Genomic DNA, 115343 nt, shown 5'->3' with positions numbered 1-115343 from the left:
CGAAAAACTGCGGATAAGGCATAATAAAAATAAATAAATCTATGAAAGGAAAGGGAAAAATGAAGAGGATCCAGGGATATTTATTTAAATACGGTAACGTATTGGCAGCACTCGCAATAACGGCAGCTACAAAATCGGTAGCTAAAGCCTGTTGGTTCTGGTTCAACCAGCCAAAGGTGCCCGAAGGCTTGAACAAGTTCATTAAAGAAGAGAAATAATAAGAAAAAGGACGCGTATGCGTCCCTTTTTTTATTCTGTGAGCATATCCACCATAATTGATGAGATATTGTATCTTCCGTAGCTGTAACGCTCGTAGGATCTGTACTTGTTCTCATTGACCTCTTCTTTTGTGACTGCGTCCTCTCTGAGAGCTTCAAGAAGGCCGTCGTCGGACATTTCGAGTATGGAATCCTTATCCAGCTCTTCAAGCTGTCCCGAACGGTACATCTCAATATTATACTTTACTATGACAGCCTCGGGACGCGAGAAGCAGAGAACTGCAAACATAAGTGTGAATATGACAGCCATATTCCTTGCAAACTTCATCTCAAAGCGGAACTGCTTTATGATTATCATTATGAACACAAAGGCAAGAAGTATCATAAACCAGCTGGTATAGACTCTCAGCCTTGTAAGACCGTATCTGTTGATGTACATTACCATCTTGCTCATGGCAGTGGCTATGAGTATGATAGTGAAAACGCTGAGTACTATGCTGTAAAGCTTCAGTGCAAAGGGCTTTTCCTTGCCTGCCTTCTTTGAATGGAGGCTCATGAAGACAAGAACGCCGAGATTGATGAGAGCAACTGCAAAGAGCTCGAAAAATCCGCGTCTTGCATAGTCTGCATATGTAAAGCCCTCGGGAAGATCATTTGAAAATGCCGACAGGAAGTAGTTTGCCTGGGAAATAAAGAACATCACGTAAAGTATACATATAGGAGTTACCGCTGTGTATACCACCAGATTGCTCACAAAGCGCATATTGAATATCTTCTGCTTGCAGACCTGGGGATCAAGGACCTTTATATCCTTGCGGTGAGTATTCTTGTAAAGCATTCCGAACATATAAAGCGAACAGGGCAGAGCTAATGATAGCTGTATAAGTACGTTCCAGAACTCCATGCTGAATATGCTGTCTGCCAGGTTTGTAAGGATACGCTCCACACCGTCATCTGCTGACATGAGCAGAGCTGCAACGATAGCTGTAAGCGGCACTGTGAGCAGAAGTCCGATAAATATATACTTTGCATTTGAGCCTGCCTTTGATTTTGAAAGGGAATCAGAGGTTATGGCAGCCTGCTTGTCAAAGCATGAGAATGGATACTCAAACACAGCCTTTGTCAGAGCAAAGGGCAGATAGCGTTCAACTCCGCTGTTTCCCGCTCCTACGGAGTATACCAGATATGATATACCGCCGAAAAGGAATAAGGCGTTCAGTACCTTTATGAGATTGTTTGAGGTTATTGAAAATACTATGGTGAAAATGAAGAGTATCACCATGAGTACCTTATTGAATGCGGAGAAGCTGCATTCCTTTTTCTTCATATATACCGCAGATATTATGATAATGGCTGCAAAAACTCCCGTGGTGATAAAGCCCATTGCATGAAACAGAACATATCTGACAAAACAGAAGGCTGCTATCAGTATAAACACCGAAAGAACTATCTCTGCCTTGTTGTACTCGGGCTTTTCCTTTACCTTGGGAACTGCCGCAGACGCAGGTATATATGGCTGCGGGTACGGCTGGGGGTATGGCGGCGGCGGGCAGGGCGGTCCCTGAAAGCCTCCGTAAGTATTATTTCTATCCATTGTAGTCTCCTCCTTAAAACCATTTTAATCCCAGTGGGTCAGGGTTATCAAATATTTTCCATTTGCCTGAGATTCAACCTTCAGATCCTTTGACTCATCTTTATAATTATATAATAGGAAGCTCCTGTCGTTGCAGCTTTCGTCAGGCTCCAACACTGCATTGACATTTTCTGACATGAACCGCTCATAATTGTCTGTTTCAAGCTCAAGCTTTTCATATATCGCGGCAAGTATACTGTCATCCTCGTACCGTATCAGCTTAACACTGTCATCGACCCTTATATCGAATATCTCTTCCATAAGGGCTGTTCTCTCTGCGTTAAAATGCGTAAAATGCTTGTCAAGGTATTCTTTTATACATATACCTGTAAATACTATCAACAACAGGCTCAACAGCAGCAGCAGCTCCAGAACGATACGCCTGAGCTCCTTTTTAAATTCCTCGCTGAACTTCTTATCACGCTTTACAGCAGTCTCATTTTTCAAAATCTTACCTCCTTTAGTTTACTTACTATAAATATGTGTATAGTATATATTATATCTGCTGCAATACTGCGGGGATCTTTTATACTCCCCCCTTTTATCTCACTGTGACCTTTATGAGCTCAAAGGACATTTCCTTTTTTCCCTCGGCTCCGACTATTACATTGAGTTCGCCTTTTTTGTCCCCTATTCTAAGCGAACTGCCGTCCTCGCTGAGGTCGAGACAGCTTTTGTCATAGTCTGTCCAGAAGGCTTCCGAGATCTTTGCTGTCTCATAGTATTCTATATCAGCTATATCATGGCAGCTTATGATTGAATTCGGCGCAGCTGCCGCGCCTTTCTTCGGATAAATCCTCGGCACCCCTTTTGTATAGCTCACAGCACTCATTATTCCTATACCTGCAAATATCACTGCGATAATGACCGCTGCTGCCATACCTCCTTTTATTATCCTTATGATCCCCATTATCTCTCCCCCTTACTCCTTCCTGAATTCCAGTATATCCCCCGGCTGGCAGTCGAGCTCATCGCATATTTTTTCAAGAGTGGAAAACCTCACCGCCTTTGCCTTTCCTGTTTTCAGTATGGAAAGATTTGCTGTTGTGATGCCTACCCTTTCGGCAAGCTCCTGAGAGGAGATCTTCCGCTTTGCCATCATTACATCAAGATTTACTACTATCGGCATGGAAAGCACCTCCGTTATATAGTAAAGTCGTTTTCCGACTTTATCTCTACTGCCTTCTCAAAAACGTTCTTGAGCACGCGCATTATCAGTCCGAACATTACCGCAGCCATTCCTATAAATGCAAATATAGAGCTCCAGAGTCCGAATATCATAAGTACAGCTCCTGCGGCCATACATATCCAGGATATTCTCCTGAGACAGCTGGTATTCCTGGGTATGAACACCTGATCCCTGCTGATATTCCGCAGCAGCAGATGCAGGTTCCATAGCGCTGCAAGCGCCAGTGCGTCGCATACATACATAGTGATACACATGGGCAGGAACATTGTGCTCCTGTCAAATATGCTTGTTGCTTCAAAAGCCATTTCATACTTATACCATTCGGAAATGGTGGGAATGAAAAAGGCTATGAAAATGCAGACTCCCGCTGCTGTTATTGTAAGTATCCGCGAAAGAATGAGTGATTTGTCCTTATTCCACATCATTAAAGCTCCTTTATATTTTTTCAGCGCCACAGATCATAGTTTATACTGTTCCAGCCTCCGCACATCAAAAATATTGCCGAGAAAAGCAATATCACCGGCTTTGACAGCTTCATGCCTGCACCTCCGTGACGTATATATTTCCTACTGTGACTTTAGTATATCACATAAAATATCATTTGTCAATAGAAAATTATCGTTTTTCAATAATTTTTTTCTGTTTTTCAAATCAGCTTGCTTTTTTGCACTAAAAATGTTAGAATATAATGTCTGCTTTTGTGGCCATAAAACGATTATATTATTGAATGCATTCAATAAAGGAGGAGTTCCCGATGACAGACTATGAGCTGCGCGAACTCATGGCGGAATCGGTACAGAAATGTCACCGCGCCGTCTTTGATAAATACTGCAACTATGTCTATGCTATAGTCATCAATGTCTTGCGGAACTGCGGAAGCCGCGAGGATATTGAAGACTGCGTAAGTGATATTTTTCTGAAAATATACAAGAGATTCGATGAGAGCACCGATTTTTCAGGTAATCTGAAAGGTTTTATAGGTACGGTGTCACGTAATACAGCAATAGATGCTTTTCGCAGGATAAATGCCACAAATAACAGGTTTGTCTCTATAGACGATGAAATAATGGAAGAGGTTCGCTCAGATGAGAGGCTCGAGGAGAATACGGAAAAAAGAGAATTATCACGTATTCTCCTCGGTAAGATAAGGGATCTGGGCGAGCCTGATTCCACCATTATCATACAGCAGTATTTTTATAACCGGACAGCAAAAGAAATTGCCAAAAGCATTTCGATGACTTCCGCTGCAGTGCAGAAACGAAGCAGCAGAGCAAAACAGAAGCTTAAGGCACTCCTCATAGAAGCAGGGATTGGCAAGGAGGGATTGATATGATGAAAAATGATCTTTTTAAGGAGATAGATGACATGGAAATTGATAAGATCTCTCAAGACTTTCCCGTGCTCACAGATGAAGAAAAAGACAGAATCTTTTCTATGAGCGAAAGGAAGTACAATTTAAGCCGCACGCCTGATGAAAATGAAGGCTTCGGCGACGAAACGGTAGTAACGGGCGTTGAACGGTATAAGCGCTCAATATGGAAGAATTATGCAAGCATTGCAGCTGCTGCATTACTTATGATAGGCGGCATATCAGGCAGTATCATGCTTATGAGAAACGGCGAACACATGATACCCGGCACAGATACAACAGAAACAAATACAGAAAACGGTATAACAAAAGATCAGGATAAAACATATCCCGAAGGAAGCCGTGAAGCTATCGCTATGGATCTTTCCGACAGATTCGCAGAGCTCGTCAACAAGCTCGAGGGCAAGATAGATTACGATCCGAGTGATGTTCTTGAGTTCAATATCTACAGCTTCAAGGATCCTTCATACAGAGAAGGTCTCTGCCACTTTGCAAGAGTATCCGATCCTGATTTTCAGACTCCCGACGACTATGTAAGAGCTATCAGAGAGGTATGCACCGATGAATTCTATAACAGGCTCGAAGTTGACGGCGCCCATGAATCCGACGGAATAAACTACAATCCGGGAATAAATGTAAAGCCATCTGACAATTTCATCATTGACTTCAGTCAGTATGAAAACGGCTCTGATATCGATATGGCAAGCTATAATTTCCATAAGGAAGCATATATCATTTATAAGGATTCTCTGTATGTCCGTACTGACAATCTTCCCGATAACTGGAGATCCCACGATGATATGCCGATAGTTACGGAAAGTGAGGAAGACAGCTTCAGGGCAGTAAGATACGCTTTGTTCTCTCCTGTCTGTGATAACCCTTATTCAAAGATAGGTACTATGCTGACATACTACTGCGTGAAAGAAAACGGCATATGGAAAATAGACAACATAATCAACGGCGGAAATATAGAAAAGCTCGGCGCATATGCCATAAGCTTCTATCTGAATAATAAAGATACAGACCTTGATGACCTTAACATCAATGAAAATATTATTATTAAGGATGTTGAGATAACACGCCACGACTTCAACAGCAGCTTCACAGTCCACTCAGTATTAAGAGACGCTTCCGGTGATCCGGTATTCGACTTCACAGCTGACGCAGAACCCGTGCTTCCCGACGGAAAGCCCGATGAAAACGGCCATATAATGAATATCCATATTGATTTTGCAGAAGATTTCAATTTCAGCAACGTAGATATAAAAGAAATAAAATAAAAAAAGCTCCTGTATAAGTACAATGCTTATACAGGAGTTTCTTTATCCCGTTATCCTTTGTGTAAAGACGCTTCGCCCCGACATGGGATCCTTGTTTTTTACGCCCAGGATTATTGCGTCAATTATCTCGGGCTGAGTCTGCTTCAGCAGGCGGCGGTCAAACAGTGCAAGACCGAATGCGCCGTTAAAGCCGTTGTCCCAATACACAGGCACTATGCCGTTCAGCGCCGCCGTGCCTGCAATAAAACCGTCGTAATAAGCACGGTTCTCGGTTATGATGTCGGGTATCTCCGACTCTGTATGAGCTCTGTCGATACATCCGAATTCGCCTATAACAACGGGTATGCCCTTATCTACATACCTTTCCTTCAGCATGGCGAACTGAGCCCTTATATGTGCTTCGTCGCCCCAGTCTGCCTTATTCTGCGAATCCGCACTGCCGAGATCGACTATCTCCTGTCCCTTTTCACCCCAGAGGAATATGGTCTTTTCCTCCTCACCGCAGTAATCCCATGGATCATAGCAGTGAACGGAAAGTATCAGCCTTCCTTCATCGGCAGTATTGAACCTGTCGCTGGGGAAGCGGAAACCGTATCCTCCGCAGGTATAGTTTATATCCGTATTCCAGCCTGCTGCCATGAGCCAGCGGTGAGTATTGTTACCGCCTGTATTGCGGACCGTATCAACGAATATCTGGTTATAGTCGTTGATATTCTCATAATACTCCGCAACAGGTGTATGGTATATACCGTCAAAGACCTCGTTCATGCTCTCAAATATTAGATGCTCGTCATGCTCCCTGAAGCGCTCGGCTATCTGCCTCCAGACGGCAGCGTACTTTTCCTTGATATATTCCTGACGTGAGCTGTCGCAGAGCAGCCAGCCTCCCGTGATCGTATGATAACCGTCGCCGTGTATATTGATGATAGCAAACATTCCCCTTTTGTAGCAGTAATCCACTACTTCAGCTATCCTGTCCAGCCATTCCTCATTGATCTTATATCCGCATTCGTCATCTATCATACTCAGAAATGAGACAGGTATCCTTACCGTCCTGAAGCCTGCTTCGGCAACAGTGTCCACCATCTCCTGAGAAGCCGCGGGATTGCCCCAGACAGTTTCCGCGGGAGTTCCTCCCATATTCGCTTCAAGGGTATTTCCGTAATTCCAGCCTGCTCCCATTTCCTTTGCAAGATCCGCAGCCGAGACCGTATATTTTCCGAGTGTGACCTTTTCCATATAACGCATCTCTCCCCCTTTAACTGCTTTAAAACTATGATTATTATAACATAGGAAAATTACCATTTCAACATGATATATCATACAGAAGATTATTTGCAACAAAGAAGCGTTTTTTCTCCCCATGTATTGACACAGCCGGAAAAAGTATGATAATATAATATAAATCCCTTTCCATATCTGCGGGAGCTGTTTTTCCGCCGTAAACGGAAGAATCCTCCGTATCCGCGGCAAATAGCGTGAGCTCCCTGAAAACAGACCGGGATGCAGACAGCCAAAGGCTGTATATTGAGGTGATACAATGATATTTTATATGCCTGTAAAGGTATTCAGTGAAGAAAACTGCGTGACCGCTCACAGCGCTGAGCTTGCCACTCTGGGCACTCATCCCCTTATCGTAACGGGACGCAGCTCATCGAAGAAAAACGGGTCTCTTGACGATATTATAACAGCACTTGAAACTCACAAGGTTAAATATACGCTATTCGACGAAGTAGAGGAAAATCCCTCCGCAGAAACTGTTATGAAGGCACGTGACATTGGCGTAAACTGCGGCGCTGACTTCGTCATCGGCGTCGGCGGAGGCTCTCCCATAGATGCAGCAAAAGCCATTGCGGTAATGATAAAGTCTCCCGAAAGCTCATGGGAGCTGATGTTCGACAGCTCGGCATCTCCCCTGCATATCCCTGTTGCCGCCGTTCCAACCACCTGCGGAACAGGCTCGGAGGTTACAGGAATATCGGTCCTCACACGCCATGACATACACACAAAGATGTCAATGGTACATAAGGTATTTCCCGATATAGCACTCTGCGACGGAAAATACCTCATGAATGCTCCGAAAAAGGTCATAGCAAATACAGCCGTTGATGCTCTCGGACATCTCATTGAGAGCTATATAAACTCCGCGACATCTCCATTCAGCCGTATGTCAGTCAACGAAGGTCTTGCCCTGTGGAGCAGCTGCAAGCCATATCTCAGCGGCAAAGAGGAGCTGACAGCAGATACCGCAAAAAAGCTTCTCACCGCCTCGACCTTCGGCGGAATGGCCATAGCTGTAACGGGCACCTCTGTACCTCACGGCCTGAGCTATACCCTTACCTATGAAGGAAATATCCCTCACGGTGCAGCTGTGGGACTCTTCCAGAGCGGCTATCTGCGCCGCGCCGAAAAATCCGACAGAGAGCATATACTGTCACTTACAGGTTTCGGGAACACCGATGAGCTGGGAAGCTTCATCGCTGCACTGAGCCCCGTAAATGTAAGCAGACAGCTGCTTGAGAGAGCTGCGGAAAGTGTGCTCAATAATCCCCGCAAGCTGGCAAGCTGTCCGTATAAAGCCGACAAAGAGGTGATACTCGATATAATCGGAGGTGTTATATGTTCTGGCTGATACTGTTTGCAGTCCTTCTTATAATAGCTGTCAGCGGAACTGTATACCTGTTCACACGTTTTCACCGTTTCAGCTTCATAGAAAAGCTGGGCGAAAAGCATAAGCTCCTGTCATGGCTTGTATGTCTCCTTCCCTTTGCGGGACTTGCCTGCCTTCCTCTGATAAACTCCTATACCATGATAGTGGTGATAATACATCTTATCATATTCTGGCTGATAGCGGACATTATCGCAGCCATAGTCAGAAAAGCGGCAAAAAAACAGCGCCGACGCAATATCGAAGGAGTCGCCGTCATACTGTTCACAGCGGTATACCTTGCCATAGGCTGGTACAACGCCCATAACGTGGTAAGGACGGAGTATACCTTACACACGGACAAAGCAATCGGAGCAGAGCATCTGAAGGTCGCTGCCATTGCAGATTCCCACCTGGGAATAACCCTCGACGGCGAAGCCTTTGCAGCGGAAATGGAAAGGATAAAAAAAGAGTCCCCCGATATATTCATAATCGCAGGTGACTTTGTGGACGATGATTCCTGCCGCACGGATATGGTGAGAGCCTGTGAAGCTATCGGCAGTATCGCCCCGAAATACGGTACTTATTTCACATTCGGCAACCACGACAGAGGTTATTTTGAGGGACACCGCGACTTCACTGCCGATGATCTCCGCAGCGAGCTGAAAAAGAACGGCGTTACCGTACTTGAGGATAAAGCCGTGCAGATCACCGATGAGCTGTGTATAATTGGCAGACATGACAAAAGCAGCAAAGAACGGCTGAGTATGTCAATTCTTGCAAAACGTGCAGCCAAGGACAGCTATACCATAGTTATCGATCATCAGCCCAACGACTACAAGAACGAAGCCGACGCAGGCGCAGACCTTGTATTCTCGGGACATACCCACGGTGGACATCTCTGGCCGTCGGGATATGTGGGGCTGCTCATCGGCGCCAACGATAAGGTCTACGGCTTCGAAAAGCGCGGCAATTCCGATTTTATCGTTACTTCGGGCATATCAGGCTGGGCTATCCCCTTCAAGACAGGAACTGTCAGCGAGTATGTCATAATAAATATCACAGAGTGATGAGCTCACCATAAAAATAAAGCCATAGTATCCTGATATAACAGGAAATACTATGGCTTTTTCTGCTGTTACTGCTTTTCTGCAAGGTATATGCTCACACGGTTCTGTATGAGACCCGCCGCTTCTTCGGCAGACCGCTGTCCCATGAAGTAAGCTGTCGCCTCTTCAAAGCATATGGTTTTTATTTCAGTGGAATTGCTGCTTCCTGCGCAGCTTGTAAGGCTTCGGATATAGCCGTCAAGATAATCGTATTCATCACGGCTTAAGGTGGGAGATTCCTCATTGTAAGTCATTTTTTCTCCGTCATCGTCAATAAAGTACGGAGCCTCCATAGAAGCCTCAGTCACAGATCTGTAGGCCTTTTCCGTCACGGGAAGAGCTCCGCGGTAAATGCGGCTCTGGTTCTCGGGAAGGAAGTATGTCCGCAGAAAAGCCCATGCGCCCTCCTTGTTTTTTGAGTCCCTGAGTATCGCGTAATGAGCTCCCGTAGTAAGCACTCCCTCTGTGCCGGGGTAGCCTATGAGCTTTATTTCCGTTGTGCCAAGAGCATTCTCATCACCCCTGAACTCGCGGAAATCCGATATATAAGACTCCTTCATCAGAGCATTTCCGCTGACATCGTCCTCCATGCCCGAGTAGTATTCCTCAGATGAGGGGAAACGGCCGCAGAACTCAAGAAGCCTTATAAATCTGTCCGAAGTAAAATCACAGGTGTGATCTTTGTGATCCACGAAGGACTGCTCGTTCAGCAGCGAACTGAAAACAGCTTCCCTGTTGTTTGCGGAAACGAAAAGGTCCATACCGCTGTTTGCATCGAGTATGCTCTCCAGAGTATCAATATCCCAGTCTCCGTCGGGAGCAAATTCGGACTTTATTGCCATTGATCTTGCTCCAAAGATATTCGATATTCCATAGAGCTTTCCGTCGGTCTCCATGGCCTTCAGAACGTTGCTGAGAAATGTTTCACGTGAAACTTCATCATCATTATCCATGAATTCATAGAGATCCTCAAACATTCCCTTTGCCGCAAGCTCATTGAACGCATCATCGTCATACATTACAACTATATCAGGAGATTTGCCCGAAGATACGTCAAGAAACAGATTTCTCAGAGCATTGTCGTACTCTTCTCTCGGGCTGCCGCCCTCCGAACCGAGCAGATAATCCACTGTCTTTACAGTGTATTTTCTGCTTTTTTTATTGAACTCCAGAGCCATTCCGCTCACCTCGTCATTGCCTACAAAGGCCGCGGTTATCTCTGTTCTTCTCGTGTCTCCACTCATAGGATCACGGGTGATTCGAACTATCTTGCTTTCATTCTTTCCAGTGATTCCGAAGAAGTCTCCGCTGCTGAGAGCCGTCAGTCCGCGCAGCTCTCCAACGTTGAATCCAGCAGGCAGCATATCAACTACCTTGCAGCATTTCTCCTCCGTAATGCCGTAGACTCCTCCGATATAAAGACTGTATTCTCCGCTGCCGCAGAACATCTTTCCGCCGACTCCGCTGCTGAGGATATACCTCTCCCCCTTGAATTCCCGCGACACGGTGTCTATCTCCCTCAGCTCGGAATTATTCTTGCTGCTGAGCTGTACCATTATCCTGCCTCCGCTGTCAACAGCTGCATCAGTGAAAAAGCTGTCAACGGGCGCAGGAATATCACCTGTTATATTTCCGTTATCGTCTGCCGTCATAAGTTTTGAAGGCATACACAGCAGCAGGCCGCTGCCCGTGTATACCGCCGAGCATATACGCTCATCAGCTTCAACTGCTATCTCGCTTTCAGAGAGCAGCTTTCCGTCACTGCTTAATTTGTACAATATTGCGGAGTCTTCCTTGCTTCCAGCTATGTATATATTCCCGTCCTCTGCCTCTGTAAAAATCAACTCGCTGCCTTGCAGATCTACGTCATCAAAGACTATGCTTTCAAAGTATTCAAGCTTTTCGTCCGTCTTGTAAGCTATTATCCCGTCCTTGGCGTCTCTGCCGTAGATAAGGAGCTTATCGCCGCTGAGACGCAGTATTCCTTCTGCATATGACATATCCCCGGGCAGCTCTGTTTCCTGCGCAGCGAACTTTCCGCTGTCAGGACTTTCCTCATAGGCAAGCTCCGACACCTGCACTGCTTTATTTTCCGAATTCTTTTTATCTTTGACCGAACAGCCCGTAAAAGCAAGGGATACTGCAAGAAAAAGTGCTGTTGCCGCTCTTTTTTTCATTATATTGCTCCTTCCTCAGAATATAACAAGAGAAAGAGACATTACTCTATTGTCAGCATTACGGGGCAGTGATCGCTGCCCATCACATCTGTAAGTATCTCGGAATTCTTTACGCGCTCCATAAAACGCTCGGATACCACGAAGTAGTCTATACGCCAGCCTGCGTTCTTTTCGCGGGCCTTGAAACGGTACGACCACCATGAGTACGTCACCGTGTCGGGATAGAGCCTGCGGAAGGTGTCCGCAAAGCCAGCTCCGAGAAGCTCCGTAAACTTGCCTCTCTCCTCGTCCGAGAAGCCTGCATTTCCGCGGTTAGTCTTAGGATTTTTCAGGTCTATCTCCTCATGTGCCACATTCAGGTCACCACAGTACACAACGGGCTTTTTCTTGTCCAGCTCCGAGAGATACGCCCTCATATCGTCCTCAAACTCCATGCGGTAGTCTATGCGCTTCAGACCGTCCTGCGCATTGGGAACATAGCAGCAAACAAAGTAAAAGTCCTCATATTCGCAGGTTATCACCCTGCCCTCGTCCATATGTGTCCCGTTTATACCGTAGGTCACCGAAACAGGCTCTTTCTTGCTGAAAACAGCCGTTCCCGAGTAGCCCTTCTTTACTGCGCTGTGAAAATAAATATTGTATCCTTCGGGTCTGAAATCAGCCTGATCCGGCTGCATTTTTGTCTCCTGCAGGCAGAATATATCAGCATCTGCCGCCTTGAAGAAGTCTTCAAAGCCCTTTTGCAGACAAGCACGAAATCCGTTTACGTTCCATGATATAAGCTTCATTGTAATACCTCCGAGAATTTCTCCGCAGTCATAAAGGCTGCGGAGGTCTTTCTCTTATTATACCATATTGTCTTCAATAAAACAACATCAGTATTTCTCACTGCTCACCGTTAATTGCTGTTTTTACAACTGATACAAGTCTGCTGATCTCGTCCTTTGTATAGTATCTGTAATGACTGTCAAAGCATTCGTCAGCTGTGCCGAAGTGATCCTCCAGCATAACCGCGTTCTCTCCCCACTCTGCATTGCTGCTTTCGGGGATATACATAACGAACTCATGTTCATCACTGTTGAATACTACTGTGATATAGCCATCCATCATGCGTTCTCCGTGCTTTGAATTTTTCTTGAAGTTCGAACCGTGCATCAGCCATGAGCTGTCATCTGTGCTCTCTTTATCGATGATCGGGAACAGGTCGTATATATCCTTCGGGTTCACGCTTTTTGCAGCACTTCCCGAATAAACCGTTACATCCATTGCTTCAAACTTGTTTGAGAGCTCGGGATACAGCAAAGTATCTTCAGAGCCTTCCTGCATTCTTCTGCTCTCGGACTTTATGCCTTCATATATGGAAGCAACATTGACTCCATTGAAGTTATTGGAATCAAATACATAATCAGTGAGACTGAAGCTCTCATAGATATCGCTGTATTCCTTTTTCTCATATGAAAGAAGCTGTCCGCCCTTTGTGAGAACTATTGTATACTCCGCATTTGCTGAACTATAGTCCGTACTTATCCAGTGATACTCGGTATTTCCGTTAATATCCCTTACGTCAAGGTCGTCCTGATTATTATTGTTGTACATAGGAGTAAGAGCTTTCTCGATGTCCTTGCACAGATAGGTATAATGGCAGGCAGGCATAGGTATCATAACACTGCTGTAATGGTAGTCGTAGGCAAGGTCTGTTGCACCTGTTGACATTTCGGCAGTTTTGTATGCGGATTTATTTTCGCCATTCAGTACGATCTCTATGTTAACATCCTTTGAAATGAAATTACCCTGACCGGTCATATACATATATTCATTCTTTACATCTCTTGTGAGATGGCCTTCAAGGCTCACATTTGAAGCGGGTGAACTTTCGAAATTCTTCTTATAGGTAAAATTCGCTTCAAGATTCTGATAATTGTCTATGCCGCGTTCTATTTTGTCTGCAAGCTTTGAGCGCTCATTCATAATGAAGTGCTTTTCAAAAATATCCGTAAGCTTATCTATATCGCTTATATTCTTTAATTTACAGTAATTTCTTGAATATCCCAGATAACCGTTTCTGCTTACAGATAAGTCGTTTCCTATTGAAAAGCATCCGACTGTGGTATTCTTTTCCTTATCCTCTATGGTTTTTTCCTCATATTCCGACATATCGCAGGTTACCCATTCCAGATCAGACATTTCCTTTATAAAGCCTTCCGTATCTGATACATGGTAGTAACGCAGCACTGTATTATAATTGAGTTTTCCCTGGGGAATTCCATTAACGCCGTCCCAGCTCATTACAGCCGCATCATCGGAAATACCACTCAGCATAGTGCTTATATCCTCAACCAATAAGCCGCTGTTTTCACTTTTAAGTTCAATACACGACTCGATGACAGACCTGAGCTTCTCAGCATTCAACTCATCTTTGAGCTTGTAATTTCCGTAGGGGCTTTCGCCGTAATTCTTCATACAGCCGCTCTCGGATACTGCTATACCCATAAGATAGCAGTTTTTATTATCAAATTCACTTTCTTTTATCTTTATCCATTCACAGCTCTTTATAAAGTCTGCTATTCTGTTTTTATCTGTAACGGTATACTCTTTATTGCCAAAATTGGAATCCTTCATCAGGCTGTCCGTGAATAATGCGGAATCATCATCACTCTCAAGAAACTCGGTGTCTATGAAGCCTTCCAGTTCGTTTTCGGATACCTTGCTCATAGCCTCAGCCACATCGCTGTCTGCTTTTTCCATAACCATATCAAAAAGATATTCAAAGATATGCACTCCGAAATAATATTTCTCTTCCTTGAGATCATTTCCCGAACCCTTCTGTGATTCGCTGCAATAACCGTATCCGTTTTCATAGACTTCCAGGTTATATTCCTTGTCTTTATAAACGAACGAAAAACGCACGCTTCTGTATGATACATTTATTTTTTCGGTCTTTTCCTTATCATCATGCTCTTCAAGATATTTGAAAAGCTCTTCCTTGTGGTCATTTGCCTTTCCCACAAGCATAGTAGGGCCTGCCGAGAAATTCCATAGGTACTCGTTCATATCCGAATACTCTTTTATCGCTCTTATCTTGTCGTATACAGAATCGCCTGCTTCTTCTATGATCTGATCTTCCCTTACCTTTGAAAAATGGTAGACACCTCCGCCGACAGCTCCGCCAAGAAGAACGAAGGCTGCTGCGATAGCTGCTATCCTGCTCCAATTGTGCTTTGCGGTAATAACCTCTGTACCGCTTACGCTTTCCTCATAATCCTTTGTCTCAGCAGGCTCTGCACTGAGCTTTTCACGCATACGGCTGCGGAATTCATCACTGCATTTTATTTTGCCGAGAAGATCGTTATACTCATTAGGTCTCATATATGTATCCCTCCTTTTCCAGTTCTGTTTTAAGCTTTCGTCTGCCGCGCTGCAAGATCGAGCTCACCGTATTTTCATTCTTGCCGAGTATCTCCCCTATTTCCTTTATACTGTACTCCTCAAAATAGTACAGGAATATTACTGACGAATATTTTTCCGGAAGTTTTTTTATTTTCTCCCTTATCTCGTTATCTCTCGGTGTGAATTCACAGGAAAGTGTATTCGCAAGTTCTTCATCAAGGGGAGAATTATTCCTTACACGAGCACTTTTAAAATAGTTTTTACAACGGTTGATCGCCGATCTTATAAGCCAGGCCTTCATATGCTCTTCGGTGTCAAATTCCTGCGGCTTTGAATGGAGTGTTAAAAACACTTCCTGTGTGATATCCTCTGCGTCCTGATAGCTTCCTGTCATAGCAAAGGCTGTTCGCAGGACTGTATCGCCGAATCTGTTAAATGCGTACAGCGCTGAACTGTCATTCATTGTAATTCCTCCTTTCTGTCTGAAGCGTCGCTTCATAAATATAAACAACACAGAAGAGATCTTCCGTGCATTTTTTCAAAAAAAATTTCAGAAAAATAAAAAAAGTGCAATAAAGGTATTCCAAAAGGTACACACATCCCTTTAGAACGCCTTTATCCTGTTCCCATACCAATAAGCAAAAGCTCACCGAGAGTATCGGTGAGCCTTGTTTATCAAAGTCCTAACATTTCAATGATCGATTCCTTGGGACGAAGTCCTACAGCCTGATTTACAATAGCACCGTCCTTTACGACTACCAGAAGCGGTATGCTCTCAACTCTGAAAGCTGCTGCAAGCTCCGGCTCCTCATCTACATTGACCTTGCATACCTTTACCCTGCCGTCGTACTCGTCTGCTATCTCCTCGACTATAGGTGCAAGCATCATACACGGACCGCACCAGCTTGCCCAGAAATCAATAAGAACGGGCATACCCTTATAATTGCGTATCTCCTCATCAAAGTTTTCCTTTGTTATAATAACTTCGTTCATAATAGACCTCCTTTTAATCTGTTATTCAAGCTCTTTGACGTAAAGGCGGTCTGTCCCGCCACCGTAATTCACTATATCACGGATATATCTGTACCCGTAATGCTCGTAAAGTCCCGTGTATTCTGTCGGTATATATGTCTTTGTAAAGCCCAGCTCTTTTGCATACCCGTTGGCATGATCTATGAGCTGTCCGCTTATGCGGCGTCCTCTTGCACTCTCTGTGACAAAGATACAGGATATCCACGGATATATTTCCGGAAGCGGATAATAGTCCGTCTTCATTACGGAAACCATACCCACTATTTTTCCGTCCTCCAAGGCGGCAAACATACACTCCCAGTCTGTGAACTCCCACAATCTGAGCATATCAGCGATGTGATCCTTTACCTCATACCATGAGCAATTCTCAACGAATTCCAGGAGCTGCCGCGCAAGAGCTGTATCTTTATCAACTTTGCTTATCATCATAAGAATGCTCAGTCTTCCAGTGATTTATAATAAAGCATACAGTGACAGAAGCCCTCAAAATTCGGATCTGCTATCTGGTCGCGGAACTCCTTGCACATACACTTATTCTCCGGAGTCTTTGCCAGCCTGCACGGACAGTAGCCATCCTTCAGTTTAAGTCCCTCTTTTATTCTGTCAACTACTTCTTTGTCGGGATTGAGCGTAACTTTCATATTCAGTCCCTCCTTATGGTTTTTATTTCATCAGCTCGTCTGCAAGAGCCTCTATCTCAGCAATATTAGCAGTCTTTACAGCCGACTTTATCGATACTGTGGTATCTGTGAATGTGATATTCTTTGACTTCTCGAACATTCCCTTTACTACCTTTGCGGCTGTGGGAGCCCAGCTTCCGTTCTCGATTATACCGATGGTCTTGTTCTGGTAGTTCCTCTCGGTAAGGTCAAGAATGAAGTGCTTCATAAACGGGAATATATCAGCATTGTAGGTAGTTGTGGCGATGACCAGCTTGCCGTAGCGGAAGGCGTCCTCAACGGACTCGGCCATATCCTCTCTTGCAAGGTCTGCGATAGCGACCTTGGGACAGCCCTTTGCTTCAAGCTTTTCCTTGAGAAGCTCTGCTGCCTTCTTTGTATTGCCGTATACTGATGTATAGGCAATGAATACGCCCTCGGACTCAACACCGTAGCTTGACCATGTATTGTAAAGGCCGAGATAGTAATCAAGATTCTCTCTGAGGACAGGTCCGTGAAGTGCGCATATGATCTTTATATCAAGATCAGCTGCCTTTTTGAGAACATTCTGAACCTGCATACCGTACTTTCCTACGATACCGAAATAATAGCGGCGAGCTTCGCAAGCCCAGTCCTCCTCAACGTCCAGAGCACCGAACTTTCCGAAAGCATCTGCGGAAAAAAGCACCTTGTCAGTGCTGTCGTATGAGAGCATTACCTCAGGCCAGTGTACCATAGGAGCAAATACGAATGTGAGCTCATGCTTGCCGAGACTGAGCTTATCCCCATCCTTTACCTCGAGCTTGTTTGCGATAGTGAGATCCTCGAAGAAATTCTCTATCATGCCGAAGGTCTTTGCATTTCCCACAACAGTTGTCTCGGGATACTTCTCAAGGAAGCTTTTCAGGTTGGCGGAGTGATCGGGCTCCATGTGGTGTACTATTATATAGTCGGGCTTGCGGTCTGCCAGCACTTCTGTGATATTATCCAGCCACTGGTCAGTGAAGTTTCCGTCAACAGTATCACATACTGCTGTTTTCTCATCTGATATGATATATGAATTATATGCCATGCCGTTGGGCACATCGTACTGTCCCTCAAAGAGGTCGAGATCGTGATCGTTGACTCCGATATAGTAGATATCATTTGTTATTTTATTCATTGCAGATTACCTCTTTTCTTGTTTATAAGCACAGTTTTCCTGTGCATTACAGGTTTATTATAACACATAAATATTACCCTTGAAAAGTGGCATTTGCAACAAATAAAAACTTTTTTCTTGTAGTTTTTTTACTGCCTCAGGCTCCCGTATTTTGTTAAGATAAAATCACAAGTCACGTGACCGCCGTACAGGCTGCAACGTAAAACAGCCATATTCTCCGGCAGGGGAGTCCCTCTTCCGGGCGTTTTGCAGCGGGGGAGGGGCTGTTTCATGGCTTCATTTGTACAGAATTACTATTAGCATTTTTCAGCTGTATATTCATTTTCAAAGTGAAAAATAATAAAAAAGTCCGCAGAAATAATGCGGACAGAATGATTAAAGGAGCTGAAAAATGCTCATTATAATATTAAAGCGAAAGACCCTGCGCAGATTAATATGCAATAAAAAGAAAGGATGATATCATGCTTGGTTTTGTTCTGGGAAGTATGTTCGGCGGAACGGTCGGAGTCTTTGCCATATGTCTCTGCACGGCAGCAAAGTGGGGAGACGAGCATATTGACCGCAATTAATTGCGGCTTGCGGGCGGACAATATCCGCCCTACATAAAAAGGACGGTATAAACCGTCCTTTCTGTCAGAATTCAATTTTTATCTTGCTTTGTTCGCCTGTCCATATCTCAGGGATTCCAACCGTTTTGCTGCCACAGTAAGTTACAACGCCGTATTTGTTTTCTCCGATACGCCAGTAATATCTGACTATGCCTGAACCGACAGTTCCGCTGGGCTTGCCTAATTCCGATACAAGCTCATCATAGCTCCTGCCTTTAGCCAGTTCAAAAAAATCATCATCTGACATTCTTATTATCAGATTTGAATCTGCAAACGCTATCAGACCGCCGACTCTGAGAGTATGACTGGGATAAAAGAAATACAAAGCTGTAAATATCCCGATCGAAGCGGTCAGTATCAAAGTTGGTATAAAAATTGCGATTCTTATAAAGCGTTTCATATTATTTCTTTTCGGGTACCTTGATAAGCTCCTTGCGCATATAAGGCTGGAGAGCCTTTGGTATACGGATAGAACCGTCCTCGTTGAGGTTATTCTCAACGAATGCAATGAGCATTCTCGGAGGAGCAACAACTGTATTGTTAAGAGTATGGGGGAAGTATTTATTTCCGTCCTCTGTCTTTACTCTGATGCCAAGACGTCTTGCCTGTGCGTCGCCCAGGTTAGAACAGCTTCCTACCTCGAAATACTTCTTCTGACGGGGTGACCAAGCTTCAACGTCTATAGACTTTACCTTCAGGTCTGCAAGGTCTCCCGAGCAGCATTCAAGTGTACGTACAGGTATATCCAGTGTGCGGAAGAACTCAACTGTATAGCTGTAAAGCTTGTGGAACCAGTCCATGGACTCCTCGGGCTTACATACTACGACCATTTCCTGCTTCTCAAACTGGTGTATACGGTAAACGCCGCGCTCCTCGATACCCTTGGAGCCGACCTCCTTACGGAAGCAAGGCGAATAGCTTGTAAGAGTCTGGGGAAGATCAGTCTCGGGAAGGATAGTGTCAATGAACTTGCCTATCATAGAGTGCTCGGAGGTACCGATGAGGTAGAGATCCTCGCCCTCAATCTTATACATCATGTTAGCCATATCGTCAAAGCTCATAACGCCTGTAACGACTGCGCTTCTTATCATAAAGGGCGGAATATAATATGTAAAGCCCTTGTCGATCATGAAATCTCTTGCATAGGAAAGTATGCAGCTCTGGAGCTGAGCGATGTCTCCCTTGAGGTAATAGAAACCGTTTCCGCTGGTGCTTCTTGCACTGTCGATGTCGATACCGTTGACCTTTTCCATGATATCAACGTGGTAAGGTACTTCAAAATCAGGAACAGCAGGTTCGCCGAATTTCTCGACCTCAACGTTCTCGGTGTCGTCCTTTCCTATCGGAACACTGTCGTCGATAATGTTCGGGATCACCATCATTATCTCCTTGATCTCTCCCTCAAGCTTTGTTTCAAGCTCTTCCATAGCAGCGAGCTTATCGCCGAGCTCTGTTACTTCTGCTTTTGCCTTCTCGGCCTCGTCCTTCATGCCCTTAGCCATGTAGCCGCCGATCTCTTTACTTCTTACCTTGCGGACATTACGAAGGCTGTCGCACTCTGTCTTGGTCTCTCTGTACTTCTTGTCCAGCTCAACTACCTTATCAACGAGCTCCAGCTTTTCGTCCTGGAACTTCTTCTTGATGTTCTCCTTAACCAGCTCGGGGTTTATTCTTATAAGCTTAATGTCTATCATATCTATTCTCCTTAGTCTTCTTTAGCGAGCTTTTCAGCAAGTGCTGCAAGATCGTTTTTATCATAAAATTCAAGTATCAGTGCTCCCTTATTTTTGCCGTAGTCCACCTTGACCTTTCTGCCGAGGCGCTCATTCAACGAGAGCTCCATTTCCTTGAAATAGTTGTCGATTTTTTTGTTTGAAGCATTCACAGTAGCTTCTTCCTGATGCTCGGCAGACTTCTGCGCAGCCTTTTCCACCTGACGTACCGTAAGTCCTCCGTCAGCAGCTCTGAGAGCCGTTGCAATAAGCATTTCCTCGTTTTCAAAGCCCAGAAGCGCTCTTGCATGGCCTGCGGAGATGTCTCCGTTTTCAAGCATTTTCAGCACTCTGTCGGGAAGCGAAAGAAGTCTTACCGAATTGGCAACAGCAGAACGGGAACGTCCCACCATCTTTGCAACCTTTTCCTGAGTCATGCCGAATTTCTCGATAAGCTCATTGTAACCTGCGGCTTCTTCAACGGGATTGAGATTTTCACGCTGGAGATTCTCGATAATAGCTATCTGCATGGTCTCGAGATCAGTAAGTTCACGGATATTGACAGGCACCTCGTCAAGTCCCAGCATTCTTGCTGCACGCCATCTTCTCTCCCCTGCCACTATCTGGTAGCCGCCGGTGTCTATTGGTCTGACAACAATAGGCTGGAGCATACCATGCTCACGAATAGAATCCGCAAGAGCAGTTATTGCCTCATCGCTGAACGCCTTACGTGGCTGATCGCGGTTCGGCTCTATTTCAGCGGTGCGGAGAGTCTTTTTTACCTGCACATCGAAATTATTATCGCTGAGCAATGTGTCAAGACCTGCACCTAAACCACCTTTTGCCATATTTTATCCTCATTCGTCAAGACGAACGTTTTCCTTTCCTGTTTTTCTTGAAAGAGAAGATCTTTTTCTTCTTCGGGAGTTCCAATGGTTCGTCAAGTATCTCATGGCATACAAGCTCGTAGGACTCAGCACCCTTTGAAGCCTTGTCGTAATACATTACGGGCTTTCCGTGGCTGGGCGCTTCTGAGATACGAACGTTTCTCGGAACCTTTGTTTTGAATACCTTATCGGGGAAGTATTTCTCAACCTCCGCCACAACGTCGTTTGCAACGTTAAGACGTCCGTCGAACATAGTAAATAATATCCCCTCTATCTGAAGAGCAGGATTATAATTATTTTTAACTATTTTAATGGTATTTACAAGCTGAGAAAGTCCCTCAAGGGCATAGAACTCAGCCAGCATAGGAACAATGATACTGTCGCAGGCAACTATACCGTTGATAGTAATAGTACCCAGTGCAGGAGGACAATCAATAAGAATATAATCATAGTCGTCCTTACAGGTCAGGAGCTGCATTTTCAGTCTGTTTACCCTGTTATCGTTCTGTGCAAGCTCAAGCTCGCATCCTGCGAGAGCCTCAGTACCCGGTACAATAGACACATTGATGAACTCTGTTTCTATAATTGCTTCCTGGATACGAGTCTTCCCCATAATAACATCATAAGCAGAGGCGCTTACGGATTTTTTCTTTATACCAAAGCCCGTAGTTGTATTGCCCTGGGAATCAGAATCGATACAAAGCACCTTAAAGCCCCTTGAACCGAGATATGCCGCAATATTTATTACAGTTGTTGACTTTCCGACGCCGCCCTTCTGGTTGGCAACTGCGATTATCTTGCCCATATTATCTTCCTTTCAAGATTTACTTATAATATTATAGCACTATTTAAGCCTATTGTAAATAAGAAAAGGATATTTTTTTGAAAATGTTTCATGTGAAACATTTTTCAGGGTATAAAAAATCACATGAAACAACAAAAATGTTTCATGTGAAACAAATAAGTATCAGTTTTTCTTCATAATAGGGATTCGCACACGGTACTCTATATAGTCCTCATTCTGTATTTTACGCGAATCTGCGGATATTCCAGCAGCCTGCATGGTCTCTACAGCCTTATTAATGGTATTGACAAACATTTTCACATTCTGAAAAACAAGTGAACGCTTTTTCAGGCTTGCTTTGTTGCGGGCACTTCCGATAAACTCGTCAATAAGCTTTTCGGAACGTTCAACGTTGAGATTGTTCTTGATAATCTTACTGAGAATAAATATCCTATCCTCGGCACTGCCAAGTCTCAGAAGAGCTCTTGCATGGCGTTCTGTGAGACTGTAATTAATTATAAGCTCCTTTTCTTTATCTGTAAGCCTCAGCAGTCTGAGCTTATTTGCAATGGTGCTCTGAGCGCGTCCAAGCTTTGCGGCAGCGTCCTCCTGTGTCATACCATAATGAGAAATGAGCTTCTCGATAGCAGCAGCTTCCTCAAAAAAAGAAAGATCCTGCCTCTGAATATTTTCTACAAGCGCAAGAACTGCCGAGTGTCGGTCACTGACATCGTGAACGATACACGGAACAAAGCTCATACCGCACATCTTAGCCGCACGAAGACGCCTCTCCCCTGCTATAAGCTCATACTGACCATTCTTTTTCCTTACAGAAAGAGGCTGAAGAATACCATTCTGAGCAATTGACTCAGCAAGAGCCGTAATATCCTCGCAAAAATCCTGCCTTGGTTGGTAAGGATTAGGTATTATTTCGTCAATTCCGATCTCTACGACCTTATTTATAAGCTTTTCCTTTGTAAAATTGAGAAAACCTGCCATATAAAAACCTCCAATGATGTTCGTTAAGATAATTCTAACATCATCGGGAAATATTTGCCACATAAAAAAACAGCCGTTTTTCGAGAAAACGGCTGTTAAAGCGACATATAATCACAGCATCAAAGAGTTTTTTTCTTGATCTGACTGCTATTGCGCGGGTATTTTGACGGAGTCTGCGATATTTTCTTTACATTGACAATACGTCTCTTTTCATCGAAAAGATCATATTCCACAACTGAAGCAAGAGTTCCGCCAAGTATGTGCACAGCATTTTCGCCGAGACTTATGTCTTCGTTTGGACCCTTCATAGCAATGAATGAACCTCCAACCCTTACAAAAGGTATGCAAAGTTCGCTTAGAAGTGCCATATTTGCAACTGCGCGAGCACATGAAAAATCATATTTTTCCCTGTATTCAGGCATTTTTGAAACATCCTCAGCCCGGCCGTGAATGAATTCGGCCTCTATCTCAAGTATATCACAAAGCTGTCTGAGAAAATCTATACGCTTGTTAAGACTATCAAGAAGTGTCAGCCTGATATCAGGTCTGTAAAGCTTCAAAGGAACAGAAGGGAAGCCCGCACCGGTTCCGACATCAATAATCGCTGAATTTTCCGGAATATCAACTTGCTGCGACATTATGATACTGTCAATAAAATGTTTTCTGAGCACTTCAACAGGTTCTGTAATTGCAGTGAGATTGACTTTTTCATTATAATTCACAAGAAACTCTGCATATTTTTCAAGCTTCCCATAAAGCTCTCTCGTAAGAATAAGTCCTGCACTGTGAAAATCAGAGCAACATAATTCAAAATCAGGCAGCATCTTACTCTCCTTTCTCATGCATAAGCCATACAGCAAGCATAGAAACATCCGCAGGAGAAACCCCCGAGATACGTGACGCCTGTCCTATTGAAAGAGGCTTTATCTTATTAAGCTTCTCCACAGCTTCAAGCCGAAGCCCGTAAATAAGGCTATAATCCAAATCAGGAGGAAGCTTTTTTGACTCCATTTTTCTCATCTGTTCGATCTGAACAAGCTGTTTTTCAATATAACCTTCATATTTAATCTGAAGTTCAACCTGCTCGCAGACTTCCCATGGAAGCTCGGGACGATCATCATCAAACTGCGCAAGATCGTTATAATTAACCTGAGGACGTCTTACCAGATCAGACATTTTGCAGCCTGATGAAAGTGGGGAAGTGCCGCAGTTTTCAAGAAATTCATTTAGTTCGGCGGTAGGTGAGACATTAAGCTTTGAAATACGCTCGATCTCTTCAGCTGTCAAACGCTCTTTTTCAAGGAGCCTTTCGTAGCGTTCATGGGAGATTAGTCCCAGTTTATAGCCGATTGGAGTCAATCGCTGATCCGCATTATCCTGCCTAAGAATAAGACGGTATTCGCTTCTTGAGGTCATCATACGATATGGATCGGAGCATCCTTTAGTCACGAGATCGTCCACAAGAGTACCAATATAGGAGCTTGCACGGTCAAGTATCATGGGCTCCTTGTTCTTTATTTTCAGTGCAGCATTAATGCCTGCAACTATTCCTTGTGCGCCAGCTTCCTCATATCCTGAGCTTCCGTTAAACTGTCCTGCACCGTAAAGTCCGCTTACAGCCTTGAATTCAAGTGTCGGAAGCAGCTGATTAGGGTTGCAGCAGTCATACTCTATGGCATATGCAGGTCTCATGATCTCTACGTCTTCCAGTCCGTCTATTGTCCTTAGAAATGCCAGCTGAACATCCTCAGGCAATGATGACGACATTCCCTGCAAATAGTATTCCTCAGTTGAAAGTCCCATAGGCTCAACAAAAAGCTGATGTCTTGGTTTATCAGAAAATCTTACGATCTTGTCCTCAATCGAAGGACAGTATCTTGGGCCGACTCCCTCTATTCTGCCTGAGTAAAGAGGGGATCTGTCAAGGTTGGAAAGTATCACCTCATGAGTTTTACTGTTTGTATATGTAACGTAGCAGCTTACTTTATTCTCAAGGTGCTCCGAGTCTGTTTCAAATGAAAACGGAACGATTTTTTCGTCTCCGTCCTGTCTTTCCATTATATCAAAATTAATACTTCTTTTATTAACACGGCATGGAGTTCCTGTCTTGAACCTTCTGATTTCCACGCCGTTTTCAATAAGACTTTTTGATAATAATTTGCTCGGAAGTGCAGCATCAGGACCACTTTCATATGAAACTTCTCCTATGTGGATCTTACCTTTCAGATATGTTCCTGTTGCAATAATGACTGCTTTTACTGTATATTCAGCTCCAAGTGAAGTTCTCACGCCGACAATTTTATTATCTTCGACAATAATATCAGAGATCTCTGCCTGTTTCACAAGCAGATTTTTCTGATTTTCACATACTTGCTTCATATATTCATGGTAGCGGACACGATCAGCCTGAACCCTAAGACTGTGAACCGCAGGTCCTTTTCCGCGATTGAGCATACGGCTCTGAATGAAGCATTTATCGGCAGCTTTGCCCATTTCACCGCCCAGAGCGTCAATCTCACGTACAAGATGGCCCTTTGCCGTTCCACCGATAGACGGATTGCAGGGCATATTTGCTATCTGATCAAGTGATATTGTAAACATTACGGTCTTGCAGCCCAGTCTTGCAGAGGAAAGTGCAGCTTCCACACCTGCATGACCGGCGCCAACAACCGCAACGTCGAATTCTCCCATTTTATATGTCAAAAATATCCCTCCTTGTATGTTTCACGTGAAACATTATTTTCCAACACAGAAACGTGAAAAAACTTCGTCAACAACAGCTTCTGTGATTTTTTGACCTGTAAGCTGAAGAAGTGACTGTTCGGCATCATCAATAAGAACATTAACAGCGTCAAGCATTTCACCGATTTCAAGTGATGAAATAGCACTTTCAATACCTTCAAGAGCATTATCTATGCACTTTTTCTGACGCTCGTTTGCAGCGGTTGCCGTATCAAAATCAGCTTCATTCAGTCTGAAAATTTCTTCAATATGTCTATGGAGGTCATCAACTCCAGTATTTTCTTTGGCTGATAAATATACGATGTGTTTGATTTTATTAGTCAGCAGGGAAGTATCTATCAGCTGTTCCACATCATTTTTATTTATGACAGCAATAACTTTATCAGTGTTAATTTTGTTAATTAATTGTACATCGTCCTCGGTGAGCGTACAGCTTCCGTCAAAAACAGCAATAATGAGCTCAGATGATTCTATCATCTTTTCAGCCATTTCCACACCGATACCTTCAATAACATCATCGGTATCGTGTATACCTGCCGTATCTGAAAGCCTGAGAGTAATATCACCCACGCGCACAGTTTCCTCGATAACGTCACGGGTAGTTCCCGCTATCTCGGTAACAATACTTCTTTCGCAGCCGCTGAGACAGTTGAACAAAGTTGACTTGCCCACATTTGGACGTCCGATAATAGCAGTTGCAACGCCCTCACGGAGTATCCTACCGCTGTCATAGTTTCTGATAAGTGACCTCAGCTCATCACGAACCTCTGTAAGCTCGCTTTTTATATTCTCGGGACGCACCTCTGGAATATCCTCCTCGGGGTAATCCGCCCAAGCTGCAAGGTCGCCGAGTATCTTCAGAAGCTTCTTTGAGCAGACATCAGCCTTTTTAAAGGCAGCTCCCTCACGGAGATTTTCAGCCATTCTCAGCTCCCGCTCTCCCTTGGCGGAGATTATATCCATAACAGCCTCAGCCTGTGTAAGATCAAGCTTTCCGTTGAGGTAAGCCCTCTTCGTAAATTCTCCTCCCTCGGCATTCACAGCGCCGTTTTTCAGCACTGCACGCAGCACCTTCCTGCTCACATAAAGACCTCCGTGGCAGGATATCTCCGCAATGTCCTCGCCTGTATAGCTGTGAGGAGCTCTGAAAACCGTGAGTATGCAATCGTCAAGTCGTTCCTCGCCGTCATGGGCGATACCATAGGCGCAGGTATAGCCTGCCATATCCAATACTTTTTTATCGCCGTAAGGGGAGAACACCTTATCTGCAATACTCAGGGCATTCTCGCCCGAGATACGTATCACTGCGATGCCGCCCATTGCATTCGGAGTTGAAACAGCAGCTATCGTTGACATTTTATCACTCCTAAAAAAACAACGGCATAACGCCGTTGTTTAAGATATTAAAGTTCGATCTTTCCGTAGAGGCCACCCTCAATGCTGTCCTCGGGCTTTGGTCTCTTGTAGTCTTTTTCAAAGCTTGTTGAGAGATCCACGCTTCTGCGCTCCATATTTACCTCTCTGTCGCGGTTTCTTCTCTCGCCGCCGTTGTTTCTTCTGTCGTTTCTTCTGCCGCCGTCACGACGATTATCGCGTCTTCCGCCGCCTCTTCTGGGGTTATTGGAAGAAATGATTATCTTTCTGTAGGGCTCTTCACCTACTGAACGTGAAGAAACGCCGTCAATAGCAGAAATAGCAGAATGGATAACTCTTCTCTCATATGGGTTCATTGGCTCAAGGGGCTGTGATCTGCCTGTTCTGAGAACCGACTTTGCAACCTTTGCTGCAAGCTGTTCAAGAGTTTCTTTTCTCTTGCTTCTGTAACCGAGGCAGTCGATAGTGATCCTGTAGTAGTCCTTATCGCCCTTATTTGCAATAATTGAACAGAGATACTGTATAGCGTCGAGAGTCTCGCCGCGTCTGCCGATGATAGTACCGTTGTTGTTGCTTTCGATATTGATGACAGCGCCTGTTTCGTTCTGGTATACAACGAACTCTGCGTCAACGTCCATAGCTCTGAGAATACTTGTGATATAATCCTTTGCAAGCTTTACCTTGGGATTGATAAGAGCCTCGTCCTCGATGAGGGTAAAGTTATCGAGGGAATAAGCCTCCTCCTCCATATCCTCTGCCACATTCTCGGCAGGTGACTCCTGAGCTTCTGTCTTTACAGGCTCGGCAGCCTTTACGGGCTCAGCCTTTGTTTCGATAGTAACAACGGGCTTTTCCTCTGAAGCTGTCTTAGTTACAGGTTCATCCTTGGGTGCAGGGGCAGTAGTCTTGGGAGCTGTGCTCTGAGCAGCTGCGGAACCCTGATCTGCAATGGTCGCCTTTACCTTTGCTTCCTTGGCTCCGAGTCCGAAAAGACCTTTCTTACCTTCGTCGATGATCTCGAATCTGATCTCGCTGATCTTCTTTCCGAATTTCTTTGCGGCTAAATCCTTAGCCTCTTCAACGGATCTTGCTGTGAAAATTTCAGTCATACTTTTTACCTCCCTGAGGATTTAATCCTCATCATCATTATCATCGTCGTAAGAATCACCGTATTTCTCAGCCATGCGTCTTCTTGCTTCCTTGAGTTTATCGCGGTTCTGTTTGCTCTGTTCTGAGCGTGAGATTCCCTTTGACTTGCCTGAAGCCGAAGAACCGCCGTTCTGCTGATCGAGAGCAGCCTGCTGCTCCATCATTTTCTGCATGAATGATTTCTTATTCGGATGTTTTTCTGCATAAATTCTTGCTTTTTCTTTTTCCTTTTCATTTATCTCCTTTATGCGCTCGGGAGTAAAGTAGCAGTTAAGCGCAAAAGTTATAAGGAATGTGAATACAGATGACCATATCCAGTAGAAGCCTACACCTGCAGGCACCTGGAAAGCGAACCATACCGAAAGAAGAGGGAAGCCGAATGTCATTACAGTCATACAGCCGCCGGGTGTCTGTGAAGCGGCATTTGTTCTCTTCTGGTGGATCTGGCTGTATACTGATACCAGCATCTGTGAAAGACCTGCAAGTATCGGGATAGCAGCGAGTATGATATACTCCTTTGTCCATGACTCGGGATGGAGCGTAGGGCTTTTGCCAAGGTTAGCGCCGAATATAGTAAACTTTTCACCGAATTCGGATACCTTTGAAAGGAAGTTCTCGCCGAGAGAAGCGTACTTGTCGCCGTGATCTCTCAGATGCTCCATAGTAAGGAGCTCGCATCTCAGATTTCTCATATCGAGATTTTTAATATCTGCGCCTGCGATAGCAACAGCATCCTTTATAACGTCCTTGGATATATTAAGGATATGGGTTATTGGCTTATAGATAACGTCGATAACTCCGAAGAGCAGGAACATCTGTATGAACATGGGGAGACATGAGCCCATGGGGTTGACGCCTTCCTGCTGATACAGCTTCTGCTGTTCCTCCTGAAGTCTCTGGGGGTTATTGGCGAAACTTTTCTTGAGTTTTTCCAGCTTCGGATTGAGAAGCTGCATTCTTGCTGCGCTCTTCTGTGTCTTATAGCTGACAGGGAAGAGGAGTATCTTCGTAATTACCGTAAACAGAATTATAGCTACGGCATAGTTATTGCATAACGAATAAATAAGTCTCATCAGGTAGCCGAAGGGCACACCGATAATATCATAAAGTGCGTTCAATATTCATCCCTCTTAAATCTTTTTGTTGCCTTCATCTTCACTGTAATCAGGATCTATGAAGTTGTACTTTTTCACCCTGAAGGTGAACTTTTCGGGGACGGGGTCTATACCGCCCATTGACCATGGATTGCAGCGGAGTATCCTCCACACAGCCAGAGCCGAGCCCCTGACAGCGCCGAAGCGCCTGACAGCTTCCAGAGCATAAGTGCTGCAAGTAGGGTAATACTTGCATTTAGGGGGAAACAGCGGAGATATGATCTTCCGATAGAACTTTATCAGTCCGAGAACCAGATATTTCATACACGTTTTCTGCCGTTTTCGAAGCTTCTGAACATCTTATTGATCTCATTCACTCCGTACTTATCCATATAACCGCAGTATTCCTGTGATTTTATGCTGCATATGGCAGTCCTTGCCACTATTACTATATCCATGCCCACAGGGAGCTTCACCTCCGCATTGCGGTAAGCAAGACGTATGAGTCTTTTAGCTCTGTTGCGGCACACGGCATTACCTACCTTTTTGCCTGCGGTGATCCCGAGGCGGTTGAAGGGCCTGCCGTTTGGTCTGACGTATATGACCGAGTATTTTGAAGCAGAATATCTGCCCTTTTTATATAAGGCGAGAAAGTCCTTATTATCGTTCAGTATTTCCGTATATAGCATAATCGCACCTGCATAGCCGTCCTAACAAAAAAGACCACAAAATAAAGATTTTGTGGTCAGCCTCGTCAGTGAGTTAATCTTGCTCTGCCCTTAGATCTTCTACGAGCTAAAACCTTTCTGCCGTTCTTGGTAGCCATTCTCTTCATAAAGCCGTGCTCCTTCTTTCTGTGGAGCTTCTTAGGCTGATATGTTCTTTTCATATTCAGTGTCCTCCTCTCTTCCGATTGTATACAAGAGCGTGATGAAACGCTCTGACTGACGCGATTTACGTGCAGGGACACTTCGCCCCGCATTACACTAAATCATTATATATTAAAAAGATCTCTGTGTCAAGTAATTCGGGAAATTTTTTTATCGGGAAGATAATTTTCTGTCTTTTTGACAATATATTCTAAACGATGAGCCTTTAAATTTCAACACTTTGTCCGATTACAGCTATTTTCCTTATCTCTGTCCTGTGCGGACAGATCTATGTTGAATCATTTAAAAACTATGTGTAAAATTCTTATCAACCACTCGTTTTCAACATTTTAAAAGCCGAAAAATGCGGTTTTCACATGGTTCACGGTACATATTTTAAGGTGTTTCAACACAGTTTTCAACAATATGTCAATTTACGTGTGGAAAGAAGCTTCATTTTCTATTTCTTTTACATTGAAATTCCCTTGCATTTTTTCAACAGTTATGATATAATTGTCTTATATATTATTAATAGGAGAGTACGGTCTTTTTTTTCTCCAACTATACTTACATACATTCGGAGGTTACTATGAATTCATTTTACGAGGTTTTCGAAAAGGTAAAGAGCTATTGCCTCGAAAACGGAACAATACCGGAAATAGGCATCAAAACATGGATAGATCCCCTTGTCCCAATAGACTTCAAAGGTTCTGACGCAATATTCAGCGTACAGACCGATTTCCAGAAAAATATTGTAATGAACTCATATGCCAATGCCCTCAAGGACGCATTCTTCAACGTTGTCGGCCTCAATGTTGATATAACCATCAATGTTGAATCCGATGAACCCGAGAAGATAAAGGTCCCCACAGACGCAGAGCTTGAGCAGAAGCACGCAGAGCTCGAACAGTCCTACAAATTTGCCAATTACGATTATACCTTCGATACCTTCATCGAGGGACGTTCAAACGAATTTGCCCTTGCCTGCAGTAAATCAGTAGCAAAGAACTGCGGCTCAAAGGCTGTTCCGGACTATAACCCGCTGTTCATATACGGTCCTTCCGGAATGGGAAAGACTCACCTTATCACAGCTATCGCCAATGAGGTAAGAAAGAATCATCCCGATTTCAATATCGTCTATGTTACCAGCGAGACCTTCGGAAGCGATCTGGTAAGCGCTCTCAACAAGAGCAATATCTCCGATTTCCATGATAAATACAGAAATGCTGATATACTTCTCATAGATGATATACAGTTCTTCTCAGGCAGAGAGCGTATGCAGGAGGAATTCTTCCACACCTTCTACAAGCTCCATCAGGAGGGCAAACAGATCGTCATCACATCGGATAAGCCGCCGAAGGAGCTGCTCACCCTTGAAGAGCGTCTCCGCACCCGTTTTGAAGGCGGTCTTATCGCAGATATATCATCCCCTGATTATGAAACAAGACTTGCTATCATAAACAGAAAATCCGAGCTTTTAGAGCTCAAAATGCCCTGCGAAGTTGCTGAATTCATGGCAAACCGCCTCAAATCAAATATACGTCAGCTGGAAGGCGCAGTAGTACGTCTCAAGGCTCTCAACCACTTTGCAGGCAGCCCAATAACTATCTCTATGGCTCAGAGCGTTATGCGCGACGTGCTTGCAGACGAGCAGCCTATCCCGATCACTGTTGAGAAGATAATATCAGAGGTATCCACAGTTTACGGCGTATCTCCCGATGATCTCCGTTCAAGCAAGCGTTCGGCACAGATCTCCACAGCCCGTAAGGTAGCTATCTATGTTGTACGTGAGATAACTCAGATGCCCCTTGCTTCCATAGGAACAGAGTTCGGCGGAAGAGATCATTCTACCATAGTTTACTCGGTAACAAGCGTTAATGAGTCTATGGAAAAGGACTCTAACCTCAAAAATCTCGTAAACGATATCATCAAGAATATCAAGGACAAGAGCAAGGTCTGAGTCAACGTTAAAAAAGTTGAAAGCTGCTCATTCAACAGAGTTTTCAACACTGTGTTAAAAACATTTTTGAATGTTTCGCTGTGAAATTTTCTGTAAATAAACCAGTTCTCATGCTTTACCCACCAATGCTGTCGGAGATCATTTCAACACGGAAAACATTCAACACTCAACACCATTGTGAATTTTTCCGCTAAAAAATATTTCAAAATGTCTGTTTCCACTTTTTTCTCAACTTTTTTTCCATTTCAACTCCACAACTATAAACCTTTTGAACACAAAAACGGACAGGCATCATCGGTTTCTACAATTTCAAAAATTTCACAACAGTGGCCTGTGGACGAGTTTTACGGCGTATATCTTCAAAAAATACCTGTCCTAACTTTTCCACCGACACAATAACAACAACAATAATATTTATTCTTATCTTATCTTAGCTTTATAAGCTGAGATCTACGGAGGCTTAATAATGAAATTCATCTGCAATAAAACAGAGCTCAGTGAAGCTATAGGAAATGTTTCACGAGCTGTTTCACAGAAATCCACCATTCCTGCTCTTGAGGGAATCAAGGTCCGTGTATCTTCGGGAAGTGTTGAGCTCACAGCCTACAATCTCGAAATGGGTATACGCACCTCAATTGCAGCAGCTACCGAGGGCGAAGGAGAATTTGTAGTAAGCACAAGACTCTTCAGCGAATTCACAAGACGTATGTCAGGTGATGAGATCTCATTCGATATAGATGAAAATCTCGTTATCAACATCTCATGCAGTGCTACCGAGTGCAGCTTCCCCGCAATGTCTGCAAGTGAATATCCCGAGCTTCCAAAGGTGGATTCGGCAAGAAGCTTCTCCGTAAAACAGAGCATACTGAAATCAATGATAAATATGACCAGCTATGCAGCTTCCCTCAATGAGAGCAAGCCCGTTCTCACAGGCGAGCTTTTCGATATAGAGGACGGTAATTTCAATCTGGTTGCAATAGACGGCTTCAGACTCGCTATAAAGAGCGAGATCACCGACTGCACCGAGAATTATCATTTTGTAGTTCCGAAAAAGGCTCTCCTTGAGGTGTCCACACTTATCAAGGACGACGCAGATGAAAAGCTCTGCACTATCTGTACAAATGACAGACATATCATCTTTGAGATCGGCAATGTCTTCGTTATATCGAGACTTCTCGAAGGTGTGTTCCATAACTACAAGCTCAGTATCCCCAGCGACTGCAAGACAGAGGTCATCATCAGCAAGAGGGATTTCTCCACCTGTCTTGAGCGCTGCTCGCTCCTTATCGACGATAAGAATAAATCGCCCATACGCTGCGAGGTCGGAAACGGCGTGATGAAAATTAGCTGCAAGACGGGAATAGGCAAGATAAATGATGCTATATCCGCCGATATTTCAGGAGAGACTGTTACTATCGGTTTCAATAACAAGCTCATTCTGGAAGCACTCCGTGCTGCAGAGGGCGACAAGGTGCGCATACGCTTCAACGGCGCAATGAAGGTCATCGAGATACTTCCTCTCGAGGGCGAAAGCTTTATATTCCTTGTAATGCCCATACAGCTCAAAAACTGAGAACTTACAGAAGGGTACAGGTCCTCAGCTGCTCGAATAAAGCAGCTGAAATCATGTATCAATAAAAATTACAGCTGATATGTTGGGAAATGAGAACTTTCACCCAAAAAGGAAGCTGTTAGAGATATCTGTATGATAATTTACTGTAAGAGGTGATATATATGCCCGAAAACAGGATAAAGATAACCACAGAGTTCATAAAGCTGGACGCGCTTCTGAAGTTCGCTTCACTTGTGGGCTCGGGCGGAGAAGCAAAGCAGCTTATCCAGGACGGAGAGGTCCGTGTGAACGGAGAGGTCTGCACCATGAGGGGCAAGAAGATACGTCCCGGCGACAGTGTTGAGCTGGACGGTCAGAAGGTAATCGTAGAGTGATAGTCACCTATGCCGATATTGACGGCTTCAAGAACCTCAGCGGAATATCATTTGCTCCCGACCCAAAGTATAATATCATCGTGGGACCAAATGCGCAGGGCAAGACAAATCTCCTTGAAGCAATGTGGATACTTTCAGGCTGCAGGAGCTTCCGCGGCTCTAAGGAAAAGGACTATATATGCCTCGGAGGCAGCCGTATGGCGTCAAAGGTAAAGATACTCGACAGCTTGCGTGAGCAGAAGATCTCCTTTGAGATGACAAGAAGTGCGGCCAATAACAAGACAATAACCCTTAACGGCGTCAGACAGAAGGGAACGAGAGCTCTATTTGATGTTTTCAAGTGTATCGCCTTCATTCCCGACGATGTGGATATAATAAAGGGTTCGCCTGAAAAAAGGCGTAATTTCGTGGATATGGCTGCCTCGCAGCTAAATCCCGTCTTTGTTATGCACATAAACAAGAACAATGCTATAATGAATCAGCGCAATGCCCTTCTGAAAGGCATAATTCAGGGAAATACCGACAGATCTATCCTTGACATATGGGACAGGCAGGCTTCACAGGAAGGTGCAGTAATATCCTATATGCGACATGAATATATACAGAAGTTCAACGGTATCTGCGGTAAGCTTTACCGCACAATATCGGGAGGAACAGAGAAGCTGGAGCTGGAATACAAGTCGAACGTATTCCGTCCCGAGGATCTTGAGAAGCCCTGCGGCGCGGAAGCATATGAGCTTTATTATAAAAAGCTCTCGGAAACAGCAGATTACGACATCAGAACGGGAAGCACCCATGCGGGAGTCAACCGTGATGAGATACTCATAAAGATAAACGGCGTCAGTGCCAGGGATTACGGTTCCCAGGGACAGATAAAGAGCGCCGCACTGGTCATGAAGCTTGCTCAGGCGGAGATATATATGCAGAGATCCAAGGACGCTCCGGTAATATTCCTTGACGATGTCATGGGAGAGCTGGACGAGAATCGTCAGAGGTTCGTTTTCGACATGATAAAGGATATGCAGGTATTCATAACAACTCCCAACGAAAATGCGCTTCTGCCCGAGATAAAGGGAAAGATACTGCGTATCAGCGGCGGAAGGATAGCGGAGGAGGAAGAAAATGTATCTTCACATAGGGAATAATTACTCCGTTGATCTGAGAGACGTAGTCGGAATTTTCGACATTGAGAACACGACTGTTGAAAAGTGTACCAAAAGGCTGCTTGAAAGGGCAGAAAAGGAGCATAACTGCGTGTATACCACCTATGATATGCCAAAGAGCTTCATAGTTACCGTGAAAAAAGGCAAAGAGCGAGTGTATATCTCTCAGCTTTCGGCGGCAACATTGAGGAAGCGTCTGAAAGAAGGCGGCGGGTTCTGATGTATGAAAAAATGGAAAAATATACGTAAGTGAAGAAGAGTATCTGAATAATATCCATGAATTAGAAGAAAATGAGAGAAAAAACAAGAAACGCCGCATAAATATAATATTCTTTACAGATTTTGTATTATGTGTTTTATCATATTTGCTTGTAAAGTTTTTGGATTTTATTTTTGTTTTTCGTCAAAAATAATTATTTGATATGGAACAGAATGAACGCAAGCTGAACAGACTGGAAAATTATGATTATTCGCGTAATGGTCTGTATTTCATAACCATATGCACCAAAAACAGGGTACCTTATCTTTCTGAAATAACAGAGGATCCCTTATTTGTAGGGGCAGATATCATCCGCCCGATAATAAATCTCACGAATATAGGAAAAATATTGGATTATTCTATCAATGAAATAAAAAATCATTATGAAAACGTTTCTGTTATGAAATATTGTATCATGCCAGATCATGTTCATTTGATAATATCGATAGTGAATGAAATTGTTCCCGCAGATAGCGGGCGGATGGTATCCGCCCCTACAGTTTCAACAATCATCGGTTCATTAAAAAGATTTGTTTCAAAAGAAACAGGAATATCTTTATGGCAAAATTAATTTCACGACCACATTATCCGCAATGAAAAGGAATTTCTTGAAATTTGTTCCTATATAGACAATAATCCCATAAACTGGGTAAATGACATATACAACCAAAATTATTGGAGGTAAATCATGAGTCAGCAGAACAACAACTACGATGAAAATGACATACAGGTCCTGGAGGGACTTGAAGCGGTCCGCAAAAGACCGGGTATGTACATCGGTTCAACAGGTCCGGGAGGACTCCACCACCTGGTTTACGAGATAGTGGACAACTCCATCGATGAGGCGCTTGCAGGCTTCTGTACCGAGATAACCGTCGAGATACTCAAGGGCGATGTCATCCGTGTTTCCGATAACGGACGAGGAATCCCCGTCGGTATCCATCCGAAGGAGGGGATATCGGCAGCTACCGTTGTTTATACCATACTCCACGCAGGCGGTAAATTCGGCGGCGGCGGATATAAGGTATCAGGCGGTCTTCACGGTGTCGGAGCTTCCGTAGTAAACGCTCTTTCCTCCTGGCTGGAGCTCACTGTAAAAGACGGCGAGCACGTTTACTTCCAGCGTTTCGAGCGCGGTCACTACGACGAGGAACTTAAGATCATAGGCGATACAAAGGAAACAGGTACCAGCGTAATGTTCAAGGCTGACGATGAGATATTCGAAAGCACTGTATATGACTACGAAGTTCTTCTGAAGCGTCTGCGTGAACAGGCCTTCCTCAATGCGGGAATAAAGATAGTATTTTCGGATAAACGCGATGAGGATAATATTATCAGCGAAACTCTCCACTATGAAGGCGGTATACGCCAGTTCGTGGAGCATCTTAACGCTGTACGCGGAAATGAAGCCATAAGCGGTGATGTTATATACGTATCGGGTACTCAGGGAGACTCATTTGCAGAGATAGCAATGCAGTACAACGACAGCTACAATGACGTGGTGTTCTCCTTTGCCAACAATATCCATACAAAGGACGGCGGTACTCACGAAACAGGCTTCAAGAACGCACTCCTGAAGGTTATAAACGAGTACGGCAAAAAATTCGGCAAGTTCAAGGAAAAGGAAAGCTCAAAGAAGGGCAAGGATGCTCCTAAGAAGGAGATAGAAAGCCTGAGAAAAGAGGACGTTCTGGAAGGACTTACCGCTATCATATCAGTAAAGCTCACTGAATGCGAGTTTGAAGGACAGACAAAGGGACGCCTCGGAAATCCGGAAGTAAAACCCTTTGTGGAGAAGCTCGTCACCGAAAAGCTGATGAACTTCCTGGAAGAAAATCCCGAGACCGCAAATATCATCTTTGATAAATGCCTTTCGGCTTCAAGAGCAAGAGAAGCTGCAAAGCGTGCAAGAGAAGCCGAGCGTAAAAAGAACGCCTTCGGAAATAACTCCATGCCCGAAAAGCTTGCGGACTGCTCTGAGAGAGATGCACGCTATACCGAAGTATACATCGTCGAGGGAGATTCTGCGGGCGGCTCAGCAAAGCAGGGACGTGACAGACGTTATCAGGCTATACTCCCTCTCTGGGGAAAGATGCTCAACGTTGAAAAGGCACGTATAGATCGTATTTACGGCAATGACAAGCTTGAACCCGTTGTTACCGCTCTGGGTACGGGCATAGGCGAGGATTTCGACATTGAAAAGCTCCGCTACGGCAAGGTAATAATCATGGCCGATGCCGATGTTGACGGTATGCACATCAGAACTCTCCTGCTCACCTTCTTCTTCCGCTACATGAGACCTCTCATTACCAACGGAAACGTTTATATCGCACAGCCGCCTCTTTTCAAGGTCGAGCGCAAAAAGAATGTACGTTACGCATTTTCCGACGAGGAAAAAGAAAAGTACATCTCAGAGCTCTCCGAGGGCGGAAAGCATAATGACGTTGCAGTACAGCGCTATAAAGGTCTTGGTGAGATGGATCCTGAGCAGCTCTGGGAGACTACTATGGATCCCGAGCACCGCACTATCGTAAGAATTGGCATGGAGGACGCTCTCAAGGCTGACGAGACCTTCAGCATACTTATGGGCGACAAGGTAGAGCCGAGACGTAATTTCATAGAGAAAAACGCTAAATTCGCACAGGATCTTGATATATGACAGGAGCTGCAATGGAAGAAAATTATAAGCTTGAAAAAGAATACAAGGTGCCTGTGAGCATATTCAGCGAGGCTTACCGCGAATTTCAGAAGAAGTTCGTATATCCGAAAAACAGGATATTTGTAATATTATTCGCAGTCATGGCCGTTGTGGTGCTGTGCATAGGAGTTCTGAACGTGAAGGGGACGTCGGACACTGGAAAATACCTGTATTATCTTGCATTTATGGTGTTCGTGGCACTGGCTGCAAGAGAATGGTACAATCCCAGAAAGCTCCACCGCAATCTTACGGAATCCGTAAGAGCACTGGGCGAGCCTGTATACAAAATAGGCGTAAGCGACAAATATGTGGACATTTCCACAGTTTCCGAAGATCTCAGCGATATACCCGATGAGGAGAAGGAGGAAGTTCTGAAAGATGATCCTCTTCCCGAAAAGACCAGATTGAATATAGACGACAGCTTCAGGGTAATGGAATATGAAAAATTTTTCATGCTGATACCGGGAACGGCTATGCTTTATATAATCCCGAAGGAAGGCTTTTCCGAGGGCGATATGAGTATCATAAGAGAACTGAAAAAATAAAGATTACTGATAAAATTATTCTCTCAGGAGGAAAAAATGCTTTATACTGACAACTCAAAGGTAATAAATACCGAGATAGTTGACGAAATGGAAAATTCCATGCTCAATTATGCCATGTCGGTAATAGTTTCCAGAGCATTGCCTGATGTAAGGGACGGTCTGAAGCCTGTTCACAGAAGAATTCTGTATACGCTCCATGAAAACGGACTTACACCGGATAAGGCTTACCGTAAGTGCGCCGATACAGTCGGTGCGGTTCTTGGACGCTATCATCCTCACGGCGACGCATCGGTATATGACGCTCTTGTAAGACTTGCGCAGGATTTCTCCATGCGCTATCCCCTTGTTGACGGTCACGGAAACTTCGGCTCCATCGACGGCGACGGACCTGCGGCTTACCGTTATACCGAGGCTAAAATGGCTAAGCTCACCATCGATATGCTTACCGACATCAATAAGGAGACCGTTGATTTCACTTCAAACTACGACGACCGTCTGAAAGAGCCCGTGGTGCTTCCTTCACGCTTCCCGAACCTTCTTGTTAACGGATCGGTAGGTATTGCCGTAGGTATGGCTACAAATATACCTCCACATAATCTGGGTGAGGTAATAGATGCTCTCCAGCTTCTTATCGACGATCCCGACTGTACCCTTGAACAGCTCATGGAGCATATCCAGGGACCTGATTTTCCTACCGGCGGTATCATAATGGGCAGAGCGGGTATCCGCGCAGCCTATGCTACGGGCAAGGGCAAGATAATTCTCCGCAGCCGTACCCATTTCGAGGAGATCAAGGGCAGGAACTGTATCATTATCGATGAGATACCCTACATGCTCCGTAAGGAAAGACTTCTCAAGAGCATAAACCAGCTTGCAAGAGACAAGCGTATAGAAGGTCTTTACGATCTCCGCGACGAGTCCGACAAGGATGGTATGAGAGTAGTCATCGAGCTGAAGAAGGACGCTATTCCGAATATTGTCCTCAACAAGCTCTTCTCACTGACACAGCTCCAGGATACAGTGGGTATAATCATGCTGGCTTTAGTAAACAACGAGCCTAAGATACTCACTCTGAAGCAGATGCTCCGTCATTATCTCGATTTCCAGGTAGACGTTATCCAGAGAAGGACACGTTTCGACCTCCGCAAGGCTCTTGAAAGAGCGCATATATTACAGGGCTTTGTCCTTGCTGCGGATTATATCGACGAGGTAATAGACATCATCCGTTCCAGCTCTACCGTTCAGGAGGCTAAGGATCGCATGATAGAGCGCTTCAAGGACGTTGATATGTCGGCTCTCCTTGACCGCGCACAGTACGACCTTACAGGGCTTCACATTGAAGCGCAGACAGGTCTTTCACAGGAACAGGCCGAAGCTATCGTCCAGATGCGTCTCGGACAGCTCACAGGTCTTGAAAGACAGAAGATAACCGACGAATTGTACGGACTTCTTACAAAAATATCCGATTATGAGGATATTCTTGCAGATGTGAACCGTGTTTACGCTATAATCATGGAGGATCTCAACACTATCCGCAAAAAGTTCAGCGACAAGCGCCGCACAGACATAGAAAATGTCAGCGGAGAGGTGGATATTGAGGATCTTATCCCCGAGGAGGACTGCGTTGTTACTCTTACCAACAACGGCTATATCAAGCGTATGCCGCTTACTGAGTATAAGACACAGCACCGCGGCGGACGCGGCATCACAGGTATGAAGCAGCGTGAGGAGGACTTCGTGGAGGAAATGTTCATCTGCGGCTCTCACGACAATATCCTGTTCATATCCAACAAGGGTATCATGTACAAGCTGAAATGCTATGAGGTTCCCGACGGTTCAAAGGCTTCAAGAGGCTTCAATCTCATAAATCTGCTTCCTCTCACCGAAAATGAGAAGATAGCGGCTATGATGAAGACTACTGACTTCAATGATGACAAATTCATCACTATGGTCACAAAGAACGGCAAGATCAAGAGAACGAACCTCTCACTGTACAAGAATGTCCGCAAGAACGGTCTTATTGCTATCGGACTTGACGAGGGCGACGAGATAGCGGGAGTACGCATGACCGACGGCAATGCTCAGCTCTTCGTGGCAACTCATAACGGTATGGCTATCCGACTTGAAGAAAACAAGATGAGAGCACTTTCACGTTCAGCTCACGGCGTAAGAGCTATAAAGCTCCGCGACGGCGACTATGTTGTAAGTATGGCAAGAGTACGTGAGGGAGCTTCGCTCCTTACCGTTACCGAGAACGGTTACGGCAAAAAGACAGATATCGAAAGCTATCGTATCCAGAACCGCGGCGGCTTCGGACTTACCAACTACAAGGTTGACGAGATCCGCGGACACGTCTGCGGCATAAAGATAGTTGACGAGGAAGATGATATTATCCTCGTATCCAGCGACGGTATCATCATCAGGATACTTGCCAGCGATATACGCATTATGGGACGTATCGCAAAGGGCGTCCGCGTAATGAGAGTAAACGAGGGCGCAAATGTAGTTGCCTTCACACGTGCGGAGCACGATGACAATGCCGAGACCGAAAAGGTCGAGCAGCTCACAGAGGAACAGGCAAAGGCTGCTGAAGCCGAGGCTGCCCTTGAGGAGCAGAACGAAGTGGTCATAGAAGCTGATCCCGAGGACGAGGAGAATGAGGAATAATACCGGGAGGAGCTTCCTTAAATTCCGCGAGGGGCCGCTTTCGGGCCTGCTGATAACGGTGATAAGCCTTTTCTGTCAGTGGGCTGTCTGGTTCGTATATGAAAAAATAAACTACGCATGGGGCTTCACTTTGGTGACGCCCCTCGTGCTATGTATCATGTATCATTTCGTACAGCTCGACGGCGGACGGGAAGGCAGCTTTTCAAGGCGTTTCTTTTTCATATTCTCCGTACTCGTTCCCCTTCTGCTGGGAGTCATACTGACAGGGATAATGCTGCTGGCGGCTCCCGAAATAAGCGTATTCTCGCCTGATGCGGAGTACAGAGGGACAGTTCGTGAGATCATAGCCATATACGCGGGAAGGTTCGTGTTCACCTCCCTGTATCTTCTGGTATTTGCAGCTTTCGATGCACTGATACGGAAAAAACGGAAATAGGCACATTAAACTGTACAGAAAGGAAATGATATGCATGAGCGGAGTTATAGAGCGTAAGAAGATGCATCCGAGCAATACCATGTATGCGGGCTGGTCTCCTGCATTACAGATGTATGTGATGAATACACTGGAGAGCGACAGCTTCATGAGCTACAGTGATTGTTATGAGATAGATGAGTATACCTACGAGCATTTCTGCGACGAGGGCTTTGTGCCTCAGCCCGTAAGGCTGCTGTTTTCGGGAAGTCCGCGCTGCATACCCGAGGGCGAGCACAGGAGGCTTCATGACCTGTTTTTCGGAAAATAAACCATATAAACAATTTGGAGAGATATATTGATATATATTATACTTTTGGTAGTAATTCTACTTGCCGTATATGCTGCAGCGGAAAATCTGTACATCCTCACTGTCAGGCGGGAAAAGACAGGCAGCGGTATAAGGATAGCCCATCTTTCCGACCTGCACAGACGCCGCTTCGGCAGGAACAACGAGAGACTGTGCAGGAAGGTCAGAGCTGAAAAGCCTGACCTCATCATATTCAGCGGCGATCTTGTATCAAGGGACACTGACAGTCTGGCTGTCGCAGAAAAGACGCTGAACGAGCTTTGCAGCATCGCTCCCGTGTATATGATCTACGGCAACCATGAGCAGAGCATTTCCGCGGAAATGAAGCCCGAGCTTGAGACTATGTTTGCGCGCACCGACGCGGTATTGCTCAGAAATCAGCATACCACGGTGAATATCCGCGGCAGGGAGCTGATAATATACGGCCTTCTTGAAGGATACGGTGTGTATAAAAAGGCTGACGGCTATAAGCACCTTGATACGATAACCGCTTCCGATCTTGAAAAGCTGCTGGGACACTGTCCCGAGGGCGAGGTCCTGCTTATGGCGCACAATCCCTTTTTCGGTGAAGCCTATTCGGAATGGGGAGCTGAATATACCTTCAGCGGCCATGTTCACGGCGGAGCGGTAAGGCTTTTCGGAAAAGCTTTACTTTCTCCCGAGAGGAAATTTTTTCCGAAGAATTCAAAAGGAATATATACCTTTGGGAACATGAAGCTCTTTGTGTCGGCAGGTATGGGAAAGCTGAGACTTTTCGATCCTGCGGAGATAGTTATCTGCGAAATCTGAGCTTACAGCGTGAATATTGAGAAAAATATGAGAAGAACTCCTCCCAGCCACGAGAGATCGCGGTCAAGGGAGGATATTTTTCTGCCTGCCGCCGCTCCCAGCAGCAGAGCTGCTCCGCCGCATATCAAGGTAAATATTGATGAGTACAGGGGAGAAACATCTGTGCATCCGCAGCTGAGTCCCGCGGCGGCACAGTCAAGAGAACCTGCCAGTGCAAGGGCTGATGCTTCCCTTACAGAGAGCACCTTTGAGCTGTCCATATCTGCGGCAGTATCGTCGAGATAGAGCTTAAGCAGCAGGGAGCAGCTGCCGATCTTCAGCGATATACCTTTCTTTTCGGATAAATGTCTGACTATGCCGCGTATAAGGCTTTTTGATATGGTCACGATGCCTATGGTCATCATCATTACAGTTCCCGATAATCTGCATATCCTCAGTGGGATATATCCGCATATAATGTCGGAAAATGTCATGGAAATGCCCAGTATCGCTGCGGAGATAAGGTCTGTGACAAGTACCGAGAGCAGAGGTATTCTTATGGAGCTGCTGCTGCAGGCAGCTGCCGCAAGGAATAGATCCACGCTTATGATAACAGAGAGAAATATTTCTTTCAGCAAAACTTACACCTCCGCAGTATAATATGCGCGGAGTGAAAAAACTGTGAGATGTAGCTAAAAATAAAAAAATTTTTCGTTACTGTTGCATTATTACGAAATATATGATATAATATATAAAATCTACTAAGAACAGGAGATGAAAAACAAAATGGACGGTGCCCCCGACGGCAGTAATCCTGATAATTACACTGTATACTCCGCTGAATATATGGATCCAAGGCATGGTCTGCACTATCGTTTGTGTTAGGCTGTGCCTTTATGAGGTTATAAAGAAATAATATATTTACGGAGGATTTGAAAATGATAGGGCAGATAATTCTGCAGATTATACTTATTGCACTCAACGCAGTTTTTGCGTGCACAGAAGTGGCGGTCATCTCTACAAATGACGTCCGCCTTGACAAGCTTGCCGCAAGCGGCAACAAAAGGGCAGTCCGTCTTAAAAAGCTGACTGACAGTCCTACACGCTTTCTTGCGACCATACAGGTGGCTATCACTCTGGCAGGCTTCATCGGAGCAGCCTTTGCTGCCGACAGCTTTTCCGAATACCTTACCTCGGCTATCTTAAAGACAGGCATAGGTATCCCCGCAACTGTCATAAAGAAGGTATCCGTGATCCTCATAACACTGGTGCTTTCGTTCTTTACCCTTGTTCTGGGAGAGCTGGTCCCCAAGCGCGTGGCTATGAAGGATCCCGAGAAGATAGCTCTTGCCATGAGCGGAGCAATAACCCTTGTTTCAAAGATATTCGCACCCTTTGTATGGCTGCTGAACGCTTCCGCAAACGGCATACTGAGGCTTCTGGGCATTGATCCCGAGAGCGAGGACGATGCCGTTACTGAAGAAGAGATACTCATGATGTCCGACGCAGGTGCCGAAAAAGGTACTATCGACGAGGACGAGAACCGTATCATAAAGAACGTTTTTGCCTTTGACGATATGACCGCTGAACAGGTATGCACCCACAGAACAGATGTGGATGTGCTCTGGAACGACGATGATGTCAGCATCTGGGAGGAGACCATACACCGTACCCGTCATTCAGCCTTTCCAATATGCGGAGAAAGCGTGGATAACGTCATCGGCGTCCTCAACGCAAAGGATTATTTCCGTCTTGAGGACAAAAGCAAGGAAAATATCATGAAAAATGCAGTACGCGAGCCCTCGTTTGTTCATGAGAATATGAAGGCGGACCGCCTTTTCGACGAGATGAAGCAGCGGGGAGCAGATCATTTCGCAGTAGTCGTTGACGAATACGGCGGAATGAGCGGTATCATAACCATTACCGACCTTGTTGAGGAGCTTGTCGGCGATTTTGCAGACGATCCCGAGGACGAGCCTGCAGTAAGACTTGAAAAGACAGGCGAAAATGTATGGACTGTTCCCGGAATAACCTCTCTCAGCGATATATGCGAGGAGCTTGACGTGGTGCTTCCTGCCGATAAATTCGAGACCTTCGGAGGCTATGTAATTGCAGAGCTGGGAGAGATACCAAAGGACGGTTCGCAGCTCACTCTCAAAGCAGGCGGCCTCAGCATAGAGGTGCTTGAGGTAAAGCATCACCGCATAGAAGTATGCCGTGTGGAAAAGCTTGCTGACGAAGAGAAAAAGCAGTCTGAAGAGGAGTAAAAAATAATAATCCGCAATGTAAATTTTTTTATTGTTCTATTGACTTTCAGGCTGAATATGATATAATAAAATTGTATCGAAGATAAGCAAGGAGGGGTATTATTGATAGCAGGTATTTCAACGGCTTGCCTGTACCCCAAGCCCCTTGAAGAGGCTCTTTACGACCTTGCTGTAAACGGCGTTTCCTGTGTGGAGCTTTTTGTGAATACTCATTCTGAGCTTAAACCCGGCTTTGCACACGGTATAGCAAATCTTATGAAAAGATTTGACGTTAAGTGTCCGTCGGTACACCCGTTTACCTGCGAGATAGAACCGCAGATGTTCTTTTCGGAATATGAGCGCAGAGTAAACGATATGCTGGAATATTACAAGTATTACTTCCGCTTCATGAATATGGTGGGAGCTGATATATTCATCTTTCATGGCGGCAAGCCTACTTCCATATGCAATACCGAGCTTTACTGCGAGAGGTATTCAAAGCTCTTCCGCCTCGGGAGAGAATTCGGAGTGACCGTAGCTGTCGAGAACGTTTCCCGCTGCAAAAGCGGTTCATCGGCATTTATCAGGGAAATAAAGGATATGCTGGGCAATGAATTTGCCTTTGTGCTTGATACCAAGCAGGCTGTCCGCTCAAAGGAAAGCCCGCTGAAGTTCCTTGATGTTGCAGGCGATAAGACAGTTCATGTGCATATCAGCGATTCGGGCGAAATGGGAGATTGTCTCCTTATAGGCAGAGGAAGGTTCGATTTCAGGAGATTCTTTGAAAAGCTTTCCGGCTATAACCCCGATTGCAGCGTGGTGCTGGAGCTTTACAGGAGCGGCTGGGGAGCTATAAGTGACCTGATTTCCGGCTATAATAAACTTATCAGGATGACAGAGTCATACGGCAGGGAGCAAAAGCTATGAAATGTCCTTACTGCGGATTTGAAGATCTTAAAGTCATAGATTCACGTCCTGTTGACGATAAAACAAAGCGCAGGCGTGAGTGTACAAGATGCGGCGAGAGATTTACAACCTATGAGGCTGTGGAGATACCGCTGCTTATGGTCGAAAAGCGCGACGGAAGCGTTCAGCTATTCGACAAAGCCAAGCTTATAAACGGCATAGTTTCGGCAATAAAGAAGAGACCTGTCTCAGCCGAGAAGATCACCGAGATTGCAAACTATGTGGAAAATTATTACGCAAATGCACTCAGGACTGTGGCAAGGTCTACCGAGATAGGTGAACTGGTGCTGGACAGACTGAGAGATATAGATCCTGTTTCATATATCAGATTTGCTTCCGTATATAAAGACTTTACGGACGTTGACAGCTTCGTTGCAGCCATAAGCGAGTTTGATAAAAAGGATAAAACGGAAGACATTTCCGAAATATAAAAATGGAGGTTTTTATTATGAATGAGATCAACAATTTCCTTGAAAACTTCAACGACATCAACACTGAGAAGACTTTTGTGCCAGCTGAAATTGAAAAGAACAAGGTTTTTCCCATTCTTGCATACCTTATCCCGATTCTTTTCTTTCTTCCCATCTGCGGTGACGGCAACTCAACATACTGCAAATTCCATGCGAATCAGAGCTTCACATGGCTGGTATGTCTGCTAATTCTGGGCGTAATTATGCTTATAGTGGGATTTATTCCGATTCTCGGTGTCCTTATCGCAAGATTAATATATCCTCTTCTCGTGCTTGCTATCGATGCTATGTTCGTATACGGAAGCATCAAGGGCAAGGCATACAGACTTCCCCTCATCGGAAGCCTTATCAAGCTTTTCTGATCAGGATACAGGCATTTTTATGCTTATACCGTCCTCACTGTAAATAAGTGAGGCAACAGCATTTTCATTGCAAACAAGCAGCTCTGCGAGCATTTTCCTGCTTTCAGGGCTGTAATTTTTTACCTCATAGACATAAAGCTTTGCAATTTTGCCCGCATATTCTCTCAGAGGCAGTCCCTGACGATCCTGTATTTTGGCGTATTCCTCATAGATGCCCGAAAAATCCGCAGGTATGATCACATCTCCCACGGAGATCTCCTCAACCTTCCAGCCGTGAGAGGCAAAGTATGCTTCTCTCTGAGCGGCATCGGCAGCAGGAACGGATACAATGGTCTTTTCCTCTCTGCTTCGGCAGGCGGTCAGCAGAGAAAGGGCAGCTAAAATCATTAAAAACGGTCTTTTCATAATCTATTCTCCCATATTTGTGTATTGCGTCGTTTTTTGCGCTTAAAGAATACTATTCATGGGGCATGGCACAATATTCGGAAAGGAAATACTATGGCGCAGATTCGTCTTGATAAATTTATATCTGAAAGAACAGAATACTCAAGATCACAGATCAAGGATCTTGCCGCAAAGGGCAGGATAACCGTTGACGGAGCAGCTGTCAGGAGGTCTGATGTCAAGATAGATCCCGAGTTATCGGCTGTGACGGTTTGCGGTCAGGAGATATGCAGTTCCCGTTACCGTTACATACTTCTCAATAAGCCACAGGGCTATGTGTGCTCTACAGATGACAAGGACGGCGAGACTGTTATGAAGCTTATTCCGCCTGAAATGCGCACAAAAGGTATGTTTCCCGCAGGCCGCCTTGATAAGGACAGCATGGGTGCTCTTTTGCTTACGGACGACGGAGAATTAGCTCACAGAATGCTCTCTCCGCGTCATCATATACCCAAGATTTATATTGTTCAACTTGCCAGACCATTTGAAAACAATTATGTTAACAAATTTAGAGAAGGGCTTACCTTAGCCGACGGAGAGACTTGTCTGCCCGCTCTCGTAAAGTCTGTGGAAAACTGCGATAAACTGGCTTTTATTCAGCTCCATGAAGGAAAGTATCATCAGGTGAAGCGAATGTTCGCAAGCGTGGGAAATCATGTAGAGCTGCTTGTAAGAGTTTCTCTCGGAGCATTGGTTTTGCCCGAAAAACTGGCAATTGGTCAGTGTATGGAATTATTGCACAAAGATGTTGAAAACTTGTTTAAAGACCAGGATTTTGAGGACTTTTGCAAGCGATTTAACCCTGTTTTTTCGGCAAATCTAATAAACAACTTCTTTTAAGTTTGGCAATTTAGCAACTTGAAATTTTTCGGCAGATGTGATATTATATTATCATAGCTGATACTGTATCATTGATCGGCATTAAAATTTGAACTGGAGGACTGGATTAAATGGCAGGCTTAACACTTAAAGGCATTTATAAGAAATATCCGGGCGGAGTTGTGGCCGTTTCGGATGTTAATTTAGAGATAAGAGATAAGGAGTTCATCGTTCTTGTTGGACCTTCCGGATGCGGTAAGTCAACTACTCTCCGTATGATAGCAGGTCTTGAGGAGATCTCCGAAGGAGAGCTCTACATCGGCGATCGTCTCGTAAACGACATCGCTCCCAAGGACAGAGATATTGCGATGGTTTTCCAGAACTACGCTCTTTATCCTCATATGACAGTATTTGATAACATGGCTTTCGGACTCAAGCTCCGTAAGGTTCCTAAGGACGAGATCGAGAGAAAGGTTAACGAGGCAGCTAAGATCCTCGACCTTACACACCTCCTCGACAGAAAGCCTAAGGCAATGTCCGGTGGTCAGAGACAGAGAGTTGCTCTCGGTCGTGCTATCGTTCGTTCACCTAAGGTATTCCTTCTCGACGAGCCTCTCTCAAACCTCGACGCTAAGCTCCGTGCTCAGATGAGAACCGAGATCGCTAAGATCCACAAGAAGCTTGGTACTACATTTATATACGTAACTCATGACCAGACAGAGGCTATGACAATGGGTGATAGAATCGTATGTATGAAGGACGGTTTCGTTCAGCAGATCGATACACCTCAGAACCTCTATGAGAATCCTGTAAATAAGTTCGTTGCAGGCTTCCTCGGCTCACCTCAGATGAACTTCATCGACGCAGAGCTCAAGGAAGAGTATGGCCAGTTCATCGTTGAATTCGGCGCATCAAGCGGCAGAGGAAACAGATACCAGATCATCGTTCCCGAGTCTAAGGTAAACGAAGAGCTCGGCAACTATGTTGGCAAGGAAGTTATCCTCGGAGTACGTCCCGAGTCTATCCACGACGAAGAGATGTACCTCTCCAACGCTTCAACAGGTGTTATTGATACTAACGTTGAAATCACAGAAATGATGGGTGCTGAGACATACCTTTACCTCCTTTGCGAAGGTATTCCGCTCACAGCACGTGTAAGCCCAAGATCAACAGCAAGACCCGGTGATGACATCAAGGTTGCAATTGATCCCAACAGAATCCATATCTTTGATAAGGAAACTGAAAAGGCTATCGTTAACTGATTAATTCTTTTCATATTTATCCTTTCTTTCTTGGTGCACAGCGTCGGGAGACGTTGTGTACTCGCAAATCACCGCAGTATATTTACTGCGGTTTTTTGTGTTATAACAATATACCAGGAGGCAGAAATGACAGAGATCAGAGAATATCTTGAAGCACACAAACAGGAAATGATAGACCTTCTCGGTGAGCTTGTGGCTATTCCGAGCGTACAGGGAAAAGCAGAGAAGGACGCCCCCTTCGGCATCGAGCCTGCAAGAGCTCTGGGGCTTATGCTTGAAAAGTGCAGGGAATACGGTTTTTCTGTTGATAATGTTGATAACTATGCAGGCTCTGCGGATATAAACGAACTGCCTGCTCAGCTGGCAGTGCTCACCCACCTCGATGTGGTGCCTGTGGGCTGCGGCTGGACAACGGACCCCTTCATGCTGAGGTATGAGCCCGAGACAGATAAGCTCATAGGCAGAGGCGCCATTGACGATAAAGGCCCTGCCGTTGCGGCCTTGTTTGCGGCAAGAGCAGTTAGGGAGCTGGGTATATCGCTGAAAAAGGGCATACGCCTTATATTCGGCACCAACGAGGAAAATGGCTCTGAGGATCTTGCTTACTACCGCAAAAATAGAGAGCTGCCGCCCATGGTGTTCACTCCTGACGGTGAATACCCCGTTATAAATGCGGAAAAGGGTATGCTGAGAGTCTATTTTGCAGCTGATTTTGAAGATGACGAAATACTTGATATACAGGCAGGAACAGTGATAAATGCAGTTCCTCAGTTCTGTACCGTGACCTTTCTGAATGATGACGAGGAATCGGAGGAAGCTGTCTTTGAGGGAGTTTCCGCTCATGCCTCCACTCCTGAAAAGGGCGATAACGCAATAACTCAGTTCCTCGGCAGCTACTGTGATGAGAACCTGCTTTTACAGGGACTTTCGGATCTCTTTCCGCACGGTGAAACAGACGGAAGCAGCTGCGGACTCGGCTTCAGCGACGAATTATCGGGTAGTATGACCTGTGTATTATCTCTTCTGAGCACCGAAAACGGCAGGATAAACGGCGGTATCGACATACGCTTCCCCCTTGACCGTAGAAAGGCCGAGATCAGTGAGATAGTATGTGGAAAGCTTCGTGAAGCAGGCTTTGAGATAGTTTCCTGCGATGGCGTTGAGCCTCACTGCACCGACGAGAGCAGCAGCTTTGTGCAGGGGCTTATCCGTGTATATGAACGTGTTACAGGCGAAAAGGGACGCTGTATAGCTATCGGCGGCGGTACCTATGTACATGAGATCGAGGGCGGAGTTGCCTTCGGTGCGGAGTTCCCGAACGAGGACGGGCATATGCACAGTCCCGATGAGTTCATCACAGTTGGAAATCTGCTGAAGAATGCAGAGATCATGGCAGAGGCAATGGCTGAGCTGTGCAGTTGATTTTCAACAATTGATACCTGAATGTTGAAAAGGCGGACTTTATGTCCGCCTTGCTTTATCTGTCCATACGGTGAGTGGTAGTGGTCTTTTCACGGTCGTGCTCCTTTTTTCCGTCAAGACCGTCGATAACGTCATCAGCGGCATCCTTGGCACCGTCGATGATCTCTTTTCCTGCGTCACCTGCACCGTCGATCACATCTTTGCCCGCATCGCCGATACCGTCGGCAGCGTCGTCAACGCGGTCTCCTATGGAAGGATCTCTTCCGTCGGCATGGGATTCATACTTTTTATCGGTGTTAGTGTCCTCTACAACTGAGCCATTCCCGTCATCTGTATAATGGCCGTCGTTATTATCGCCGCAGCCTGTAAGAGTTGCACAAACCGTAAAAAATATGGAACATATTGCTAAAAGCTTTTTCATACAAATCATATCCTTTACAGTGAATTGCTGTGGAGTTGTTTTCCACAACGTATTTTTATTGTTTACTCATTTTCCCTGATTATCCACATAGTTTTCAACTTTTAAGAACTTCCAGAAAGTTAATTTACCGTTATTTTCCACTCTTTCAACAGGGTTATCAACAATCGAACATATGAATCCACAGCTATTTCAACAGCTTGTTGAAAACTTTTCCACCCGTCTGTGAAATATAAATAGGACGATATTGCTGTAAAAAGTTGGTTAAAAGATGTTTTGGCTTGAATAATGTCAGCCGCTGTGGTATAATAAATCATATTTGCAGAGACTCACGCAGGAAAAAACAAAGGAGAAAAAATGTTTGAAGGTTTTTCACAGGAGGCGCTGGAGTTCCTCCTCGGTATAAGGCATAATAACAATAAGGACTGGTTCGAGCCGCGCAAGGCGGTCTATACACAGAAGATATGCGAGCCTATGAAGGCTCTCGGCGAGGAGCTTTATACGCCTTTTGCTGATACAGAGGGTATGATTTACAAGGTGGGAAGGATATACCGGGACGAGAATTTTGCTCCCTATCTGCACTACCGTGACACTATGTGGATATACGTCCGCTATGAGGCGTGGTACTGGAACAAGACTCCCACGCTGTATTTTGAACTGTCTCCCGAGGGAGCGGAGTTTGGCTTCCGCATATCCAAGCCCGAAGCCGCGGTTATGGAGCGCTTCCGCAGCGGACTTCTTGAGGACGCCGAGCCTTTTTTCAACATTATATCAGAGCTTGTTGAAAAGTACGGGCTCACAGTGGGCGGCGATGAATACAAGCGTAAAAAGCCCTGTCCCGTACCCGAGCTGGAGCCCTATTTTCTGAAAAAGGGATTGAGCGTGTACACCAAGGTCAGCGGGCTTGAGGAGCTTTTCTCACGTAAAATAGCCGAACACGCACTCGAAGTATTCAAGGCTGTACAGCCTCTGAATGACTACTTCCACGAGATAGTCGAGGTGGAGGAGATGGCAAAGGCAATACTCAGAGAGGAAAAGGAGCAGCAGAAAACAGATCCCGAGCCAGAAATAAACATGGTAAAGGCTCCCGATGTTGAATTCATGTGGTAAGCAGCGTGACGCTGCACCCTTGCCACGTTGACGCTCCTAAAATATACAATTATTGCTCTTTTCGGTAAATATACTTGACATCTCTGGGGTAATAATTTATAATGAACACATATTATTTTAGGTTATAATACCTGACAAAAGGAGAGATTTTATGAAAAAAGCAAGATTTATCGGGGTTTTAATGGCAGCAGTCATGGCGATAGTTCCCTTTGCTGGCAATGCAAAAACTAGCTTTAATTCCATAAATGCTAATGCGGATTATTGGCTTGAAATTCCTCAAGGTACAGGTACGTGGAATGTATACCATAATGGTTATGGTAAAATTGTTTCTTACGAACCAGATTATGCGTGGAATTACGGTGCTTATATAAATACAGGTAACAATGGTGGTATAACATGGTATGATAGCGATAAAAGAAAGAATTTCTCTGGTTATCATTATTGCTTAAGTATTTATAATTCTAAAGAAAAAGCGTGGTATGATTTTAAGTTTTATAACGGTAGACTTACTCTTGAAAAAGATTTTAAGCCAAAGGGCGCTAAAGATTATACAACAATAACATTATGGAGCTTCAATACAGGCGGAGATATGATAGGCTTCCAGAAGGACGGAAATATGGTAGCCTATACAAGAAGCGGAAAGCCTGTTGCTCATACCAATACCTATAATACTCACATGACCACAGATCAGGGCTTTAAGTACGAATACTCACTGACAACAGACGGAAGATTCAGAATTATCCGTATCTATCCCGGCAGCGGCAAACGCGAGACTATCTGGGACAGCAGTAAAAATACAATGTACAGAATATAATGAAAAGGGCGCACATTGTGCGCCCATAAAATTCCAAATTCAGAACAGCCCTCTTACGTCCTCAAAGGTCAGGGTGGGCTGCAAGGCGAGATTTATGCCGAAGGCAAGGAGCTGTGAGGCTCTTTCGGTCAGGCGGTCTATATCACGGGGAGTTACCATCATGTTTGGCAGCTTCCCGTTTATGCTTTTCCCTGTGAGACTTCTTACTATGGTGTGCATATCCACGACTGTGGGTATCCCCACGGCTATGACGGGTACGCCGAATATCTTCTCCGAGAGCTCTTTTCTCTCGTTGGAAACGCCACTCCCCGGTGAGATACCCGTATCGGTTATCTGTATAGTCGTGCCGAGGCGGCTTATATCATTGCAGGCAAGGGCGTCAACTGCGATTATTGCCGATGGGCGCAGCTCAGAAGCTACCGAGCGTATCAGTTCGGCGGTCTCTATGCCCGTCTGTCCCATGACTCCCCCTGCGAGAGTACTCACGGGACGCAGTGACGGCACAAAAAGCCCGTCATCGGTGTTAAGATGTCGTGTAGCCAGTATCTTTGAGGCTGTCTGCGGACCTATGGCGTCAGGGGTTATATCATTATTTCCCAGTCCCGCAACAAGGACCTCTCCACCGGGGATAAGAGACTCTATCTCGTCTGCCAGCTCCTGCACCATAATGGGATAATCCTCCGAGTAACGGCTGAGTGAGCTTCCCTCCAGGGTGATATATCTGCCCTTCCCTTTTCCGATGGCGTCTATGCAGCTGTCATCGTCTATGGTTATTTCAGTGATGCGGAAAGCTCTTCCGCGCTGTGAGATGTGAACGCTTTCTGGCAGACTTCCGAAGGAGAAGCTTTCAAGGGCAAGATCTGTACGTATATCCATGATTTCCTCCATATTGTGCATTTTGCTTTAATTGTGGAAAATTTTTCTGACGATAATTTCACTTTTGGCTATTGAAAATAATGTGGAAAAATGATATAATTATATTTGTCTCAGTATGGCAGCTGTGCGTTGCAGCTGTCGGGAGTGAATGAACCCGTATTTGCTCCTATTATCTGTAAAATGCAGATGAATATTCGTTCTGCATAATTCAAGGAGGTGTAAGGTAATGCCAAACATTAAGTCTGCAAAGAAGAGAGTCAAGGTTAATGCTACAAAGGCTGCTGCTAACAAGGCAAGAAAGTCTAATCTCAAGACTATCCTCAAGAAGGCTGACACAGCTGTAGCAACAGGTGCTGCTGACAAGGCAGAGGCTATCAAGGTTGCAATCAAGAGAGTTGATCAGGCTTGCGCAAAGGGTCTTATGCACAAGAATAAGGCTGCAAGAAAGAAGTCTCAGCTCGCTAAGAAGCTCAACGCTGCTGAATAAGGTCTTTTGATCATATAAGAATTGAACCCCTTGCGGACAACTCACGGTCTGCAAGGGGGTTTTGTTTTCATGTGTAAATATAATACCCCGCTGCCGTGTACGGCAGCGGGGGTCATTATCTATCCGTAATTATTGAAGTCAGTTCATTTTGGTTTTTACTACTTCTTTTAAGATATACTCCATTACCTCCTCAGGGGTGGGAACAGTGCCTGAGCCGATATTGTTTATGGGAGCATTGGGATCCTTGCAGGCTTCTGCAATGGATTTTTCGATTTCACGTTTTACTTCTGCTTCTGTTGTACCGTTCTGAATTGCAATGTTTTTGAAAATGTCATTTTTCATCATATTCCCTCCGATTATAGCCTGTTACTGATGATTTATCATACAGAGTCTGTTTTGATTTGTGGTTAAAAGAATCTTATGCGGATAGTTTGTCACATTTTTCGTGGATTATTCCTTTACATATACTCCGGTTATCTCGGAGATATAGGCGCGGTGATAGGGATCCTTTGAAAAGAATTTCTCGGGTATTCCGTCATCTGTGAGGAAGCCGCTCTCCTGAAGGTCGTAGCTGTAGAGCTTACGGCAGACAAGCACGAGTTCGGCCTCTTCAAATGCCATACATCCGCCGATCTCAGCCGGAGTAAGGCCTGCTTCCTTTACCTTGTCGCAGTCTCTGCCCGAATTTGAGCCGCAGAAGGAAAGTGCCTGTCTGAACTCTTCGCCGAAAAATGAAGCTGTAAAGCATTCGCCTTTTTCAATGAAACCGTATGTATAGCGGTTTGGTCTTATATAGCAGGTGAAAACGTCCTTGTTCCAGAGAACGCCAAGCTGTCCCCATGAAGCTGTCATGGTATTGAAGCTGCTGCTGTCCCCGCCTGTGAGGAGCATCCACTGTTTTCCTATCTTGTCGAAGGGATTGAATGAAAGCTCGCTGATGCTGATTTTTCTGAAAGCCATGATAATACTCCTTTTCTTAAAGATTTTTTACTGCACATTGCTGTGCAGGATATGATATGCGGTATCATCACAGCTTATTCAGTATCAGTGAGTATTCAGAACGCTTTTATAGCGAAGTCTGAGCTTATCTGTGATAAGAGCGATGAATTCCGAATTTGTTGGCTTGCCCTTTCCCGTATCCACGGTATAGCCGAAGAAGGAATTGAGGGTATCCACATTTCCTCTGTCCCATGCTATTTCTATGGCATGGCGGATAGCGCGTTCTACTCTTGATGAGGTGGTGTCGTAAATATCCGCAACTGTGGGATAGAGGAGCTTTGTAACGCTGTCGAGAAGAGTCTTGTCCTTTATCGAGTAGAGTATGGCAGTTCTGAGGTAATGATAGCCTTTTATATGAGCGGGAACGCCCAGCTGGTGTATCATATCCGTAACGACGACCTCCATATCGTCGCTGAAGCTGTTTACTCTGTCGCCGAGAGAGGAATTTATTGCAGTGCAGAGGTCGTCTGCGCTGTAGGGCTTGAGCAGGAACTTTGATGCTCCGTTTTCCATCACCTGACGCTCAATGAACTCATTGTCATAGGCGGAAGTTATTATGAAAACGGGAGGCTTTATGCCTGATTCGCCTGCTGCTCTCATTACGGAGATAACGTCGCCGTTCTGAGAGGATATATCCATCACAGCCACATCCGGCGGATCCTTTTTTATGGAATCAAGGATGAGACCGCAGTCTCTGCGTCTGGTATACGCATACATTCCCTTTTCACGGAGCTTATTGGCCACGCTTACGCCTGTTTCGGCAGAATCGTCGCCGATGAGTACCTTAACCTTGTTATTCATTATTTATACCTCCTTTTGCTTGGCGGTTTTTACCGCTTAATAATGATAACACATGACAAAAGGAGCAGCAACGGAATATTTTAGGTTATACCACCGTTTCTTGCAGGGAAATGTAATAAGGTATCAGTGTAATAAAACGCCGTCGAATACGGCTGTCGCAAAAGGTGACAAAGAGCAGAAAAGTAAGATCATTTCTTCTTTTTTCTGTTCAGGACTCCTTCAGTGAGCTCTCTGACTCTTGTTCCTTCGGGGAAAAGCTTGTCGGCCAGCTTCTGAACGGGGTTCTTTCTGACGGCTTTTGCGTGAACCGGTGCGAGCTTGGGTTCACTTGCGGGCTTGCCCCATTTTTTTCTGCCGTTTTCCGAAAGAAGGGGCATTATATTGTTCCTGTCGCCGATATAGCTGTGTTTTTCGAGGAATTCCAGCGGCAGCTGACAGCCTTCGCTGCCATATTTCTCGATGAAATCACCGAAATGGCAGTACATCATCTCCTCAAAATCGCGCTTTCCGTCCATGATCTCCTTATTGCTTTCCATTGCGGAGATCAGCTCGCCCTGAAGCTCTGTTTCGGGAGAAAAGTCCTGTATAAGTGACAGAGGTCCAAGTATTATGAAGCCTGTCATATAATTGTCTCCGCAGAGGTCACTCTGAGGCTTTTTGTTCTGCGGCACGTCAAAGCCGTAGGCGGCATAGAGGCCGAAGGCACAGCGAAGAGCCATAAGTCTGCTGTCCTCCATGTCGTAGAGATGTTTTTCCTCGATAAAGCCTCTTATCCTGCCTGATTTTACCATAAGCGGCTGTACGGGCTGGAGCATGAGGGCTCTCATGCCTTTGACTATGGGTGCCTCCACATCTGCGGAGAAATCTCCGCCCACATGGAGAATATTGTTTGCTTCCACTCCCGATTTCTTTATCACCGCGTCAAGGTAGGCAGTAGGTGCCGAATCGGGTATATTCTGTTCCTCGGTGAGTATAAGCTTGTCATATCCGCCGTATCCGCAGTCGCAGAGTATTTTTACTATAACGTCGCGGGGATAGTAGGAATCAGAGGTGACGATTATCCTGTTTTTGCAGTCCTTAGCCTTGTCAAAAAGGAGCTTTCCTGTTCTTCTGGCAAAGGCGAAGTGGTGTATCAGGTCACATTCGCGGGCCATGAGCCTGTCTCTGCCCGCAGCGGTGATACCGCTAATTTTTGTGAATATATCGTATATTTTTTCAAGAGTAACATTGCTTTTGACGCTGTATTTCTTTTCCGCAGCCTTCTGAGCTTCCGTGCGCAGCTCCGTGAAGGTCTTGCCGCAGGTGCTCAGCAGGGAGAAATCCTCTTCCATGAAGAGAAACATATCCTCAGGTCTTGAAAAGGGAGTAATTACAAGAGTATCCCAAAGCTTGAAGCTTGTAGTCTTGTGGTCGTTCCTGCCGACCTCATTGAGCATTTTGACGATTATCTCGTCCTGTGCTGCGGAATTGGGACGTCTTGGTGTGAAATCGTCATTCATGCAAAGTCCCCTTTCTTATTCGGTATCTGTCTCGGGCTCCTTGAAGCCCCTCATCTTGCGGTATTCGTCGAGGGTAAGTGCGCCGTCGGAGTTATAGGCTCTTATAAGAGCGTCCTTGCTGGTGTATTCCTCGTTGTATTCGCCTTTTTCGGTACGTATATACTTGCCGTACCATACGCCGAAAAATGACCATACAGCGTTGTCTCTGAAGGCAGTATCCATATCGGGAACGCTTCCGCATTCGCTGATAGCTATGAGCTTGTCGCTGCCCACGAATTTCTGAACGGCTGCGAATTCCTCATAGAATCTGTCACCGTAGTCCTTTTCGCTGCTGAGGTAAAGATCTACGGAAGCGATGTCGAAGGTACGCTTGTCCACAAGAGAGCTCTCGCTCTGACCGTTCCATACCCATATGAGGTTATCCAGCTTGAAATACTTGGTAAAGCGGTCGTATATCAGCTGCCAAAGCCATTTGTAGTCGGCAGTGCCCTTTGCGCCCCACCAGTACCAGTTGCCGCAGCCCTCGGGAAGAGGACGCCACAGTACGGGAACTCCTCTGTTTTTGAGGGAGGTCAGCTGGCCTGCCATATTGTCTATATCAAGTATCAGACCGTAGCACTCCTTGGAAATATTTCCCTTGCTGTAAAGCTCTCTGATGTCTTCCTCGGTGAGCTCTGCGATCTTTTCTTCAGTGACGGCCTTGGAGAGGTCGAAATCCGTATCCTCTGTGCGTATGCCGCTTTTTTTGTCTGACGGAGCCTTCCAGAACCAGCTTACGCAGGAGATGCCGCCGTTAAAGTACCATTCTGCGGCAGCGTCCACCTCCTTGAAGCTATCGTCGAAGCTCTCGTCGGGTATCTCAAGGTTAGAGAATCGCATAACGGGGTATTTTCCCGTAGTGCGGTAGATCAGGTTAAGGTCGGCATTGTCCCCGCCGTAGGCGTACTGACCTGTAATGATGTATTTTCCGTAATTCTCGGACAGGAAGCTCATAAGCTCCTTTGCGGACTCGCCTGCGTCCTTGTTTACCAGCTCGCCGTTGGTATTGTAGGATATATCGCTGAGAGAGGTATTGTTCTCGATCTTCAGGTAATCCAGGAACATATCTCCGTTTTCGGGAGTAATGGTGAGCTGTTGTTTGCCCTTTGTAAGGAATACGCCGTAGAGGGTTATATAGGTGAACTGGCTGTTGTCAGTGGTCTTGAACACAGTCAGCTGTTGATCTCCGAGAGTTATGCGGCAGTTTACTGCCTTTGCGGCTGATATATTGAAGGAGAGGTCATAGTGCTGATTGGTGGGAACGTCTATCTCAAAGCAGACGGAGCCCTCTCCCTTGTCGCCGAAGCCTGTTACATAGCCTTCGCCGCTGAATTCGGGAAGGTCGGTAGCTGCCTTGACGCCGCCCTTGAGCTGGGCTTTTTCCGCTTCATAGAGGTTGCCCGACTGTTTCTTCTCTATTTCAGGGAAGGTAACGGGATATTCGGGAAAGGTCTCTACGGGGAGAGTAGTAGTGGGCTCGGCAGTAGTTTTTGCGGTAGTCTTCTCGATAATGGGCACCGAAGCCGTAAATGAGCCCTTTTTGTTCTTGCTGCAAGCAGCGAATACCGACAAGGCAGCAGCCGCAGCGGCTGCAACAGCAGTAATTTTGCGAATATACATTTGTTCCTCCTATGGATCAGGCTTTTATGGTATATGTTCTGCCCTGTTCCGTATCGAAAATGATGACGCCGTCTTCTATGCGTGAATTTACGGATTCGCCGCTGCAGGCGACGCTTACAACGCAGTTTGCCCTGATCCTGAGCTCTCCGCCGTACTCTGAGTATATCTCTGCACGGTCGAGAGTATGTTCTGTCCAGTAAATATCAACGGTAAAGCCGCCCTTTGCCCTGAGACCTGTGATATGGCCGTTGTTCCATTCCTCGGGGATAGCGGGGAGAAGATTGATCTCGCCGCCGCAGCTCTGCATGAGAGCCTCCGCTATGGCAGCGGTGCAGCCGAGGTTTGCATAGGGGCTGAAGCAGGGCTTTGAAGCCGTCATATTCGGAGAGGTATAGTGTGAGAGCATACGCTGAAGGTTTTCGTAGACCATGCGGCTGTCAAAGAGCCTTGCCCACATATTCGTCACCCATGCACAGCTCCAGCCTGTGCGTCCTCCGCCGTTGATGAGTCTGCGCACAAGGGTAGCTCTTGCGGCGTCGGCCAGCTTTGGCGTCTTGTGGGGATTTATCATATCAGCGGGGTGGAGAGCGAAAAGCTGGGAGATATGCTGATGACCGAGCTCGGTCTCGTCGTAGTCCTCCAACCACTCCATTATCTGACCGTATTTTCCTGTCTGAGGCATAGGCAGCTTTCTGAGCATAGCCTTCAGGCTTTCGGAGAGAGCTTCGTCCCTGCCAAGTATGGCGGCTGCCTTGATGACGTCGCAGAAAAGCACGGATATCATCTGAAGATCCATGGCAGGTCCCATGCAGAGGCTTGCCTTGTATCCGTTATTGTCTGTATAGGAATTTTCGGGAGATACCGAGGGACCTGTTACCAGTCTGCCTTTCTTGTCCTCGGTGAGATACTCCGTGAAGAACTCGGCGGACTCTCTGAGGATATGGTATTTTTCCTCAAGGAATTCCTTGTCCAGAGTGTATTCGTAGTGCTCGAAGATATGCAGGGCAGGCCATACGCCGCCCATAGGCCATAAGCTTGAGGTGCGCTCCTCGCCCTGAGGAGCCGTATCTCCCCATATATCGGTATTATGGTGACATACAAAGCCCTTGTGTATGCCGTACATTTCCTCTGCGGTGACTCTGCCGTTGCCGCATACGCGCTCCATAAGGTCGAAAAGCGGCAGATGACACTCGGAAAGGTTGCAGCTCTCTGCTGCCCAGTAGTACATTTCCGAAGCCACGTTGAGGGAATATCTGCTGCCGTCTGGAGCTGCGGAAAGCTCGTTCCAGAGTCCCTGTAAATTAGCAGGCTGAGTGCCTGTACGGCTGCATGATATGAGAAGGTATCTTCCGAAATTGAAGTAAAGCTCGAAAAGCTTGTTATCGTTGATGAGACGTCTGCACTCCTTGTTGTCAAGCTCATCGCCCTTCATGCGGTCGATACGCTCTGCTGTGGAAAGGAGGGACAGATCCTCGTCGCTGTTATCGTTGAGAGAAAGCTCCACACGGTCGAAAAGCTCGCGGTAATCATTCACATGGCGGTAGTAGAGCTCGTCAAACTCGCACTGAAGAGCCATTTCCGTATCCACCTGAGCGGATTCGCTGTAATTCTCGCTGTAAAAGCTTGTGCGGACGGAAAGCACTATCATTATCTCGTCGGCATTTTTAGCCACGAGACGGCTTCCAACGGTCTTCAGGCTGCCTCCCTTTACGGAGGCTCCGAGGCAGGCTGCAAAGAGTATACTTCCTCTGCCGCCGGTACCGCCGTTGAAGAGTATCATATTATTTCCGCAGGGACGGTTGTCGTCGTAGAAGTCCTCGGGGCTGTCGATACAGCATGAAAGGGACACGGAAGCGGGTTCCGATGCGTATATGCGAACTACCATGACTTCATCGGGTGCGGATATGAAGTATTCCTTTGTATATGTGACGCCGTTTACGGTAAAGGAAGAGTCTGCCACAGCGCTGCCGATATCGAGGCTGCGTGAGAATTCTCTTGCTCTGCCGCCGAGCTCCAGGTCTATCTTGAGTTCTCCGAGGGGCATATAACGCCTCATATTCGGAGTAACGCCCTGCATCTTGCTGAATGCTGCCTCTTCGGCTTCTTCTGTTCTGCCCTCTGCAAGGAGCCTTCTTGTTTCCGCGAAGCCCTCCTGAGCTTCGGGATTGATCCTGTGCCGCAGACCTCCTGACCAGACAGAATCCTCGTTAAGGCTGATAGACTCATTGACGGCTGTACCGTAGATCATAGCGCCGATACGTCCGTTTCCGATAGGGAGAGCTTCAGCAAAGCTCTCAGAGGGGGAATCGTATTTCAATATAGTTTCAGTACTCATTTTAATGCAACTCCTATGGAATAAAGTCGTCGTGTAAGCTTGCGGTTTTTCATATTATTATACCACAAAAAAAGACGCAATGCAAATTTCTGCTTGATTTATGGAAAAATTTTCAAAGAAATCATAAATAAAAATGGAATAAAAGCCTATGAATTGGGAAAAATACATGAATAAGCCGACAAATTACGACAAATGTCGTTTTGGTTGACAGTGGCCGGGAATATAGGATATAATTACAATACGAAGGATCGAAAATATTTTTTTTATTTTAACTTGAAAGATTTCGTCTTTTTTGTTTTCTGAAATCACTTATATATATACACTGATTTGGGAGGGACAAATATGAAAAGGATCACAGCATTTATCACAGCCGCAGCAATGGTTGCCTGCTGTTTTTCATGTGAGGACAAGAATAAGAAAAGCTCTGAGGCAAAGCCTGCCGCAGGTGATACCACCGTGTCGGACGGTTCCGTTGACGAGCCGGTAATACAGGATAAGCCTGAATTCCGCGAGTTCAAAGCGGAGGATTTCAAGACCATAAACGTAAATATAACCAAGACCGACAAGGAGCCGCCGTTCACCCTCCACAGCCTCAATATAACAGATCTGGACTTCGGTGAACGCATCTCACCTTGCAAGGGAGAGAAGTACCGTGACCGCTACAAGCCCGATTTCAGTATGAGCATCGATCACGGATCAGAAGAGGCTGAGGCAGACAGCGAACAAGTGAAGCAGCTTGAAGAAGAGTGGGAAAAGAAGTGCAGCCAGCCCTCAAAGGGCGTGACAACGAGAGGCTGGTATAAAGGCAACGACATTTATTATGTAGTTTCCTATGACGATTACTGCGGTTCGGATGGCTTTTGCGATGTACATGATCTGTCTGTATTCCGTGTGGACGGTCTCACAGGAAAAACAGAGGAACTCTACCGCCATTCCGATCCTGAATCGGCGATCTGGATAAATCAGCTCTACTGGTATCACGACAGGCTGTATCTTGTTATGGGAGATAATGAGCTCATGTACCTTGACAATGGCGAGCTGGTGCAGATGGACTATCTTCCCGATTATTCAAACCATTATTATCCGAATAATGCCGACAGGCTCATTGTAATGAGCCAAAAGGTAAATTATAAGGAAGTCGCCGACGATTATGAGCCCGGACCGGATGAAATAATACAGGTAGATGATGACGGCAGGAAATCCCTTTATACCGGCAGTGAAATAGTTATGAGCGAATATTTCCCCGATACCGATACATGGAAAGAGCTTTACAGAAAATCGGTAACGGCAGAAGAAGAACAAAATGAGGACGGGATAGATTTGCCTGACATACGCGGCGAGCTCTTTTCATGGACGGAAAGACAGGGGCGTTCACGAAAATTTGACGTAGTTACCGACGAATACAGAGTATCCACGGGACTTACCTCCTGTAACGTACTCTATGCGGGCCATGACAAGCTGGTGGTTGATTTCGGCGGAAATATCAACGGCAATACCGTTCATTTCTTTGACCTTAACAAAAAGGAGTGCTACGTACTTGACTGTTCATCACTGGGTATAAACTGCGAGTATTTCAACGGCGGACTGTTCGTATATCCGGAAGGCAACAGCGGAACCCTTTACTATATTATTCCCGAGCTCGGACTTACATTCCCGTTTTTCAAGCTCGGCGGCAATTTCGACGGCAGTGACTCCTTAGACAGGCTCTTTAACATATACAATGATGAAGGCTGTCTGAGCTTTGAGGAAAGCGTTGCAACAGAAAAAAAGGTGCACAGAGAAGGAAATAACGTTTATTATACCGGCCATAAGTATAATACTACCAGATACTGGATAAATGAAGATGAGATGCATGGATAAGCGCATTATTTCGGGAGCTGCGGCTCTGCTGGTATTCTCCTCCGTGACAGCGGGCTGTAATGAAAAAAAGAAGCCCGTACCGTCAGATGATACAGGCGTTTTCGAGAGCGAAAGCTCGGAGCCTCTGTTCAGGGAATATACCGACGAGGATTTCAGAGAGATAAATATCCCTCTGACCTATAAGGATAACGCTCCTCCCATGGAGATCGGCTGTATAGACATCAGCGGGTTTGACTTCGGCGAGAAAGTCCCCGTATGCAACAAGGAGGAATTTGCCGAGGAATACTACACCAACAGGTTTGAATCATACACCGGAACGCCCGTGTATAACTGGAAGAGTTTTGCGGGCAAGTCAGTAAAGGGATATTCAAATAAGTGTTATGTATGGAACGGCAAGTGCTATATTTATGTTACATATGAATGTTTTGAATATGCTGACTGGTCGCTGTACAGTTGTGACCTGTCTGGGAGCAGTTTAAAGGAGATATACAGCTGGACAGCAAAGGATCTGGACGAGCGCTGCTACAGGAACGTTTTCTTCAGCGAGGGCAGTATGTTCTTTACATATTACGGCAAGGACGGAAACATTCCCACAGCTGCGGCAAAGCGCCTTGACCTTGAAACGGCAGAGATAACGACTCTTTATGAAGCTGCCACCAAGGATATAAGTATATGGCTGAATGCCGATGATTCAGGGAATGCAGAGCTTCAGGAATACCATAATGTCAGCGAAATACCCACGGTTACCTATAAATACGACAGCGATAAGGACGAATTCGTGAAAGAGAAGGAGACAGAAGTTCCCGAGGGAAAAATAATGGCAAGCAACAGCTTCAACGGCGTTTATTCCTGCCTCATAAAGCCCGAGCACGGGCACAGATACGACCTTGTAAACGATTATTACCGCGTAAAGACATCTGTTACAACGGGACGTATAGTCTATGCCGACGAGAAGCTTGCGATACTCTATAACAACGTAAAGCTCCATATCTACGATCTTGAAAAAATGGAGCACTGCTTTCTGGATATTTCCGATCTGGGAAGCAGCATGGCCATGTATGACGGTAAGCTGTTCATCGGGTGCAGGAGCAATGAGATACGTATGCCTGTATACTGCATGATACCCGAGCTGGGCATAACCTATCCCATAGTTGAGGAAGGTATCTATTCCGATATCCGTGCCACAGCCGAAGGTGTTACCTTTAATGAGATAAGCCATCAGGAGAACGTAATAAGGTCGGGAGCAGTCAGAGTTGATGAAAACGGCGAAATACAGGAAGAATATTCAGTCATGGGTGAAAACGGCGGAGTATCTTATGTCTATGCGGGAGGCTATTCAAACCAATATGATAAGATAGATAAAATATACACAGTAAAGATGAAATAACGAAAGGGCTGCAATTGCAGCCCTTATTAATTTATAATAATATACTGAAAAGTTGGTGCGGATACTTTCCGCCCGCAGCTCTGATGATATTAACACGGACGTCTGACGGCGCCACTGCAAGCTAACGACTCATAACCGCAGGTATTCCTCGATAACGTCCAGCTCGCCGTAGGTGCGGAGCAGGGTATATCCCGTATTTGCCAGGACAGCGTTCACGAAGTCATCGCGTTCCACGCGGTCAGGGCGTGCATGGGAGGTGTCGTCCAGCTCGATAAGAGCCACAATGGAGGTATCATCGTCCGCAAGGGCAAAGTCGATATGCTTGGCCTTGATTTTATTGAAGCACTCCATCCAGAATGGGTTTTCCTCCTTGGGTTTGGGCTCGATCAGGTCGGCAAGCCTTACCTTGGTATAGATATTCAGACCGTACTCGTCGGCAAGAGGCTTCAGCTTTGTGTAAAAGTCGTATTCCCTGTCGGTTAGTATGGTCTTTGCGTTATAGAGCTTGGTGATATCGGGCTTATGGAGCCTTTTGTACAGCCATACCGAGAATACGGCAAGGGCTGCGATGATAATAAGTGCGATAAGTTCGTTTGCATTCATCTGTTTATAAAAATATATCTGAGATCCGATGGTTTAACGGCGGATCTCACAGGATTGCCGATATATATGAAATGGCATTAAGACTCATTGTCGGAGTATACCTTTTCTGTGATCTTTCCGTCCTTGTCCAGCTCGGAAAGGCATATATGGAAGGCTCCCGCGCCTCCCATTACAAAAAGGCGTCCGTCGGTGACTCTTACGCTTCTGATGAAGTCGCAGCCCTCAAGGTCTTTATAGGATATTAGCTCCTTCGGTTCACTGCTTCCGTCCGAGGAAAATACCGTTTTTCCGTCGGTAAATATCAGCTTGTCATCGTATATGCAGTAGCTTTTGCAGAGGGTGTCCGTGAGCTGTTGGGGCTCACCTCCCGAAAGGGGCAGTCTGTACAGCTTGTTGAAGTCTATGTAGTAAAGCATATCTCCCGCTGTCAGCGGCGAATAGCCAACTGCCAGCTCCGTGTATGAGTCTGAGCCGTCAAAGGCGATGATATGCTCGTCTGTGCCCTTGGGATATGAGCATATCAGGCAGAGACCGCCGTCAATATCCGCATTGCATATTATACCGGCGTTTCTGTGGTCTATATGGAAGCTTTTTTCGGACAGTTCGCCCGTATAGTCCATTATCCTTATCTCTGTGCCGTTTTCTCCGGGAACGGTGAAGAAGATATAGTTCTCCGCAAAGAAGAAGCTGTTCCTTTGGGGGATACGTTCCTCCGACTTAGTCTCACTGCATAGTAGTGAGGACTTGCCGTTATCGTATACACACAGTCCCTCATCGGGAGAGTAGTAGTAGAGCTTCTTGCCGTCGGAATAGAATATAACGCTGTCCTGCGGCAGACCGAGCTCTTCTGACCTGCCTTTGCGGTCGTCGCGGACATATACTTCATAGTGCGTATTTCCTTCCTTTTTTACAGCTGAGTAGATATAGTCCCCGTTGTCCATGATGTACAGGAGAGGACTGTTATTGAGCAGCATCTCTTCGGATGGAGCACCGAAGTCAGAGGCATTTTGCTTTTTTTCGTCGGAGGCTACTGTTTCGGGCTGTACAGTGGTTTTTTCAGCAGTAGTGACTTCTGCGGAAGATATAACGGCCTCACTGTCATAAGGGGTATTATTATCTGAGCAGCCCGAAATGATGGGCGCTGCAAGGAGCGCCCCCAAAACAGCCGCAACAATACGGTAATTCTTCATCAATCAAATCTCTCATCTATGACTCTTGCAGTCTTTTTCATACTTCTTGGCAGAACGCCCACTTCAACTACCTTTACGATGGGAGTGAAGCCTATCCTGCTCTTGACCTTTTCGGCTATCTTTCTGCTGAGTGCGTCAAAGTCTACATCGCCTGTCGATTCAACGTAGATACGCATTGTATCCTTGCCGTCCAGGTGGGATATACGTATCTGGTACTCGCTGGAGATCTCCTCAAAGCTTGCAAGGACTTCCTCGATCTGGCTGGGGAATACATTAACGCCCTTGATCTTCATCATATCGTCGGTACGTCCCATAATTACGTCTATTCTCGGGTAGGAGCGTCCGCACTTGCACTTGCCGGGAACTATCCTTGAAAGGTCGTGAGTTCTGTATCTTATAAGGGGAGCGCCCTCCTTGACGAGAGTGGTTATAACTATCTCGCCCAGCTCGCCGTCGGGAACGTTCTCGCCTGTCTTGGGGTCGATTATCTCGATGTAGAGGTAGTCGTCCCAGTAGTGCATAGCCTTTTCGCCGGGGCAGTTGATACCGATGCCCGGGCCGTAGATCTCGGTAAGGCCGTATATATCGAAGAGCTCGATGCCCAGCTCATTGTGGATACGCTCACGCATTTTGTCGCTCCAGCGCTCCGAACCGATAACGCCCTTTTTCAAGTGTATCTTGTCCTTGATGCCGCGCTTCTGTATCTCCTCAGCAAGAAGAAGTGCATAGGACGAAGTGGAGCAGAGAACGGTGCTCTCCATATCCTGCATCATCTGGAGCTGCTTGTCGGTATTTCCGGGACCCATAGGGATTACCATAGCGCCCAGCTTCTCGGCGCCGTTCTGGAAGCCGATACCTGCTGTCCAGAGGCCGTAGCCGGGAGTTATCTGGATACGGTCCATATTGGTTATGCCTGCTGTTTCGTAGCAGCGCTTGAACATTATTGCCCAGTCATCAACGTCCTTGGCTGTGTAAGGGATAATTACGGGAGTACCCGTAGTTCCCGATGATGAGTGTATACGTACTATCTCCTCTTCGGGCGCTGTCATAAGTCCGAGAGGGTAAGCGTCGCGGAGGTCCTTCTTCTCTGAGAACGGGAGCTTTGTGAAGTCCTCTGGTGTGTCAACGTGTGTGATGCCTGCTTCTGCAAGCTTTTTTCCGTAAAAGCTGCCTGCTTCAACGAGCGCCTTGATGCGGTCGTTGACCAGGTCGAGCTGCTGCTGTGATATCTGCATTTTAATTCTTTCCTTTCATTTAATGCCGTGTAGGGACGCCCGCAATTAGCAAAATGAATATCCCTTTTGAATATTTGTCATGGACTATATATGCGGACTGCCAGAGGCAGCCCCTACATTAGTGTAAGGCTAAATTATTTGTGTTTTGCGGGCGAACACTGTCCGCCACTACATGGCTAACGGCTTAATCCGTATAGCGGAGGGCTTTACTGTTGAGCTCCACAAACTGCGGTTTTACGGTCTTTTTCATGGTCTCCTCGATGTCGTCCACGGAGAAGGGCAGAACGTCGTTGCGGACGGAGGCGCCCAGCATTATCATATTGAGAACCTTCGGGGAGCCTATCTCCTCACAGGCTTTTGTGCCGTCAACGAGAAGCACGTTCTTCACGTTGCGCTTGAGATATTCTATCATTTCCTGTCCTGTGTAGTCGGAGCCGCTGAGTGTAGCTGTTACGGGCATTATGGGGTGGGTATTGACTACCACCTGTCCGCCGTCCTTCAGGTAAGGAAGCATACGTACAGCCTCCGCAGGCTCGAAGCCTATGATTATATCCGCAGTTTTCTCGGGAAACATGGGGCAGTAGATATCGTCGCCCAGTCTCAGGAAGCTGAATACACTTCCCCCCTTCTGTGCCATACCGATGGTCTCGGCGCTCATTACGGGGATATCATGCTCCATGGCAGTTGCTGCGATGAGCTTCGATGTAAGGACGATTCCCTGACCGCCTACTCCGCAGATAAGGATATTACTCTGCATCTTCGCCACCTCCTATTGCTCCGAATGGACATACCTGCGAACAAAGTCCGCAGCCAGTGCAGAGGGAATTTTCAATAGTAACACTACCGTCCCTGAGTACGATGCCGGGACAGCCCAGAGTATTTATGCACTTTTTGCATGAGACGCATTTTGCAGCGTCGATGACTGCGGGGGTGCTGCCTTTGATAAGTACAGCGCAGGGCGACTTGAACACGATGGCCTTTACCCCCTTTTCGGCTGATACGCGCTTTACCGTATCAATAGCCTTATTGAGTTCAAGAGGATTTACAGTCTCAACGGTCTTTACGCCCACGCCCTTGAGGACTTCCTGTATGCTTACCTTTTCGACTACCTCGCCCATCATGGTGCGGCCTGTGCCGGGGTGAGGCTGATGACCTGTCATGGCAGTTGTGGAGTTATCCAGCACTACGAGAGTCATATCTGCCTGATTGTACACGGCATTTACAGCGCCTGTTATTGCAGAGGCAAAAAACGTGGAATCGCCCACAAATGCAAAGCAGTTGGTGTCGGGCTCTATCTTGCCGATACCCTGAGTGATGTTGACGCCTGCGCCCATGCAGAGGCAGGTATCCACCATGTCGAGAGGCATGGCGTTTCCGAGAGTATAGCAGCCTATATCACCGCAGAATACGCTCTTTTTGCCTTTCATTGCTTCCTTTACGGCGAAGAATGAAGCTCTGTGAGGACAGCCTGCACAGAGAACCGGCGGTCTTACGGGAAGTGCGGGGGGAGCTTCCGTCTGGGGGGCGGCAGGCTTATCCCAGCCCATGAAATCGGCTATATTTGCAGCTACGGTGGCGCAGGTGTTCTCGCCTGCGGTCTTTACGTTATGTGTGAGCTTGCCCAGTATCTTAGTATTCAGATGATATTTTCCGCAGATATAAGTGAGCTCCCGCTCGATTATCGGATCAAGCTCCTCGATACAGAGCACCTCGTCAAGTCCTTCAAGGAACTTCACAGCGGCTTGCTCGGGGAAAGGGAAAGGCGTTGATACCTTGAATACTCTTGGAGTGTCCTTTCCGCGGAGAGCTTCCATAGTGTAGGTGTAGCTTATACCGTGGGTAGCTATACCCCTGCGGCAGCTGCTGTTGGCAGCCTCAGTGATGATATTGCGCTTGTAATCGGAGAATACCTGTGAAAGCTCCGCATTGCGCTCCTCGATATGTATGTGAGCATTATAGGAAAGACGGGGGAATATTACCCATTTTGAGGAGTCCTTGACGAAGCCCTCGGGTTTGTTTACCTTGTACTCCTCCTTGTCCTTGACTTCTATGGAAGCATAGCCGTGACAGACTCTTGTAGTAGGTCTGAAAAGCACGGGAGTGTGGTATTTTTCGGAATATTCAAAGGCCTCCTGTATCATATCGTAGGCTTCCTGAACGGAAGAGGGGTCAAAGCAGGGAAGTTTTGAGAATGAAGCAAAATGGCGTGTATCCTGCTCTGTCTGGGATGAGATCGGTCCCGGATCGTCGGCGACCAGTATTACCATGCCGCCCTTGACGCCTATATAAGCAAGGCTCATAAGCGGATCCGAAGCAACGTTAAGACCTACCTGCTTCATAGTGACCATTGAACGGGCGCCGCTGTAAGCAGCTCCTGCGCCAAGCTCCATTGCAGCTTTTTCGTTTACCGACCATTCAACGTATATTGATCCGTCATTGGCTTTTGCGGTAGTCTCAAGCACTTCCGTGGACGGAGTACCGGGATAGCCGGAAACGAGGTTCAGGCCTGCCGCAATGGCACCGCGTGCAATGGCAGCGTTTCCCATTAAGAATTCTTTGTGCATAGTATCTCTCCTTGTATTATAAAAAAGTCTATACGCATTTATTATAGCATTCTGCCGTTATATTGTCAATTATGAGTTGTTAAAAAAGGACTGCATATGCAGTCCTTTTAGGTTATGTAGTCGGTTCTTCTTCGCCTTCCGGGTTGAGGATTATATTCTCGTCGGGAGCTGAGCCGTCAGCATATGCGAAGTCGTATTCGGTAAATTCATCGACCTTGTGCAGCTTTGCAACGACGCCCTGCTCGTTGTCGATAACGAGCTTGTCGCCATCCTTCTTTATTACGAAGCCTTCATAGTAGTCCCACATATACAGTTTTTCCTTGGTCTCGGCCTCCCACTGATAGGTTATGGGCTCGCCGAAAACGCTCATTACCGAGGTGTTATCGTCGAAAAGCTCAAGCCTGAAGGCTACATTTACAGGATATTCGCCAATGGTGTCTGTGAAATCGCCGTCTTCAGAGATGATCTCGTCGGATTCCCATCTGCCCATATATGAGCTGAAGTCGACCTTGTCCAGACCTGCCTCCGTGGTGGATTCCGTGGGAGAGAATTCGCTGACGGGCATGAGGTAGTACAGCGAGCCGTCATCGAAATTGGCATATTTCATTATCATCTGTCCCTGCTCTACCGTGCAGTCGTATCTGTCGTCGGGAGTTGCCACATGGAGAGTGTCTATGCCGTTACTGCTGGTTATGTTCCATTTGAAGTCCTCGACCTTGTCTTTTCCGTGGGGATTGAGAGCTGTGGTGATCTTGGCGGTATTGTCATCAAATACCTCAAGCTTCATCAGGCGCGGGATAGAGAAGCCTTCGTATGTAGTCTCATAGGTCTCGTCGTTTACGAATACCTTATAGGCTTCCCATTTGCCGAGGAAGGGCTTTGCGGTATTGTTTGCGGGGACAGCCTCGGTGGTTGCGGCAGTAGTTTCGGCAGGCTCCGAGACATTGCTGCCCTTGCCCGGCTTTTTACTGCTGCAGCTAAATATACAGCCTGAAAACAGCGCGGCTGTCATACAAAAACAAATCAGTTTTTTCATAATAACTCCTTATCTTCAGTTGACGCCGAAGTTCTGGATAACGCCTGCGGCCGCATTCAGTGCATCGGTGTCTATCGGGGTGAATTCGTCGACCTTTACGAGGTTTATTGAAGAATCATCAGATTCAATAACCAGCATATCATCTATGTATTTTATATCCATGGTACGGGATTTTTCCTTGCCTTTGCGGTCTGAGACCTTTACTTGAATGACGTCTTTTTCTTTTTCTTTCCAGGTAATATCGGTATCGTCGTTGGCATTCTCTATGATTGTGTTATCCACCGCTGATTTCCATTCCAGCTTGCCGTCGCCCTTTATCTCGAACCTGAACACGGCGGATATGGGAAGTCCCAGCATATTTTCATATTTCTGGCCGCTTATTATCATGTATGACGCTTCCCACTTGCCGATATACTTGGGATCGCGTTTGCCGCAGCCTGTAAGGCAGCATATGAGCATGAATGCGGTTAAAGTAAATGTAAGGATCTTTTTCATATCATTTCTCCTTGCCGGCGCTGTCAGCCTCTGCCCCTTCTGTTTTATCGGGGACCTTGGTCAGGTGTGTTTCAACTCTGCCCTGTGAGGTATCCTCGTTGATAACGAGGTCGCCGCTGATAAATTCATAGTTTGCGGTGGTCTCTCCTGTCTCGACGTATATAAGACGTATTCCGCCGCTTTCGGTAATGCTCCACACCACCTGATGGGGCATATCGTTTTCATCGTAGAACAGGCCGTTGCCGTTGTCGGCGAAGTTGTACCTGCCCACGGGAGTTTCCTGTTCATTGCCGTTGATTGTTTTTGAGGAGATCTTCCAATCTCCCGCTACATCGGAGGTTATTTCCTCCGGCGTTTTGCTACTATGCATTTCCAGCGACACCGAAACATGGTCAGTTGGGGTGCTGTGACTTCCGCAGGAGCAGGCGAAGCCGGCCAGCAGAGCCGCTGCGGATATGCAGCATATGGTTCTTTTCATATATGTCTCCTTATGGTATTATCGTTACCGAAAAGGGCTGCCGCAGCAGCCCGTACTTATCTGGTTCTGGTCTTGTAGAGCATCCATATGAGCTCTCCGACTCCCACGCCGATAAAGCACAGCATAGTCCTCATGCTCGGCTTCTTGACCTTGAAGCGTGTGATGAAGGCAATGGCTATGACCAGCAGGGCACCGCCGTAGACTTCGGGAAACCAGTCGCCGATGTCCTTGTGGAAGCTGTATAAAAGAGGGAGTATCAGTGCGACGCTGGTCACAGGGAGTCCCTCATAGACCTTGCGGTTCTCGGATGTTTTTTTCTGTCTGTCCTCCTCTGCCACGTTGAAGTAGGCAAGCCTGATTATGGCACAGAGCGGGAACAGCACAAGTATGGGAAGATCCACCCAGTCCCTCATGCCTATGGAATAGCCTATGACAGAGGGCAGTACTCCGAAGCAGACGGCGTCACACAGTGAATCTATCTGTATGCCGAATTTCTTTTCGCTTTCGGTACGGTCTTTTTTGGTACGGGCGACCTTACCGTCGAACATATCACACAGTCCCGACACCATAAGGCATATTATGGCGTAATCGGGGTGAGAACTCACACCGCCGAAGCCTGCTGCAAAGAACATTCCCATTATCGACGATATGAGACTCATATATGTAAGAATAACCGTATAGTTATAATATCCTATCATTATTTTCAAAACCTCAAAAAACTTATTGCCGCTGAACCCTGATTTTCAGAGTATAAAAGATATTATATCATAAAAGCAGCAAAGTTTCAAGTATTTTCTTGCTTTTCGGAAGCTTTTTTCCGCAGGGACAGATCATTCCGTCTTTTTCTTCCTGCCTCTTTTAGCGGGAGTCCCGGCCTTCTGCTTGTTTTCGGCTGCCTTCGGAGCAGTTTTTTTCGCGGTCTTTTTTGTACTGCCCTTTGTGCGGTTTATACGGAGCTGCTCCTGACGGGAGCTCTTGTCCTCAAGGCGCCTGTAAGCCTCCTCGTAGAAGTACTCCTGCGAGTTGAAGGGGGTATCCGCGTTCCTGCGCTCGTGTATGTATTCGCCGCTGCTGAGCATTATCCTTGCCTTTACGTTATCGCGCATGAGTACGCGGAACATATCACGGATACGTTTTTTCAGGCGGCTGTCCTCTATGGGAGCTGCAACCTCTACGCGGCGGATGGTATTCCTGCTCATATAGTCGGCAGAGCCTATGTATATCTTCTGATCGGGGCCGTCCTCGCCGAATATGAATATACGGCTGTGTTCGAGGAAGCGTCCGACTATGCTGCGGACGGTGATATTCTCGGTATAGCCCTGTACTCCCGCGATAAGGCAGCAGAGTCCGCGGACTACCAGTTCCACCTTTACCCCTGCCTGCGAAGCCTCTACCAGCTTTTCTATTATGGCGGGATCGTTGAGGGAGTTGACCTTTGCGGCGATATAGCCCTTTTTGCCGTTCTTAGCCAGCTCTATCTGCTGATCCATCATTTCCAGCACCTGAGGTCTGAGAGCCAGAGGAGACACAAGGAGCTTGTTGGTATTTTCAACGAAGGTACCGTTCACAAGTCCCGAGAATACAGCCTCTGCGTCGGCAGCTATGTCCTTGTCCGCAGTGAGCAGCATGAGGTCTGTATAGAGAGAAGCGGTCTTTTCGTTGTAATTTCCCGTTCCAATCTGTGTAACGTGATCAAAGCTGCCGCCCTGAGCCTTTCTGGTTATGAGCAGGAGCTTTGAATGTGCCTTGAAGTCCTTGGGGCCGTAGATGACTCTTACGCCTGCCTCCTGGAGCTGCTTTGACCATTCGATGTTGTTCTCTTCGTCAAATCTGGCGCGTAGCTCGATCATTACCAGCACTTCCTTGCCCTGCTCGGCGGCAGTGCAGAGAGCATCGATCACCTTGCTGTTCCTTGCAAGACGGTAAAGAGTTATCTTTATGGAAGTGACCTTGGGATCGTTGGCGGACTCCTGAAGGAGCCTTATGAAGGAAAGATTTATGGACTCAAAGGGGAAACTGAGAAGTATATCCTTTGATTTTATCTGAGAGAATACAGTTCTGGTGTCGGAAAGCGCAGCGGGCTTTCTGGGCAGACGCTGTACATAGTGGAGCCTGGGATCGCTGTCGTACTCCTGAAGGGTATACAGGTAGGACAGGTCGAGGGGTATACGGGAAGTGAAAACGCTGACATTTTTCAGCTTGAGCTTTCTGCATATATAGTCAAGGGCGCTGCGGTTGAATACGTCTGATATTTCAAGACGAACGGGAGCAAGCTTCTGGCGCTTGTCTACCAGCTCCTCCATGCGCTGACGGAACTCGGGGCCTCTGCCCGATACCATGATGTCGGCGCTTCTGGTTATCCTGATGAGGGCGCGGTCCATGACCTTGTAGTTTTTGAACATGAGATGGGCGAAGCGGAGTATTACCTCCTCCTCGAGTATAAAGCGCTTTCCGTCCTTTCCGAGGTGTATGATACGCTCTGAGCTGCCTGTGGACGCAGGGACTATGCCTATGGATATGCCCTTTTTCGCGGCAAGCTGCACTACGGCGTATATGTCCTTGTTCCTAAGGAAGGGGAAGGGCAGGGCATCATTGACGACAATGCCCGATATGAATGGCTTCAGCTCGCGCTTGAAGTAGAGCTCGAGGAAGGTCTGCTCCTCCTTGGTGGCTCTCTCAAAGGTGACGTGCTCAAAGCCGTAGGGAGCCAGCTCCTTCATGGTAAGGCGGAGAGCCTCCTCCACCGAGGGCTGGAGCCTGCGTACAGCGGTGAATATGGCGTCAAGCTGCTGAGGAGGAGTCATTCCCGAGAATTTGTCCTTCTTTTTTGAGCCGTTTTTGACTTTATCGGTAACAGAGCCTACGCGGACCATGAAGAATTCGTCCAGATTGCTCTGATATATAGCGGAAAATGCCAGCCTTTCAAGAAGCGGAGTTTCGGGAGCTGTCGCCTCTTCAAGGACTCTTTTATTGAATCTGAGCCATGAGAGCTCTCGGTTTTCGAGGTATTCCATATGCAGTCTCCTATACTTGGTTTGATCGCGGATCAGTATTTGAATTGTCCGTTGCCTATGAATTCACATATGAGAGAATCCGGGCTGATATCCTTTTTGTCTATGGGATCAAGCTGCTCCAGCACCTTTACGGTCTCTGCTATCTCGGGTACGTCCAGCATATCCTCCAGCTGAGTGAGGAGATCGTTCCTGTATGCTGAGAGCTCATAGGTCATGAAGGTATCCACATCGTAGTCCGAGCGGTACTTGTAGGGCATGATGTATTTGTTCTCGCCTGCCTCTACGCTGTGGAACATATTCATTGTTTCACGGAGAGAGCGCTTGCGGAAGTTCTTGTCGCGTATCATACGGCGCATAAGGCGCACTCTTGAAGGGTGGAGAAGTATGCCGTCTCCTGATATTCTCGTTCTGACGCTGACGTATATCTTGTTTATCATGCTGTCGGGAACGGTTATTACCGAGGGATTGAGGGCGTGTATGCCTTCAAATATAACTATCTCGCCCTTGTTTCGCTTGAATTTCCTGCCCGAGCCCGTGCGGGTAGAGGTCTTGAAGTTGTATTTCGGCAGCTCTATCTCGCGGCAGGCGCTGATATCCTCTATCTGACGGTTGAGGAGCTGGCTGTCCACGCGTAGAGGTGATTCAAGATCCATTTTTCCCTCGGCGGCAAGCTTCTTTTCGGCTTCCGTGAGAGGACAGAACCAGTTGTCCATGGAGAGTGTGTGGGTCTCGTGTCCGCGCTCGTCGAGGAGCTTTTCTATCATCATAGCCGTAGTGGTCTTGCCCGAGCCCGAAGGTCCCGAAAGCAGAATAACAGGCTTTTCGTTGCGGTTTTCTGATATTTCGTCCACTATCTTTGTCAGTCTGTAAAGGTAATCCTCGTTAACGGATCTGATGTAATCCTTTACGTTTTTTTCTATTCCCTGATTGATTCTTGCGATCTCTATATTCATTTATATCTCCCTTATCTGCTGCCGACGGAGACATTTTCCTGACGGCAGACGTGTTATTGGTGACCGGGCAGAGCTTTTGTGAGGTTTTCGTAAAGTACACAGCTGCCTGAAGGTCAAAATTATTGTTCATAGTTATCTTCTTGTAAGTGTATTTATAATATTATATCACATTTTTTATCTCATTTCAACCCGTTTATTTGTGATTTTTAACGTTGGTTTCAACAGAATGTTTAATCCCGTGCGGAAAACTGCGCATTTTTCAGCATTTGATGCTTTTACCCCTTGACAAACTGAAAAATCTGTGATAATATAAATTTACAATATTCCGTAAAACGTCGATGAGGAAGGCTTTTCCGCAGCCGTTTCAGAGAGCAGCCGTCAGGTGCGAGGCTGCACGGTCAGGATAATACAGCATACCGCCTCTGAGTGCGCCCAATAAGCGTCGGGAGCTCCCGTTACAGAGCACTTGAGATACGGAGAAAGCTTCGTGTGAATCAGGGTGGAACCACGGTAGACTATCGTCCCTTGTGCCTGTTTGCAGGCGTAAGGGGCTTTTTTGTTATCCCAGCCGTCGGGAGGTGAGGATTTGAGCAATATCATTTATAACGAGCATGAGGAAGCTTATGAGCTGCCGTATAAGCTCTGGGACGGGATGACTACGGTGCGGTTTTATACCGAGAACGAAGAGACGATCATCAAAAATCTCTCGGATATAGCCGTGAAGCTTGCCCGTCTGGACGGCGGAAGAAATACCCTTGCAGCTATGCTTATCGACGACGGCTTCTATGAGGGCGGCAACGCCGATGCCCTTGCAAAGGGCATGAAACTGAGAAATGTCTATGTCGATATAGACGACGAGGAGACCGTGGTCTGTTTTGAAACGGGCACCGAGGACGGATATATGGAGGGATTTGTCCATGTGGAGCTCTTCGGCGAGCTGTTTGAGATAACAGGCTGGGCCGATTGATATGTACAGCCCCGTCCGTAAGGATATACGCCTTGATAATTATGATTATTCACGCAACGGTGCGTATTTTGTGACTATATGTACACGCAGCAGGGAATATTTATTTTGGAATGATTATGATATTCGTAATGTAGGGGCCGCCTCTGGCGGTCCGCGCGGTAAAATAACATTAACGGAATATGGGAAGATTGTTAGGGAAGAATTGAAAAAGATACCTTCGATTTATCCCGATATTGTTTTTGTTCCAAAATTCGTAATCATGCCAAACCATATACATTTGATTATTGTATTGAATTCGTTTTCGGAAAGCGGACCGCCAGAGGCGGCCCCTACAATCGGAAGCATCATCAATAAATTTAAAGGGGCGGTATCTAAAAAGTCAGGATTTAAGGTTTGGCAAAAGAAATTTTACGACCGTGTATTGCGGAATGAATGGGAATACCGCAATGCGTGGCAATACATCGGAAACAATCCCGCAAACTGGGAAAACGATGAATTATTCTGCAGGGAATAACCATCATCGTACAAACGAAAAATTATGCATCAAGCATTATGAAATAATAAAAAGGAGAGATCATCATGATCAAATTAACATTACCTGACGGCAGTATCCGTGAGATCGAGTCTGCTCAGTCAGCCGCAGAAGTAATCAAGGGCATCGGCATGGGACTTTACAAGGCTGCCTGCTGCGTAAAGATAAACGGCGAGGTCTGTGACCTCCGCACCGTTATTGACAGCGACTGCCATTTCGAGGTCTGCACCTTCGATTCCATCGACGGTAAAAAGACCTTCTGGCACACAGCCTCCCATATCCTCGCACAGGCTGTAAAGAGACTTTACCCTGCTGCAAAGCTTGCTATCGGTCCCGCTATCGAGAACGGCTTCTACTACGACTTTGATCTGGAGAAGCCCTTTACGCCCGAGGAGCTGGAGAAGATCGAGGGCGAGATGAAGAAGATTGTCAAGGAGGGCATCGCACTCGAGAAGTTTGAGCTCTCACCTGCCGACGCTATCGCTAAGCTCAAGGAAATGGACGAGCCTTACAAGGTCGAGCTCTGTGAGGAGCACGCTGACAAGGGCGAGCCTATCTCATTCTACAAGCAGGGCGAGTTCATCGACCTCTGCGCAGGTCCTCACCTTATGGACACAGCTCCCGTAAAGGCATTCAAGCTCCTTTCGTGCACAGGCGCTTACTGGCGCGGCAACGAGAACAACAAGATGCTCAGCCGTGTATACGCTATCGCATTCCCCAAGGCTTCACAGCTTGACGAGTATATCAAGATGATCGAGGAAGCAAAGCTCCGCGACCACAAGAAGCTTGGCAAGGAGCTCTCACTTTTCATGTTCGATCATACGGCTCCGGGTATGCCTTACTGGCTCCCCAGAGGCTGGAAGCTCTTCAACGCACTTCTTGAATACTGGAGAGGCGTTCACGAGGATCACGGATATACTGAGATTTCAGGTCCTGTTCTCTCAAAGAAGGAGCTCTGGGTTACATCAGGCCACTGGGATCACTATCAGGACGGTATGTTCGTTATCCCTGCTGAGGAGGACAACGAGGTTTACTGTGCCAAGCCCATGAACTGCCCCAACGCTATCAAGGTATATATGAACAAGCAGCGTTCCTACAAGGAGCTTCCTCTGAAGTTCAATCAGGTTGACGTTATCCACCGTAAGGAGAAGTCCGGCGAGCTCAACGGTCTCTTCCGCGTTCAGCAGTTCAGACAGGATGATGCTCATATCCTCGTAACTGAGGAGCAGATAGCTTCAGAGATAAATGACATCATGGATATCGCTACAGAGATATACAAGACATTCGGTCTTGAGTACAAGGCTGAGCTTTCCACACGTCCCGACGACTATATGGGCGATATAAACGTATGGAATAAGGCTGAGGCAGACCTCAAGGCTATTCTCGAGGAGAAGTACGGTCCTGACGGATACGAGCTCAACGAGGGCGACGGCGCATTCTACGGCCCCAAGATAGACCTGAAGATGAAGGACGCTATCGGCCGTGAGTGGCAGATGGGTACTATCCAGCTTGACTTCCAGCTCCCCCTCAACTTCAAGATGAAGTACATCGCTTCCGACGGCTCGGAGAAGCAGCCTGTAATGATACACCGTGCTATATTCGGTTCATTCGAGAGATTCATCGGCATCATCACCGAGAATTTCGCAGGAGCATTCCCCTTCTGGCTCTCACCTATGCAGGTAGGTATAGTTCCTATCAGGACTGACCATAATGAATATGCCAAGAAGGTAGCAGACCTCCTCAAGAAGAACCACATCAGAGCAGAGGCAGACTATACAGACGACAACATGAAGAACAAGATAAGAAAGTTCAAGGACTACAAGGATCCCTATGTTGTCATCATCGGCGACAGTGAAGCCGAGAACGAGCAGGTTTCCATAAACATCAGAGGAAACAAGCAGCTCAAGAACGTTCCTCTCGACAGGTTCATCGAAATGTGTCGTACAATGAACGAGGAGCACTCACTGGATATTATCGATACTCTTTAAGATCTGATATTTTTTGCGGAGATCCGCTGACAGCATTTTGACAACAGAACTTTTCTGACATAATTTTTCTTTTCAGATTTCTTAACAGCAGGCTTGTGACATATTTGCCGACAAAGCGCCACATACAGTTAAGATATGACATACCATAAGATCCGCTATTACGTCCAACTTTTTTATTTATTTTCTGTAAGGAGAAATATATGGAAAAAAAGAGAATAACCTGGCTTGATATTGCAAGAGCCATAGCTATTATCTCTATATCGAGCAATCATGCGGTAAACCGCGCATTCAGAGATGAAGGAAGCGTTTATGAGCAGTTTATGCAGCATTCAGGCGCAGTCGCCTTTATCCATTCGGTCATCTTTATTTTCAGCCGCATAGGAGTACCCATATTCCTGATGATAACAGGAGTACTCATACTTAATAAGTCCTTTGAGAATAAAGATGATCTGAAAAAGTTCTACAGGCATAATCTGCTGAGCATACTTGTGACTTCCGAGATATGGCTTTTTCTCGGGTTCTGGTACAGGACTCTCTTCCATGCAAATGATTTTCTGGAAAGAGGCATAGGCTATACTCTCGGACGATTCGCGGGAACGATGCTGTTCTTCAATCAGGAGACCATGGGAAATATGTGGTATATCCCGATGATCCTGTGCTTTTATCTGCTGCTTCCGTTTATTGCAGTGGCTTTCAGGAAGATCAATCCCGACTGGTTCTGGCTGCCTGTGGGGCTTGTCGTTGCAGAGGCAATGGTAGTTCCGACAATAAACCGTATCCTTCTGATAAACGGAGTGAAAGGACAGCTGGAATTCGGTCTCGGAAGCATGAATCTCTTTTCAAGATATCTGACCTTCATAATTATCGGATATTTCCTGAATAAGGGACTGCTGAAGAAGCTGCCTCTGATAGCGGTAGATATAATCGCCTTTGTGACTTTTATGGTCAGCGCGGCATACCAGTACTGGGAGTATACCCTTCCCGACGGAGAAAAGGTCGCTTATAATTTCTTTCCGCTGGCGTTCTGCAGTGTATTCGTCTTTGAAGCCATACGCAGACATTTCATGGAAGCCAGGGAACATAAGCATATCACCTGGCTGTCAAGGGCGTCCTTCGGAATATACTTTCTGCATATATTCATTACCGCTGCATTGTCGGGAATGTCGTTCTTCAACAGGTTCCATCCGCTGGTGCTGTTCGTTATTCTTGAAGCGGCTTCTGTCGGCGTAAGTATAATAATAATACTGATAGGTTCAAAGATACCCTTTGTAAAAAGAGTGGTATTCGGCATCAAATGATTACAGCTGTCCTGTGAGGGCTGCAAAGATCAGAAAAAATATATATGGAGGGATTTTTATGAACGAGCTTTGCATGATAATTAAAGATATGGTCATACCTAACTTTATGAACATAAGGACTTCACTGCGAACTTATGACAGAGACGCGCTCTGCTGCGGGGCTCCCTGCTGGAGATGGGCTTATCACGCTATACATTCGGCAGACAAGTGGTTCATAAATCCCTTTGTCTATGAGGAGCCTTCCTTCCATGAGGAAGGTATGGACAACCCCGATAATCCGACTTCGGTGGTGCTTTCAGATGAGCAGCTCTTGGATTATCTCGACTCTGTGGAGAAGAAGACTCTTGACTATCTTGATACCCTAACAGATGATATGCTGTATCAGAAGCCCGAGAAGTCGCGCTATACACGCATGGAGCTGGTGCTGAGACAGTTCAGGCATATCTCCTTCCATACGGGTATGCTCAACGGTCAGACGGCTCTGGCAAAGGGGCAGTTTCCTATGTGGGTATCGGAGAAGGAAAAGTATGTTGATGATGGTATATTCTTCGGAAGATACCGAAAGGGAGTCATTAAGCTCTGATACACTTAATATAAAGTGACCGCAGCCGCGGCATTTCCAGTCACTGGGAGATGCTGCGGCTTTTGTTATGCCCTTCGGGTGAACGGCGGAGCAGCTGCGGATAACAAAAAATATGAAAAAGATCACAAAAGGATATACAGCGGATATATCTGTGTGCTATAATATAGCCATAAGAGAAAAGGAGCTCCTGCCTTATGAATAATATACTTCTCATAGAGGACGATACACGTATAAGCGAGGTCATTACAAAGTATTTCTGCAACCGCGGTGTCAGTATCCTTCCGGTTTACAGCGGCGATGACGCTCTGGATACCATAAACGGCGGCCTGGAGGGATTTGACCTGATACTTCTTGACGTTATGCTGCCGGGCACTGACGGCTTCACACTATGCCGCGAGATCCGGCGGAAAAGTGATATACCCGTTATATTCATCACTGCAAGGGTGCGGGAGGAGGATATGCTCTACGGGTACGATATCGGCTGTGATGACTATATCATGAAGCCCTTTATGCTGTCAGCCCTCTATGCCAAATGCGAAGCGCTGGTAAAACGTGACCGCGGCACGATACTGGATACACTTCTTACCTGCGGAGACATAAGTCTCGATACAAGAAAGCTCGTCTGCTGTGTTAACGGTACTGAGACTGAGCTTGCGCCGAAGGAGTTTGAGATACTCCGCTATCTTATGAGCCATCAGGGGTGGACCATTGACCGTGACAAGCTGCTCAGTGCTGTCTGGGGAAGCGATTTCTTCGGCAATGACCGTATAGTGGACAACCATATCAAGAAGCTGAGAAAGGCTCTCGGAAGTGCAGGCGGTCAGATAAAGACAATTATAGGGAGAGGGTACAGGCTTTCGGAAAAATAAAGGGGTGATACCATGAAAAACACATTTCTTAAACGCTGCCGCAAGCGTACAAGCTTCATAAAGCTGTTCGGAAAAGCTATGATACCTGTGATACTCATTACTGCTGTATTCGCTGCTATGCTGCTTGCGGTAACGGAGTTCTTCATATACAGGGACGCACACGACCAGTTCATGCTGAACAGGCAGGAGATATGTTCAAATATACGTTCAAGAGATATTGATGCTATGGGCTGCGAGCGTCTGATGAGAATAACAGACCATAATCTCGGGCTTAATGGCTATGATGTAAGTATCAAGGAATATAGTCTGACTGATTCCTATGGTTCTTCTGAAGGAGCAGCATTTGCGGTACTCCTTGATGAGAATGGTGATGTTGCCGCATCGAGCCGTGAAAAGTTCTGGGTTATGGTAAAGTTCGACGCTGAGGAAAAGTACAAGGATTTTTACTCCTGTGATCTCGATATTCCCGAGACAGAGGAACTTCGCAATGAACTCGAACGTATATCGGAAGACAAGGAAAATATACAGTCCATTAAAGTGAATAGTTTGTATGTAAATAAAGAAACACTCAGAATGGTGCCTCATGAGGTGACCGTGGGTTTTCAGAAATATGCCGACGACGGAAACAAGCTGATAAATGAAGAACAAAAGGATATGATCATAAATTTTGAAGGGGAAGGCTACGAGCTCATTGAGGTAAAGGGAACTTCAATGATGAGCAAGAACACGGACGAACCTTATCCCCGCGCATCGATTGCGCATTATATAGGTACAGACAGCGGTCTGTTTGACGGCCTGCTGGAAAAATACAGATCCAAGGCGAATATGTCGACAGCATATTTTTCATCAGAAAACGTCGGCACTTTTGTTAATGAGGACTACTCCGTTGACAGCCTGAAAATAGATGGAAAGGATTACTGTCTGATTACCGTATGCAGGATAGACGGCTGGACTTCGCAGATACGCAGCCTGTACCTCCGCATTGTACTTTTATTCTTCGCACTTGCGGCAGTTATCGCCGCTCTGCTCTGCTGGAGGAAGGATATGTTCAACCGTTCAATGTACGCCTTTGAGGACTATCAACGTGACCTGACAAACAGTCTCGCCCATGATATAAAGACTCCGCTTATGGCAATAGGCGGCTATGCCGAGAACCTCCTTGACGGAAAGCTTTCCGAGGAGGAGCAGAGAAATTACCTCAGCTCTATCATAAGCAGCGTTAAGTATACCGACGATATTATACTCAATACCCTGGAGCTGAACACGCTGGAAAGCCGCTCGGGCGGCAAAAATGAGGAGTTCGGACTTCGTAAGGTCTTCGAGAAGGCCTTTGAGAAGTATATGCCCATTCTTGAGGAAAACGGCATAAAGCTCAGCTTTGAGGGGGATTCTCAGGTCTGTGCGGATAAGGCGGCAGTGGAAAAGATCATAGAAAATCTGGTCTCAAATGCCGTGAAATATACCGAGAAGGGCGGAAGCATTAAGGCCATCTCGGGTAAGAAGCGTATATCGCTGGTGAATACCATCAGCGGAAAGATCGACGTTTCAAAGCTCAGACAGCCCTTCGTCAAGGGAGACAGCTCCCGCAACGGCATGAGAGGCAGCGGCCTCGGTCTTGCCATTGCGGATAAGGCAGCAGCGCATATTGGCGGAAAGCTCTCCCTTTCGTGTACGGACAAGGAGTTCACTGCGGAGCTGAAGCTGTGAAAAGGTGCGGCTGCATCAGTAATTTATCGTAAATAAACAAAGAAAAGCCCCTTTTTCTGAAGGGGCTTTTCCGTTGGCTGCTGTATGGATGATGCACTTATTTTATGTCGAGAAGGTACTTTTGCAGTGAAACTGCGTCGGCTGTATTTGTCTGACTGTCGTTGTTCATATCCGAATTGGAAAGCGCAAGTCCGCTGAGACCGCTGCTGTTCAGCAAAGCCTTCCTCATGCGTATCATGTCAAATACGTCCACCTGTCTGTCGCAGTTTATATCGCCTGCAATGCCGTAAAAACCGAAGTCGCTGACATTGAAAAGATAGCCGTCACCGCCTCTGAATACGAGGTATACGTCGTTGACGCCTTCGCACTGTGAGGTTCTGCAGCTCGTTTCCGTATATTCGTCCCAGCCGTCCGTGCCTCCTACGGGACATTTGCCTATGAGCTCACCGTTGGCAGAGCCTATGCGTATCTCTATGGTGCCGCCGTCGGCAGCGCTGGCTGTTTTTGCGCGGAAGCTCTCTGCTCCGCTCTCAAAGTCCAGATTGCGGAAAACTATATATGAACCGTCGGTTATATAGCCTATGGCTGTGCTGCCGCTGTCGTCCTTGCGTATCTCGCCGCGCATGAAGTTATATGCGTTTCCGCCGTAGGTTTTAAAGGCTGTTTTCGGAACAGGCGGCTTGCCGTCGCTGCCCCATATCTCCAACTCGTATACCCTTGCGCCGCCGCTGTTGTCCTGAGTTGAGGTTAGCATTTCCAGCCGCACATATCTTGCCGATACTTTGCTCACACTGCGTCCGCAGCTGCTCTTGGTATTGCCGTATACCCTTGATATATCCGTCCAGCTTTCTCCGTCCGTGCTTCCTCTGAGCACGAAATCACGGGGATTGAAGCGGATATTCTCTTTTATGCCTGCGAATGAGGCGCTCCAGCGCTGAATGTCGCATACCTCGCCCAGGTCTATCTGAATCCATTCGCCGCCTATGCCGTCGTCGTGACACCATTTTGTGTTTTTGTCCCCGTCAACTGCCATGGCTGCGCTCTCTCCCGATCCGCTTCCCGATGCCGTTGCTTCCTTGCCTGATGCAAGATTTTTCAGCTCTCCTCCGGCTTCCTCCGGCAGGAGCTCGGGGCCGAGGGTATATTCCCCGCCCTTTTCCGTGTCGAAGCTTACCTCTGCGCCGCCGTATCTTACCGTGCAGGTGCCTCCCGACTTTGAGAGTATCACTGCCTTTTCAAGCTGTCCGTTCTTCCAGCTCATTTCCCTGACTTCAAAATTGCCCCTTGCACAGAGACCGTTTGCGTGTCCCTCCGACCATTGCTTCGGGATAGCAGGGAGCAGGGTTATTACGTCATTCTGACTTTGCAGGAGCATTTCCGCGACGCCTGATGTGAAACCGAAATTGCCGTCTATCTGGAAGGGGGGATGAGCGTCCCAGAGGTTGTCGTAAAGCCTTCCGTTCCTGTTTACGGGGGTTATGAGGAGCTTTATGAGCTTGTATGCGTGTTCACCGTCCTCAAGTCTTGCCCAGCAGTTGAGTTTCCATGCCTCTGACCAGCCCGTGCCGTCGTCGCCTCTTGCATTCAGTGATACTGCCGCGGCATTAGCGGTAGTCGGATTATCCTCGGGAGTTATCTCAAAGCCGGGGTAAAGAGCGTACATATGTGAGATATGGCGGTGCTTTTCATTTTTGTTGTCCCAGTCCTCCGCCCATTCCTGTATCTGTCCCCATTTGCCTATGGTCTCGGGACGTATAAGCGAAAGCTTTGCGTTGAGGTCGTTCCTGAGCTCAGTATCGCAGCCGAGTATCTCTGATGCCTCTGCCACGTCCTTGAACAGCTCACGAGCTATGCCGTTGTCCATGGTCACGCTGTGAGCTATGTATGTATTCGCATAGGGCGGCAGATTGAGCTCGGGAGAGGTGCTGGGGCTTATGACCATGTACTCCTGACCGTTTATATCCGCTGTTGTCATAAGACTGTTGAGGAACTGTGCACTTCCCTTTATGACGGGATATATGTCGGCAAGATATTCCTCGCTGCGGTTGAAACGATAGGCGTCATAGAGCATATTCGATACCCATGCACCTCCCACGGGCCACTGTCCCCATGTGCCGTCGATAGGACCTGTGCGGTTCCACAGGTCTGTATTATGATGAAGAACCCAGCCTTCGGATATGCCATAATGCACTCTGGCAGTCTCGTTTCCTGCCTCTGAAAGTCCCTTGGACTTTTCCGCAAAGGGCGTGAAGCACTCTGCAAGATTTGTGGTGAAGGCAGGCCAGTAATTCATTTCATAGTTAATATTGGTTGTTGCTTTGCTTCCCCATGCGGGCGCTGAGTATTTGTTCCATATCCCCTGAAGGTTCATGGGCTGAGCGTCCCGTGAAGCGCTTATCATAAGGTATCTGCCGTACTGGAAAAGAGTCTTTACCATTTTGGGATCATCGCTTGAGCCGAATGAGGCTATGCGCTGAGGAGCTGTCATGGTGCGTGCAGCCGCGCTGTCGCCGCCCAGCTCCACGTCAACGCGCTTGAAGAGCTCCTGATAGTCCCTGACATGGTTTTCGTAAAGGGTCTCGTAGGACATATCACTTGTCCTTTCGATGTCGGCCTTTGCCTCGCCCTTTTCGTCGCCGTTGCAGGTCTTGTAGTCCACAAAATTTGTGCGTACCGAGGTGATGATGAGGAGAGAATCAGCGTCGGAGACCGTTACTTTGCCGTTACCTGCGCTTACCCTTCCGCCCTCGGGGATGAATCTGCTTCTTGTGGAGAAATATACTGCCCCTCTGGTCCAGAGGTCTTCGTCACCGTGGCCGTTGGCAACGATGGTATCATTTCCGTCGGCAGTGACTGTTCCGTTGAGGACGCCTTCATATCCTGCCGTAAGGGATACGGAGGAAGGACTGTCGCAGGTTATGCGCGTTACCATTACCTGGTCGGGATGGCTCACAAAGGTCTCGCGGGTGAACCTCTTACCTCCGAAAGTGTAGGAGCTTCTGGCAACGGCGTCGTTCATGTCCAGCTCGCGTGAATAGTCCGAGACCTTTTCGTGTCCGAAGCTGAGCTTAAGAGCGCCGACTTTCTGGTATTTCGCCTCGCCTCCCGCTATCATTTCATTTCCGACTATGGCGTCGGCGTCGGTATACTTCCTGTCCCTGAGAAGCTGCTGTACCTTTGCCAGTCTCTTTGATGCGCCTTGCCTGTTGTTGTTTCCGGGACCTGCGCTCCAGACTGTACATTCATTGATGTCGAACAGCTCGTCGGGATAGTTGCCGTAAGCCATAGCGCCGATACGTCCATTTCCGAGTGGCAGTGCCCGATAAAAGGACTCGTCGTTGTTGAAGGCGTTGTCAATGCTGTTGAAGCCTGCCATGGTGTCATAGCGCAGTACCAGATCATCATCGTGCGGATAGGCGGCTTCTGCCGTAATAATGCCGCCTTTCATTCTGAATGCGGGAGCTCCCGTACCTGTGACAGGAAGCGCCATACAAGCTGAAATGAAAAACGAGATGAGTTTTTTGGCGGATGCGGATTTCATTTTTACCAACTCCCTTTTGTGTTTTGATACACGACCTTCTATATTTATACAGTTATATCTTTTTATTATTACTGTACTATTTAATTGTACCATGAGGCAGGCATCGGTGTCAATAATGATCTCACTTATTTAACGCAATAGCTTTATTTATGGTGCTTATTTTACGAAAAACGCAGGCAAAACATCAAGATTTTAATTGTATATTATTTATAAAAATATATGGCAAGTGGTAATGAACGAGAACTATATTGTCGAAGTACATCTTCCCGTCGGACTGAAAACAGTCACTTGCTGCATAAAAACTGAAAGGTGAATGGTTATTATTAAAATGCTCCGCGCCTATTGACTTTTAAAGTGTTTTATTGTATAATAAAAATGTTGTGAAGCTTTTTTATGCGTGCATGGTTGCCGCTGACAGCTTAAAACAGAATAAAAATTGCTTGTGTAGCACAGTTGGTAGTGCAGCTCATTCGTAATGAGCAGGTCGCAGGTTCGAGTCCCGTCACAAGCTCCAACAGAGCAACGTAGAATAGGCACTTTCTCAATGTGAGAGAGTGCCTATTCTTTTAACTGAATACGTTTAGGGCACTATTACATAAAAAAGCAGGGACTTTCCCTGTTCGGAGAGTCCCTTTTTGTTATCCTGTTTTCTGTATATTATACTGTTATGCTGCTCCTTTGAATGTCTGTGCTGACAAATAAGAATATTGCCAGGAACATTTCGCAATCACGTAAAACCCCCTTTTCTATTGTACATAATTCGGGATTAACGCAACAAATACTCCCGTTTGTACCTCAAAATGGTATAATTGGGAGTATTTTACTGATTACCGGTTATTATGATAGATTAAAGCTTCATTGTACATGAACCCGGACAATCTATTAACTTATTAAGCAGTTTAGAGATTATTTCGTCCTTTTTATCTATCTGTTTTTCTCTGAATATCAAATGATCTTCAAGCATTCCAATTTGTTTCTGCAAGTGGCTCAGACGTTTTTCATAGTCAGCGCGTATTTCCTCATTCTTCACTACGAGAATACTTATCATTTCATTTTTATCATGTATCAGCGCTTTAAGGGCGGCAATATCATCAGAACCGCTATCATCGTTGAACATATCCAGAAGTACATCTGCAAGCGGAACAATAGTGCTCTGATACTTAAAGCTTCCGGGATCATTGTTTTCCGAGAATATTTTCTTGATAGTTGCTTCGGAAATATAACAATTATTCTTTTCAAGCATATCCATTATCTGTGAATTGGTCAGACCGTTATCTTTTTTTACCTTGCGAAGCCTCTCGACAGTATCACGTTTTAGTTTGTTGATTTCCAATGTGTTTACTCCTTTGATGATTCTGAAACTATTATTTATTAATTAGGGCCATTTTTCTTTTTGAAGAATATAAGGCTTATTATAACTATTAGAATATTTACTGCAACTACAATAATATACCAATATAAATTTACATTAGTAATTATGATACCATAAATAAGAGAAATTGTCAAATGAAAAGCCATAGAATTCTGAAAGCCGGCTCAGAATTACTATGGCTTTTTTTAGCACACACTGTTTAAAATATCGCAGAGCTTACAAATAACGAATTGCCAAAAAACAGTATTTTCGGCAAAACTCGTTGTTTCTTTTACAGTCCATATGATATAATGATTATTATGAAAGGAGCAGTTTATATGAACATTGATGCAATACTGCAAATTGTTGCTGCACATAATAAAACAACAGTCTCAGAAGTGTGCAGGGAAAGGGAGTTGATATGATTCAATATTATAAGGAAGGTGGGAATAATCGGAATATTATTGCCTGAAGCGACAGATAAGATCGTTATTACTTAAAGTTCATAACGTATTGACTCAACTGCCATTGAAAGGACTTCAGATATATATGGCTTGTCTACTTTATAATAAAAAACAGATTGAATACGTTGCGGATCATACTCATAAGCGGATTCTATTGCTTTTCTCATATTACGCTCGACAGCTTTTACATTTTTACCGTAATCCTTTGCGATTTTGGGATAGAGTTCCTTTGTCAGGGATTTTAGAAGATTCGGCGATTTTATAGCCATAAGTATTGCTTTTATAAGAAGATGATATCCGATTAAATTAGGACGTATTCCGAGTTTCTGAATAAACCTGATAACAGTTCTTTCCAGCTGATCTGTATGCATCTCTGTATTTTTTACAGACTGATCAGCTGGAAAAAGATATTTCCCTTTTTCTTCTTTTTCATTAATGATAGTATTAGTTGATAGCATATTGATTCTCCTTTTTTGTTCTTTTGGCTGTCGACTTTTTCTATTTATAATGATTCTGTGCTTAATGTCAAAGATATTGACAGAAAATGCTATAAAACAGAAAAAATCGATATTTTTAAACCTATTTACTACATATGCATTATATCATAAGGCTATTTTTATGACAAGTTTTTTTCGGTATAATTTGAGTATATTTTGGGGCTAATCTAAATATACCAAAAATGTACCACAAAGTGCTAAATGCAACGTAGAAATCTGAAAATATGATATAATATAATCATACCAAGGACAACAAGTCCAAAAAACTTTTGGAATAAGGTTATTATGAAAAATGATTTCTTGTCTTGCAATACTCACAATGTTTACTGTAATGGTATCATGCGGAAAAACTGACAACAGTAATTTTTGATAAGCATATTAATGAGTTGGTTGTGCTGACATTTTTTCTGTTTAAAAAAATTCCTGCTTAGAATAGCTTTCTAAGCGGGGCTTTGATTTGTTTCTGTGATAAAGCTCTTGACAAATATATATTACTATGCTATTATGAAATCACCATAAAGAGTACGTGAGGGACAAGCCCGTTGACCGTACAGCAACCTGCAAAAATGTAAGGTGCTAAAGCTTGAACGATGGGACGTGAATTATGTTTACATTGCGATCCTGTCGTTACGATGGGATCGCTTTTGTGCTCTTATGGAATAATTTACAAGGAGTGTATAATTACGCGTACAATCAGAGAAATGTTAGGAAATGACGAAAAGGTGTGGGTATACCTTGACAGACGAGAAATATGGGATATGTTTGTCAGAATGGCAGCAAAAGAGCGCTTCCGCTTCGGTGAACTTCCTGCAGAGAAATGGAAATTCAGTTATGTTGTATCCGTTCACAGCAGCGGTGATATGGGGCATCTTCCGCTGTTTGTGTGGTGCAGATCATTTGAAGCTGATACTGATAATTGTCCGAAAAAGGTCGATTTCAGAAAGTTTACTGAGAATGGAAACGATTATTATTGTCTTCAGTCTCGGTTTTATCGAATGACCTTTTGAACCGTTAACTGTAAATCATTGAAATTCATAGTAAATTATGTTATAATATATTATCAATGAAGAGGGGCGATATGAGAATAAAGAAATATTTCAGCGCAGCATTCGTTTTGCTTATATGTATTTTTTCGCTTACAGCCTGTGTTCCTTATAATCCCATGGTAATTACGATAGAGGAGCTTCCGACAGATACTGATGTATATATTCTGCTGAAACCTGATGCCGAATATTTAAAGGAGCGTTCCGATGATGACAGTATGAAAGGCACAGAGATATGGGAATACAACGCTGACGGTTGGGTACCGGCTTCATTGGCGGTGCGGGATGTACGCGAGAACCGTCCTGATACTGATGCGCAGGGATATAAGCTTGAAGTTTGCTACAAGCGCGGATACGGCTTTGATGAAGTAGCGGATTTCTGTGAGACTTTCAGGTAAATGCGCTTTGCTGTAGTTGATAAAAAAGGAAATGTTAAGAACGTTTCGCAGTCATACAGTCTGATACCGGAGGATAAATTCGGTTATCCGGATGAAATGATATATAATGCGAAAAACGACTCCGCAGAGATCAAGTATTATTACGAAAGAGAATACAAAGGCCTCACACCGTCGGGGTGGTGGTTTTCTGTGGCACAGCTTTCCTGGATCACCGATCTTGCGATCCTTATCCTGCTTGCTTTGTCACTGGCGAGACAGCGTTCAAGGTTCACAAAAGGAGAGCGGACAGCACTTATTCTGCTGAGCATACCTGCTGTTGCCAATATTGTATTTGCGATAATTCTCCTGAACGTGCCTTATCTTAATGTTGCTGAAAAACCGTCGGTATTGTCCGGCGTCAATGAAAAGGTCGGATGTAACCTGCCTTTTGCCGTTGTTTTTTTGGTGTTTATAATTACAGTCTGCGTACATCGCCATAACAGAAAAAATGAAAAAAAGACTGACTGAACTTGTGATTGAAAATGCTGTATTAAAAGACATGAAGCGGCTGCCGGAAAGAAAAAATATACTAAAGACAAACTGCCTGAGTAACGGCTCTGTACCGTTGCTCAGGCAGTATTTTTGTATTCGGAGTTCGTTCTGTATCAGGAGTTGTCGTTCTTTTTCAGTGGAATATCGTATATTTTCTCTTGTGAGAAGTTATGCGATCTGCGGAGCCTGCTCATGATCAGCCAGTATATGAGCAGTAATATCAGCACTGCTGCGACAATGGCAGAATATACTGTCAGATCGTCTACCTGTACGGCGTCGGCGGGGACTCTCACGTTATGGGGGTACACCGTATCAATCCTGTGGGCCCGGACAAGGAGCCTGTGTGTGTTTACTCCGTAGGGAGTGCATGTCATAAGCGTGACCAGATCCATATCGTCTGCAGCTGTCAGTTCGCTGCGATCGGTGGGGAGCACTATGTTTATTTGATCTACCTCGTAGGTAAGGACCTCGTCGAGTATGGTAAGGGTAAATACGTCGTCCTCGATGAGATTGTCGATATCTGTGAAGAGCTTTGCAGAGGGAAGTCCTCTGTGAGCTGAGATAACGGTGTGTCTGCCTTTACCTCCCGTAGGGAGCGATGAGCCCTGAAGATGGCCCACTGCTATATTCAGCACCTCGGGACTAGTACCGTGGTATATGGGCAGATATACGTTGATCTTGGGTATGGTTATATATCCCATTATGCCTGTTCCCGTGATATCGAGAGTATCGTCATAGCCTGATACCGAGTCGTATTCATCGTATGGTGCGGCAAGCTCCGAGAGCCTGTCGTTATACTTTTCTGCTTCCGCAAGGATGCGCTCCTTGTCGGAATCGTTCATATTCGCAACTGCATGGTCGTAGTTCGCAATAGCGCGGGACTGATAGCGGGAGTTCCACCAGTTGCTGAATGAAGGATAGGCTATAAGGCAGATCCCCGATACAAGTGTGATGACGAATATAACGGTCGTTATAACGTTTCGTCTTTTGCTCATGTTTATCGCCTCCCGATACCTACTTTACCCTGCCGGCGTCGCTGAGGGGGAGTATTCGCAGAGTGACTCTGCCTATAACGTTCTCCTCGGCAATGCAGCCGACTGCCGATGAACGGCTGTCAACGGAAAGTGCACGGTCGTCGCCCATGACGAAATACCTTCCTGTGGGTACTGTGTAAGGGAGGTTTATGTCACATTCGCCCTCGGCGGAGAGGAAAGCATAGGGCTCGTCCGAGGGCGAGCCGTTTACGTACACTTTCCCGTCTTCCTTTATGTCTATAATATCACCTGAAAGGCCTATCACACGTTTGATAAGTATTTTTTTATTGTGGTAGAAGGCTATGACGTCGCCGCGGTCTGCTTTTGAGGACTTGCTGCACATTATTATCTGATCCTCTGACAGTGTGGGCGCCATGCTCTTTCCTGTCACTCTCAGCACGGGGAATACCAGCACCGAAAGCAGTACCGTTGCGGCGGCTGCTGCAATGAGAGCGCCAATTGTGCTGAAAAGTGTTCTTACGTAGCGGCGTTTGTAGCGGATGCGGTCGAGTTCGTTTTTTAGCTGTTCGGCAGTGGGGATATCCATTATTCTGTTCTCGTCCATGTTCAGCCCTCTTCGCCTGCGGAGGCTGCCGGTCTGCTGACCGCTTCGCCTACGAGCTTATCGAGCCGTTCACGCAGTTCCTTGTTCTCTTCACTGAGTCTGTCCACTTCTTTTCTCATATAATAGAGCATTTCTATCAGCTCGCTCTTCTTTGATCTGCGGAGCTGTTTGTCGGTCATATCCATCTCTCCTATTTATACATAATGTAAAACTATACAGTAGTGATACAAAAGATATAATTAATTTTTGTTGATATATTCAAACTATATGGGGTGCGCAAAACGCCTGTCCGTACATATATTATACTGCTTTTTGCTGTTCTGAGTCAATCGAAAACGAGAAGAAAAAATCATGTCAGACCAATTTCGGCAATAAGCATAATGAATCCGCAGTTGTTTGTGCGAGTTGCACATACGGCCTTAAAACGTCGGTAAATTGGATTGAGCTGTGGCTGGATATTAATAAATGTAATATATCGGCGCTATTAGACAGAATGTATACGAGTGGAACTTTGTGGAACAGTGTGAAGATGTAATACGTTATATACAATTAAAAGAAGCAGCTTCTGTTTAAATAAACGAATTATTGGATAAATTGTAAATAATAACTAAATTTGATTGACAGCAAGATTGACTGATGGTATAATAATGTTGTCAAAAGAACAAACATATGATACAGTATTAAAATGGAGAGAAAAATGACTGACAAGGAATTCAGAAAGCTTAAAAGAAGTGATCTTATATCCATTATATATGAATATCAGAAACGACAGGATGAACTCGTTGAAGAAAACAAAGATCTTCGGGAACAGTTAGACTCAAAAAATCTTAAGATCAGTAATTCGGGTTCGATAGCAGAGGCTGTTGTCGGGCTCGATTTGCTTTTTGAAACGGCTCAGAAAACTGCCGATGATTATATCGAGCAGGTAAAGGCTGCGAATACGGAGCTTGAAAGAAGAGCCGAGGAAAGAGCCACAGAGATCATAGAAAATGCCAGAAAAGAAGCGGAGAAAATCTTGTCGGAAGCTAAGAGAAAGTCTCGCGGCAAATAACAGGCGGCTTATACATAATAAAGAAAGAAAGAGAAACTATGGCGGCTAATAAGAACAGCTCGGTCACGATGCCTTCCAGGGAACAGGTCGAGACAGAGCTAAGCAAGATAAAATACAAGAAAAAGTTCAGAAGCACGCTGTTCAGCACCATATCCATTCTTATAGTTGTGGCGGCGGCAGCGGTCCTGATATCAACATTATTCTTTCCCGTGGTACAGGTGTCGGGCACAAGCATGGAGCCCGCACTGAAGAATGGGGACGTACTTGTGCTCATAAAGTCTGATAACGTGTCAAGAGGAGATATGTGTTGCTTTGCGTGGCAGAACAAGACTCTTCTCAAACGTGTTGTCGGCTTGCCGGGCGATGTGATAAGGATAGACGAAGAGGGCAATGTGTTTGTCAATAACGAACAGCTCGATGAGCCTTATGTTGCCGAGAAAAGTCTCGGTATCTGCGAGATCGAGTTTCCTTATCTTGTGCCCGATAATAAGATCTTTATACTTGGCGATCAGCGCGGCTCGTCTGTGGACAGCAGGAGCAACGCTATCGGCTGCGTAGGAAAGGATCAGATCGTGGGCCGTGTCATTTTTAAGGTGTGGCCTCTGAAATAGTCACGAAAGGAGGACGGTGATATAGAATGAAAAACTATATCGACGGTTTTTATGAATTGATCCATAAAAACAGTCTCAAGCGACGGCGTATGATATCGCTGCTGCTTGTCCTTTCATTATTTGTATCAACAGGCGTCCTCTGGGAGCTTCGTGATACAGGTATTACAATGGTCAATGACGCTCAGTGCGGCCTGAAGGAGCATACTCATACCGATGCCTGCTATCAGGATGTCCTGATATGCGGACTGGAGGAAAATGAGGAGCATACCCATACTGCTGAATGCTATGAAAGGCGGCTTATCTGCGGATATAACGAGCATATCCACGATATGTCCTGCTATGGCATAGATGATGAGCTCATTGACGAAGAAACGGACGATGAGCTTTTTGCTCTTAGCGGTTCATACGGAGACAGTGGTGAAGAGACTGATGAGGAGTTCCTTGTTGCTGACCTGCCTGATCTCACACTCGGTAACGAGATTGAGCTGCTGGCATCTGAGAATGTACAGAATGCTCCGTATATCAATCCTGGTTTTAAGACGACGATCGATAATATTGCAGAGGGCATCAAATTCACACTATTTGATTACGGCGATTCAAATCTGGAGTCACAGACTAACAATTATGGCTTCGCAGAGGATTGGGGACAGGGTGGTTCTGTGGTTAGAGTGCCGTATGAGCATAACAACATTGCAACTTCAGGTATCAACACTGGCAGAAATCCTGTTGATGATATCATGTTCTTTGCTTACGGTACACCTATACCGGCGAACATTCAACCATCTACTGATTATGTTTTCTATAATTATATGGACGGTAATGTTCATAAGTACAATCCCGATAAAAACAGTTATTCGGGTGACTACAATTCTACTCCTCATTATTCAGGAAACAGATCTATTTCAGGTATCGTAAAGACTGAACTTGGGGAAGACGGATATCCGGTTATGAATAATGCCACTGGCAATTCGTTGGCTTATCTTTTTGCTCCGACTACAGATGTAACAGTTAACGGTCAGCCAGTAGATCAAAGTGAGTATAAGACAGTTTATGAGGATGTAAATCATCTGCTGCAGAGAAATACGGAAAATGATCATCTTTTCTTCAACAGTGATGATAATTATGCTTATTATGATAAGGATTCAGGCGATTTTATCATATATGACAAAACATATCCTGTAATAAACCCAGACCATCATAAAGACACAGATACCGATTATCATCATCTTGATGAAAATGGAGAACCTACTGAATACGACGACAACAAGCCGGAATTCAAGATTGGTTTCTTCCCGTTTGATGAATATGATCCTACAAGACGTGATCCTAACTATAACGGAAACGGCTATAATCATCACTTCGGTATGACTATGGAGGCAAAGTTCGTTAATCCTTCACCTGAAAATCTGGTGAACGGAGACCCTGTATCTTTCAAGTACAGCGGCGATGACGATATGTGGGTATTTGTTGACGGAAAACTGGTTCTCGATCTTGGCGGTATTCATGAGCCTGCGGGCGGTATGATCGATTTCACAAACGGTCTCGCTTGGACTCAGGATAACGAGCTCGGCAGAAGCATAAGTGATGTAATGTCAGATCTTATTTCTACTGAGGGCAATGGCATTAACAGCGAGGCTGATTTTAATAAACTTCCAATGCCCATCGGTTCTGATACCACTGGTTCGGGAAACAAGTGGATCGTTACACCGTTAACTCAGTACCTTGGCGATGACTGGGACGCACTTGTAGATGGTAAAAAGCCAACTCATGAGATCAAGATGTTCTATCTTGAGCGAGGCGGTTGTTATTCAAACCTTGCAATGGATATGAACCTTCCAACATTGAAGCCTCTGACAATTAAAAAGAATGTTGATTATCAGAAGCACCTGGTAAAGGATCCTTTGATCGATGATATGGAATACGGATTCCAGGTATGGGAATGGAAGGACAATGAGTGGATACAGCCTGATCTTCCAAATACAGATCATGGTTACTTCACTATTAAGGACGGAGAAAGAATGACATTCGAAGATCTTGAGCAGCACAGACAGTTCAAGATCACAGAGATCGGTGTTGATCCGAATATCTTTGATCAGGTATCGGTCAACGGTGGAACTCCGACAGAACTTAATCCGGGCGGAGGCGATGCGGATATCAGCTCAAACGAGGATCCGGTTGCGCTCAGCACAAACAATTCATACATATTCACTAACAGAGTTATTGAGGACGATCAGACCAAGCTTTTTATCAAGAAGAACTGGTCTGGAGGAACCAAACCTAACGGCTTTAAGATGAAGTACAAAATAATGCGTACCGATTCTGCTACGGGTGAAGTCAAACAGATCGCTCTGAAGTATAAAACAACAGATCCGGATACAAACCAAGAGGTCGAGAAGAAGAGAAGAACCTTTATACTTGAAAACGAAAGCGGTGAGGAGATAACAGGTCTGCTTACTCGTTACGGAAATCATGTATATTCCTACAGGATAGAGGAAGTCAATGCTCCTGAAGGCTTCAAGGCTTCGTATAAAGAGTCTGTTGACGAAAATGGCAGAAGGGTCTATGAGATCACAAATATCGATATAGCCAATACCGATATTTACGTTAAAAAGGAATGGGGAAATACTCCGCCAGACGGACAGCCTGCGGTAAAGCTCATCCTCAAGCGTGAAAAAGTTGGATATTTACCAAGTCAGCCAACCGATCTCAGGGTCAATATTGTCGATGAGGGCGGAAACCCCATAGTAAGCAAAACTTACACAAATCTTTATGCCAACGGAAGTGCGGAGATTTTCTATGATCTTCCCGAAGGCGTGGAATTGTACAAGGGTGATCCTGATTATCCGAGCAAACGTATTAAAGTACTTACCTGTACCAATACGGATCCCGATCACGAGCATATTGACAGCTGCTACAAGAACAACAATGCGGAAGTGCCTCTTAAAATACTTACCTGTACTAATACAGAGCCCGATCACGAGCACACCGACAGCTGCTACCAGAATAACAATAAGGCTAATGAGACTCTTTACGTTAAGTTTGAAGAGGACGAGTACATTCTTGTTGTACAGAATCTGGCGGCAAAGGAGGAAGCAGGTGATACTGAACCTGCAAATGAAGTGACCTTCAAAGTAACTTCGGATAACGCAGAGGACAGCCTGCTGCTTCTGCACCATTCATTCACAAGAGGAACGAATGGCTGGAGCGTGCAGAATGATGCTTCAAAGGGAACAAACGCCAAGGTAGAACCAAGCGGATACAATGCATATGCAAAGGGCGACGCTCTTCGTGTATACGACAGAACAAAGTCCTTCAACGGTGCAACACTGAAGCTTGATCCTGCAAAATTCAAAATGAACAAGACATATACTTTCAGTACTTACGTTTATTATGATGATACCAATAACACTAATGCTCCGGATTCGATTCAGTTTAATTTTACTTTTAATGACGGATTGAATAAGGAGAATAACGGAAGTTATCGTGGTATATCAAGTAAAACAGTACAGAAGGGACAATGGACTCAGCTTACGGGAACTATAACACTTCCTGAATCTATCGATCCGTACAATATGTTCATTATTGTTGAAACAGCAAATCCTGATCAAAACAACGAACATGGACAATATGAGGCTCCTCTGATTTCTCAATTCTATATGGATGAGTTTACTGCTATCGAAGGAAATACCCAAGTTGAAGTGGAAGAGGATACAGGAAGAGTTATTGTAAGCGGCGCGTCAGTGGCAAGTAATACGGAAATAACCAATGTCACTTTCAACAGTACAACTCTCCCTGACGGTTGGAGCAAAAATAATACTCTTAATTTGAGTGTAGCAGACGGAAGCCTTTTACTTTCTGAACGTCAAAGCAATAATGCAGGTATCCAAAGAAGTGTTAGTTCGATTCTTCAGGCGGGGCATAGTTATAGATTTGAAGTTGGATATCAGCATCATGATGGACAGAATGGTGCAGGAAATGCACACTTAACGCTATACTATCAAAATAATGGAGACCAGTATACCTGGGTTTGCAATACTAATATTCCAGATACTTCAGGTGATCACTTCAAGCATTATGATGCATCTCAAGTGGTTGATATACCTGCTGGTGCTAATATGAGTAATGCAAGAATTTATTTTGAAACTAATAATGATACAAAGCCGTACAGATTAAGATACCTGAGAATCTATGATGTAACAGAAACAACGACACCTGTTTCTGGCAATAAGGACGGTTATGAAATAATCAGCGGCAAATATTACTCAGATTACAGCAACTACGATCTGGATCTGGACGAAAACTCTGTAACCAATCCGCTTCATCTGGACGGTCAGTATACTCTTGATAGCGCTTTCTCAAAAGAGATCACACTTCCTACTCAGGGTACGCTTTATGACGACGGAACCGGAAAGATGATGGGTTATCATTGGGGTAAAGCTGATCTCGGCGAGCAGAGCGGCTATCTTTACAGATACTGGGTTGAGGAAGTTAAGATAGGAGATGATGACGTAGAAACCGACGTCGTACTGAACGGCGAAGAAAAGACCGTTGAAAGTACACATGATGACTACATCATATCCTACGACAGACAGTTCGTTGCGACGAATACAGAAGACTCACCGATACTTGTAAAGAACAAGTACATCTGGTACAAGCTCCCCGCAACGGGAGGACGAGGCACGACGGGTATATATATACTCGGAACAGTGCTGACAACAATCGGTATATTGAGCGGATGCACCGCATACAGGCGTAGAAGGAGGCGTGATCGAAATGGCTTCCTGAAATGAACATTCGCATCCGTACAATAAATAAATATAATATGAAAAATGGAGGAAATCTTATGAAAAACTATAAACGTTCATTAGCGATATTAACAGCAGCATTACTGGCTGCTACACCTTTGGCAGCTACAGGATTAACTGCTCTTGAAGCAGTTGCGGCTGACCTTTCTATTACTGATTCTGATAAGCAGGCCCATGATTACAATGCATATCAGATCATTAAGGGTACATTAGATAACGGCGAACTCAAGAATCTGTCATGGGGCGCTAATATAAACTCAGATGCTCTTGTTACAGCTTTAAATAATGCTGATAATCAGGCAGCAATAGGTATATCAGGTACAGTTGCAAACTCTGTAGATGCCGTTGCAAAGGTATTGTCAGAAATTGATAAAACTTCTGATGATTATCCTAAACAGATCGAGAAACTTGCAAAGATAATAGCTTCTTGCAAGACCGGAACAGCTACAGATCTGGATCAGGGAAATACAGATGCAACAGCAGATACATTCTCTGCTACTGGTCTGGATACAGGCTGGTACCTCATTCTTGATGAGACACCCGCTCCTCTTGCAACAGGTGACGCCACAACAGGAGTAAGAGTAAAGAGTGCTGATATCCTTAAGCTGACAGGAGATACCGAGATCAACGCAAAGCATTCACTTCCTACTCTTGAAAAGAAGATAGTTGAGAACTCTTCGGAAGTTGATGCCAATACTGCTGCTATCGGTGATGTTGTTACTTATGTCATCAAGACTAAAGTGCCCGATATTACCGGTTATGACAAGTATTTCTTCGTTGTGGATGATACACTTTCACCAGGCTTAACATATAATGGAGATATTGCTGTCACGATTAAACCTCAGACAGGTGATGCGGTTACTTTGACAAAGGATCCTGATACTACATATACAAATCCGTATAACGGTGATTACTATGTTGATCCGCCTACTTATAACGAATCAACAGGAACAGCTATTAAGGTTGTATTTGAAAATGCAATTGATGTATTCGATGATTATAAAGCCGGTGATGATATCACTATAACTTATACAGCTACTGTTAACAGCAATGCTGTAATAACAAACCAAGGTAACCCCAATACTGCTAAGCTTACTTATTCAAACGATCCTAATACAACCGGAAACGGCAAGGACGAAGGTCACCCTGATGAGCCCGGTTCAGGTGCTCCTACAGGTGAAACACCTTGGGATACAGTAAAAACCTTTACAACAGCTATCAAGATCAAGAAGGTAGATCAGGATGGAAATAAACTGACAGGTGCTAAGTTCAAGCTTGAATGCAATTCTCTTAATGAGGTAAAGGTTACATCCGGTTATAAATTTGTAGAAGACACAAACGGAGATTATTACCTGTTAAAGGACGGTTCGTATACTACAACTGAACCTACAGCCACAAATGCAGATCTTTATGATACTGCTGCATCAGGCAAGAAGTTCAAGAAGACCGAAGCAGAAGACACATATACCGAAAAAGCTACAGGTTCGCCATTAGCTGTTGAGGCATTAGTTGACAGCAACGGTTATATCACATTCACAGGACTTAAGGCCGGTGAGTATACTCTCACTGAGACACAGGCACCTAATGGATATAATGCTGGTACACCTATAACAATTACAATAAGTAATTCTGCTGCTCCTTCATTGGAGGGCGGTCCTAACTGGACATACTCAGGCGGAAAGAACTTTGATACAACAGATAATACATATCTTGTTGAAGTTGAAAACAGATACGGTGCTACACTTCCTTCAACCGGTGGTATCGGTACAAAGCTGTTCTACATCTTCGGAAGCCTGCTGGTAGTAGGTTCAGGCGTTCTCCTTATCACCAAGAAGAGAATGAATACAAAGGAAAACTAAAGGTATATACTGACTAATCAGATATCAACCGAATCATAACGTGCAGTGGAGGAGTTCTCCTCCGCTGCACAGTCTTATCAATATCTTAGGGAGCTGTCAATGAAGCGTTTTATTTTAAGATCGCTGCCCTTCGCCGCATTCCTGATCGGACTGTTCCTGCTGCTGTATCCCACTGTCAGCGAACATATAAACGCCCTGCATCAGTCAAGGGCGATACAATCCTATAACAAGATCGCTGATTCAATGGATGACGAGCAGCAGAAAGCAGTTTTCAGAAAGGCTGAGGAATACAATAAAAGAATAGCTTCCATAGAGGGAGTCCTGTTTCATCCCGAACTCGTAGCGGGCTATAATGAAACACTCGATATAACAGGCACAGGTATAATGGGTTACGTGACCATTGAGAAGATCAAGGTAGAGCTGCCTATCTATCACAGCGTCAATGATGACGTTCTTCAGATAGCAGCGGGCCATCTTCCCGGGACCAGCCTCCCTGTCGGAGGTGCTGGTACCCATTCGGTGCTGTCGGGACACAGAGGACTTCCGAGTGCAAGACTTTTTACAGATCTGGATAAAATGGAGCTGGGAGATGTGTTCTGCATCACGGTCCTGAACGAAGTTCTGACATATCAGGTGGACCAGATCAGAGTAGTAAAGCCCTATGAGGTGGATGATCTTGCAATAGATCCGAACAAGGACTATTGTACACTCTTCACCTGTACTCCCTACGGTATCAATTCCCACAGGCTTCTTGTGAGGGGAACGAGGATAGAAACCGAGGAGGAAATGAAAATTTATGTGGCAAACGATGGTATAATCGTCTCGCCGATAATAGTTGCGCCGGTCATCGCGGCGCCGATACTTCTGGTTCTGTTAATAATGCTTATGTTCGGCGGCAGAAACAGCAGGAGCACACGCAAAACTCCCACAGAGCCTGAAAGAACCGTATCCGATGATGATGAAAAATAAAGCGAAAGGAGTGATAAAATGCCGTATATAATCAAAAGAGCACAGAAGCTGCTTATCCGCTTTATATGTGTGCTGCTGGTAATGGCTGCGTTTGTTCCGGTGCGGATAAGTGCAGACAGCGGCAAGACTATCACTCTTGAATGCAGCAAGGATGAAGTCATCATAGCAGGTATGCGTTGGAAGCTCTTCCGTACAGGCGAAAGAAACGGCAGCGGGTTCATATTCACAGGCGATTTTGCAGGCTGTCAGGCTGATATGTCGGATATGTCCGCAGAGAATATCAGCCGTGCCGCTCAAACTGTTGAGAGCTACGCGATAAAGAAGATGCTGGCTCCCATAGCTGAGGGGCTTACAGACAGCAGCGGAAAAATAAGCTTCGGAGGCTTATCTGACGGACTGTATCTTGCCATAGGCTATCCTGTGGATATAGCTCCATATTACTATGAGCCGTCGCCTCTCCTCATGGAGGTCAGAAGCGACAAGGATAGCTTCACATTTGACGCTTATCCTAAGATAATAAGGGTAACGCTCAGTGACAGAGTCGTTTCGTATACCGTGAAAAAGGTATGGCTGGACAACGACGATCTGTATGAAGCGCGTCCGACTTACGTCACAGTCGATATTTTCAGGAATGAGGAGCTGTACGACACAGTTATCCTGAATGAAGAAAACGAATGGAAATACCGCTGGGTAGAGAGTGATACGGGAGCGCAGTGGAGAGTTGCCGAAAGGGCAGTTCCTGTGGACTATGAGGTAAGGATAGAGCATAACGATACACAGTTTCTGGTAAGAAACCGCCACAAAACCGTGACGGACTGGGACGAGGGCGATAGGACAACGACTGTGACGCCCAATATAACAACGACAACAATGACGACGGCAGTCACTACAAGTGAGGAAAAAACAAAAACCACAGTCCCGCCCACAACGTCAGCTCCGCCTGTTACAACAACAGGCCTGCCTCAGACAGGTCAGTTGTGGTGGCCTGTTCTACCCATGGTGATAGGAGGACTGCTTCTTATAGCAATAAGTTTTTTTTTCAGACCAGGAAGAAAAAATGAATAAATGACCTTTGCAGCAACTGGCTGCGGTGTTCTTCTTAATAAGGGGAATCAGGAGGGATATGATGAAAGCTGTCGGTACGATTAAGTACCGGCAGCTTTTCGTTATGTGTGCCAGAGCAATTTCATCAGAAAGGACGGGCATTTTCAATGCTGCTGAGCCTGTTGTTTTTTTACTGCGGACAGGGCTCGGGATACGCTTTTTGCTTGACAAAGTAATCTTTTTAAATTATAATATAATTAGGCAATTTTATACAATTTTGCGATGTACATCGCATAATTCTCTAACATAGATCAATATAAAATACAAATTATTTTAATACATGGATGATCTGCCCAATGGGGTTTAATATTTTCAAAAAGGAAGAATGAGACGATATGATGATTTATGATCCGAAAAAAACAAAAATATGTAAAATATATTTCAAATGGTTTCAATGATAAAGAATAAGATCAGAAATCTGCTGAGTACAGGCTTCTTTCATATTTTCGGAGGCAATGTATTAAACAAAGTGATCTCTTTCATGAGCGGCTTTGTCCTTGTCAGGATACTGACCAAAACCGAGTACGGACGTTTCACTCATGCATGGAACATATACGGCTTACTTCTGATCATAAGCGGCTTTGGTATAGAATCAGGCGCACTTCAGCTTGCCAGCGAAAGGAATAATGACGACGGGTATTGCAGGAAGGTATTCAATTACGGCACAAGATACGGCCTGAAAGTCAATACTGTTATCGCAGCCGTATTGATGATAACAGGCCTTTTCGTTAATTTCAGGATCAAAGGCACAGGACCTCTCATAGTTATGCTATGCCTGCTGCCGTTTATTCAGCTGCTTTTTTCAATGAGCTCTGTATATCTGAGAGCGGCCAAGCGGAACCGCGATTTTTCGGCTTTGATGCTGATAAACACAACATCGGTGTTCATTTTCTCGGTAATTCTGTCCTTCTTTTTCAGAGAACGGGGGCTGGTAGTTGCAAATTATATTGCAGGCATCATTTCTCTTGCAGTGAGTTATTTCTTTTTCAAGGTCAGGCTTATACGCAGGGACGATGCACCTGATGACGCCGAAAAGAATGTATTGCTCAGGCTGTCGTTTATTTCAATGCTCAACAGCGGTCTCTCGCAGCTGCTGTATTTGCTCGACATATTTGTGCTCGGGATAATCGATCCCGATGAATCTATAATTGCAAGCTATAAGGTCGCTACCACGCTGCCGACAGCACTGGTTTTCATACCGACATCTCTTATAGTCTATATTTATCCGTATTTTGCGGAACACCGTAACGACAGAAAATGGTGCATAAGCCATTATAAGACAATGCTTCTGTGTTTTGGCGCATTTAATCTGTTTATTTCAGCAATAATGTTCATTTTTGCTCCGTTTATTGTAAAGACCTTGTTCGGAGCACAGTATTCGGACTGCGTAGAGGTTTTCCGTGTTCTTGCTGTAAATTATTTCTTTGCGGGTACATTCAGGATAATATCGGGAAATCTGCTGGTAACTCAGCGAAAACTGAGATTCAACCTGATAACTGCGATCGTATCAAGCGCCTGCAATATAGTTGCCGATTTTTTCTTTATACAGTGGTGGGGCTCAATGGGCGCGGCTTTTGCCACAGTTCTGGTGGTACTTATTTCAAGTGCCATGAGCACGATATACCTCATACACGTTTTCAAGCATATCCCTGAAAAAACCGCTGAAGAGACCACGGTAACCACACCGTAACCGCTTATTGCAGATACTTCGCACAGGTACGTCATTAAATGCAGAAGTACTTCGGTACCTGTCTGCTTTGTATGTGATCCGGTGTATGATGCTAAAAAAGCAGCAGATATACCTCACGGGACCGAAAACGAACAGACGCGGTTCGGAGAGTGGCATTCAGCTGAAAATACTATCGGCTATGGAAAAAGCTTTTTTCTGGAGGAATAAATAATGAATTACGCTCTGATAGGCTGCGGCAGGATCGCAGTTAATCATGTTAAGGCAGCTGTCAACAACGGCCTTGACTTTGTGGCGGCCTGTGACGCTGCCGCGCAGAATATAGATCTGCTTTTCGATAAAACAGGTTTTGCGGAAAGAGACAAGGTCGGATACTATACCGACTACAAAAAGCTCATAGCCGAACATCCCGAAATCGAGCTCGTTGCTGTGGCAACATCAAGCGGGACCCATGCCGAGATCGCTCTTTACTGCATAGAGCACGGCATAAACGTTATAATCGAAAAGCCTATTGCCATGAGTATAGCTGATGCAAATGAAATAGTAAGGAAAAGCAGAGAAAAGGGTGTGAAAGTAGCGGCCTGCCATCAGAACAGGTTCAATATCGCCGTTCAGAAAACGCGGAAGGCTCTTGAAGCCGGACGCTTCGGGAAGCTTTCACATGGCAGTATCCATGTTCGCTGGAACAGGAACAAGGACTACTACGAGCAGGCTGCCTGGAGAGGCACCTGGAAACAGGACGGCGGCTGTCTTATGAATCAGTGCCTGCACGGTATAGATCTTCTTCGCTGGATGTTCGGAGACGATGTGGATACAGTATACGGAGCGACACGCCGTCAGCAGCATCCGTATCTGGAAACAGAGGATATAGGCATGGCTGTTGTTGCTTTCCGTAACGGTGCCATTGCAACTATCGAAGGTACAACAAACGTTTATCCGAAAAATCTTGAAGAAACGCTTTATATCTTCGGAGAAAAAGGAACAGTGAAAATAGGCGGAAAATCGACCAACAATATAGATGTCTGGGATTTTGCGGACGAAACAGATGACGATATGGAAAACAAAGGCCTTGAAGAAGCTACAAGCAATGTTTACGGCAACGGCCATACCAGTCTTTATGCAGATATGATAGATGCCATAAATAATAACAGGGAACCGTATATCAGCGCGGTTGCAGGAAGAAATGCTTTGGAAATTATACTGGCTATCTATAAGAGCCAGAAAACAGGTCAGCCTGTAAGGCTGCCCCTTGAGGATTTTGCAAGCATCGATATGATCGGAGAATTTGAAAATGACTGATTTTTTTGTACACGAAAGCAGTTATATAGATGAAGACGTTGAAATAGGAAAAGGTACTAAGATATGGCATTTCTGTCATGTACAGCGCGGAGCTGTCATAGGCAGCAACTGCTCTTTCGGTCAGAATGTAAATGTATCATTCAATGTCAGGATAGGCAGCGGAGTAAAGATACAGAATAATGTATCTATCTATGAAGGCGTGGAGCTCGAGGATAATGTTTTCTGCGGACCGTCATGTGTTTTTACCAATGATCTTACTCCGAGAGCGCAGTATCCAAAGGAACATTCACGCTATAAAAGGACAGTTGTAAGGAATAACGCTACCATAGGAGCAAATGCAACCATCGTCTGCGGTCATGAGCTTGGTGAATACTGCATGATAGCAGCAGGTGCAGTCGTGACCAGAGATGTTCCTCCGTTTGCGCTGATGGTAGGAGTTCCAGCCAGACAGGCAGGATGGGTTTGCAAATGCGGACAGGTCCTTGACAAGGATCTCTGCTGCAGAGATTGTATGAAAAAATACAAAAAAGAAGCAGATACTATCACAGAGGTGAAATAAATGGAATTCCGCGATCTGAAAAAACAGTACAGCGTACTGAAAAATGAAATAGACATGAAAATAGCAGAAGTATGTACCTCTGCACATTTCATATCGGGGGCGCAGGTAAGTGAGCTTGAAAGGCAGCTTGCGGAATATGTGGGCGTAAAGCATTGTATATCCTGTGCCAACGGTACCGACGCAATCACACTTGCACTCAAAGCGTGGGGAATAGGCAGGGGCGACGCTGTATTTGTTCCTGATTTCACATTCTTTTCATCGGGAGAATGTCCTGCCGCAGAGGGGGCTGTGCCTGTATTTGTGGATGTGGATGAAAACAGCTTCAATATCGATGTAAAAAAACTCGAAGAGGCGGTCATACGGGTACTCGGCGAAGGAGAGTATGCTCCCAAAGCGGTCATAGCAGTTGATCTGTTCGGACAGCCTGCCGATTATGCGGAGATAAAGGAAATATGCCGGAAATACGGTCTCCTGCTTCTTGAAGACGGTGCCCAGGGCTTTGGCGGTTCCATCGACGGAAAGAAGGCCTGCGGTTTCGGAGATATTTCGACAACGAGCTTCTTCCCTTCCAAGCCTCTCGGATGTTACGGCGACGGCGGTGCGGTTTTTACAAACAATGACGAATGGGCTGCGATCATCCGCAGTCTTGCCGTACACGGAAAAAACTCCGAAAACAAGTACGATAATATACGTCTGGGAATGAACAGCAGGCTCGATACTTTGCAGGCGGCTGTTTTACAGGTCAAACTGAAAGCATTTAAAGATCATGAGCTTCAGGATATAAATACAGCAGCCCTAATGTATAATGAAGCCCTTGCCGATACAGGTCTTATCCTGCCGCATATAAAAAACGGCTATATCAGCAGCTGGGCTCAGTATACAGTACAGCTCCAGCGGGGAATTGACAGGAATGTATTGAAAAAATACCTTCAGGATCGTTCGATACCCACAATGATATATTATATGAAGCCAATGCACTCCCAGCAGGCATTTTCTGGAACACACAGCGCCGAAGCGGACTGCCCTGTTACCCGGAAGCTGTGTGAAACTGTTCTCAGCCTTCCGATACATCCGTATCTGTCGCGTGAGGATATATATACCATCCGGAATGCTTTGACAGAAGCAATGAATGAATCGAGGATGATCAGATGAATTTTAATGATATTTATGAGGGACTTATAAATGGTACCGAGAAACTCGCTCTCGTCGGTCTGGGTTATGTAGGAATGCCTATTGCCGTTGAATTTGCCAAGCATATCAAGGTCATCGGCTTTGATATAAACGAAAAGCGTGTTAACGAATATAAAAACGGCATTGATTCCACCAATGAGATAGGTGAAGCTATAAAGCATACGACTGTTGACTTCACCTCAGATCCTGCTGCTCTGAAAGAAGCAAGATTCATTGTTGTGGCGGTGCCTACTCCTGTCAAGGACGACAACAGTCCCGACCTCAGACCTCTGGAAAGTGCGTCAAAAACCATCGGTCAGAATATTTCTCCCGGAACCATCGTTGTATTTGAGTCTACTGTTTACCCCGGAGTTACAGAGGATATATGCGCACCTATAATCGAAAGCGAATCAGGACTGAAATTGGGTACCGACTGGAAGATAGGCTACAGTCCCGAACGTATAAATCCGGGAGACAGAGTTCATACGCTCACTTCGATACGAAAAGTCGTGTCGGGTATGGACATTGAATCCTCCGCAGAGATACAGAAGGTATATGACATCATAATCAAAGCGGGAACATTTATGGCTTCCGACATCAAAACTGCTGAAGCCATAAAAGTAATAGAAAACAGCCAGCGTGATATCAATATAGCATTCATGAATGAGATAGCCATGATATGCGACAGGCTCCATATCGATACTGCCGAAGTACTCGACGGCATGAATACCAAATGGAACGCTCTCGGCTTCAGACCAGGCCTTGTGGGCGGACACTGCATAGGTATAGATCCGTACTACCTTACAAGTGCAGCCGAAAAGCTGGGCTATCACAGCAGGATAATCCTTAACGGCCGAAAGGTGAACGACTCTATCGGAGCCTTTATTGCCGATTCGTCCATAAAAGAAATGATAGAAGCAGGAATGGCTCCCAAAAAGGCAGTGGTTATCATACTGGGCATCACTTTCAAGGAAAATTGTCCCGATACAAGAAACAGCAAGATAGTTGATATTATAGAACGTCTCAGGGAATACGATATCAGTCCCATAGTCACCGATCCCTGGGCAAACGCCGAGATCGCAAAGCAGGAATACAATGTGGATCTTGTACCCTTTGATGAACTGCCACCGGCCGACTGCGTTATAGTTGCTGTGGGACATTCGCAGTTCAGATCTATGTCGGTCATGCAGCTGAAGGAAATGTTCAAACCGGAGCTTGCGGACGAAGAGAAGGTACTCATAGACGTAAAAAGCCTTTACAGAATGGATGAATTGCGCGCAAGCAAAATGAGATTCTGGAGACTGTGATATATCATAATGGAGTGAATGCTTAATGAATATCTTGATAATAACTTCTTTTTTTGTCCCCGATAGCGCTATCGCAGCGATCAGACCGTATATGTTTGCGAAGCATCTTGCAGAAATGGGAGATAATATAACCGTTCTGCGCTCGGGTGAATTCGAGCTCGCACCATTCGACGAGTATGATAAGAATATGGATTTTGAAGTTATCTCAGCCCTCGGAAAGAACTGTGATGCCGAGAAATTCCTGCGCGGCGAATATGAGGGATTCGCTCCTGTTCCGAGAGGAAAATATTATTTTATCCCTGAAAAAATAAAAATGCCCTTGAAGTTTATCAGAGATCTGAAGAATATATGCTTCGGAAAGGCACCGAAATGTCTTGATCATCTTGTAACGGTCAATAACTGTCAGAAGCGGGTGATCGATGATCTGCACAGTAAAGGGAAAAGCTTTGATGTCGTTTTCTCCACCTGCGGCACTCTTGAAAATATCTATGCGGGAAGATATGCTGCCAGAAAATTCAATGCTGCATGGATAATGGATTTCCGTGATTCAATGATAATGAGCAAAAGTCTGCTGCCCGAATATATATGGAATATTTATGCCGCAAGAGCAACTGTCTGTGCGCTGAAAGAGGCCGACTGCATTACGGCTGTAAGCAGAGGACTTTGCAGGGAATTAAGATCGCTGCATCCAAAATCGGATATATATCTTATCTATAACGGATATGATGAAAACGAAGAGCTTCCAGAAGTTCCCGTATCAAAGGGATCGTTTGATTTTTGCTATACAGGCAGGATATATGAAGACAGCAAGCCTGCTCTTATAGCATTGGCAAAGTGTATTTCAGACCTCATCACCCGTAAAAGGGTCGATAGGGAAAAAATAAGATTCTGCTATGCAGGTTCAAGTTCAAAGGATTTTTCCGAAGTATTTGCTGCTGAAGGATTGAGTGATATCCTGATAGACAGAGGATACCTTTCAAAGGGCGATACATTGAAAATGCAGCTTGAAAGCGATGTGTTCACTGTTATGGCCTGGAATAAGACCGACAGTAAAGGGATACTTACGGGAAAGTTCTATGAAGGTATCAAAACAGGCAAGCCCATACTTGCTTTAATATCGGGAAATGAACCGGACAGTGAGCTTTTGCAGCTGCAGAAAAGGTTCAATTACGGTTTTTGCCATGAAACCTGCAACAAGGAAACTCCCGTGTCTGAGCTCGCAGACTATATCGAGTCGCTTTATAATGAAAAAATGTTCTGCGGAAGGCTGTCATATACGCCATCCGAAGAACTCCGCGGTACGTTCTGTTACGGCAGAACATCCCAAAAACTGAGATCCGTTTTTTTAAAAGCTCAAAAAAAGCATGGCTGAAAGAATGAACGATAATATGAAAAAACAAAAAATGCTCCTTATTACTCACGGATATCCTTTCGGTGAAAGTGAATACTCCTTTCTGTCATCCGAAATAAAGGTGCTGGAAACCAGCTATGATCTTACAGTTATGGCGGTTTGCCTGCCGGATGCGGATATATCAATAAAGCACGGCGGAAAAAGGAATTTCAGAACAGTCAGATTTATTTATAAAAGAAAGTACACGAAAAATTACATATTGAGAGTGATCGCAGACAAAGCTGCTGTTAAAGAGATGCTTTCGATGCTTCCGGATATTGCCCGGGGACGGAATGTTCTGGGCTTTGTAAAAAGAAGCATAGTCATAAAGGATGTTCTTGAAAAAATTATCAGAAAAAACGGTGCTGATATAATTTACACTTTCTGGTGTACGGAAGAAACCTATGCTGCTTTGCAGCTCAAAAGAAAATATCCTCATCTGAAGGTGATCTCACGTCTTCACGGATATGACCTTTATAAGGAAAGAAATTCGTTTTGTATACAGCCGATGCACAAAACAGCTGCCAGCGAAGCAGATCTCCTCGTTTTCATAAGTAAAAACGGTGAACGCTACTTCAAAAAGGAATTTCCGGGGACCACGGAAACTATGGTCTCATACCTCGGTTCCGGAGATTTCGGCAGAATAAAAAAAGGCAGTGAGTGTTCCTATACCATTGTCAGCTGTTCAAATATAATCGGATTAAAACGATTGGGCAGGATAACTGAAGCTCTCAGCAGATCCGGCGTCGGCCTCAGGTGGATACACATAGGAGAGGGAGAAAGGTCGGAAACCGAGCAGCAGTATGCTCATAAGCTTCTTGACGGAAGCAGCTGTACTTTCGAGTTCCTCGGAAGCGTTCCGAATGATAAGATAGCGGAAATATATCATAAAAATGCTCCAGATCTGTTTATAAATGCTTCGTCAACGGAAGGACTGCCTGTATCCATCATGGAAGCGTTTTCATGCGGAATACCTGTTATTGCTCCGGATGTGGGCGGTATTTCAGAGATCGTTTCGGATGGTATAAACGGATACCTGATGTCTGCCGAAGCAGATCCGGACGAGTTGGTTTCTGCAATAGAACGTTTTTATTCTATGTCCGACGAGGAGCGCATGGCAATGGCAGAAAACGCACATAAGACCTTCTTGACCGCATTTAACGCGCAGACCAATGCTGAAGAATTTGTAAAAGCTCTGAAAAAACGCTTCCAATAATTGAGCACAGATAGATATTAATAAGAATGGCTGCCCGAAGGCAGCCGTTTTTGCTGTTATTAATACCGTAAAATCCGCAGATGTATCCAATTACGGTTTCATCTGTCAAATAAAGTCTTATATAAGGCAAAGACCTCAGTGAACCATAGTTTTATCCAGAGCTTTCTTGTGCTTGTGGTCGTAATTTGATTCTGTACATGACGCAGATATCGCAATTCTTTCCTGTGCTTTTTTCTTTCGCTGCGATCCAGACGCAGATACAGCGTCATATATGCGTTGGCAGCATATACGATACTTAATTCAAGTGCATTCTTTTTCTGATATTTGGAGCATTTCTTCAGTTCTTTTCTGAATTCACTGATGCAGCAAAGCAGACTGAGAAAATGTTTTTTACTCGGGACCGATGTCATTATAGAGCTCTCCCGTATACGATAGATGTAGAAAGAGCGATCCAGGTAAAATACTTTTTCGGAACGTATATATGAGAGTACAGTGAACAACAGATCCTCGAAAAAAATACCTTTTTTAAACTGCCTTTTTTCTTTTTTCAAGAAATCCGCACTAAAGAAATTAAGTACCGCAGATGTCTGAAAATCATCATTATTTAATCCCTGTCTTAATATTTCGGCACCTGAATGAGAATCATACTTTAGTGAATGTTTCATTTTCTTTAAATTGGTATTCTTGGTTTCGTAAACGAGTTCGGAATCAAAAAACACGATATCCGCCTTACAAAGCTCAGCATATTTCAGTAATTCCCCGATAGTATTTTTTTTGATATAATCATCACTGTCAAGAAAATATATATACTCTCCCGATGCAGCGGCAAGTCCGGCATTTCTGGCATCGGACAGGCCTGCGTTTTTCTTGTGTATAACCGTGATGCGGCAGTCCTTTTCTGCGTATTCGTCGCAAATTGCTCCGCAGCTGTCAGTTGAACCGTCATCAACGAGTATTATCTCCAGATCGGTGTATGTCTGGTCCAGCACGCTGTCAATACAATCGTGCAGATATTTTTCAACGTTATAAATTGGGATTATTACAGAAACCATGTCTCCTCCTGTTAACTGTACATATTCTTATATCAGATCTTTTCCGAAGGGAAAAATATCTTCAGTATTCTCCAGAGCGTCTCATAGGACATATCCACCTTCAGCAGATACTTGAAGAATCCTATCTTCCATGATGAGGCGTAGAAGTCACTTTTCAGTTGACGCGGATGCAGCATATAACCCAACAGATCATGCTGAGGCTTTGCAAGGAAAGAGGATTCTCCTCCATTAAAAAATCTGAAATTATAAAAATGGTCAAGTATGCTTTTAGAAGGCCTCATCATGCAGTACCGCATAAGAAAGAAGGCGTCGCGGCTGCTTGGTTCAATGTCGGAAAATCTGCTCTGCTTTGCCTGACGGATAAGATCGAGTGCTCCGTCCTGTATTTCACGGACACAGCTTATCTCATCGACTTCTCCGATCTCGGAAAGGTATTCGTATTCATATCTTTCGGCTATCACTCTGTCGCCTGCTCTGACATACTTTTTTACCGAACCGTTCTGTTCGAGAAACGGTGCTTCAAACAGTCCGACAAAAGGCTTTTCTTCATAGACGGTATCTCTGCGGTTGTAATTATCCCATATATACCCTTTTATTTTCAGGGAGATGCCATCGGTATTCTTTTTAGCTCTTTGATCGAGGCCAAGATAGTATCCGGTTATATCCGGATCCATTCCATGGGATAATAAAGCCTTTATCAGTTCCTTCTGGATATTTGCTCCGTAGCCTATATCCACAAGAGCGGTCTTTTTGTCAAGATCAAAGCCTCTGATGTATTCAAGCATGGTCTGTTTTTCGGCAGAGGCATTTTTTATAATGGCTTCATCTACAAGTCCGTAAAGCTTTCTGACTCTTTGCTCCTGTTTCAGCAGTTTGCTCCAGAAGACCTCGTTTATATCTATTTCCGCCTCTCTGAGCTGAGGCATGAAATCTTCAGCTGTGAGTCCCCAGCAGTCAAATATCTGACGCACCGATATCCTGCTTGGCAGGATCATAAGGCTGAGAGCATTTTCGTAGGTCTGGGGCTGTGAGAAGGAAGAAGCCGTTCTTATGCTTCGGCGGGACATTTCCATATAACGTGACGGTATCTCGGAAGAATACCCCAGGAGGTCGTAGACCTCCTTCATTATGTAACCGTCTCTTGCAAGAAAGATCACCTGCTTTATGCCGTTGGCTCTAAGGTCCTCCATCATCCATTTTGTAAAGCCCAGAAGAAGTATGCC

General features: G+C 45.5%; 110 protein-coding genes, 1 tRNA gene and 1 riboswitch (2 of these 112 running past the window's edge). Of the genes, 55 read left to right on the top strand and 56 right to left on the bottom strand.

The window, feature by feature from the left end; genetic code table 11:
• A protein-coding gene (locus RF007C_RS12975; RefSeq protein WP_037300381.1) for an accessory gene regulator ArgB-like protein crosses the window boundary here: on the top strand, nt 1–37 show its end. The gene continues 548 nt to the left of window position 1, outside the view; 37 of the gene's 585 nt are visible here — the last part of the coding sequence; its start codon lies beyond the left edge, outside the window; the stop codon is at nt 35–37.
• Nucleotides 38–59: 22 nt separating this feature from the next.
• On the top strand, nt 60–218 hold the full coding sequence (locus RF007C_RS17030) for a cyclic lactone autoinducer peptide (RefSeq protein WP_161634892.1): 159 nt from the start codon (nt 60–62) through the stop codon (nt 216–218).
• Nucleotides 219–249: 31 nt separating this feature from the next.
• On the opposite strand, the gene RF007C_RS12970 is transcribed toward RF007C_RS17030, so the two are convergent.
• From RF007C_RS12970 to RF007C_RS12950, 5 genes are all read right to left on the bottom strand, one after another.
• Nucleotides 250–1812 (bottom strand): DUF4153 domain-containing protein, encoded by a 1563-nt coding sequence (locus RF007C_RS12970; protein WP_037300379.1) that lies wholly within the window; start codon nt 1810–1812, stop codon nt 250–252.
• A 24-nt stretch (nt 1813–1836) separates the two neighbouring features.
• Nucleotides 1837–2298: a hypothetical protein gene (locus tag RF007C_RS12965; protein ID WP_037300377.1), complete on the bottom strand. Its 462-nt coding sequence runs from the start codon at nt 2296–2298 to the stop codon at nt 1837–1839.
• Nucleotides 2299–2392: 94 nt separating this feature from the next.
• The gene (locus RF007C_RS12960) at nt 2393–2761 is read right to left on the bottom strand and encodes a hypothetical protein (RefSeq protein ID WP_037300376.1); all 369 of its coding nucleotides are present in this window, start codon (nt 2759–2761) and stop codon (nt 2393–2395) included.
• Nucleotides 2762–2773: 12 nt separating this feature from the next.
• The gene (locus tag RF007C_RS12955) at nt 2774–2980 is read right to left on the bottom strand and encodes a helix-turn-helix domain-containing protein (protein ID WP_019679728.1); all 207 of its coding nucleotides are present in this window, start codon (nt 2978–2980) and stop codon (nt 2774–2776) included.
• Between the two features lie 14 nt (nt 2981–2994).
• The gene (locus RF007C_RS12950; protein ID WP_242823087.1) at nt 2995–3465 is read right to left on the bottom strand and encodes a DUF2975 domain-containing protein; all 471 of its coding nucleotides are present in this window, start codon (nt 3463–3465) and stop codon (nt 2995–2997) included.
• 329 nt (nt 3466–3794) lie between these two features.
• Between RF007C_RS12950 and RF007C_RS12945 the strand changes: the two genes are divergently transcribed.
• A complete protein-coding gene (locus RF007C_RS12945; protein ID WP_037300374.1) occupies nt 3795–4373 on the top strand; it encodes an RNA polymerase sigma factor in 579 nt (192 codons plus the stop codon).
• On the top strand, nt 4370–5689 hold the full coding sequence (locus RF007C_RS12940) for a hypothetical protein (protein ID WP_037300372.1): 1320 nt from the start codon (nt 4370–4372) through the stop codon (nt 5687–5689). The genes RF007C_RS12945 and RF007C_RS12940 overlap by 4 nt, the downstream gene beginning before the upstream one ends.
• A 42-nt stretch (nt 5690–5731) precedes the next feature.
• On the opposite strand, the gene RF007C_RS12935 is transcribed toward RF007C_RS12940, so the two are convergent.
• Nucleotides 5732–6928 carry a glycoside hydrolase family 5 protein gene (locus RF007C_RS12935; protein WP_173908413.1) on the bottom strand — a complete coding sequence of 399 codons (1197 nt, stop codon included), beginning with the start codon at nt 6926–6928 and terminating at the stop codon, nt 5732–5734.
• Nucleotides 6929–7229: 301 nt separating this feature from the next.
• On the opposite strand from RF007C_RS12935, the gene RF007C_RS12925 reads away from it, so the two are divergent.
• Together RF007C_RS12925 and RF007C_RS12920 are read left to right on the top strand one after the other, a co-directional pair.
• Complete coding sequence (locus RF007C_RS12925) at nt 7230–8321, top strand: iron-containing alcohol dehydrogenase family protein (RefSeq protein ID WP_037300366.1); 1092 nt, start codon at nt 7230–7232, stop codon at nt 8319–8321.
• The gene (locus tag RF007C_RS12920) at nt 8309–9406 is read left to right on the top strand and encodes a metallophosphoesterase (RefSeq protein WP_037300362.1); all 1098 of its coding nucleotides are present in this window, start codon (nt 8309–8311) and stop codon (nt 9404–9406) included. Before RF007C_RS12925 ends, RF007C_RS12920 begins: the two co-directional genes overlap by 13 nt.
• A 68-nt stretch (nt 9407–9474) precedes the next feature.
• On the opposite strand, the gene RF007C_RS12915 is transcribed toward RF007C_RS12920, so the two are convergent.
• The 8 genes from RF007C_RS12915 to RF007C_RS12880 all read right to left on the bottom strand — a co-directional run bounded on the left by RF007C_RS12915 (nt 9475) and on the right by RF007C_RS12880 (nt 17862).
• Entirely contained in the window at nt 9475–11622 is a 2148-nt protein-coding gene (locus RF007C_RS12915; RefSeq protein WP_037300360.1) for an ABC transporter substrate-binding protein, read from the bottom strand.
• A gap of 41 nt (nt 11623–11663) precedes the next feature.
• Nucleotides 11664–12410 (bottom strand): exodeoxyribonuclease III, encoded by a 747-nt coding sequence (locus RF007C_RS12910; RefSeq protein WP_037300359.1) that lies wholly within the window; start codon nt 12408–12410, stop codon nt 11664–11666.
• A gap of 97 nt (nt 12411–12507) precedes the next feature.
• Nucleotides 12508–14988 (bottom strand): hypothetical protein, encoded by a 2481-nt coding sequence (locus RF007C_RS12905; protein WP_037300358.1) that lies wholly within the window; start codon nt 14986–14988, stop codon nt 12508–12510.
• Entirely contained in the window at nt 14978–15472 is a 495-nt protein-coding gene (locus RF007C_RS12900; protein WP_051456664.1) for an RNA polymerase sigma factor, read from the bottom strand. Before RF007C_RS12900 ends, RF007C_RS12905 begins: the two co-directional genes overlap by 11 nt.
• Before the next feature lie 212 nt (nt 15473–15684).
• Nucleotides 15685–16002 carry a thioredoxin gene (gene trxA / locus RF007C_RS12895; RefSeq protein WP_019679739.1) on the bottom strand — a complete coding sequence of 106 codons (318 nt, stop codon included), beginning with the start codon at nt 16000–16002 and terminating at the stop codon, nt 15685–15687.
• Nucleotides 16003–16023: 21 nt separating this feature from the next.
• Nucleotides 16024–16470 carry a GNAT family N-acetyltransferase gene (locus RF007C_RS12890; RefSeq protein ID WP_037300356.1) on the bottom strand — a complete coding sequence of 149 codons (447 nt, stop codon included), beginning with the start codon at nt 16468–16470 and terminating at the stop codon, nt 16024–16026.
• 8 nt (nt 16471–16478) lie between these two features.
• Nucleotides 16479–16682 carry a ferredoxin-thioredoxin reductase catalytic domain-containing protein gene (locus RF007C_RS12885; RefSeq protein WP_019679741.1) on the bottom strand — a complete coding sequence of 68 codons (204 nt, stop codon included), beginning with the start codon at nt 16680–16682 and terminating at the stop codon, nt 16479–16481.
• A gap of 22 nt (nt 16683–16704) precedes the next feature.
• Complete coding sequence (locus RF007C_RS12880; protein WP_037300355.1) at nt 16705–17862, bottom strand: FprA family A-type flavoprotein; 1158 nt, start codon at nt 17860–17862, stop codon at nt 16705–16707.
• Nucleotides 17863–18323: 461 nt separating this feature from the next.
• Here RF007C_RS12880 and RF007C_RS17025 point away from each other — a divergent pair, with 461 nt between their 5' ends.
• Nucleotides 18324–18431 carry a DUF3789 domain-containing protein gene (locus tag RF007C_RS17025; protein WP_019679743.1) on the top strand — a complete coding sequence of 36 codons (108 nt, stop codon included), beginning with the start codon at nt 18324–18326 and terminating at the stop codon, nt 18429–18431.
• Nucleotides 18432–18495: 64 nt separating this feature from the next.
• On the opposite strand, the gene RF007C_RS12875 is transcribed toward RF007C_RS17025, so the two are convergent.
• The 13 genes from RF007C_RS12875 to rpmH form a co-directional block, all read right to left on the bottom strand.
• Entirely contained in the window at nt 18496–18795 is a 300-nt protein-coding gene (locus RF007C_RS12875; RefSeq protein ID WP_152537170.1) for a hypothetical protein, read from the bottom strand.
• Between the two features lie 76 nt (nt 18796–18871).
• Entirely contained in the window at nt 18872–20164 is a 1293-nt protein-coding gene (gene serS, locus RF007C_RS12870; RefSeq protein ID WP_037300350.1) for a serine--tRNA ligase, read from the bottom strand.
• 11 nt (nt 20165–20175) lie between these two features.
• Nucleotides 20176–21030 carry a ParB/RepB/Spo0J family partition protein gene (locus RF007C_RS12865; protein WP_019679746.1) on the bottom strand — a complete coding sequence of 285 codons (855 nt, stop codon included), beginning with the start codon at nt 21028–21030 and terminating at the stop codon, nt 20176–20178.
• 16 nt (nt 21031–21046) lie between these two features.
• Nucleotides 21047–21874 carry a ParA family protein gene (locus tag RF007C_RS12860; RefSeq protein WP_037300347.1) on the bottom strand — a complete coding sequence of 276 codons (828 nt, stop codon included), beginning with the start codon at nt 21872–21874 and terminating at the stop codon, nt 21047–21049.
• A 162-nt stretch (nt 21875–22036) separates the two neighbouring features.
• Entirely contained in the window at nt 22037–22852 is an 816-nt protein-coding gene (locus RF007C_RS12855; RefSeq protein ID WP_037300344.1) for a ParB/RepB/Spo0J family partition protein, read from the bottom strand.
• 119 nt (nt 22853–22971) lie between these two features.
• On the bottom strand, nt 22972–23676 hold the full coding sequence (rsmG, locus tag RF007C_RS12850; protein WP_037300342.1) for a 16S rRNA (guanine(527)-N(7))-methyltransferase RsmG: 705 nt from the start codon (nt 23674–23676) through the stop codon (nt 22972–22974).
• 1 nt (nt 23677) lies between these two features.
• A complete protein-coding gene (gene mnmG, locus RF007C_RS12845) occupies nt 23678–25555 on the bottom strand; it encodes a tRNA uridine-5-carboxymethylaminomethyl(34) synthesis enzyme MnmG (RefSeq protein ID WP_037300340.1) in 1878 nt (625 codons plus the stop codon).
• Between the two features lie 33 nt (nt 25556–25588).
• A complete protein-coding gene (gene mnmE / locus RF007C_RS12840) occupies nt 25589–26950 on the bottom strand; it encodes a tRNA uridine-5-carboxymethylaminomethyl(34) synthesis GTPase MnmE (protein WP_037300330.1) in 1362 nt (453 codons plus the stop codon).
• Between the two features lie 47 nt (nt 26951–26997).
• Entirely contained in the window at nt 26998–28077 is a 1080-nt protein-coding gene (jag, locus tag RF007C_RS12835) for an RNA-binding cell elongation regulator Jag/EloR (protein ID WP_037300328.1), read from the bottom strand.
• A 21-nt stretch (nt 28078–28098) separates the two neighbouring features.
• Nucleotides 28099–29235, bottom strand: a complete 1137-nt coding sequence (locus tag RF007C_RS12830; RefSeq protein WP_019679753.1) for a YidC/Oxa1 family membrane protein insertase — start codon at nt 29233–29235, stop codon at nt 28099–28101.
• Between the two features lie 12 nt (nt 29236–29247).
• The gene (gene yidD, locus RF007C_RS12825; protein WP_037300325.1) at nt 29248–29535 is read right to left on the bottom strand and encodes a membrane protein insertion efficiency factor YidD; all 288 of its coding nucleotides are present in this window, start codon (nt 29533–29535) and stop codon (nt 29248–29250) included.
• Entirely contained in the window at nt 29532–29900 is a 369-nt protein-coding gene (gene rnpA, locus RF007C_RS12820) for a ribonuclease P protein component (RefSeq protein ID WP_037300322.1), read from the bottom strand. The genes yidD and rnpA overlap by 4 nt, the downstream gene beginning before the upstream one ends.
• A gap of 65 nt (nt 29901–29965) precedes the next feature.
• Nucleotides 29966–30100, bottom strand: coding sequence for a 50S ribosomal protein L34 (rpmH, locus tag RF007C_RS12815; RefSeq protein ID WP_009986162.1), 135 nt, complete (start codon nt 30098–30100; stop codon nt 29966–29968).
• A gap of 569 nt (nt 30101–30669) precedes the next feature.
• Here rpmH and dnaA point away from each other — a divergent pair.
• The 12 genes from dnaA (at nt 30670) to RF007C_RS12760 (ending at nt 42890) form a co-directional block, all read left to right on the top strand.
• Nucleotides 30670–32040: a chromosomal replication initiator protein DnaA gene (gene dnaA / locus RF007C_RS12810; RefSeq protein ID WP_019679756.1), complete on the top strand. Its 1371-nt coding sequence runs from the start codon at nt 30670–30672 to the stop codon at nt 32038–32040.
• Nucleotides 32041–32506: 466 nt separating this feature from the next.
• Nucleotides 32507–33613, top strand: a complete 1107-nt coding sequence (dnaN, locus tag RF007C_RS12805; protein WP_019679757.1) for a DNA polymerase III subunit beta — start codon at nt 32507–32509, stop codon at nt 33611–33613.
• A 161-nt stretch (nt 33614–33774) separates the two neighbouring features.
• The gene (locus RF007C_RS12800) at nt 33775–33987 is read left to right on the top strand and encodes an RNA-binding S4 domain-containing protein (protein ID WP_037300320.1); all 213 of its coding nucleotides are present in this window, start codon (nt 33775–33777) and stop codon (nt 33985–33987) included.
• The gene (gene recF / locus RF007C_RS12795; RefSeq protein ID WP_037300319.1) at nt 33984–35132 is read left to right on the top strand and encodes a DNA replication/repair protein RecF; all 1149 of its coding nucleotides are present in this window, start codon (nt 33984–33986) and stop codon (nt 35130–35132) included. Before RF007C_RS12800 ends, recF begins: the two co-directional genes overlap by 4 nt.
• On the top strand, nt 35110–35370 hold the full coding sequence (remB, locus tag RF007C_RS12790; protein WP_037300317.1) for an extracellular matrix regulator RemB: 261 nt from the start codon (nt 35110–35112) through the stop codon (nt 35368–35370). The genes recF and remB overlap by 23 nt, the downstream gene beginning before the upstream one ends.
• Nucleotides 35371–35572: 202 nt before the next feature.
• The gene (locus RF007C_RS17295; RefSeq protein WP_242836307.1) at nt 35573–35980 is read left to right on the top strand and encodes a transposase; all 408 of its coding nucleotides are present in this window, start codon (nt 35573–35575) and stop codon (nt 35978–35980) included.
• A 117-nt stretch (nt 35981–36097) separates the two neighbouring features.
• The gene (gene gyrB / locus RF007C_RS12785; RefSeq protein ID WP_019679758.1) at nt 36098–38068 is read left to right on the top strand and encodes a DNA topoisomerase (ATP-hydrolyzing) subunit B; all 1971 of its coding nucleotides are present in this window, start codon (nt 36098–36100) and stop codon (nt 38066–38068) included.
• A gap of 11 nt (nt 38069–38079) precedes the next feature.
• Nucleotides 38080–38652: a YcxB family protein gene (locus tag RF007C_RS12780; protein ID WP_242836306.1), complete on the top strand. Its 573-nt coding sequence runs from the start codon at nt 38080–38082 to the stop codon at nt 38650–38652.
• Between the two features lie 36 nt (nt 38653–38688).
• On the top strand, nt 38689–41319 hold the full coding sequence (gene gyrA / locus RF007C_RS12775; protein WP_037300314.1) for a DNA gyrase subunit A: 2631 nt from the start codon (nt 38689–38691) through the stop codon (nt 41317–41319).
• Entirely contained in the window at nt 41309–41755 is a 447-nt protein-coding gene (locus RF007C_RS12770; RefSeq protein ID WP_037300313.1) for a hypothetical protein, read from the top strand. The genes gyrA and RF007C_RS12770 overlap by 11 nt, the downstream gene beginning before the upstream one ends.
• A 34-nt stretch (nt 41756–41789) precedes the next feature.
• Nucleotides 41790–42062: a hypothetical protein gene (locus RF007C_RS12765; RefSeq protein ID WP_019679762.1), complete on the top strand. Its 273-nt coding sequence runs from the start codon at nt 41790–41792 to the stop codon at nt 42060–42062.
• A gap of 27 nt (nt 42063–42089) precedes the next feature.
• Complete coding sequence (locus tag RF007C_RS12760) at nt 42090–42890, top strand: metallophosphoesterase (protein WP_037300312.1); 801 nt, start codon at nt 42090–42092, stop codon at nt 42888–42890.
• 2 nt (nt 42891–42892) lie between these two features.
• Here the strand turns inward: RF007C_RS12760 and RF007C_RS12755 are convergent, their stop codons facing one another.
• Nucleotides 42893–43507, bottom strand: a complete 615-nt coding sequence (locus tag RF007C_RS12755) for a manganese efflux pump (protein WP_037300311.1) — start codon at nt 43505–43507, stop codon at nt 42893–42895.
• A gap of 300 nt (nt 43508–43807) precedes the next feature.
• Here RF007C_RS12755 and RF007C_RS12750 point away from each other — a divergent pair, with 300 nt between their 5' ends.
• The 4 genes from RF007C_RS12750 (at nt 43808) to RF007C_RS12735 (ending at nt 46913) form a co-directional block, all read left to right on the top strand.
• Complete coding sequence (locus RF007C_RS12750; protein WP_037300310.1) at nt 43808–45136, top strand: hemolysin family protein; 1329 nt, start codon at nt 43808–43810, stop codon at nt 45134–45136.
• A 102-nt stretch (nt 45137–45238) separates the two neighbouring features.
• The gene (locus RF007C_RS12745; RefSeq protein ID WP_019679766.1) at nt 45239–46042 is read left to right on the top strand and encodes a sugar phosphate isomerase/epimerase family protein; all 804 of its coding nucleotides are present in this window, start codon (nt 45239–45241) and stop codon (nt 46040–46042) included.
• Complete coding sequence (gene nrdR, locus RF007C_RS12740; RefSeq protein ID WP_019679767.1) at nt 46039–46512, top strand: transcriptional regulator NrdR; 474 nt, start codon at nt 46039–46041, stop codon at nt 46510–46512. Before RF007C_RS12745 ends, nrdR begins: the two co-directional genes overlap by 4 nt.
• A gap of 17 nt (nt 46513–46529) precedes the next feature.
• Nucleotides 46530–46913: a hypothetical protein gene (locus tag RF007C_RS12735; RefSeq protein WP_019679768.1), complete on the top strand. Its 384-nt coding sequence runs from the start codon at nt 46530–46532 to the stop codon at nt 46911–46913.
• Here RF007C_RS12735 and RF007C_RS12730 read toward each other — a convergent pair whose 3' ends face one another.
• A complete protein-coding gene (locus RF007C_RS12730; RefSeq protein ID WP_037300309.1) occupies nt 46914–47318 on the bottom strand; it encodes a DUF4830 domain-containing protein in 405 nt (134 codons plus the stop codon).
• Nucleotides 47319–47411: 93 nt separating this feature from the next.
• Here RF007C_RS12730 and RF007C_RS12725 point away from each other — a divergent pair, with 93 nt between their 5' ends.
• The 3 genes from RF007C_RS12725 (at nt 47412) to RF007C_RS12715 (ending at nt 50860) form a co-directional block, all read left to right on the top strand.
• Complete coding sequence (locus RF007C_RS12725; RefSeq protein WP_019679770.1) at nt 47412–48197, top strand: pseudouridine synthase; 786 nt, start codon at nt 47412–47414, stop codon at nt 48195–48197.
• Nucleotides 48198–48307: 110 nt separating this feature from the next.
• Entirely contained in the window at nt 48308–49438 is a 1131-nt protein-coding gene (locus RF007C_RS12720; protein ID WP_037300307.1) for an ABC transporter ATP-binding protein, read from the top strand.
• A 126-nt stretch (nt 49439–49564) separates the two neighbouring features.
• Complete coding sequence (locus RF007C_RS12715; protein ID WP_037300305.1) at nt 49565–50860, top strand: Sapep family Mn(2+)-dependent dipeptidase; 1296 nt, start codon at nt 49565–49567, stop codon at nt 50858–50860.
• 55 nt (nt 50861–50915) lie between these two features.
• On the opposite strand, the gene RF007C_RS12710 is transcribed toward RF007C_RS12715, so the two are convergent.
• A complete protein-coding gene (locus tag RF007C_RS12710; protein WP_019679773.1) occupies nt 50916–51281 on the bottom strand; it encodes a hypothetical protein in 366 nt (121 codons plus the stop codon).
• A gap of 354 nt (nt 51282–51635) precedes the next feature.
• Between RF007C_RS12710 and RF007C_RS12705 the strand changes: the two genes are divergently transcribed.
• Both RF007C_RS12705 and RF007C_RS12700 read left to right on the top strand, forming a co-directional pair.
• Nucleotides 51636–52388, top strand: coding sequence for a DUF2461 family protein (locus tag RF007C_RS12705; protein WP_037300301.1), 753 nt, complete (start codon nt 51636–51638; stop codon nt 52386–52388).
• A 151-nt stretch (nt 52389–52539) separates the two neighbouring features.
• The gene (locus RF007C_RS12700; protein WP_037300298.1) at nt 52540–53202 is read left to right on the top strand and encodes a hypothetical protein; all 663 of its coding nucleotides are present in this window, start codon (nt 52540–52542) and stop codon (nt 53200–53202) included.
• Between the two features lie 39 nt (nt 53203–53241).
• Here RF007C_RS12700 and gpr read toward each other — a convergent pair whose 3' ends face one another.
• Nucleotides 53242–54078: a GPR endopeptidase gene (gene gpr / locus RF007C_RS12695; RefSeq protein WP_037300296.1), complete on the bottom strand. Its 837-nt coding sequence runs from the start codon at nt 54076–54078 to the stop codon at nt 53242–53244.
• A 226-nt stretch (nt 54079–54304) separates the two neighbouring features.
• Between gpr and rpsT the strand changes: the two genes are divergently transcribed.
• Nucleotides 54305–54565, top strand: a complete 261-nt coding sequence (gene rpsT, locus RF007C_RS12690) for a 30S ribosomal protein S20 (RefSeq protein ID WP_019679778.1) — start codon at nt 54305–54307, stop codon at nt 54563–54565.
• A gap of 138 nt (nt 54566–54703) precedes the next feature.
• Here the strand turns inward: rpsT and RF007C_RS12685 are convergent, their stop codons facing one another.
• From RF007C_RS12685 to RF007C_RS12660, 6 genes are all read right to left on the bottom strand, one after another.
• Nucleotides 54704–54907 (bottom strand): hypothetical protein, encoded by a 204-nt coding sequence (locus tag RF007C_RS12685; protein ID WP_037300294.1) that lies wholly within the window; start codon nt 54905–54907, stop codon nt 54704–54706.
• A 108-nt stretch (nt 54908–55015) separates the two neighbouring features.
• Nucleotides 55016–55525, bottom strand: a complete 510-nt coding sequence (locus RF007C_RS12680) for a flavin reductase (protein ID WP_037300291.1) — start codon at nt 55523–55525, stop codon at nt 55016–55018.
• Between the two features lie 84 nt (nt 55526–55609).
• A complete protein-coding gene (spo0A, locus tag RF007C_RS12675) occupies nt 55610–56365 on the bottom strand; it encodes a sporulation transcription factor Spo0A (protein ID WP_037300288.1) in 756 nt (251 codons plus the stop codon).
• Nucleotides 56366–56553: 188 nt separating this feature from the next.
• Nucleotides 56554–57864, bottom strand: a complete 1311-nt coding sequence (locus RF007C_RS12670) for a hypothetical protein (protein WP_037300286.1) — start codon at nt 57862–57864, stop codon at nt 56554–56556.
• A 15-nt stretch (nt 57865–57879) separates the two neighbouring features.
• Nucleotides 57880–59523, bottom strand: a complete 1644-nt coding sequence (locus RF007C_RS12665) for a glycosyl hydrolase (RefSeq protein WP_037300283.1) — start codon at nt 59521–59523, stop codon at nt 57880–57882.
• A gap of 16 nt (nt 59524–59539) precedes the next feature.
• Nucleotides 59540–61858 carry a glycoside hydrolase family 95 protein gene (locus RF007C_RS12660; RefSeq protein ID WP_037300281.1) on the bottom strand — a complete coding sequence of 773 codons (2319 nt, stop codon included), beginning with the start codon at nt 61856–61858 and terminating at the stop codon, nt 59540–59542.
• A 342-nt stretch (nt 61859–62200) separates the two neighbouring features.
• Here RF007C_RS12660 and RF007C_RS12655 point away from each other — a divergent pair, with 342 nt between their 5' ends.
• Both RF007C_RS12655 and RF007C_RS12650 read left to right on the top strand, forming a co-directional pair.
• The gene (locus RF007C_RS12655) at nt 62201–63718 is read left to right on the top strand and encodes a hypothetical protein (protein WP_037300278.1); all 1518 of its coding nucleotides are present in this window, start codon (nt 62201–62203) and stop codon (nt 63716–63718) included.
• Complete coding sequence (locus tag RF007C_RS12650; protein ID WP_037300274.1) at nt 63711–65105, top strand: hypothetical protein; 1395 nt, start codon at nt 63711–63713, stop codon at nt 65103–65105. The genes RF007C_RS12655 and RF007C_RS12650 overlap by 8 nt, the downstream gene beginning before the upstream one ends.
• Nucleotides 65106–65234: 129 nt before the next feature.
• Here RF007C_RS12650 and RF007C_RS12645 read toward each other — a convergent pair whose 3' ends face one another.
• From RF007C_RS12645 to RF007C_RS12595, 11 genes are all read right to left on the bottom strand, one after another.
• Nucleotides 65235–65708, bottom strand: coding sequence for a DUF2726 domain-containing protein (locus tag RF007C_RS12645; RefSeq protein WP_051456663.1), 474 nt, complete (start codon nt 65706–65708; stop codon nt 65235–65237).
• Nucleotides 65709–65785: 77 nt separating this feature from the next.
• On the bottom strand, nt 65786–66901 hold the full coding sequence (locus tag RF007C_RS12640) for a hypothetical protein (protein ID WP_141630201.1): 1116 nt from the start codon (nt 66899–66901) through the stop codon (nt 65786–65788).
• The gene (locus RF007C_RS12635) at nt 66898–68133 is read right to left on the bottom strand and encodes a phenylacetate--CoA ligase family protein (RefSeq protein ID WP_019679788.1); all 1236 of its coding nucleotides are present in this window, start codon (nt 68131–68133) and stop codon (nt 66898–66900) included. The genes RF007C_RS12640 and RF007C_RS12635 overlap by 4 nt, the downstream gene beginning before the upstream one ends.
• Before the next feature lie 184 nt (nt 68134–68317).
• Nucleotides 68318–68890, bottom strand: a complete 573-nt coding sequence (locus tag RF007C_RS12630) for an indolepyruvate oxidoreductase subunit beta (protein ID WP_019679789.1) — start codon at nt 68888–68890, stop codon at nt 68318–68320.
• Nucleotides 68880–70697, bottom strand: coding sequence for an indolepyruvate ferredoxin oxidoreductase subunit alpha (gene iorA / locus RF007C_RS12625; protein ID WP_037300271.1), 1818 nt, complete (start codon nt 70695–70697; stop codon nt 68880–68882). Before iorA ends, RF007C_RS12630 begins: the two co-directional genes overlap by 11 nt.
• Before the next feature lie 112 nt (nt 70698–70809).
• Nucleotides 70810–71733, bottom strand: coding sequence for a hypothetical protein (locus tag RF007C_RS12620; RefSeq protein ID WP_152537169.1), 924 nt, complete (start codon nt 71731–71733; stop codon nt 70810–70812).
• A 15-nt stretch (nt 71734–71748) separates the two neighbouring features.
• Nucleotides 71749–72228 (bottom strand): hypothetical protein, encoded by a 480-nt coding sequence (locus tag RF007C_RS12615; RefSeq protein WP_037300266.1) that lies wholly within the window; start codon nt 72226–72228, stop codon nt 71749–71751.
• A gap of 1 nt (nt 72229) precedes the next feature.
• Nucleotides 72230–72706, bottom strand: a complete 477-nt coding sequence (locus RF007C_RS12610; RefSeq protein WP_019679792.1) for a hypothetical protein — start codon at nt 72704–72706, stop codon at nt 72230–72232.
• A 56-nt stretch (nt 72707–72762) separates the two neighbouring features.
• Nucleotides 72763–73404 carry a CDP-alcohol phosphatidyltransferase family protein gene (locus tag RF007C_RS12605; RefSeq protein WP_037300263.1) on the bottom strand — a complete coding sequence of 214 codons (642 nt, stop codon included), beginning with the start codon at nt 73402–73404 and terminating at the stop codon, nt 72763–72765.
• Between the two features lie 132 nt (nt 73405–73536).
• Nucleotides 73537–75720, bottom strand: a complete 2184-nt coding sequence (ppk1, locus tag RF007C_RS12600) for a polyphosphate kinase 1 (RefSeq protein WP_037300260.1) — start codon at nt 75718–75720, stop codon at nt 73537–73539.
• Nucleotides 75721–75752: 32 nt separating this feature from the next.
• Nucleotides 75753–76673, bottom strand: a complete 921-nt coding sequence (locus RF007C_RS12595; protein WP_037300258.1) for a uridine kinase family protein — start codon at nt 76671–76673, stop codon at nt 75753–75755.
• 586 nt (nt 76674–77259) lie between these two features.
• Between RF007C_RS12595 and RF007C_RS12590 the strand changes: the two genes are divergently transcribed.
• The 7 genes from RF007C_RS12590 to RF007C_RS16640 all read left to right on the top strand — a co-directional run bounded on the left by RF007C_RS12590 (nt 77260) and on the right by RF007C_RS16640 (nt 84617).
• On the top strand, nt 77260–77640 hold the full coding sequence (locus tag RF007C_RS12590; protein WP_037300256.1) for a hypothetical protein: 381 nt from the start codon (nt 77260–77262) through the stop codon (nt 77638–77640).
• 70 nt (nt 77641–77710) lie between these two features.
• Nucleotides 77711–78154: a transposase gene (locus tag RF007C_RS12585; RefSeq protein ID WP_206537803.1), complete on the top strand. Its 444-nt coding sequence runs from the start codon at nt 77711–77713 to the stop codon at nt 78152–78154.
• Between the two features lie 65 nt (nt 78155–78219).
• Complete coding sequence (thrS, locus tag RF007C_RS12580; RefSeq protein ID WP_037300250.1) at nt 78220–80160, top strand: threonine--tRNA ligase; 1941 nt, start codon at nt 78220–78222, stop codon at nt 80158–80160.
• Between the two features lie 200 nt (nt 80161–80360).
• Nucleotides 80361–81458: an acyltransferase gene (locus tag RF007C_RS12575; protein ID WP_019679798.1), complete on the top strand. Its 1098-nt coding sequence runs from the start codon at nt 80361–80363 to the stop codon at nt 81456–81458.
• A 58-nt stretch (nt 81459–81516) separates the two neighbouring features.
• Nucleotides 81517–82041 (top strand): hypothetical protein, encoded by a 525-nt coding sequence (locus RF007C_RS12570; RefSeq protein ID WP_019679799.1) that lies wholly within the window; start codon nt 81517–81519, stop codon nt 82039–82041.
• A gap of 194 nt (nt 82042–82235) precedes the next feature.
• On the top strand, nt 82236–82910 hold the full coding sequence (locus RF007C_RS12565; RefSeq protein WP_019679801.1) for a response regulator transcription factor: 675 nt from the start codon (nt 82236–82238) through the stop codon (nt 82908–82910).
• 12 nt (nt 82911–82922) lie between these two features.
• Nucleotides 82923–84617 carry a sensor histidine kinase gene (locus tag RF007C_RS16640; RefSeq protein ID WP_051456662.1) on the top strand — a complete coding sequence of 565 codons (1695 nt, stop codon included), beginning with the start codon at nt 82923–82925 and terminating at the stop codon, nt 84615–84617.
• Nucleotides 84618–84714: 97 nt separating this feature from the next.
• On the opposite strand, the gene RF007C_RS12555 is transcribed toward RF007C_RS16640, so the two are convergent.
• Nucleotides 84715–88158 carry a glycosyl hydrolase family 95 catalytic domain-containing protein gene (locus tag RF007C_RS12555; RefSeq protein WP_037300249.1) on the bottom strand — a complete coding sequence of 1148 codons (3444 nt, stop codon included), beginning with the start codon at nt 88156–88158 and terminating at the stop codon, nt 84715–84717.
• 438 nt (nt 88159–88596) lie between these two features.
• Between RF007C_RS12555 and RF007C_RS12550 the strand changes: the two genes are divergently transcribed.
• Nucleotides 88597–88672: transfer RNA gene (locus RF007C_RS12550), tRNA-Thr, on the top strand.
• 333 nt (nt 88673–89005) lie between these two features.
• Here RF007C_RS12550 and RF007C_RS12545 read toward each other — a convergent pair.
• Both RF007C_RS12545 and RF007C_RS12540 read right to left on the bottom strand, forming a co-directional pair.
• The gene (locus RF007C_RS12545; protein ID WP_037300247.1) at nt 89006–89491 is read right to left on the bottom strand and encodes a hypothetical protein; all 486 of its coding nucleotides are present in this window, start codon (nt 89489–89491) and stop codon (nt 89006–89008) included.
• A gap of 514 nt (nt 89492–90005) precedes the next feature.
• Nucleotides 90006–90431: a sporulation initiation factor Spo0A C-terminal domain-containing protein gene (locus RF007C_RS12540; RefSeq protein WP_037300245.1), complete on the bottom strand. Its 426-nt coding sequence runs from the start codon at nt 90429–90431 to the stop codon at nt 90006–90008.
• 549 nt (nt 90432–90980) lie between these two features.
• Nucleotides 90981–91081: riboswitch (SAM riboswitch) on the top strand.
• Nucleotides 91082–91171: 90 nt separating this feature from the next.
• Here RF007C_RS12540 and RF007C_RS12535 point away from each other — a divergent pair.
• The 3 genes from RF007C_RS12535 (at nt 91172) to RF007C_RS12525 (ending at nt 92418) form a co-directional block, all read left to right on the top strand.
• Nucleotides 91172–91477: a hypothetical protein gene (locus tag RF007C_RS12535; RefSeq protein ID WP_037300244.1), complete on the top strand. Its 306-nt coding sequence runs from the start codon at nt 91172–91174 to the stop codon at nt 91475–91477.
• 71 nt (nt 91478–91548) lie between these two features.
• The gene (locus RF007C_RS12530; RefSeq protein WP_037300243.1) at nt 91549–91911 is read left to right on the top strand and encodes a hypothetical protein; all 363 of its coding nucleotides are present in this window, start codon (nt 91549–91551) and stop codon (nt 91909–91911) included.
• Complete coding sequence (locus RF007C_RS12525; protein ID WP_037300241.1) at nt 91912–92418, top strand: hypothetical protein; 507 nt, start codon at nt 91912–91914, stop codon at nt 92416–92418.
• Nucleotides 92419–92555: 137 nt separating this feature from the next.
• Here the strand turns inward: RF007C_RS12525 and RF007C_RS12520 are convergent, their stop codons facing one another.
• From RF007C_RS12520 to RF007C_RS17780, 3 genes are read right to left on the bottom strand one after another with little or no spacing between them, the layout of a single operon-like run.
• Nucleotides 92556–93437 (bottom strand): class C sortase, encoded by an 882-nt coding sequence (locus tag RF007C_RS12520; protein WP_037300236.1) that lies wholly within the window; start codon nt 93435–93437, stop codon nt 92556–92558.
• A gap of 19 nt (nt 93438–93456) precedes the next feature.
• Entirely contained in the window at nt 93457–94041 is a 585-nt protein-coding gene (gene lepB / locus RF007C_RS12515) for a signal peptidase I (protein ID WP_037300234.1), read from the bottom strand.
• A 2-nt stretch (nt 94042–94043) separates the two neighbouring features.
• A complete protein-coding gene (locus tag RF007C_RS17780) occupies nt 94044–94220 on the bottom strand; it encodes a hypothetical protein (RefSeq protein WP_019679824.1) in 177 nt (58 codons plus the stop codon).
• Between the two features lie 518 nt (nt 94221–94738).
• On the opposite strand from RF007C_RS17780, the gene RF007C_RS12510 reads away from it, so the two are divergent.
• The 13 genes from RF007C_RS12510 to RF007C_RS12445 all read left to right on the top strand — a co-directional run bounded on the left by RF007C_RS12510 (nt 94739) and on the right by RF007C_RS12445 (nt 113068).
• Nucleotides 94739–95092 (top strand): hypothetical protein, encoded by a 354-nt coding sequence (locus RF007C_RS12510; protein WP_037300231.1) that lies wholly within the window; start codon nt 94739–94741, stop codon nt 95090–95092.
• Between the two features lie 38 nt (nt 95093–95130).
• Nucleotides 95131–95703, top strand: a complete 573-nt coding sequence (lepB, locus tag RF007C_RS12505; RefSeq protein WP_019679826.1) for a signal peptidase I — start codon at nt 95131–95133, stop codon at nt 95701–95703.
• Between the two features lie 26 nt (nt 95704–95729).
• Nucleotides 95730–100493, top strand: coding sequence for a carbohydrate binding domain-containing protein (locus tag RF007C_RS12500; protein WP_037300228.1), 4764 nt, complete (start codon nt 95730–95732; stop codon nt 100491–100493).
• Between the two features lie 53 nt (nt 100494–100546).
• The gene (locus tag RF007C_RS12495; protein WP_161634891.1) at nt 100547–102367 is read left to right on the top strand and encodes an isopeptide-forming domain-containing fimbrial protein; all 1821 of its coding nucleotides are present in this window, start codon (nt 100547–100549) and stop codon (nt 102365–102367) included.
• A gap of 99 nt (nt 102368–102466) precedes the next feature.
• Nucleotides 102467–103336 (top strand): class C sortase, encoded by an 870-nt coding sequence (locus RF007C_RS12490; RefSeq protein WP_019679829.1) that lies wholly within the window; start codon nt 102467–102469, stop codon nt 103334–103336.
• Between the two features lie 18 nt (nt 103337–103354).
• Entirely contained in the window at nt 103355–104401 is a 1047-nt protein-coding gene (locus RF007C_RS12485) for a Cna B-type domain-containing protein (protein ID WP_037300224.1), read from the top strand.
• A gap of 433 nt (nt 104402–104834) precedes the next feature.
• Complete coding sequence (locus RF007C_RS12475) at nt 104835–106130, top strand: lipopolysaccharide biosynthesis protein (RefSeq protein ID WP_037300219.1); 1296 nt, start codon at nt 104835–104837, stop codon at nt 106128–106130.
• A 210-nt stretch (nt 106131–106340) separates the two neighbouring features.
• Nucleotides 106341–107426: a Gfo/Idh/MocA family protein gene (locus tag RF007C_RS12470; protein WP_037300217.1), complete on the top strand. Its 1086-nt coding sequence runs from the start codon at nt 106341–106343 to the stop codon at nt 107424–107426.
• The gene (locus tag RF007C_RS12465) at nt 107419–107985 is read left to right on the top strand and encodes an acyltransferase (protein WP_037300214.1); all 567 of its coding nucleotides are present in this window, start codon (nt 107419–107421) and stop codon (nt 107983–107985) included. Before RF007C_RS12470 ends, RF007C_RS12465 begins: the two co-directional genes overlap by 8 nt.
• Nucleotides 107986–109137, top strand: a complete 1152-nt coding sequence (locus RF007C_RS12460; RefSeq protein WP_037300213.1) for a DegT/DnrJ/EryC1/StrS family aminotransferase — start codon at nt 107986–107988, stop codon at nt 109135–109137.
• Nucleotides 109134–110462, top strand: a complete 1329-nt coding sequence (locus tag RF007C_RS12455; protein WP_037300210.1) for a nucleotide sugar dehydrogenase — start codon at nt 109134–109136, stop codon at nt 110460–110462. The genes RF007C_RS12460 and RF007C_RS12455 overlap by 4 nt, the downstream gene beginning before the upstream one ends.
• A gap of 25 nt (nt 110463–110487) precedes the next feature.
• Complete coding sequence (locus RF007C_RS12450; protein WP_037300207.1) at nt 110488–111834, top strand: hypothetical protein; 1347 nt, start codon at nt 110488–110490, stop codon at nt 111832–111834.
• Nucleotides 111835–111850: 16 nt separating this feature from the next.
• Nucleotides 111851–113068, top strand: coding sequence for a glycosyltransferase (locus RF007C_RS12445; RefSeq protein ID WP_161634890.1), 1218 nt, complete (start codon nt 111851–111853; stop codon nt 113066–113068).
• Nucleotides 113069–113166: 98 nt separating this feature from the next.
• Here the strand turns inward: RF007C_RS12445 and RF007C_RS12440 are convergent, their stop codons facing one another.
• Nucleotides 113167–114120: a glycosyltransferase gene (locus RF007C_RS12440; protein ID WP_051456661.1), complete on the bottom strand. Its 954-nt coding sequence runs from the start codon at nt 114118–114120 to the stop codon at nt 113167–113169.
• A gap of 32 nt (nt 114121–114152) precedes the next feature.
• A protein-coding gene (locus RF007C_RS16635; protein ID WP_051456660.1) for an HAD family hydrolase crosses the window boundary here: on the bottom strand, nt 114153–115343 show its 3' portion. It continues 810 nt past the right edge of the window; 1191 of the gene's 2001 nt are visible here — the last part of the coding sequence; the start codon falls outside the window, past its right edge; the stop codon is at nt 114153–114155.

It is taken from the genome of Ruminococcus flavefaciens 007c, assembly GCF_000571935.1.
GTDB lineage: Bacteria > Bacillota > Clostridia > Oscillospirales > Ruminococcaceae > Ruminococcus > Ruminococcus flavefaciens_F.
The sequence above is the reverse complement of the archived record's forward strand: the minus strand, read 5'-3'. Positions and strand labels throughout refer to the sequence as shown.

Coding starts and splice junctions, on each gene's coding strand:
- RF007C_RS17030 (WP_161634892.1), top strand. CDS start 60: ATGAAGAGGATCCAGGGATATTTATTTAAATACGGTAACGTATTGGCA.
- RF007C_RS12970 (WP_037300379.1), bottom strand. CDS start 1,812: ATGGATAGAAATAATACTTACGGAGGCTTTCAGGGACCGCCCTGCCCG.
- RF007C_RS12960 (WP_037300376.1), bottom strand. CDS start 2,761: ATGGGGATCATAAGGATAATAAAAGGAGGTATGGCAGCAGCGGTCATT.
- RF007C_RS12955 (WP_019679728.1), bottom strand. CDS start 2,980: ATGCCGATAGTAGTAAATCTTGATGTAATGATGGCAAAGCGGAAGATC.
- RF007C_RS12950 (WP_242823087.1), bottom strand. CDS start 3,465: ATGATGTGGAATAAGGACAAATCACTCATTCTTTCGCGGATACTTACA.
- RF007C_RS12945 (WP_037300374.1), top strand. CDS start 3,795: ATGACAGACTATGAGCTGCGCGAACTCATGGCGGAATCGGTACAGAAA.
- RF007C_RS12940 (WP_037300372.1), top strand. CDS start 4,370: ATGATGAAAAATGATCTTTTTAAGGAGATAGATGACATGGAAATTGAT.
- RF007C_RS12935 (WP_173908413.1), bottom strand. CDS start 6,928: ATGGAAAAGGTCACACTCGGAAAATATACGGTCTCGGCTGCGGATCTT.
- RF007C_RS12925 (WP_037300366.1), top strand. CDS start 7,230: ATGATATTTTATATGCCTGTAAAGGTATTCAGTGAAGAAAACTGCGTG.
- RF007C_RS12920 (WP_037300362.1), top strand. CDS start 8,309: ATGTTCTGGCTGATACTGTTTGCAGTCCTTCTTATAATAGCTGTCAGC.
- RF007C_RS12915 (WP_037300360.1), bottom strand. CDS start 11,622: ATGAAAAAAAGAGCGGCAACAGCACTTTTTCTTGCAGTATCCCTTGCT.
- RF007C_RS12910 (WP_037300359.1), bottom strand. CDS start 12,410: ATGAAGCTTATATCATGGAACGTAAACGGATTTCGTGCTTGTCTGCAA.
- RF007C_RS12905 (WP_037300358.1), bottom strand. CDS start 14,988: ATGAGACCTAATGAGTATAACGATCTTCTCGGCAAAATAAAATGCAGT.
- RF007C_RS12900 (WP_051456664.1), bottom strand. CDS start 15,472: ATGAATGACAGTTCAGCGCTGTACGCATTTAACAGATTCGGCGATACA.
- trxA (WP_019679739.1), bottom strand. CDS start 16,002: ATGAACGAAGTTATTATAACAAAGGAAAACTTTGATGAGGAGATACGC.
- RF007C_RS12890 (WP_037300356.1), bottom strand. CDS start 16,470: ATGATGATAAGCAAAGTTGATAAAGATACAGCTCTTGCGCGGCAGCTC.
- RF007C_RS12885 (WP_019679741.1), bottom strand. CDS start 16,682: ATGAAAGTTACGCTCAATCCCGACAAAGAAGTAGTTGACAGAATAAAA.
- RF007C_RS12880 (WP_037300355.1), bottom strand. CDS start 17,862: ATGAATAAAATAACAAATGATATCTACTATATCGGAGTCAACGATCAC.
- RF007C_RS17025 (WP_019679743.1), top strand. CDS start 18,324: ATGCTTGGTTTTGTTCTGGGAAGTATGTTCGGCGGAACGGTCGGAGTC.
- serS (WP_037300350.1), bottom strand. CDS start 20,164: ATGATAGACATTAAGCTTATAAGAATAAACCCCGAGCTGGTTAAGGAG.
- RF007C_RS12865 (WP_019679746.1), bottom strand. CDS start 21,030: ATGGCAAAAGGTGGTTTAGGTGCAGGTCTTGACACATTGCTCAGCGAT.
- RF007C_RS12860 (WP_037300347.1), bottom strand. CDS start 21,874: ATGGGCAAGATAATCGCAGTTGCCAACCAGAAGGGCGGCGTCGGAAAG.
- RF007C_RS12855 (WP_037300344.1), bottom strand. CDS start 22,852: ATGGCAGGTTTTCTCAATTTTACAAAGGAAAAGCTTATAAATAAGGTC.
- rsmG (WP_037300342.1), bottom strand. CDS start 23,676: ATGCTGCCTGATTTTGAATTATGTTGCTCTGATTTTCACAGTGCAGGA.
- mnmE (WP_037300330.1), bottom strand. CDS start 26,950: ATGTCAACGATAGCTGCTGTTTCAACTCCGAATGCAATGGGCGGCATC.
- jag (WP_037300328.1), bottom strand. CDS start 28,077: ATGACTGAAATTTTCACAGCAAGATCCGTTGAAGAGGCTAAGGATTTA.
- yidD (WP_037300325.1), bottom strand. CDS start 29,535: ATGAAATATCTGGTTCTCGGACTGATAAAGTTCTATCGGAAGATCATA.
- rnpA (WP_037300322.1), bottom strand. CDS start 29,900: ATGCTATATACGGAAATACTGAACGATAATAAGGACTTTCTCGCCTTA.
- rpmH (WP_009986162.1), bottom strand. CDS start 30,100: ATGAAAAGAACATATCAGCCTAAGAAGCTCCACAGAAAGAAGGAGCAC.
- dnaA (WP_019679756.1), top strand. CDS start 30,670: ATGAATTCATTTTACGAGGTTTTCGAAAAGGTAAAGAGCTATTGCCTC.
- dnaN (WP_019679757.1), top strand. CDS start 32,507: ATGAAATTCATCTGCAATAAAACAGAGCTCAGTGAAGCTATAGGAAAT.
- RF007C_RS12800 (WP_037300320.1), top strand. CDS start 33,775: ATGCCCGAAAACAGGATAAAGATAACCACAGAGTTCATAAAGCTGGAC.
- remB (WP_037300317.1), top strand. CDS start 35,110: ATGTATCTTCACATAGGGAATAATTACTCCGTTGATCTGAGAGACGTA.
- RF007C_RS17295 (WP_242836307.1), top strand. CDS start 35,573: ATGGAACAGAATGAACGCAAGCTGAACAGACTGGAAAATTATGATTAT.
- gyrB (WP_019679758.1), top strand. CDS start 36,098: ATGAGTCAGCAGAACAACAACTACGATGAAAATGACATACAGGTCCTG.
- RF007C_RS12780 (WP_242836306.1), top strand. CDS start 38,080: ATGGAAGAAAATTATAAGCTTGAAAAAGAATACAAGGTGCCTGTGAGC.
- gyrA (WP_037300314.1), top strand. CDS start 38,689: ATGCTTTATACTGACAACTCAAAGGTAATAAATACCGAGATAGTTGAC.
- RF007C_RS12770 (WP_037300313.1), top strand. CDS start 41,309: ATGAGGAATAATACCGGGAGGAGCTTCCTTAAATTCCGCGAGGGGCCG.
- RF007C_RS12765 (WP_019679762.1), top strand. CDS start 41,790: ATGAGCGGAGTTATAGAGCGTAAGAAGATGCATCCGAGCAATACCATG.
- RF007C_RS12750 (WP_037300310.1), top strand. CDS start 43,808: ATGATAGGGCAGATAATTCTGCAGATTATACTTATTGCACTCAACGCA.
- nrdR (WP_019679767.1), top strand. CDS start 46,039: ATGAAATGTCCTTACTGCGGATTTGAAGATCTTAAAGTCATAGATTCA.
- RF007C_RS12735 (WP_019679768.1), top strand. CDS start 46,530: ATGAATGAGATCAACAATTTCCTTGAAAACTTCAACGACATCAACACT.
- RF007C_RS12730 (WP_037300309.1), bottom strand. CDS start 47,318: ATGAAAAGACCGTTTTTAATGATTTTAGCTGCCCTTTCTCTGCTGACC.
- RF007C_RS12725 (WP_019679770.1), top strand. CDS start 47,412: ATGGCGCAGATTCGTCTTGATAAATTTATATCTGAAAGAACAGAATAC.
- RF007C_RS12720 (WP_037300307.1), top strand. CDS start 48,308: ATGGCAGGCTTAACACTTAAAGGCATTTATAAGAAATATCCGGGCGGA.
- RF007C_RS12715 (WP_037300305.1), top strand. CDS start 49,565: ATGACAGAGATCAGAGAATATCTTGAAGCACACAAACAGGAAATGATA.
- RF007C_RS12710 (WP_019679773.1), bottom strand. CDS start 51,281: ATGAAAAAGCTTTTAGCAATATGTTCCATATTTTTTACGGTTTGTGCA.
- RF007C_RS12705 (WP_037300301.1), top strand. CDS start 51,636: ATGTTTGAAGGTTTTTCACAGGAGGCGCTGGAGTTCCTCCTCGGTATA.
- RF007C_RS12700 (WP_037300298.1), top strand. CDS start 52,540: ATGAAAAAAGCAAGATTTATCGGGGTTTTAATGGCAGCAGTCATGGCG.
- gpr (WP_037300296.1), bottom strand. CDS start 54,078: ATGGATATACGTACAGATCTTGCCCTTGAAAGCTTCTCCTTCGGAAGT.
- rpsT (WP_019679778.1), top strand. CDS start 54,305: ATGCCAAACATTAAGTCTGCAAAGAAGAGAGTCAAGGTTAATGCTACA.
- RF007C_RS12685 (WP_037300294.1), bottom strand. CDS start 54,907: ATGAAAAATGACATTTTCAAAAACATTGCAATTCAGAACGGTACAACA.
- RF007C_RS12680 (WP_037300291.1), bottom strand. CDS start 55,525: ATGGCTTTCAGAAAAATCAGCATCAGCGAGCTTTCATTCAATCCCTTC.
- spo0A (WP_037300288.1), bottom strand. CDS start 56,365: ATGAATAACAAGGTTAAGGTACTCATCGGCGACGATTCTGCCGAAACA.
- RF007C_RS12670 (WP_037300286.1), bottom strand. CDS start 57,864: ATGAATGACGATTTCACACCAAGACGTCCCAATTCCGCAGCACAGGAC.
- RF007C_RS12665 (WP_037300283.1), bottom strand. CDS start 59,523: ATGTATATTCGCAAAATTACTGCTGTTGCAGCCGCTGCGGCTGCTGCC.
- RF007C_RS12660 (WP_037300281.1), bottom strand. CDS start 61,858: ATGAGTACTGAAACTATATTGAAATACGATTCCCCCTCTGAGAGCTTT.
- RF007C_RS12655 (WP_037300278.1), top strand. CDS start 62,201: ATGAAAAGGATCACAGCATTTATCACAGCCGCAGCAATGGTTGCCTGC.
- RF007C_RS12650 (WP_037300274.1), top strand. CDS start 63,711: ATGGATAAGCGCATTATTTCGGGAGCTGCGGCTCTGCTGGTATTCTCC.
- RF007C_RS12645 (WP_051456663.1), bottom strand. CDS start 65,708: ATGAATGCAAACGAACTTATCGCACTTATTATCATCGCAGCCCTTGCC.
- RF007C_RS12635 (WP_019679788.1), bottom strand. CDS start 68,133: ATGCAGATATCACAGCAGCAGCTCGACCTGGTCAACGACCGCATCAAG.
- RF007C_RS12630 (WP_019679789.1), bottom strand. CDS start 68,890: ATGCAGAGTAATATCCTTATCTGCGGAGTAGGCGGTCAGGGAATCGTC.
- iorA (WP_037300271.1), bottom strand. CDS start 70,697: ATGCACAAAGAATTCTTAATGGGAAACGCTGCCATTGCACGCGGTGCC.
- RF007C_RS12620 (WP_152537169.1), bottom strand. CDS start 71,733: ATGAAAAAACTGATTTGTTTTTGTATGACAGCCGCGCTGTTTTCAGGC.
- RF007C_RS12615 (WP_037300266.1), bottom strand. CDS start 72,228: ATGAAAAAGATCCTTACATTTACTTTAACCGCATTCATGCTCATATGC.
- RF007C_RS12610 (WP_019679792.1), bottom strand. CDS start 72,706: ATGAAAAGAACCATATGCTGCATATCCGCAGCGGCTCTGCTGGCCGGC.
- RF007C_RS12605 (WP_037300263.1), bottom strand. CDS start 73,404: ATGATAGGATATTATAACTATACGGTTATTCTTACATATATGAGTCTC.
- ppk1 (WP_037300260.1), bottom strand. CDS start 75,720: ATGGAATACCTCGAAAACCGAGAGCTCTCATGGCTCAGATTCAATAAA.
- RF007C_RS12595 (WP_037300258.1), bottom strand. CDS start 76,673: ATGAATATAGAGATCGCAAGAATCAATCAGGGAATAGAAAAAAACGTA.
- thrS (WP_037300250.1), top strand. CDS start 78,220: ATGATCAAATTAACATTACCTGACGGCAGTATCCGTGAGATCGAGTCT.
- RF007C_RS12575 (WP_019679798.1), top strand. CDS start 80,361: ATGGAAAAAAAGAGAATAACCTGGCTTGATATTGCAAGAGCCATAGCT.
- RF007C_RS12570 (WP_019679799.1), top strand. CDS start 81,517: ATGAACGAGCTTTGCATGATAATTAAAGATATGGTCATACCTAACTTT.
- RF007C_RS12565 (WP_019679801.1), top strand. CDS start 82,236: ATGAATAATATACTTCTCATAGAGGACGATACACGTATAAGCGAGGTC.
- RF007C_RS16640 (WP_051456662.1), top strand. CDS start 82,923: ATGAAAAACACATTTCTTAAACGCTGCCGCAAGCGTACAAGCTTCATA.
- RF007C_RS12555 (WP_037300249.1), bottom strand. CDS start 88,158: ATGAAATCCGCATCCGCCAAAAAACTCATCTCGTTTTTCATTTCAGCT.
- RF007C_RS12540 (WP_037300245.1), bottom strand. CDS start 90,431: ATGCTATCAACTAATACTATCATTAATGAAAAAGAAGAAAAAGGGAAA.
- RF007C_RS12535 (WP_037300244.1), top strand. CDS start 91,172: ATGTTAGGAAATGACGAAAAGGTGTGGGTATACCTTGACAGACGAGAA.
- RF007C_RS12530 (WP_037300243.1), top strand. CDS start 91,549: ATGAGAATAAAGAAATATTTCAGCGCAGCATTCGTTTTGCTTATATGT.
- RF007C_RS12525 (WP_037300241.1), top strand. CDS start 91,912: ATGCGCTTTGCTGTAGTTGATAAAAAAGGAAATGTTAAGAACGTTTCG.
- RF007C_RS12520 (WP_037300236.1), bottom strand. CDS start 93,437: ATGAGCAAAAGACGAAACGTTATAACGACCGTTATATTCGTCATCACA.
- lepB (WP_037300234.1), bottom strand. CDS start 94,041: ATGGACGAGAACAGAATAATGGATATCCCCACTGCCGAACAGCTAAAA.
- RF007C_RS17780 (WP_019679824.1), bottom strand. CDS start 94,220: ATGACCGACAAACAGCTCCGCAGATCAAAGAAGAGCGAGCTGATAGAA.
- RF007C_RS12510 (WP_037300231.1), top strand. CDS start 94,739: ATGACTGACAAGGAATTCAGAAAGCTTAAAAGAAGTGATCTTATATCC.
- lepB (WP_019679826.1), top strand. CDS start 95,131: ATGGCGGCTAATAAGAACAGCTCGGTCACGATGCCTTCCAGGGAACAG.
- RF007C_RS12500 (WP_037300228.1), top strand. CDS start 95,730: ATGAAAAACTATATCGACGGTTTTTATGAATTGATCCATAAAAACAGT.
- RF007C_RS12495 (WP_161634891.1), top strand. CDS start 100,547: ATGAAAAACTATAAACGTTCATTAGCGATATTAACAGCAGCATTACTG.
- RF007C_RS12490 (WP_019679829.1), top strand. CDS start 102,467: ATGAAGCGTTTTATTTTAAGATCGCTGCCCTTCGCCGCATTCCTGATC.
- RF007C_RS12485 (WP_037300224.1), top strand. CDS start 103,355: ATGCCGTATATAATCAAAAGAGCACAGAAGCTGCTTATCCGCTTTATA.
- RF007C_RS12475 (WP_037300219.1), top strand. CDS start 104,835: ATGATAAAGAATAAGATCAGAAATCTGCTGAGTACAGGCTTCTTTCAT.
- RF007C_RS12470 (WP_037300217.1), top strand. CDS start 106,341: ATGAATTACGCTCTGATAGGCTGCGGCAGGATCGCAGTTAATCATGTT.
- RF007C_RS12465 (WP_037300214.1), top strand. CDS start 107,419: ATGACTGATTTTTTTGTACACGAAAGCAGTTATATAGATGAAGACGTT.
- RF007C_RS12460 (WP_037300213.1), top strand. CDS start 107,986: ATGGAATTCCGCGATCTGAAAAAACAGTACAGCGTACTGAAAAATGAA.
- RF007C_RS12455 (WP_037300210.1), top strand. CDS start 109,134: ATGAATTTTAATGATATTTATGAGGGACTTATAAATGGTACCGAGAAA.
- RF007C_RS12450 (WP_037300207.1), top strand. CDS start 110,488: ATGAATATCTTGATAATAACTTCTTTTTTTGTCCCCGATAGCGCTATC.
- RF007C_RS12445 (WP_161634890.1), top strand. CDS start 111,851: ATGAAAAAACAAAAAATGCTCCTTATTACTCACGGATATCCTTTCGGT.
- RF007C_RS12440 (WP_051456661.1), bottom strand. CDS start 114,120: ATGGTTTCTGTAATAATCCCAATTTATAACGTTGAAAAATATCTGCAC.